Source organism: Microbacterium sp. zg-B96 (genome assembly GCF_030246865.1).
Classification (GTDB): Bacteria; Actinomycetota; Actinomycetes; order Actinomycetales; family Microbacteriaceae; genus Microbacterium.
Window position 1 is genome coordinate 1,995,951 of sequence record NZ_CP126738.1, and the last position, 112,627, is coordinate 2,108,577.

At 70.1% G+C, this 112,627-nt stretch carries 115 protein-coding genes and 2 tRNA genes (2 of these 117 only partly in view); 53 read left to right on the plus strand and 64 right to left on the minus strand.

Annotation, left to right across the window (positions count from 1 at the left end):
- Positions 1–601, minus strand: partial view of a long-chain-fatty-acid--CoA ligase gene (locus QNO11_RS09350; RefSeq protein WP_257508535.1) — the 5' portion only. It extends 1,097 nt beyond the left edge of the window; 601 of the gene's 1,698 nt are visible here — the first part of the coding sequence; it begins with the start codon at positions 599–601; the stop codon falls past the left edge of the window.
- A gap of 167 nt (positions 602–768) precedes the next feature.
- On the opposite strand from QNO11_RS09350, the gene QNO11_RS09355 reads away from it, so the two are divergent.
- From QNO11_RS09355 to QNO11_RS09395, 9 genes are all read left to right on the plus strand, one after another.
- Positions 769–1,488: a hypothetical protein gene (locus tag QNO11_RS09355; protein WP_257508534.1), complete on the plus strand. Its 720-nt coding sequence runs from the start codon at positions 769–771 to the stop codon at positions 1,486–1,488.
- Positions 1,466–1,879: a phage holin family protein gene (locus tag QNO11_RS09360; protein ID WP_257508533.1), complete on the plus strand. Its 414-nt coding sequence runs from the start codon at positions 1,466–1,468 to the stop codon at positions 1,877–1,879. Before QNO11_RS09355 ends, QNO11_RS09360 begins: the two co-directional genes overlap by 23 nt.
- A complete protein-coding gene (locus QNO11_RS09365) occupies positions 1,876–2,451 on the plus strand; it encodes a DUF3618 domain-containing protein (protein WP_257508532.1) in 576 nt (191 codons plus the stop codon). Before QNO11_RS09360 ends, QNO11_RS09365 begins: the two co-directional genes overlap by 4 nt.
- Before the next feature lie 70 nt (positions 2,452–2,521).
- Entirely contained in the window at positions 2,522–3,151 is a 630-nt protein-coding gene (locus tag QNO11_RS09370; protein WP_257508531.1) for an SRPBCC family protein, read from the plus strand.
- The gene (locus QNO11_RS09375; RefSeq protein ID WP_257508530.1) at positions 3,148–3,816 is read left to right on the plus strand and encodes a DUF4166 domain-containing protein; all 669 of its coding nucleotides are present in this window, start codon (positions 3,148–3,150) and stop codon (positions 3,814–3,816) included. The genes QNO11_RS09370 and QNO11_RS09375 overlap by 4 nt, the downstream gene beginning before the upstream one ends.
- Before the next feature lie 61 nt (positions 3,817–3,877).
- Positions 3,878–4,213 (plus strand): hypothetical protein, encoded by a 336-nt coding sequence (locus QNO11_RS09380; RefSeq protein WP_257508529.1) that lies wholly within the window; start codon positions 3,878–3,880, stop codon positions 4,211–4,213.
- Between the two features lie 167 nt (positions 4,214–4,380).
- On the plus strand, positions 4,381–6,099 hold the full coding sequence (ctaD, locus tag QNO11_RS09385; RefSeq protein WP_257508766.1) for an aa3-type cytochrome oxidase subunit I: 1,719 nt from the start codon (positions 4,381–4,383) through the stop codon (positions 6,097–6,099).
- 100 nt (positions 6,100–6,199) lie between these two features.
- Complete coding sequence (locus tag QNO11_RS09390; protein ID WP_257508528.1) at positions 6,200–6,541, plus strand: hypothetical protein; 342 nt, start codon at positions 6,200–6,202, stop codon at positions 6,539–6,541.
- 49 nt (positions 6,542–6,590) lie between these two features.
- Positions 6,591–7,016 (plus strand): GIY-YIG nuclease family protein, encoded by a 426-nt coding sequence (locus tag QNO11_RS09395; RefSeq protein WP_257508527.1) that lies wholly within the window; start codon positions 6,591–6,593, stop codon positions 7,014–7,016.
- Between the two features lie 15 nt (positions 7,017–7,031).
- Here the strand turns inward: QNO11_RS09395 and cls are convergent, their stop codons facing one another.
- From cls to QNO11_RS09420, 5 genes are all read right to left on the minus strand, one after another.
- Positions 7,032–8,504, minus strand: coding sequence for a cardiolipin synthase (cls, locus tag QNO11_RS09400; RefSeq protein ID WP_257508526.1), 1,473 nt, complete (start codon positions 8,502–8,504; stop codon positions 7,032–7,034).
- Positions 8,501–9,571: an AI-2E family transporter gene (locus QNO11_RS09405; RefSeq protein ID WP_257508525.1), complete on the minus strand. Its 1,071-nt coding sequence runs from the start codon at positions 9,569–9,571 to the stop codon at positions 8,501–8,503. Before QNO11_RS09405 ends, cls begins: the two co-directional genes overlap by 4 nt.
- A gap of 70 nt (positions 9,572–9,641) precedes the next feature.
- The gene (locus QNO11_RS09410) at positions 9,642–9,959 is read right to left on the minus strand and encodes a hypothetical protein (RefSeq protein ID WP_257508524.1); all 318 of its coding nucleotides are present in this window, start codon (positions 9,957–9,959) and stop codon (positions 9,642–9,644) included.
- Positions 9,960–9,991: 32 nt separating this feature from the next.
- Positions 9,992–10,591, minus strand: a complete 600-nt coding sequence (locus QNO11_RS09415; RefSeq protein ID WP_257508523.1) for a hypothetical protein — start codon at positions 10,589–10,591, stop codon at positions 9,992–9,994.
- 413 nt (positions 10,592–11,004) lie between these two features.
- Entirely contained in the window at positions 11,005–11,736 is a 732-nt protein-coding gene (locus tag QNO11_RS09420; RefSeq protein WP_257508522.1) for a response regulator, read from the minus strand.
- A gap of 116 nt (positions 11,737–11,852) precedes the next feature.
- On the opposite strand from QNO11_RS09420, the gene QNO11_RS09425 reads away from it, so the two are divergent.
- Positions 11,853–13,823, plus strand: coding sequence for a sensor histidine kinase (locus QNO11_RS09425; RefSeq protein ID WP_257508521.1), 1,971 nt, complete (start codon positions 11,853–11,855; stop codon positions 13,821–13,823).
- A gap of 122 nt (positions 13,824–13,945) precedes the next feature.
- Positions 13,946–14,293, plus strand: coding sequence for a LysR family transcriptional regulator (locus QNO11_RS09430; RefSeq protein ID WP_257508520.1), 348 nt, complete (start codon positions 13,946–13,948; stop codon positions 14,291–14,293).
- A 6-nt stretch (positions 14,294–14,299) separates the two neighbouring features.
- On the opposite strand, the gene QNO11_RS09435 is transcribed toward QNO11_RS09430, so the two are convergent.
- The gene (locus QNO11_RS09435; RefSeq protein ID WP_257508519.1) at positions 14,300–15,964 is read right to left on the minus strand and encodes an ABC-F family ATP-binding cassette domain-containing protein; all 1,665 of its coding nucleotides are present in this window, start codon (positions 15,962–15,964) and stop codon (positions 14,300–14,302) included.
- A gap of 123 nt (positions 15,965–16,087) precedes the next feature.
- Between QNO11_RS09435 and QNO11_RS09440 the strand changes: the two genes are divergently transcribed.
- From QNO11_RS09440 to QNO11_RS09455, 4 genes are all read left to right on the plus strand, one after another.
- On the plus strand, positions 16,088–16,471 hold the full coding sequence (locus QNO11_RS09440) for a hypothetical protein (protein WP_257508518.1): 384 nt from the start codon (positions 16,088–16,090) through the stop codon (positions 16,469–16,471).
- 46 nt (positions 16,472–16,517) lie between these two features.
- Positions 16,518–17,606, plus strand: a complete 1,089-nt coding sequence (locus QNO11_RS09445; RefSeq protein WP_257508517.1) for an alpha/beta fold hydrolase — start codon at positions 16,518–16,520, stop codon at positions 17,604–17,606.
- 121 nt (positions 17,607–17,727) lie between these two features.
- On the plus strand, positions 17,728–18,573 hold the full coding sequence (locus QNO11_RS09450; RefSeq protein ID WP_257508516.1) for a class I SAM-dependent methyltransferase: 846 nt from the start codon (positions 17,728–17,730) through the stop codon (positions 18,571–18,573).
- A 12-nt stretch (positions 18,574–18,585) separates the two neighbouring features.
- A complete protein-coding gene (locus tag QNO11_RS09455; RefSeq protein WP_257508515.1) occupies positions 18,586–18,717 on the plus strand; it encodes a hypothetical protein in 132 nt (43 codons plus the stop codon).
- 37 nt (positions 18,718–18,754) lie between these two features.
- On the opposite strand, the gene glsA is transcribed toward QNO11_RS09455, so the two are convergent.
- Positions 18,755–19,696, minus strand: a complete 942-nt coding sequence (gene glsA, locus QNO11_RS09460; protein WP_257508514.1) for a glutaminase A — start codon at positions 19,694–19,696, stop codon at positions 18,755–18,757.
- Positions 19,697–19,815: 119 nt separating this feature from the next.
- Here glsA and QNO11_RS09465 point away from each other — a divergent pair, with 119 nt between their 5' ends.
- Entirely contained in the window at positions 19,816–21,159 is a 1,344-nt protein-coding gene (locus tag QNO11_RS09465; RefSeq protein WP_257508513.1) for an APC family permease, read from the plus strand.
- A 177-nt stretch (positions 21,160–21,336) separates the two neighbouring features.
- Here QNO11_RS09465 and QNO11_RS09470 read toward each other — a convergent pair whose 3' ends face one another.
- The 6 genes from QNO11_RS09470 to QNO11_RS09495 all read right to left on the minus strand — a co-directional run bounded on the left by QNO11_RS09470 (position 21,337) and on the right by QNO11_RS09495 (position 24,720).
- Complete coding sequence (locus QNO11_RS09470; RefSeq protein ID WP_257508512.1) at positions 21,337–21,612, minus strand: hypothetical protein; 276 nt, start codon at positions 21,610–21,612, stop codon at positions 21,337–21,339.
- A 129-nt stretch (positions 21,613–21,741) separates the two neighbouring features.
- On the minus strand, positions 21,742–22,167 hold the full coding sequence (locus tag QNO11_RS09475; RefSeq protein ID WP_257508511.1) for a VOC family protein: 426 nt from the start codon (positions 22,165–22,167) through the stop codon (positions 21,742–21,744).
- Positions 22,168–22,220: 53 nt separating this feature from the next.
- A complete protein-coding gene (locus QNO11_RS09480) occupies positions 22,221–22,469 on the minus strand; it encodes a PLDc N-terminal domain-containing protein (protein ID WP_257508510.1) in 249 nt (82 codons plus the stop codon).
- Between the two features lie 47 nt (positions 22,470–22,516).
- Positions 22,517–23,098 (minus strand): IMPACT family protein, encoded by a 582-nt coding sequence (locus QNO11_RS09485; RefSeq protein WP_257508509.1) that lies wholly within the window; start codon positions 23,096–23,098, stop codon positions 22,517–22,519.
- 3 nt (positions 23,099–23,101) lie between these two features.
- Complete coding sequence (locus tag QNO11_RS09490; protein ID WP_257508508.1) at positions 23,102–23,971, minus strand: alpha/beta fold hydrolase; 870 nt, start codon at positions 23,969–23,971, stop codon at positions 23,102–23,104.
- 53 nt (positions 23,972–24,024) lie between these two features.
- Complete coding sequence (locus tag QNO11_RS09495; RefSeq protein ID WP_257508507.1) at positions 24,025–24,720, minus strand: TetR/AcrR family transcriptional regulator; 696 nt, start codon at positions 24,718–24,720, stop codon at positions 24,025–24,027.
- 68 nt (positions 24,721–24,788) lie between these two features.
- On the opposite strand from QNO11_RS09495, the gene QNO11_RS09500 reads away from it, so the two are divergent.
- Together QNO11_RS09500 and QNO11_RS09505 are read left to right on the plus strand one after the other, a co-directional pair.
- Entirely contained in the window at positions 24,789–25,427 is a 639-nt protein-coding gene (locus QNO11_RS09500; protein ID WP_257508506.1) for a DUF4386 domain-containing protein, read from the plus strand.
- A 76-nt stretch (positions 25,428–25,503) separates the two neighbouring features.
- Positions 25,504–26,088: a DapH/DapD/GlmU-related protein gene (locus QNO11_RS09505; protein ID WP_257508505.1), complete on the plus strand. Its 585-nt coding sequence runs from the start codon at positions 25,504–25,506 to the stop codon at positions 26,086–26,088.
- Positions 26,089–26,112: 24 nt separating this feature from the next.
- Here the strand turns inward: QNO11_RS09505 and QNO11_RS09510 are convergent, their stop codons facing one another.
- From QNO11_RS09510 to QNO11_RS09520, 3 genes are all read right to left on the minus strand, one after another.
- Positions 26,113–26,802: an SDR family oxidoreductase gene (locus QNO11_RS09510; RefSeq protein WP_257508504.1), complete on the minus strand. Its 690-nt coding sequence runs from the start codon at positions 26,800–26,802 to the stop codon at positions 26,113–26,115.
- Positions 26,803–27,491: 689 nt separating this feature from the next.
- The gene (gene ychF, locus QNO11_RS09515; RefSeq protein ID WP_257508503.1) at positions 27,492–28,562 is read right to left on the minus strand and encodes a redox-regulated ATPase YchF; all 1,071 of its coding nucleotides are present in this window, start codon (positions 28,560–28,562) and stop codon (positions 27,492–27,494) included.
- A 257-nt stretch (positions 28,563–28,819) separates the two neighbouring features.
- Positions 28,820–29,560 (minus strand): class I SAM-dependent methyltransferase, encoded by a 741-nt coding sequence (locus tag QNO11_RS09520; RefSeq protein WP_257508502.1) that lies wholly within the window; start codon positions 29,558–29,560, stop codon positions 28,820–28,822.
- A gap of 90 nt (positions 29,561–29,650) precedes the next feature.
- Here QNO11_RS09520 and QNO11_RS09525 point away from each other — a divergent pair, with 90 nt between their 5' ends.
- On the plus strand, positions 29,651–30,271 hold the full coding sequence (locus QNO11_RS09525; RefSeq protein WP_257508501.1) for an exonuclease domain-containing protein: 621 nt from the start codon (positions 29,651–29,653) through the stop codon (positions 30,269–30,271).
- A gap of 43 nt (positions 30,272–30,314) precedes the next feature.
- Complete coding sequence (locus QNO11_RS09530; protein ID WP_257508500.1) at positions 30,315–31,619, plus strand: DNA recombination protein RmuC; 1,305 nt, start codon at positions 30,315–30,317, stop codon at positions 31,617–31,619.
- Between the two features lie 38 nt (positions 31,620–31,657).
- Here the strand turns inward: QNO11_RS09530 and QNO11_RS09535 are convergent, their stop codons facing one another.
- Positions 31,658–31,858 carry a UDP-N-acetylmuramyl pentapeptide phosphotransferase gene (locus tag QNO11_RS09535; protein WP_257508499.1) on the minus strand — a complete coding sequence of 67 codons (201 nt, stop codon included), beginning with the start codon at positions 31,856–31,858 and terminating at the stop codon, positions 31,658–31,660.
- Positions 31,859–31,986: 128 nt separating this feature from the next.
- A complete protein-coding gene (gene glpX, locus QNO11_RS09540) occupies positions 31,987–32,976 on the minus strand; it encodes a class II fructose-bisphosphatase (protein ID WP_257508498.1) in 990 nt (329 codons plus the stop codon).
- Between the two features lie 188 nt (positions 32,977–33,164).
- On the opposite strand from glpX, the gene fbaA reads away from it, so the two are divergent.
- On the plus strand, positions 33,165–34,196 hold the full coding sequence (fbaA, locus tag QNO11_RS09545) for a class II fructose-bisphosphate aldolase (protein WP_257508497.1): 1,032 nt from the start codon (positions 33,165–33,167) through the stop codon (positions 34,194–34,196).
- 61 nt (positions 34,197–34,257) lie between these two features.
- Here fbaA and QNO11_RS09550 read toward each other — a convergent pair whose 3' ends face one another.
- The 3 genes from QNO11_RS09550 to QNO11_RS09560 are packed head-to-tail and all read right to left on the minus strand — an operon-like array spanning position 34,258 to position 36,376.
- Complete coding sequence (locus tag QNO11_RS09550) at positions 34,258–34,809, minus strand: MOSC domain-containing protein (RefSeq protein ID WP_257508496.1); 552 nt, start codon at positions 34,807–34,809, stop codon at positions 34,258–34,260.
- A gap of 23 nt (positions 34,810–34,832) precedes the next feature.
- Positions 34,833–35,390, minus strand: coding sequence for a DUF6264 family protein (locus tag QNO11_RS09555; protein ID WP_257508495.1), 558 nt, complete (start codon positions 35,388–35,390; stop codon positions 34,833–34,835).
- Entirely contained in the window at positions 35,387–36,376 is a 990-nt protein-coding gene (locus tag QNO11_RS09560) for a 4-hydroxy-3-methylbut-2-enyl diphosphate reductase (protein WP_257508494.1), read from the minus strand. Before QNO11_RS09560 ends, QNO11_RS09555 begins: the two co-directional genes overlap by 4 nt.
- Positions 36,377–36,507: 131 nt before the next feature.
- Between QNO11_RS09560 and xseA the strand changes: the two genes are divergently transcribed.
- Genes xseA through QNO11_RS09595 form a run of 7 tightly spaced genes read left to right on the plus strand, consistent with a single transcriptional unit; the run spans position 36,508 to position 42,440 of the window.
- Complete coding sequence (gene xseA, locus QNO11_RS09565; RefSeq protein WP_257508493.1) at positions 36,508–37,806, plus strand: exodeoxyribonuclease VII large subunit; 1,299 nt, start codon at positions 36,508–36,510, stop codon at positions 37,804–37,806.
- Positions 37,807–37,816: 10 nt separating this feature from the next.
- The gene (locus QNO11_RS09570; RefSeq protein WP_257508492.1) at positions 37,817–38,050 is read left to right on the plus strand and encodes an exodeoxyribonuclease VII small subunit; all 234 of its coding nucleotides are present in this window, start codon (positions 37,817–37,819) and stop codon (positions 38,048–38,050) included.
- A complete protein-coding gene (locus tag QNO11_RS09575) occupies positions 38,050–38,688 on the plus strand; it encodes a DUF4245 family protein (protein WP_257508491.1) in 639 nt (212 codons plus the stop codon). The genes QNO11_RS09570 and QNO11_RS09575 overlap by 1 nt, the downstream gene beginning before the upstream one ends.
- Positions 38,689–38,732: 44 nt before the next feature.
- Positions 38,733–39,347, plus strand: a complete 615-nt coding sequence (locus tag QNO11_RS09580) for a carbonic anhydrase (protein WP_257508765.1) — start codon at positions 38,733–38,735, stop codon at positions 39,345–39,347.
- Between the two features lie 39 nt (positions 39,348–39,386).
- Entirely contained in the window at positions 39,387–40,781 is a 1,395-nt protein-coding gene (locus QNO11_RS09585; RefSeq protein ID WP_257508764.1) for a class II fumarate hydratase, read from the plus strand.
- A 10-nt stretch (positions 40,782–40,791) separates the two neighbouring features.
- Positions 40,792–41,790: a sensor histidine kinase gene (locus QNO11_RS09590; protein ID WP_257508490.1), complete on the plus strand. Its 999-nt coding sequence runs from the start codon at positions 40,792–40,794 to the stop codon at positions 41,788–41,790.
- Positions 41,787–42,440: a response regulator transcription factor gene (locus QNO11_RS09595; RefSeq protein ID WP_257508489.1), complete on the plus strand. Its 654-nt coding sequence runs from the start codon at positions 41,787–41,789 to the stop codon at positions 42,438–42,440. Before QNO11_RS09590 ends, QNO11_RS09595 begins: the two co-directional genes overlap by 4 nt.
- 170 nt (positions 42,441–42,610) lie before the next feature.
- On the opposite strand, the gene phoH2 is transcribed toward QNO11_RS09595, so the two are convergent.
- The 3 genes from phoH2 to QNO11_RS09610 all read right to left on the minus strand — a co-directional run bounded on the left by phoH2 (position 42,611) and on the right by QNO11_RS09610 (position 46,085).
- Entirely contained in the window at positions 42,611–43,966 is a 1,356-nt protein-coding gene (gene phoH2 / locus QNO11_RS09600) for an RNA 5'-3' helicase PhoH2 (RefSeq protein ID WP_374113805.1), read from the minus strand.
- A 173-nt stretch (positions 43,967–44,139) separates the two neighbouring features.
- Positions 44,140–45,261: an aminotransferase class V-fold PLP-dependent enzyme gene (locus QNO11_RS09605; RefSeq protein ID WP_257508488.1), complete on the minus strand. Its 1,122-nt coding sequence runs from the start codon at positions 45,259–45,261 to the stop codon at positions 44,140–44,142.
- A gap of 44 nt (positions 45,262–45,305) precedes the next feature.
- Entirely contained in the window at positions 45,306–46,085 is a 780-nt protein-coding gene (locus QNO11_RS09610) for an isoprenyl transferase (protein WP_257508762.1), read from the minus strand.
- A 112-nt stretch (positions 46,086–46,197) separates the two neighbouring features.
- Here QNO11_RS09610 and trhA point away from each other — a divergent pair, with 112 nt between their 5' ends.
- Positions 46,198–46,890 (plus strand): PAQR family membrane homeostasis protein TrhA, encoded by a 693-nt coding sequence (gene trhA / locus QNO11_RS09615; RefSeq protein ID WP_257508761.1) that lies wholly within the window; start codon positions 46,198–46,200, stop codon positions 46,888–46,890.
- Here trhA and QNO11_RS09620 read toward each other — a convergent pair whose 3' ends face one another.
- Positions 46,891–47,175: a hypothetical protein gene (locus tag QNO11_RS09620; RefSeq protein WP_257508487.1), complete on the minus strand. Its 285-nt coding sequence runs from the start codon at positions 47,173–47,175 to the stop codon at positions 46,891–46,893.
- Positions 47,176–47,239: 64 nt separating this feature from the next.
- Here QNO11_RS09620 and QNO11_RS09625 point away from each other — a divergent pair, with 64 nt between their 5' ends.
- Both QNO11_RS09625 and greA read left to right on the plus strand, forming a co-directional pair.
- A complete protein-coding gene (locus QNO11_RS09625; protein WP_257508486.1) occupies positions 47,240–47,635 on the plus strand; it encodes a DUF4307 domain-containing protein in 396 nt (131 codons plus the stop codon).
- A gap of 87 nt (positions 47,636–47,722) precedes the next feature.
- A complete protein-coding gene (gene greA, locus QNO11_RS09630) occupies positions 47,723–48,214 on the plus strand; it encodes a transcription elongation factor GreA (RefSeq protein WP_257508485.1) in 492 nt (163 codons plus the stop codon).
- 15 nt (positions 48,215–48,229) lie between these two features.
- Here greA and ilvA read toward each other — a convergent pair whose 3' ends face one another.
- Entirely contained in the window at positions 48,230–49,456 is a 1,227-nt protein-coding gene (ilvA, locus tag QNO11_RS09635) for a threonine ammonia-lyase (protein ID WP_257508484.1), read from the minus strand.
- Positions 49,453–50,640 (minus strand): AI-2E family transporter, encoded by a 1,188-nt coding sequence (locus QNO11_RS09640; RefSeq protein ID WP_257508483.1) that lies wholly within the window; start codon positions 50,638–50,640, stop codon positions 49,453–49,455. The genes ilvA and QNO11_RS09640 overlap by 4 nt, the downstream gene beginning before the upstream one ends.
- A gap of 139 nt (positions 50,641–50,779) precedes the next feature.
- On the opposite strand from QNO11_RS09640, the gene QNO11_RS09645 reads away from it, so the two are divergent.
- The gene (locus tag QNO11_RS09645; RefSeq protein WP_257508760.1) at positions 50,780–52,012 is read left to right on the plus strand and encodes a winged helix-turn-helix domain-containing protein; all 1,233 of its coding nucleotides are present in this window, start codon (positions 50,780–50,782) and stop codon (positions 52,010–52,012) included.
- Entirely contained in the window at positions 52,009–52,923 is a 915-nt protein-coding gene (locus tag QNO11_RS09650) for a hypothetical protein (protein WP_257508482.1), read from the plus strand. Before QNO11_RS09645 ends, QNO11_RS09650 begins: the two co-directional genes overlap by 4 nt.
- A 6-nt stretch (positions 52,924–52,929) precedes the next feature.
- Here the strand turns inward: QNO11_RS09650 and QNO11_RS09655 are convergent, their stop codons facing one another.
- The 8 genes from QNO11_RS09655 to QNO11_RS09690 all read right to left on the minus strand — a co-directional run bounded on the left by QNO11_RS09655 (position 52,930) and on the right by QNO11_RS09690 (position 59,305).
- Positions 52,930–54,003 carry a DNA glycosylase AlkZ-like family protein gene (locus QNO11_RS09655; protein WP_257508481.1) on the minus strand — a complete coding sequence of 358 codons (1,074 nt, stop codon included), beginning with the start codon at positions 54,001–54,003 and terminating at the stop codon, positions 52,930–52,932.
- Position 54,004: 1 nt separating this feature from the next.
- Positions 54,005–54,892: a M48 family metallopeptidase gene (locus QNO11_RS09660; protein WP_257508480.1), complete on the minus strand. Its 888-nt coding sequence runs from the start codon at positions 54,890–54,892 to the stop codon at positions 54,005–54,007.
- Positions 54,893–54,926: 34 nt separating this feature from the next.
- Positions 54,927–55,496: a LemA family protein gene (locus QNO11_RS09665; RefSeq protein WP_257508479.1), complete on the minus strand. Its 570-nt coding sequence runs from the start codon at positions 55,494–55,496 to the stop codon at positions 54,927–54,929.
- A gap of 84 nt (positions 55,497–55,580) precedes the next feature.
- Positions 55,581–56,894, minus strand: coding sequence for a D-arabinono-1,4-lactone oxidase (locus QNO11_RS09670; protein ID WP_257508478.1), 1,314 nt, complete (start codon positions 56,892–56,894; stop codon positions 55,581–55,583).
- On the minus strand, positions 56,891–58,048 hold the full coding sequence (locus QNO11_RS09675; RefSeq protein ID WP_257508759.1) for a type III PLP-dependent enzyme domain-containing protein: 1,158 nt from the start codon (positions 58,046–58,048) through the stop codon (positions 56,891–56,893). Before QNO11_RS09675 ends, QNO11_RS09670 begins: the two co-directional genes overlap by 4 nt.
- A gap of 99 nt (positions 58,049–58,147) precedes the next feature.
- Positions 58,148–58,393 carry a hypothetical protein gene (locus QNO11_RS09680; protein WP_257508477.1) on the minus strand — a complete coding sequence of 82 codons (246 nt, stop codon included), beginning with the start codon at positions 58,391–58,393 and terminating at the stop codon, positions 58,148–58,150.
- Positions 58,390–58,650, minus strand: a complete 261-nt coding sequence (locus QNO11_RS09685) for a hypothetical protein (protein WP_257508476.1) — start codon at positions 58,648–58,650, stop codon at positions 58,390–58,392. The genes QNO11_RS09680 and QNO11_RS09685 overlap by 4 nt, the downstream gene beginning before the upstream one ends.
- Before the next feature lie 85 nt (positions 58,651–58,735).
- Positions 58,736–59,305, minus strand: a complete 570-nt coding sequence (locus QNO11_RS09690; protein WP_257508475.1) for a TetR/AcrR family transcriptional regulator — start codon at positions 59,303–59,305, stop codon at positions 58,736–58,738.
- 101 nt (positions 59,306–59,406) lie between these two features.
- On the opposite strand from QNO11_RS09690, the gene QNO11_RS09695 reads away from it, so the two are divergent.
- Positions 59,407–60,114, plus strand: coding sequence for an MBL fold metallo-hydrolase (locus QNO11_RS09695; protein ID WP_257508474.1), 708 nt, complete (start codon positions 59,407–59,409; stop codon positions 60,112–60,114).
- A gap of 59 nt (positions 60,115–60,173) precedes the next feature.
- On the opposite strand, the gene QNO11_RS09700 is transcribed toward QNO11_RS09695, so the two are convergent.
- The 7 genes from QNO11_RS09700 to QNO11_RS09730 all read right to left on the minus strand — a co-directional run bounded on the left by QNO11_RS09700 (position 60,174) and on the right by QNO11_RS09730 (position 66,184).
- Positions 60,174–60,249 (minus strand) — tRNA-Leu (locus tag QNO11_RS09700).
- Between the two features lie 50 nt (positions 60,250–60,299).
- Positions 60,300–61,718, minus strand: coding sequence for an NAD(P)/FAD-dependent oxidoreductase (locus tag QNO11_RS09705; protein WP_257508758.1), 1,419 nt, complete (start codon positions 61,716–61,718; stop codon positions 60,300–60,302).
- Between the two features lie 24 nt (positions 61,719–61,742).
- Positions 61,743–63,029 (minus strand): S8 family serine peptidase, encoded by a 1,287-nt coding sequence (locus tag QNO11_RS09710; RefSeq protein WP_257508473.1) that lies wholly within the window; start codon positions 63,027–63,029, stop codon positions 61,743–61,745.
- Positions 63,026–63,547: a DUF501 domain-containing protein gene (locus QNO11_RS09715; protein ID WP_257508472.1), complete on the minus strand. Its 522-nt coding sequence runs from the start codon at positions 63,545–63,547 to the stop codon at positions 63,026–63,028. Before QNO11_RS09715 ends, QNO11_RS09710 begins: the two co-directional genes overlap by 4 nt.
- 38 nt (positions 63,548–63,585) lie before the next feature.
- The gene (locus QNO11_RS09720) at positions 63,586–64,089 is read right to left on the minus strand and encodes a septum formation initiator family protein (protein WP_257508471.1); all 504 of its coding nucleotides are present in this window, start codon (positions 64,087–64,089) and stop codon (positions 63,586–63,588) included.
- Between the two features lie 32 nt (positions 64,090–64,121).
- Positions 64,122–65,402 carry a phosphopyruvate hydratase gene (gene eno / locus QNO11_RS09725; protein WP_257508470.1) on the minus strand — a complete coding sequence of 427 codons (1,281 nt, stop codon included), beginning with the start codon at positions 65,400–65,402 and terminating at the stop codon, positions 64,122–64,124.
- A 113-nt stretch (positions 65,403–65,515) separates the two neighbouring features.
- Positions 65,516–66,184 carry an O-methyltransferase gene (locus QNO11_RS09730; protein WP_257508469.1) on the minus strand — a complete coding sequence of 223 codons (669 nt, stop codon included), beginning with the start codon at positions 66,182–66,184 and terminating at the stop codon, positions 65,516–65,518.
- A 260-nt stretch (positions 66,185–66,444) separates the two neighbouring features.
- Between QNO11_RS09730 and QNO11_RS09735 the strand changes: the two genes are divergently transcribed.
- The gene (locus QNO11_RS09735) at positions 66,445–66,918 is read left to right on the plus strand and encodes a DUF4442 domain-containing protein (protein WP_257508468.1); all 474 of its coding nucleotides are present in this window, start codon (positions 66,445–66,447) and stop codon (positions 66,916–66,918) included.
- Between the two features lies 1 nt (position 66,919).
- Here the strand turns inward: QNO11_RS09735 and QNO11_RS09740 are convergent, their stop codons facing one another.
- Both QNO11_RS09740 and QNO11_RS09745 read right to left on the minus strand, forming a co-directional pair.
- Entirely contained in the window at positions 66,920–67,459 is a 540-nt protein-coding gene (locus QNO11_RS09740) for a hypothetical protein (protein ID WP_257508467.1), read from the minus strand.
- On the minus strand, positions 67,456–67,710 hold the full coding sequence (locus tag QNO11_RS09745; protein WP_257508466.1) for a hypothetical protein: 255 nt from the start codon (positions 67,708–67,710) through the stop codon (positions 67,456–67,458). Before QNO11_RS09745 ends, QNO11_RS09740 begins: the two co-directional genes overlap by 4 nt.
- Before the next feature lie 220 nt (positions 67,711–67,930).
- Between QNO11_RS09745 and QNO11_RS09750 the strand changes: the two genes are divergently transcribed.
- From QNO11_RS09750 to QNO11_RS09770, 5 genes are all read left to right on the plus strand, one after another.
- Positions 67,931–69,487, plus strand: coding sequence for an ABC transporter substrate-binding protein (locus QNO11_RS09750; protein WP_257508465.1), 1,557 nt, complete (start codon positions 67,931–67,933; stop codon positions 69,485–69,487).
- A 69-nt stretch (positions 69,488–69,556) separates the two neighbouring features.
- Complete coding sequence (locus QNO11_RS09755; protein ID WP_257508464.1) at positions 69,557–70,501, plus strand: ABC transporter permease; 945 nt, start codon at positions 69,557–69,559, stop codon at positions 70,499–70,501.
- A complete protein-coding gene (locus QNO11_RS09760; RefSeq protein WP_257508463.1) occupies positions 70,498–73,098 on the plus strand; it encodes an ABC transporter ATP-binding protein/permease in 2,601 nt (866 codons plus the stop codon). The genes QNO11_RS09755 and QNO11_RS09760 overlap by 4 nt, the downstream gene beginning before the upstream one ends.
- Entirely contained in the window at positions 73,095–74,102 is a 1,008-nt protein-coding gene (locus QNO11_RS09765; protein ID WP_257508462.1) for a LacI family DNA-binding transcriptional regulator, read from the plus strand. Before QNO11_RS09760 ends, QNO11_RS09765 begins: the two co-directional genes overlap by 4 nt.
- Positions 74,099–75,223, plus strand: a complete 1,125-nt coding sequence (locus QNO11_RS09770; RefSeq protein ID WP_257508461.1) for an alpha/beta hydrolase fold domain-containing protein — start codon at positions 74,099–74,101, stop codon at positions 75,221–75,223. Before QNO11_RS09765 ends, QNO11_RS09770 begins: the two co-directional genes overlap by 4 nt.
- A 57-nt stretch (positions 75,224–75,280) precedes the next feature.
- Here the strand turns inward: QNO11_RS09770 and hisS are convergent, their stop codons facing one another.
- From hisS to QNO11_RS09785, 3 genes are read right to left on the minus strand one after another with little or no spacing between them, the layout of a single operon-like run.
- Positions 75,281–76,552, minus strand: a complete 1,272-nt coding sequence (hisS, locus tag QNO11_RS09775) for a histidine--tRNA ligase (RefSeq protein ID WP_257508757.1) — start codon at positions 76,550–76,552, stop codon at positions 75,281–75,283.
- Positions 76,553–76,591: 39 nt separating this feature from the next.
- A complete protein-coding gene (locus QNO11_RS09780) occupies positions 76,592–77,266 on the minus strand; it encodes a MazG nucleotide pyrophosphohydrolase domain-containing protein (RefSeq protein WP_257508460.1) in 675 nt (224 codons plus the stop codon).
- Positions 77,233–78,381: a Na+/H+ antiporter NhaA gene (locus QNO11_RS09785; protein WP_257508459.1), complete on the minus strand. Its 1,149-nt coding sequence runs from the start codon at positions 78,379–78,381 to the stop codon at positions 77,233–77,235. Before QNO11_RS09785 ends, QNO11_RS09780 begins: the two co-directional genes overlap by 34 nt.
- Positions 78,382–78,520: 139 nt before the next feature.
- On the opposite strand from QNO11_RS09785, the gene QNO11_RS09790 reads away from it, so the two are divergent.
- Positions 78,521–81,190: a phosphoenolpyruvate carboxylase gene (locus tag QNO11_RS09790; RefSeq protein ID WP_257508458.1), complete on the plus strand. Its 2,670-nt coding sequence runs from the start codon at positions 78,521–78,523 to the stop codon at positions 81,188–81,190.
- Between the two features lie 6 nt (positions 81,191–81,196).
- Here the strand turns inward: QNO11_RS09790 and QNO11_RS09795 are convergent, their stop codons facing one another.
- A complete protein-coding gene (locus QNO11_RS09795; protein WP_257508457.1) occupies positions 81,197–81,796 on the minus strand; it encodes a gamma carbonic anhydrase family protein in 600 nt (199 codons plus the stop codon).
- Between the two features lie 149 nt (positions 81,797–81,945).
- On the opposite strand from QNO11_RS09795, the gene gdhA reads away from it, so the two are divergent.
- The gene (gdhA, locus tag QNO11_RS09800) at positions 81,946–83,304 is read left to right on the plus strand and encodes an NADP-specific glutamate dehydrogenase (RefSeq protein ID WP_257508456.1); all 1,359 of its coding nucleotides are present in this window, start codon (positions 81,946–81,948) and stop codon (positions 83,302–83,304) included.
- Positions 83,305–83,412: 108 nt separating this feature from the next.
- Here the strand turns inward: gdhA and QNO11_RS09805 are convergent, their stop codons facing one another.
- Positions 83,413–83,598, minus strand: coding sequence for a DUF1918 domain-containing protein (locus QNO11_RS09805; protein ID WP_257508455.1), 186 nt, complete (start codon positions 83,596–83,598; stop codon positions 83,413–83,415).
- 62 nt (positions 83,599–83,660) lie between these two features.
- Positions 83,661–87,275, minus strand: a complete 3,615-nt coding sequence (gene mfd / locus QNO11_RS09810; RefSeq protein ID WP_257508454.1) for a transcription-repair coupling factor — start codon at positions 87,273–87,275, stop codon at positions 83,661–83,663.
- 50 nt (positions 87,276–87,325) lie between these two features.
- Here mfd and QNO11_RS09815 point away from each other — a divergent pair, with 50 nt between their 5' ends.
- Positions 87,326–87,832 (plus strand): hypothetical protein, encoded by a 507-nt coding sequence (locus QNO11_RS09815; protein WP_257508453.1) that lies wholly within the window; start codon positions 87,326–87,328, stop codon positions 87,830–87,832.
- Between the two features lie 127 nt (positions 87,833–87,959).
- On the opposite strand, the gene pth is transcribed toward QNO11_RS09815, so the two are convergent.
- Positions 87,960–88,544 (minus strand): aminoacyl-tRNA hydrolase, encoded by a 585-nt coding sequence (pth, locus tag QNO11_RS09820; RefSeq protein WP_257508452.1) that lies wholly within the window; start codon positions 88,542–88,544, stop codon positions 87,960–87,962.
- Positions 88,545–88,622: 78 nt separating this feature from the next.
- Positions 88,623–89,261: a 50S ribosomal protein L25/general stress protein Ctc gene (locus QNO11_RS09825; protein ID WP_257508451.1), complete on the minus strand. Its 639-nt coding sequence runs from the start codon at positions 89,259–89,261 to the stop codon at positions 88,623–88,625.
- A 212-nt stretch (positions 89,262–89,473) separates the two neighbouring features.
- On the opposite strand from QNO11_RS09825, the gene QNO11_RS09830 reads away from it, so the two are divergent.
- Positions 89,474–89,596, plus strand: a complete 123-nt coding sequence (locus QNO11_RS09830; protein ID WP_257508450.1) for a hypothetical protein — start codon at positions 89,474–89,476, stop codon at positions 89,594–89,596.
- A 12-nt stretch (positions 89,597–89,608) separates the two neighbouring features.
- Here the strand turns inward: QNO11_RS09830 and QNO11_RS09835 are convergent, their stop codons facing one another.
- The gene (locus QNO11_RS09835; protein ID WP_257508449.1) at positions 89,609–90,127 is read right to left on the minus strand and encodes a gluconokinase; all 519 of its coding nucleotides are present in this window, start codon (positions 90,125–90,127) and stop codon (positions 89,609–89,611) included.
- A 59-nt stretch (positions 90,128–90,186) separates the two neighbouring features.
- Between QNO11_RS09835 and gnd the strand changes: the two genes are divergently transcribed.
- Positions 90,187–91,635: an NADP-dependent phosphogluconate dehydrogenase gene (gnd, locus tag QNO11_RS09840; RefSeq protein ID WP_257508448.1), complete on the plus strand. Its 1,449-nt coding sequence runs from the start codon at positions 90,187–90,189 to the stop codon at positions 91,633–91,635.
- 41 nt (positions 91,636–91,676) lie between these two features.
- Positions 91,677–92,075: a VanZ family protein gene (locus tag QNO11_RS09845; RefSeq protein WP_257508447.1), complete on the plus strand. Its 399-nt coding sequence runs from the start codon at positions 91,677–91,679 to the stop codon at positions 92,073–92,075.
- 12 nt (positions 92,076–92,087) lie between these two features.
- Here the strand turns inward: QNO11_RS09845 and QNO11_RS09850 are convergent, their stop codons facing one another.
- Positions 92,088–93,440, minus strand: a complete 1,353-nt coding sequence (locus QNO11_RS09850; RefSeq protein ID WP_257508446.1) for an FAD-binding oxidoreductase — start codon at positions 93,438–93,440, stop codon at positions 92,088–92,090.
- 135 nt (positions 93,441–93,575) lie between these two features.
- On the opposite strand from QNO11_RS09850, the gene QNO11_RS09855 reads away from it, so the two are divergent.
- Positions 93,576–94,310 carry a response regulator transcription factor gene (locus QNO11_RS09855; RefSeq protein ID WP_257508445.1) on the plus strand — a complete coding sequence of 245 codons (735 nt, stop codon included), beginning with the start codon at positions 93,576–93,578 and terminating at the stop codon, positions 94,308–94,310.
- A 71-nt stretch (positions 94,311–94,381) separates the two neighbouring features.
- Positions 94,382–95,821, plus strand: coding sequence for a sensor histidine kinase (locus QNO11_RS09860; RefSeq protein ID WP_257508756.1), 1,440 nt, complete (start codon positions 94,382–94,384; stop codon positions 95,819–95,821).
- Between the two features lie 182 nt (positions 95,822–96,003).
- Here QNO11_RS09860 and QNO11_RS09865 read toward each other — a convergent pair whose 3' ends face one another.
- The 9 genes from QNO11_RS09865 to QNO11_RS09905 all read right to left on the minus strand — a co-directional run bounded on the left by QNO11_RS09865 (position 96,004) and on the right by QNO11_RS09905 (position 108,409).
- Complete coding sequence (locus QNO11_RS09865; RefSeq protein ID WP_257508444.1) at positions 96,004–97,545, minus strand: FAD-dependent oxidoreductase; 1,542 nt, start codon at positions 97,543–97,545, stop codon at positions 96,004–96,006.
- Entirely contained in the window at positions 97,545–98,096 is a 552-nt protein-coding gene (locus QNO11_RS09870; RefSeq protein ID WP_257508443.1) for an MOSC domain-containing protein, read from the minus strand. The genes QNO11_RS09865 and QNO11_RS09870 overlap by 1 nt, the downstream gene beginning before the upstream one ends.
- A gap of 10 nt (positions 98,097–98,106) precedes the next feature.
- Complete coding sequence (locus tag QNO11_RS09875) at positions 98,107–98,985, minus strand: FAD:protein FMN transferase (protein WP_257508442.1); 879 nt, start codon at positions 98,983–98,985, stop codon at positions 98,107–98,109.
- A complete protein-coding gene (locus tag QNO11_RS09880) occupies positions 98,982–99,431 on the minus strand; it encodes an FMN-binding protein (protein WP_257508441.1) in 450 nt (149 codons plus the stop codon). Before QNO11_RS09880 ends, QNO11_RS09875 begins: the two co-directional genes overlap by 4 nt.
- A 69-nt stretch (positions 99,432–99,500) precedes the next feature.
- Entirely contained in the window at positions 99,501–102,236 is a 2,736-nt protein-coding gene (locus QNO11_RS09885) for a cation-transporting P-type ATPase (protein WP_257508440.1), read from the minus strand.
- A 7-nt stretch (positions 102,237–102,243) separates the two neighbouring features.
- Positions 102,244–103,278: a ribose-phosphate diphosphokinase gene (locus tag QNO11_RS09890; RefSeq protein WP_257508439.1), complete on the minus strand. Its 1,035-nt coding sequence runs from the start codon at positions 103,276–103,278 to the stop codon at positions 102,244–102,246.
- Entirely contained in the window at positions 103,253–104,713 is a 1,461-nt protein-coding gene (gene glmU, locus QNO11_RS09895; protein ID WP_257508438.1) for a bifunctional UDP-N-acetylglucosamine diphosphorylase/glucosamine-1-phosphate N-acetyltransferase GlmU, read from the minus strand. The genes QNO11_RS09890 and glmU overlap by 26 nt, the downstream gene beginning before the upstream one ends.
- Position 104,714: 1 nt before the next feature.
- Positions 104,715–104,786: transfer RNA gene (locus QNO11_RS09900), tRNA-Gln, on the minus strand.
- A gap of 47 nt (positions 104,787–104,833) precedes the next feature.
- Entirely contained in the window at positions 104,834–108,409 is a 3,576-nt protein-coding gene (locus QNO11_RS09905) for a glycosyl hydrolase 53 family protein (protein ID WP_374113815.1), read from the minus strand.
- A gap of 160 nt (positions 108,410–108,569) precedes the next feature.
- Here QNO11_RS09905 and QNO11_RS09910 point away from each other — a divergent pair, with 160 nt between their 5' ends.
- From QNO11_RS09910 to QNO11_RS09930, 5 genes are all read left to right on the plus strand, one after another.
- A complete protein-coding gene (locus QNO11_RS09910) occupies positions 108,570–109,067 on the plus strand; it encodes a MarR family winged helix-turn-helix transcriptional regulator (protein WP_257508437.1) in 498 nt (165 codons plus the stop codon).
- A 64-nt stretch (positions 109,068–109,131) separates the two neighbouring features.
- Entirely contained in the window at positions 109,132–110,958 is a 1,827-nt protein-coding gene (locus QNO11_RS09915; RefSeq protein WP_257508436.1) for an ABC-F family ATP-binding cassette domain-containing protein, read from the plus strand.
- A 64-nt stretch (positions 110,959–111,022) separates the two neighbouring features.
- The gene (locus QNO11_RS09920) at positions 111,023–111,358 is read left to right on the plus strand and encodes a PadR family transcriptional regulator (protein ID WP_257508435.1); all 336 of its coding nucleotides are present in this window, start codon (positions 111,023–111,025) and stop codon (positions 111,356–111,358) included.
- Positions 111,355–112,245, plus strand: a complete 891-nt coding sequence (locus tag QNO11_RS09925) for a DUF5808 domain-containing protein (protein WP_257508434.1) — start codon at positions 111,355–111,357, stop codon at positions 112,243–112,245. The genes QNO11_RS09920 and QNO11_RS09925 overlap by 4 nt, the downstream gene beginning before the upstream one ends.
- A protein-coding gene (locus QNO11_RS09930; RefSeq protein WP_257508433.1) for an ABC transporter ATP-binding protein crosses the window boundary here: on the plus strand, positions 112,242–112,627 show its beginning. It continues 607 nt past the right edge of the window; only the first 386 of its 993 coding nucleotides appear in the window; the start codon lies at positions 112,242–112,244; its stop codon lies beyond the right edge, outside the window. Before QNO11_RS09925 ends, QNO11_RS09930 begins: the two co-directional genes overlap by 4 nt.

Below are 112,627 nucleotides of genomic sequence, written 5' to 3' on the forward strand. Positions count from 1 at the left end.
GATGATCCAGGAGCCGCTTCCAGGTGATCGGATGCCGCAGCTTCGGTGGGCTGCTCAGCTGCGCGCGGGACTCCCGCGCCTTCGGGATCGGCAGGCGCAGGGCGAGGCGCTTGACCAGCGGCAGCGCGGCGGTCATGTCTACGCTGATGATGCGCGCCGGCCGCACATCGGACGGGAAGTCGGCGACCGTGTCGACGACCTTGTCCCAGACGATCGCGACGGACGCGCCGTGGTCTTCGAACTGATGGCGCAGCTCCCGGGCCGTGTACAGCGGGTTGTGCTCCACGACGATCCCGCCCAGCCGCAGCACGGCATAGAACGCCACAACATGCTGCGGGCAGTTGGGCAGCACGATCGCGACGCGATCCCCCTTGCCCACGCCCAGTCGCCGCAGACCTTCGGCAGCGCGCTGGATCTGCTCACCCAGCTGGGAGTAGGTCGTCACCTCGCCGAAGAACTCCAGCGCGGGGCGGCGACCGTGCGCTTTCACGGCAGCCTCGATCATCTCCGTAAGCGTTTGCGTCGGCTCGTCGATCTCAGCGGGGACACCCTCTGCATAAGCGGCTAGCCAGGGTCGCGACTGGAAGAGGTTGCTCGACATGTCTCTATCTTGCCCCCACGGCGACCGTGCTATTTACGCGCCCGCGTCTGTTGACAGCGCGCCGGTGTGCATGCTTCGTCCGATCTGGCAAGGGGGGCTGTCTCCTCGGGTCGAACGACGTAGGAAGGGCACAAGCCGGGAGATCCGCCGGCTCGAGAGGGGCAACCATGTCGGAGATGTATGGGTCGGGCTCACCGACCGGAACGAACGCCGCCCGCGGCGACGCGTCGAGCAAGCTCGACACCGCGAAGGGGGAAGCGAGCGACCTGAAGGACACCGCCGCCACCAAGGCGTCGGGTGTCGCTCACACCGTCAAGGACGAAGCGTCCACGGTGATCGGCGAAGCGGGGACACAGGCCAAGCAGCTCTACGCACAGACGCAGCGCGAGGTGCAGGATCAGGCCAACGCGCAGCGACAGCGCGTGGCATCCGGCCTGCAGTCAGTGAGTTCGGAGTTGGAGTCGATGTCGGCGAACGCCGAGAACCCGGGCGTCGGTGCCGACCTCGTCCGCCAGGTCGCGGGACGACTTTCCGGCGCCGCATCGTGGCTGGGCGACCGAGACGCCGCCGCCGTGGTCACCGAGGTCAAGCGGTACGCGCGGCGCAAGCCGGGCACCTTCATCATCGGCGCCGCCATCGCCGGCGTCGTGGTGGGCCGCCTCACGCGCGCCCTCGCCGCCAACGCGTCCGACGCGTCCGACGCGGCCGACGCTCGCCAGAGCGCGCCGGCGGCGCCCGCCGCGGCCCGCACCGCCGCACCGGTGGTCCCGTCGACGCCCGCACCGGTCGTCGCAGCGGCGGAGACCCCGCTGTTCGATCAGTCGACCACGCGTGGCGGCGCACTGTCCGGGGAGGGTGTGCGGGATGTCCGATCCGACACCGTCTGAGCAGAAGGCGGCGACCACGTCGCTGGGAGACCTGCTCGGCGAGGTCAGCCGGGACATCTCCACGCTGATGCGTCAGGAAGTGGAGCTGGCCAAGGCGGAGATCAAACAGTCGGCCAGCCGGGCCGGCAAGGGCGCAGGGTTGCTCGGCGGTGCCGGCTACGCGGCGCTGATGGCGATCTTCTTCCTGTCCGTGGCGCTGTGGTGGGCGCTGGGAACACTCGTCGGCGGCGGCTGGTCCGCCGTGATCGTCGCCGTGCTGTGGGCGATCATCGCGGGGATCCTGTACGTGATCGGCCGCCGCAAGCTCAAGGAAGTCGAGGGGGCGCCGCAGACCGTGGAGACCCTCAAAGAGATACCCGAAACGTTGAAGAGGAATGAGGAGAACCGATGAGCGACTCACCGGAACAGATCCGCGCAGACATCGAACAGACCAGAGCAGAACTCGGCGGCGACGTCGATGCCCTGGCAGACAAGGTGTCCCCGTCCAAGATTGTGCACCGCCAGACCGACAAGGTCAGAACGGCGGTCGGATCAGTGCGTGAGCGCGTCATGGGCGCCGCCGACAACGCCGGATCATCGATCTCAGGCGCAGGCTCCTCGGCAATCGGCCAGGTCGGCGATGCCAAGGATCGCGTCGTCGCCAAGGCCGAGGGCAATCCTCTCGCCGTGGGGCTGATCGCCTTCGGGGCGGGCCTGCTGGTGGCTTCCCTCATTCCGGCATCCGAGAAGGAGAAGCAGGTCGCAGCAGACGTCAAGGAGAAGGCGCAGCCGCTCGTCGATGAGGCGACGCAGGTCGCTCAGGACATGGGCGAGCACCTGAAGGGTCCTGCGCAGGATGCCGCGACGGCGGTGAAGGATGCCGCTACGGACTCCGCGGAAACGGTCAAGGCCGAGACACAGACGGCCGCGGCCGACGTGAAGGACCAGGCGCAGCAGGGCCGGGAGCACCTCTCCGGCAGCTGAGCCGTTCATCCGAGGGGCGGAGACCGCGCGTCGCGGGCTCCGCCCCTCGTGGTGTGGCTACGCTCTGAGCGTGGGGCGCCGGGGCATCTATGTCGAGATCACCATCGGCGCGCCCATCGCGGACGTCTGGACACTGACGCAGGATGCCGCCCAGCACGGCCGCTGGGACGTGCGTTTCTCGGAGATCCGGCCCACCGGACACACACCCGCGGGTGCGACCCGTTTCGCCTATACCCGGCGGGTCCCGCTGCACACCGTGGCGGGCACGGGTGTCAGTCTCGGCGAAACCTCGCGACCAGATGGGTCGCGCACGTCAGCGCTGCGGTTCGCCACCGAGGATCGACTCTCCCCCATCCGCACCGGCCGCGGATACTGGCGGTACACGCCGGTGGCAGGTGGTACGCGATTCATCACCGGGTACGACTACGCGCCCGGCTGGGGGCGTCTCCCGGACCTGCTCGTGCGCCCGGTGCTGGGGTGGGCCACTGCGTGGAGCTTCGACCGGCTTCGCATCTGGCTCGAGCACGGCGAAGGCCCAGAGCGCTGGCCGCTGCGCAGCGTGCTGTGGTTCTGGCGCTCCGACCGACCTCGCGCGGCGCGGTGCCGCCGCGCCCCGCTCGGCGGTTCCCGCCGTGACGATCATCTGCGCACAGCGCCGGCCACGCTCGCCGCGCTCCCCGACCCGGAGCCCGCTCGATGACCTCGATCTTCGAGCGCGCACTGGGAGCGGAGTTCGCGCGGCTGCATCCGATGATGCAACGACGCTTCGGCGTGGGACTGTCCTCCGCCGAGGCGTGCATCGGCACCGGCGAGATGGCGATCATCCGCCGTGGCCCGTGGTGGACCGTGCCGTTCCTGCAGATCGGGCGGCTGCACAACATCCTCATCCCCGATGTGGGTACCCAGGTGCCCTTCCGCATCGAGAACTTCCCGTACCGGGATCCCTTCGGCCGTGAGACGGTCACCTTCGTGCGCGGCTACGACATCCACGGCAGGCAGCGCCGATTCGACGCGACCATGATCCTCGTCGGCGACCGCATCGTGGACTACCTGGGGACCCATCAGCACCTCGCTGTCGACCTCGACCTGACCGTCGACGACGAGGGCGGGTTGGTTCTCACTTCGGACGCGCAACGGTTCTACGAGGGTCCGATCGCGTTCCGATTCCCCATGCTCTTCAGCGGCAGGGCACGCCTGCGCGAGCGGTTCGATGAACGGGACGGCCGTTTCCACATCGATCTGGAAGTGCACAACGATCGCTTCGGCTTCCTTTTCGGCTACCGAGGCTCGTTCACGTGCGATTGGATTCCCGCAAGCGACGCTCCCCCGCGCCTGAAGCCGCGGCGCCACGAACGTCGCCACTGAACGTCGGCGTCGGTTCGCTCCCCCGGTGGCACCGCACGCACTCGTATGCGACCATCGCGTCATGCACGCGCACGAGGGTCACGCGCGGCTCGGCTGGCTGGATGTCGAACCGGAGTCTCTGCGTGCCTCGGGCAGTGGGATCGAAGCCGTCCTCACCGAGTTCGGCGCGCGTCTGGATGCCGGGTCGGCCACCGCGGCTCCCACCGACGGGTGGCGCGTGCTGCGGCGGGATCCCGACGGAAGCGCCGTCATCGGCGCGCCCGTAGATGCCACAGCCACGACGTGGCGCATCGTGCAGGTGCCCGCCCGACGCGACACCTCTGTCTCCCGGAACGTGCGCGTGCAGGTGTATGTGCATCCGGAGCCCTGCCACGTGCGCCCGAGCACGGCCGGGTGACACCAGCGCGCGCTTATACTCCGCCACCGGCATCCGTGCAATCGGGTGCCGTAAGCGGGTGGCGAGTGCGTACGGTGCCAGCAACGTTCGACTGCCATCGGTGAGGAGGCGCCACGGTGTCGCAAGCCACGTCCCAATCAGTCGCACCCGCCCGCGGGGTCGACACGCTGCCGCCCCGCCAGGCCGCGCTGCTGAGCGCGACGCGCATCGAGCAGAAGGGCAACATCCTGGTGCGGTGGTTGACCTCCACCGACCACAAGACGATCGGCTACATGTACATCATCGCCTCGATGGTGTTCTTCCTGCTGGGCGGGCTCATGGCGCTCATGATCCGCGCCGAGCTGTTCGAACCGGGCATGCAGGTCGTGCCCACCAAAGAGCAGTACAACCAGCTGTTCACGATGCACGGCACCATCATGCTGCTGATGTTCGCGACGCCGCTGTTCGCCGGGTTCGCCAACGCGGTCATGCCGTTGCAGATCGGTGCGCCCGATGTCGCGTTCCCCCGTTTGAACGCCCTGTCGTTCTGGCTGTTCTTCTTCGGGTCCGTCATCGCCCTGTCCGGGTTCCTCACTCCGCAGGGCGCAGCCGCGTTCGGGTGGACCGCGTATCAGCCGCTGGCCAATGCCACATTCTCGCCCGGCGTCGGGGGAAACCTGTGGATGCTGGGGCTCGGCATGAGCGGCTTCGGCACGATCCTCGGGTCGGTGAACTTCATCACAACGGTCATCACGATGCGCGCCCCCGGGATGACGATGTGGCGCATGCCGATCTTCACCTGGAACACCCTGGTCACCAGCATCCTCGTGATCATGGCGTTCCCGGTGCTCGCCGCGGCCCTGTTCGCCGCGGCATCCGACCGCGTCTTGGGCTCACATATCTTCGATCCACAGAACGGCGGTGTGCTGCTGTGGCAGCACTTGTTCTGGTTCTTCGGTCACCCCGAGGTGTACATCATCGCGTTGCCGTTCTTCGGGATCATCTCCGAGGTGATCCCCGTCTTCAGTCGCAAGCCGATCTTCGGGTACAAGACCCTGGTGTACGCCACGATCGCGATCGCCGCACTCTCGGTAGCGGTGTGGGCGCACCACATGTACGTCACCGGAGCGGTGCTGCTGCCGTTCTTCGCGCTCATGACGATGCTCATCGCGGTGCCCACCGGGGTGAAGATCTTCAACTGGATCGGCACGATGTGGCGCGGGTCGGTCACGTTTGAAACGCCGATGGCGTTCGCCCTGGGGTTCTTGGTCACCTTCGTGTTCGGCGGTTTGACCGGCGTGATCCTGGCGTCGCCGCCGCTGGACTTCCAGATCTCGGACACCTACTTCGTGGTCGCGCACTTCCACTATGTGGTGTTCGGCACGGTCGTGTTCGCGATGTTCGCCGGGTTCTACTTCTGGTGGCCCAAGTGGACGGGTCGGATGCTCAACGAGCGTCTCGGCTACGTGCACTTCTGGATGGTGTTCATCGGGTTCCACATGACGTTCCTCATCCAGCACTGGCTGGGAGTGCAGGGCATGCCCCGCCGCTACGCCGACTACTCGGCGCTCGATGCGTTCACCTGGCAGAACCAGCTCTCCACCGTGGGGGCGATGATCCTGGGCGCTTCCATGTTGCCGTTCCTGCTCAACGTCTGGATCACCGCGCGCAAGGCGCCGAAGATCACCGTGAACGATCCGTGGGGCTATGGCGGTTCGCTCGAGTGGGCCACCAGCTGCCCGCCGCCGCGCCACAACTTCACGTCGATCCCGCGCATCCGCAGCGAGCGCCCCGCCTTCGACGTCAACCATCCGGAAGCGGGCGTGCCCGTCGGCGTCGGTCCCGCCATGGACGCGCCACAGGCGCCCGTCGCCGACGCCGAAGACGGCGAGGTCAAACGGGGCTGACCGGCGCGGCTATACCGGATGCGACAGTCCGCCGTCAACCCCGCGCCGACGGCCGCCACTCCCGGGCAATCTGAACCGAAGCAGAGCGAGGGAGAGCACCGTGACCGTCGAAGCCGCACCCGTCTCCCCGCGCCGTGCCTCTCCGCGCGCCTCCGCTGTCGCTGCGGCACTGCGCGAACTGCCGACCCGGCTGCCCGTGGCCGCGGCTCCTCACACGTCTCGGCTGCAGTGGCGTCAGCTCGCACCCGAGCGTTACGAGGTCACCGCGCACGACGTGACCATCGGGTTCATCGACGTCGTCGGTGCCGTCTACGTCGCCCTCGCCGGGTCCCGCTACAGCCGCGCAGTGGAGGTCAGCCAGACGCTCGTCTGGACGGAGGCCCTGTCGGCTCTGGATGCCGCGCGCACCACGCCCCGCACGCGAGCGGCCCGGCCGGCCTGATCACCGCCGCCCCGGCATCCGTGTCGTCGGCCGCGCGTAGTCTCGGGCCGTGGTGACGAGCGGTGCCCTGCCCGGGCCATGTCTGCTGTGCGGCGGCGACCGCGGTTCGCGGGTCGACGGTGCGTGGATCTGCGCAGTCTGCGGCTGGCGGTACGGTGATGTGCCCGACGAGGACCTTCCCCTCCCCCGCATCCACGTCGTCTACTACCTGCGGTACGACCGCAGGGTGAAGATCGGCACGAGCGCACGTCCGCGGCAGCGGCTCGCCGCGATCTGGCACGAGGAGCTGCTCGCGTTCGAGCAGGGTGGCAGGCCTCTCGAGCAGCAGCGGCACCGCGAGTTCGCCGGCATCCGTGAAGGCGGCGAATGGTTCACGCTCACCGACGAGCTCGCCACTCATATCGCGGCCCTGCGGGCGGTCGGCGACCCCTGGCAGCTGTACGCGCGCTGGTTGAGCGAGGCGTTGCGCGCGTGACCCACGCGCGTTGCGCTACTGCAGCGCGGAGGTGAGCCGGGCGATGCCGTCGACGAACGTGGCCGACGCGGGCTCCTTGTCCCATTCCGCCAGCGTCAGCTGCCGTCCCGCGTCGCGGTAGCCCTGCTCGACGGCGCGCATCTGCGTGACGAACGCGCGGCCGTGCACGAGCAGGGAGACCTCGGCGTTGAGGCTGAACGAGCGGATGTCCATGTTGCTCGAACCGATCACCGCGACGTCGTCGTCGATGGAGAGGTGCTTGGCGTGCAGGATGTACGGCCCCGGATACATCCAGACCTTCACCCCCGCACGCAGCAGATCGCGGTAGTACGACCGCTGCGCATGCCACACCGACCCCTGGTCGCCGATCTCGGAGACGAACAGCTGGACGTCCAGGCCGCGGAAGCACGCCGACGTGATCGCGTACATCATCGCCTCGTCGGGCACGAAGTACGGACTCGTGATGATCGCTTTCGACCGCGCAGAGGTCACCAGGGTGAGGAACAGCCGCAGCCCGTTCTCGGCGTCATACGCCGGACCGCTCGGCACGACCTGGCACACCGGTGCGTCGGGCGAGGTGCTGACGGGCAGATCGGCGACCGGGACGCGTTCCTGGGCGCCGAGCAGCTCATCCGTCTCGAGATACCAGTCTGAGATGAAGACGGCGTTCAACGCGGTCACGACCGGGCCACTGACCCGGGTCACCAATTCCTGCCACTGCAGACCGCGCTTGAGGTTCTTCTCCGACCGGTAGGAGCGGTCGATCAGGTTCTGCGACCCCGTGAATCCGACGCGACCGTCCACGACGACGAGCTTGCGGTGATTGCGGAGGTCGGGCCGCTGATATTCCCCCTTGAACGGCCGCACCGGGAGCATATAGCTCCATGTCACCCCGATGCGATCGAGCTCGGCGAACGTCTCGTCATGCCCCACGGTGCGCCGGGATGCAATGAAGTCGGCGAGCAGTCGCACCGTGACACCCCGCTCGACCGCGCGCTCCAACGCAGCGAAGAAGCCCCGGGTGGTGGCGTCCCACGAGACGATGTAGAACTCCACGTGGACGAACCGCGTGGCGGTATCGATGGCAGCGGTCATGGCATCGATCGAATTCTGATACTCCCCGATGAGTTCCGCGGTGTTGCCGCCGAGGGCCGGCAGCGCACCCAGCACCTCGTTCTGCCGAACCAGCGGCGGGAACCACCCCTCCCATGACGCCCGATCGGTCGGGTCGTCGATGTCCTTGGCTCGCTCGGCGATCATGCGGTCGATCTCCCGCTGCTTCAGACGCCGCGCCTTCGGCAGCTTCACGTTGCCGATCACGAGGAACAGGAACACCCCGATGAACGGAATCAGGAAGATCGCGAGCAGCCACGCCATCGCCGCTGTCGGCTTTCGCTCGCGCGGGATCACGATGAGCGCGATGATGCGGATCACGAAATCCGCGATCACGAGGATGCCGCCGATGATGGCGGCCACGTTTGCGTTCACAGCGCCCTTCCTTTCCCGGCACCCCTCAGGTCGCCCAGCAGCGGGCGCACCCAGCCTGCCGGCGGGTAGGTGTCGACGAGCACCAGGCGCACCAGCAGCGTCAGCGGGATCGCGAGGATCGCGCCGATCGGCCCGAGAATGACCGCCCAGAACAGCACGGAGAAGAAGGTGATGGTCTGACTGAGTGAGACGGCGTTGCCGATCACCCGAGGCTGGATGACCGATTGCACGATCGCGTTGATCACGGCGTACACGACGATCACCGCGATGACCGTCGGCCATCCGCCCACCAGGGCGCCGAACACGATCGGCGGGATGATCGCCACGAAGTAGCCGATGTTCGGGATGAAGCTGCATAGGAATGCCAGCAGCCCCCAGATGAACGCTCCCGGCACACCGAGCAGCACCAGGGCGACGAAGTCGATGACGCCCTGCGCGAGTCCGAGCAGGGTGGTGGCGACCATGTACCTACGCACGTTCGCGGCATACGCGGACATGCTCGTGACGACCAGCGGATGGGTCTTGCTGGTCTGCGCCAGCACGGTGGCCACATGGCCGGCGTCCATCCCCAGCAGCAGCGCGATGGTGAGGAGGATGACCAGGGCCGAGCCGATGCCGGCGAGTCCGCCGATGAGGCCGCCCACGAAGTCGACCAGGACCGACGGATCGAAGTCGGCGATGAGCGCGTTGAGTTCTCGTGAGGAGATGCCGACGGACTTCAACCATGCGACCGCCTCTTCCCCAAAGCCCGCGATCTGGTCGGCGAACTGCGGCAGCAGCGCGCTGAACTGACCGAACGCGACGAGCACCGCATAGCCAAAGCCGACCAGCAGCACGACGACAGCAAGGATCACCGCCCCGGTGGCGATCCCCCGGGGCACCCGATGTCGTTCCAGCCAGACCCGCAGTGGATGCATGCAGATCGTCAGGATCATGGCGAGGAAGACCGGGGCGATGATCGACCCGAGCGCGGCGATGCCGAAGCATGCGAGGACCGCACCCCCGAGGGCGAGCAGGATGAACGCGTTGCGATGGTTGCCCGCCACGTGGTCCTCCGCTTCCGTCACGGACCGCTGTCAGCAGAAGGTAGCGAGGGGATGTCGGCCGGTCATCACTCCGAGGGGGTGAGAGGCTGCCCTACGCGTGCTCGACGTAGTGGCGCACCCGCTCGTCGCGCTCCACCAGGTAGCGGTCGTCCTCCGGGTAGAACACCGCTGACTCGATGTCGGTGCCGGCGAACGCGGCGATGGCTTCCAGCGAGTCCCATCGGGAGACGGTGGTGACCTCGGTGCGGCCATCGCCGCGGTCCCGGGTGAGCAGCCAGGCGTCGAGGTTGCCGGGCGTTGCACGATAGGCATCCATTCCGGTGCCCTTGATGTAGTCGACGTACGCATCCCGGTCCTCGGTGCGCACCGCACCCGTCCACATGCGTACGACTGGTCGGGGTTCAGTCATGAGCCAAGGATGCCGCGCCCGCGGTCTTTCGGCTACCGGGCCCCGCTCACGTAGGTCACGACACCCACGAGCAGCATCGCAAGCCCGAAGGGGACGATGAGCAGGACTGCGGCGTTCTGGTCGTTGAACAGCACGCCTGGAACGACGCTGACCACCACGACGATGCCGAGCCATCGGGGCAGCACGCCGGCTCGCACCACGGTCCACAGCAGCGTCGCCAACCCCGCCACGATGCACAGCAGTCCCACACCGACCACCACCGGCATCCAGGGAAGGTCGCCGGAGAAGTACCAGTCCTGAATCGCAACGAAGACCACAATGAGCGCAGGACCGCCGGCCGCGAGCGCGAAGCCGGTAATGAGCGAACGTGTTCGCGCGCCGGCACGACGTGCGATCAGCACGATCCCTCCCCATCCGGCCAGGATCAGGCCGGCCGCGGCCATCCCGAGCGCGGTGATCAGCGGGGGCGCCGTCCGCATCGACCGCGTATTGCACTCCGCGAGGACGCATCCCGGCGGCTCGAGGGCAAGCAGACAGGCGGCCAAGACCGCCAGGGTTCCACCGATCGCGGCTGCGGCCCCGGAGACCAGCCAAAGCGAGCGTTCCTGATTCGGGGACGTTGAGGTGGTCATGTCCTTCTCTCCCTTGCGACTCGGCATCGATTTTCAACCGCGACGATCCCGCATTCCCGGCACGCTGCGCATCGCCGTCGGGGCGTATTCCCGCAGTCCGCCCACGGGCGGGCGCACACGAGCCACTGCACCCTGGGATGTACGCGGAACTGACCCCCGCAGGGTGATGTGTCGGCGTGGAACGCGGCGCACACTGGCGACGAGATCTCGTTCTGGGAGTGTCATGGAACCTGTCACGGGATCACGGCGCCTCATCGGGGCCGCGATCACACTGGTCATCGCGTCGCAGATCTCGCCCGCCCACGCGACGGTCCCCCGTGCCGGCACCGGCGACGAGGTCGCCGGCGTGACCTGCGGGCTCACGATGGGGCGCGGCGTTCACACCATCCGCTGTGTGCGCGGGACCGCAGAGTTCACTGCGGTGCTGCACCCCGCTCGACGGGACCTGCCCGGACGATCCCTGTCCGGAACGCGAACGCCACCGCCTGCGCCCGGTCGTTGAGGCCGAGCTTGATGAAGATCCGGTGCACATGCGTTTTGACGGTCGCCTCGCTCAGGAACAGGTCCGCCGCGATCTGCGGGTTGGTCCGTCCAGTGGCGATCGCCGCGAGGACCTCTCGCTCACGGGGGGTCAATTGGTGCAGCGCTGCCGCCGCGGGCAGCGACAGTTCCGGCGACGAGGCGTACTCGTTGAGCAGGGCGCGCGTGATCGCGGGGTCGAGCCAGCCCTCACCGGAGGCCAGCGCGCGAATGGCGGCGGGCAGCACCGCGGGAGCAGAGCTCTTCAGGATGAAGCCGGCGGCACCGGCGCGGATCGCGTCACGCACGGCGTCGTCGTCGCTGAACGTCGTGAGGATCAGCACCTCCGCTCGCGCACCGGTGGCTCGGGAGAACTCCTCGGATGCCAGGGTTCGCGTTGCCGCGACCCCGTCGATCCCGGCCATACGGACATCCATGACCACGACAGCCGGTTTGGCGCGCGCCACGAGGTCGATCGCGGCCTGACCGTCCGATGCCTCGCCCACGACCTCGATGCCGGGCTCGGCGTCGAGCAGCATGCGCAGCCCGGCACGGATCAGGGCCTCGTCGTCGACCAGCACGACCCGCACGGAGTCGACGCTGCCGGTGGACGCTGCACCTGCCATCACCGCCCCAGTGTGACGCCGGATGCCGGTGACACGCCAGTACGCCGGCGGGTGGAGGACAAAGGTGAACCCGCCGCTGGATGCCGCGGGCGGACCGAGAGGGAAGGATGTCCGTCATGAGCGGACAAACGACCCTGTCACGCACGACGACGACACCCCCGCGCGTGATGCCTCCGCGCGATGTGCTCGGCGAGGCGACCGTGGCCGGCGTCGCACTGCTCATGTTCGCGGCAACGATCCTCGACTCCCCGGTGTTGCCGCGCCGCTGGGTCGAGCTTCTGCTGCTGATCGTCAGCACGGTGCCGGTGCTGTGGCGCACGCGGGCACCGGTGCCGGCGCTCGCGCTGGTTCTCGGCATGCAGACCGTGCTGTTCGTGTTCCTTGAGCCGCCGATTGCGGACGCTTCGGAGGCGGCCCTGATCGCGACGTCCGTCGCGTTGGGCACCGTCGCATCCCGCTGTTCTTTCTGGGTCTCGGTCGCTGCGCTGGTCTTCACCAGCTCGTGCATCGCGTTCTTCCTGTTGGACGGCTACCCTCCGAGCAGCGCGCCGTGGGCGTTCTTCTCCTCGGGAGCGGTCTGCTGCCTGTCGTGGGGACTCGGCAGCCTCGCGCGCGTGCACAACGCACGGATCGCGCACCTGCAGGCGGAGCAGAAGCGGGTCACCGAGATGGTGCAGGCCCAACGCGGTCAGATCGCATCGGAGCTCAACCGCATCATCGCGAGCGCCGTCACGGGGATGCTCGGCAATGCCGGGATGGCGACCCAGACCATCGAGCAGGACCCACAGCGCGCCGCTCGCGCCCTTGCGGCGATCGAGTCGACGGGGGTCGAAGCACTGAGCGACGTCCGGCGGCTCATGGGAGTGCTCCGGGACAGCCCTGCGTTCTCGTTCCACGCCGAACCGGCCACAGCCGAATCGATCGGGCGCGGGCCGATCCGTCACCGGCTCCTGCACCTGGACCGCTCCGACGTCATCATCGGAGCGGGGGCCGCCCTGCTCAGCGCCGCCGTCGCCGCGCTCTCGCTGTGGGGCGACGCCCGGTGGAGCGCGAGCGCGTTCCTCGCCGTCACCCTTTGCGTGCTCATGTGGCGCAACAGGTTCCCGGTCACGGTGTTCGCGCTCGTCCTCGTCAGCCTGGCGAGCGCCGTCCTGCTGTTCAACGCGGGCGACTTCGTGTGGGAGACATCGATCTCGCTCCTGCCCGTCCTGCTCTCATTGTTCGCCGTGTCCAGCGGTGCGCCGGTGTGGGCCTCGGTCCCCGCCCTGCTCATCGCGTGGATCTACCTCGCTGTGCCCGCGCTGGCATACCCGAGGGTGTTGACCCAGAACCTCGTCGTCATCGGCGTGATCTCTGTCACGGTGTGGGTCGGCGGCCTGCTCGCAGGTCGACGACGGCGGCGCATCGCGCGACTGGAGTCGGTGAGACAGGCCGCGGAGGCCGCCGCGGATCGGGACCGCGCGCGGCTCGCTCGCGATCTGCACGACGTGATCGGACACTCGATCACCGGGATGATTCTCCAGGCCGCCGGTGCCCGCCGCATCCTCGCCCAGGATCCGCAGCGTGCCGCCGCGGCGCTGCCCGAAATCGAGTCCGCCGGAGCTGCCGCAATGCGGGAGTTGGAACAGTTCGTGGGACTGCTCCAGGGCGCTTCGGCGCGGCATACGTCCGATCCGCCGCACCCGTCTGCCGGACTGGCCGATATCGACGCGTTGATCGCGCAGAACGGGTCGTCGCTCGGGCGGATCGAGCGCACGAGCGTCGGCGATCCGCAGCGACTGGAGCCGAGCGTGGACCTCGCCGCGTACTACGTCATCCGAGAGGCGCTGACGAACGCAGCGAAGCATGCCGGTCCCGACGCTCGGGTGGAGATCGCGGTTCGCTGGGGCGACGATCGTGTCCGACTCCAGGTCACGAGCACCCCATCAGCGAAGGTCGCAGCGCCGCTTTCCTTCGCGCTCGGGGGTGGCTATGGCCTGATCGGCGCTCGGGAACGGGCACGGGTCGCGGGTGGGGATCTGACATGGACGGCGCAGGACGGTGCATTCACCGTCGCGGCCGCCCTGCCCACGTCCCCCGTCCGGTGAGCGCGGCGCGGGTGGTCGAGTGAGCGTAGTGGGCCGCAGCGGATCGGCGACAACCGCAATGCCTGCAGAGGCCTGAGACAATGGACTCGGCCGCGATTCGTGCGGCCGACGAAAGGCTCCCAGTGAACGTCACCCACCTTGAACGGTTTGTCGCGGTGGCCGAAGAGCTGCACTTCCCGCGTGCCGCGAACGCCCTCGGCATCCCGCTCGCATCCTTGTACACCTCGATCGAGAAACTCGAAGCCGAAGTGGGACACCCGCTTTTCACCCGGGACAACGACGGAACCCGGCTGACCAAGGTCGGCGCCCTGTTCCTCGACGAAGCGAAGGAGCAGATCGCTACGGCGCCCGCGCCTGCGCCGAAGCCGGTCGTGCCCGCAGGCGGCAAGGCCAAGGCGTCCAAGGGCAAGGGCCGCACCCCGGTGGTGAAGGGGCAGCCGAAGCCCTACAAGAAGCGTCAGGGTCGCTAGCGCCCGCTACAGCTCCGTGACCTGGCCCGCTTCGACCCGCCAATGGCGGTCGGTGTGCACGGTGGCGAGCATCCGCCGGTCGTGGGTCACCAGCAGCAGCGTCCCCTCGTAGGTCTCCAGGGCTTCTTCGAGCTGCTCGATCGCCGTCAGGTCGAGATGGTTGGTGGGCTCGTCGAGCACGAGCAGGTTCACACCGCGGGCCTGAAGGAGCGCGAGACCTGCCCGCGTGCGTTCCCCCGGCGAGAGCTCATCAACGGGCCGGTTCACGTGATCGGCCTTGAGCCCGAACTTGGCCAGCAGCGTGCGCACCTCACCGGATGCCAGTTCGGGCACGAGGGCTTCGAAGGCATCCGCCAGCGGCTCGGTCCCGGTGAACAGCGAGCGTGCCTGGTCGACTTCGCCGATCTGCACGCTCGCGCCGAGGCTCGCGACGCCCTCGTCCGGCGCCTGCTGACCCAGCAGCGCGCGCAGCAACGTGGATTTGCCCGCTCCGTTGGGGCCGGTGATTCCGATGCGCTCCCCCGCGTTCACCTGCAGCGAGACCGGACCGAGCGTGAACGAGCCCTGCCGGAACACGGCACCACTGAGCGTCGAGACCACGGAGCTCGAGCGCGGCGCCGACCCGATCGTGAACTGCAGCTGCCACTCCTTGCGGGGCTCCTCCACCTCGTCGAGCCGCGCGATGCGGCTTTCCATCTGCCGCACCTTCTGCGCCTGCTTCTCGCTGGACTCCGTCGCCGCCTTGCGCCGGATCTTGTCGTTGTCGGGCGCCTTCTTCATCGCGTTGCGCACGCCCTGACTCGACCACTCCCGCTGGGTGCGCGCGCGCGAGACGAGGTCGGCCTTCTTGTCGGCGAACTCGTCGTACTTCTCCCGCTGGTGCCGGCGCAGCGTCGCGCGCTCCTCCAGGTAGGCGTCGTAGCCGCCGCCGAACACCTGGTTGGATCCCTGGGCCAGGTCGAGTTCCAGCACCCGGGTCACGCAGCGTGCCAGGAACTCGCGGTCGTGGCTGACCAGCACCACCCCGCCGCGCAATCCCCGCACGAACGCTTCGAGACGCTCGAGACCGTCCAGGTCGAGGTCGTTGGTCGGTTCGTCCAGCAGCACGATGTCAAAGCGCGAGAGCAGCAGCGCGGCGAGTCCCACGCGGGCCGCCTGACCGCCCGAAAGCGACGTCATCAGGGTCTCCTCCGGCGCGTCGCCGAGGTCCAGGCCCAGGTCGGCCAGCACGATCGGGAGGCGTTCGTCCAGATCGGCCGCACCGCTGGCGAGCCAGCGGTCCAGTGCGGTGGAGTACGCGTCGGCGGGGTCGATACCGGTGCCCTCGGCGAGCGCCGGGTCGCCGAGCGCAGCCGCTGCGGCATCCATGTCTCTGGTGGCCTCGGCGCACCCGGTGCGACGCGCGATGTACTCGGCGACGGTCTCGCCGACGATGCGCTCGTGCTCCTGCGGCAGCCAGCCGACGAAGGCATCCGCCGGTGCCAGCGTGATCGTTCCGGCCTGCGGCTCGTCGATGCCGGCGAGCAATCGGAGCAGCGTGGACTTGCCGGCGCCGTTGGCACCGACGACACCGACCACGTCGCCCGGGGCGACGGTGAGGTCAAGCGAGTCGAAAAGCGTGCGGTGGCCGTACCCGCCGGCCAGGTTGCGGGCGACGAGTGTGGCGGTCATCCTTCAATCCTGTCATCGCGACGAGGAGTCCAGTGCCGCCAGCAGCTGGTGGTTGGGCTGGCGTGACCGGCGCGGATGCCGCGTCGGTTCACCTCAGCCACAGCGGCGCGCTACGGTCAAGAAATGCCCGAATCGCTACATGGTGCTGCCGGCGCCGCAGACGCGCCCACGGTGCATGCCTCACCGGCCGCACCGATCGACGCGTCCCGCCGCGTTGAACTGACCCTCCGCAAGCCGTGGTTCGCGCTGTACGCACGTATCCGGCCGACGCTGGTCATCGCCGGGCGCGGTCAGCCGACGCAGTGGGGCGTCGGCACCTGGCAGGTTCCCGCCGACGAGACCGTCGTGCTCGGCGTGTTCCTGTTCAACCGGATTTGGCGCTTCGGGCAAGCCGAGTTCGCGATCGAGCCGGGTGATGCGCCGTCGCTGGAGTACCGGGCCCCCGCGCTGCCGTTCGGGCGCGGGCGTATTCGGCTGGGTGCCACACCGGAGATGCCGCACCGCTGACGCGCACCCCGGTGCACCGGCGGCCGGGCGCTCCTATGATGTGGGCGTGGAGACACCCAGGGCGGATGTCGTGCAAGACATCCGCTTCGCCCGTTCGGCCGACGGGGTCGGGATCGCGTACGCCGTACACGGATCCGGGCCACCGCTGCTGATCGACGCCTGCTGGCTGAGCCACCTGCAGTTCGACTGGGAGAGCCCGGTCTGGAGGCACTACCTCGTCGAGCTCGGCAAGATCGCCACCGTCATCCGCTACGACGAGCGCGGGCACGGCCTCTCCGACCGCGGCGTCACTGACCACAGCCTCCGGGCGCGGGTCGGCGATCTCGAAGCGGTGGTGGCGGATGCCGGTCTCGACCGCTTCGCCCTCATGGCGATGGCGCAGGGCGGCCCCGTCGCGATCGAGTACGCCGCCCGGCATCCGGAGCACCTCACGCGCCTGATGTTCTACGGCAGTTACTCCGGCGCCGAGGCCGCCGCGACCCCCGAGGAGCTGCAGCTGCTCGCGGCATTCGAGGCCCTCATCAAGGTGGGGTGGGCCCGCCCCACGTCGGAATTCCGCCGCGTCTTCAGCAGCATGATGATCCCCGGTGGGACCGAAGAGCAGATGCGGTGGATCGACGATCTACAGCTGCGCGCCTGCGACACAGAGACCGCCGTCATCTCCCGCGCGCAGCGGCAGGTGTCCGACTCGACGTGGCGCCTGCCCGAACTGGATCTTCCGACCCTCGTCATCCACAGCCGCGGCGACCAGATGAACGAGTTCCATCACGCCCGGCACCTGGCGGCGAACATCCGCGGCGCGCACCTGGTCGCCCTCGACAGCAACAACCATGTGGTCCTCGCCGATGAGCCGGCGTGGCCGGTGTTCCTCCACGAGGTCGCGAGCTTCATGGCACCCGACAGGCACCGCTCCCCCGACACCGTCGCGGACGACGTCGCCGGGCTGATCTCGCCCCGCGAACTCGACATCCTGCGACTCGCGGCCGGCGGCTATGACAATGACGCCATCGCCGCCGCGCTGTTCCTCTCGGTGCGCACCGTCGAGCGGCACCTGCAGAATGCCTACGCCAAGCTCGGCTTGAGCGGCCGCACCGCCCGCACCGCCGCCGTCGCGCGGCTGCTTTCCCGCACGTGACCATGTACGCGTCAGCCGCCAGCAGCCTTCCGACCGAGCGCGCTCGTTACGCGCCGGCGCCGATGTGACGCGGGCGCGTGATTCCTACCGTGGGGGTACCAACCACAACCGGAGGAACCAGATGTCATCCTTTACCAGCACCACCCGCACCGTGACCGGCACGGACGCAGACCGCGCGCTGAAGGCGAAGCACGCCGCGATGTGGGCCAGCGGGAACTACCCCGCCGTCGTCGACGACGTGGTCCACTCCCTCGGCGGCATCCTCGTCGACGCGGTCGATGTCCGACCCGGGCAGCGCGTCCTCGACGTCGCTGCCGGCACCGGAACCTCAGCGATCCCCTCGGCGCGACGCGGTGCCGACGTCGTCGCCACCGATCTCACCCCGGAACTGCTTGCCGTCGGGCGCACCGCCGCCGACGCGGAGGGGATCGCACTGACCTGGCAGACAGCGGATGCCGAGGACCTGCCGTTCCCTGACGCGGACTTCGACGTGGTCATCTCGAGCATCGGCGTGATGTTCGCCCCGCACCACCAGTTGGCGGCGGACGAGCTCATTCGGGTGTGCCGTCCCGGCGGCACCATCGGCGTGCTCAGTTGGACCCCGAACGGGTTCATCGGGCAGCTGTTCGCGACGATGAAGCCGTACGCGCCACCGCCCCCGGCCGGTGCGTCACCCGCACCCCTTTGGGGCAGTGTCGAGCACGTCCGGGAGCTGTTCGGCGACCGCGTCGAGGCCTTCGTCGCCCACCAGCAGACGCTGGCGGTCCACCGGTTCGCGGCCGGCGCGGAGTTCCGCGACTTCTTCAAGACCAACTACGGCCCGGCGATCGCGGTCTACCGCTTCATCGCCGACGACCCGGAGAAGGTGGCTGCCCTCGACGCCGACCTGGCGGCGTTGGGCGACCGGTTCCTCGCCGACGGTGTCATGCCGTGGGAGTACCTCCTCGTCACTGGAACACGCGGTTAGCAGCATGCCGTCATGATTCTCGTATTCGCAATCGTGATCCTCTGCGTGGCCGGCGTGATCGGTACGGCCCTGGCAGCCGCCCACGACTCGTTCCCGCCGATGCGGACGCTCTGGTCCTACGACACCCGTCGCCCCAGGCCGTGACGCCCGCCGGCTGAGCTGCCCGTGCCATCCGGAGCACTCAGCCGTTCGGCGTGGTCCCGAAGACGTGGAGGCCGAGTTCTGCGCTCATCCATTCGCTGGCCACAGCGCCGCGCACACTGGTGCCCCGGTCGTCGAGGGGCGGGCTGATCACGGCGGCCCCGAGCATGCCGGGCGCCGACAGCACGATCGCCCCCGACACGCTCGACTTCGCCGGCACGCCCACCCGGCGCATCCACCTGCCGGAACCGTCGTAGACGCCGCAGGTCGCCATGACCGACACGACATCTCGTGCCACATCCGCCGGCACGACCCGTTCGCCGGTGAGGGGGTTCACGCCCCCGCACGCGAGGGTGGCACCCATCACCGCGAGCGCCTCGGCATCGACGAGCACCGCGCAGGCGCGGGCGTAGACCGCTACCGCGTCGTCCGCACTGACCTGCATCGTTCCCTCGGCGCGCATGAGGTGCGCCAGCGCGTGGTTACGGTCGCCCAGCAGATGCTCGTTGTGAGCAACACCCTCGTCGGCCTCGAGCGGTCGTCCGGCGAAGGCAGAGAGGCCGTGGAGGATGCGCTCGTTCCGCTCGTCGACGCTCTCCCCGTCCACCAGCGACGCGGTCAGCAGCGCACCGGCGTTGACCATGGGGTTCGGGGGCCGACCGGTGTCGCTTTCGAGCTTGATGGCGTCGAATGCCTCGCCCGTCGGTTCGATCCCGATGCGCTCCAGCGCTTCGCCGTCGGTGTCGAGCAGGGCGAGGGCGAAGAGGAACGGCTTCACCGCTGACTGCACGCTGAACGGCACGTCGGCCTGCGCACTCGTGCGCACCGTCCCATCGGGCAGGACGAGGGCCACGGCGCACAGGTCGGGGTCCGCTGCGGCGAGCTCCGGGATGCTGTCGTTCACGGTGCCGCCCTCGTGGGCAAGCATTCGCGCGCGCAACTCGTCGAGGTCGTAGGTGTGGGGATCGCGGGAACCGCTCATCCCCCCAGCCTGTCATGCCGCACGCGCCCGGGCCGGGGCGCGTCGACGACAGCATAAGTCATGTGGCGTGGGGTGCGACAGGGTTTGCGTCGCGAGCGGTGGTGCACTGGAGTGGTGCGATGGGCAAAGAGATCGCGGCGGTGGCGCCGACAGCACCGATCGGACTGAAGCGGGCGGTGGGCACGCCGTTGCTCTTCGCCTTCATCGTGGGAGATACCCTCGGGGCGGGCATCTACACGCTCGTCGGCACGATGGCCAACGACGTCGGCGGCGTCATCTGGCTGCCGTTGCTGATCGCGCTCGTCGTGGCGCTGCTGACCGCGGGCACCTACGCGGAACTGATCACCAAATATCCGCACGCCGGTGGTGCCGCGCGCTACGTCGACCGTGCCTTCGGCATCCCGTACGTGTCGTTCCTCGTCGGGTTCCTGATGATGGCATCCGGCATCACCACCGCCGCAGCCCTGGCCAATGCGTTCGCCGGTGACTACCTGACCGCCCTCATCGACGTGCCACCGATCCCGGCGGCGATCGTGTTCATCGCCCTGCTCACCCTGATCAACCTGCGCGGTGTGCGCGAGTCGCTCGGCGCGAACCTCGTCGCCTCGGTCATCGAAGTGACCGGTCTGGTGATCGTCATCGTCGTGTGCGCGATCGTCTTCGGCAGCGGCGGCGGGGAGCCGGCCCGCATCTTCGAGTTCGCACCCGACGTTCCCCCGATCGAAGGGGCGTTCGCGGCATCCATCATCGCGTTCTTCTCCTTCCTCGGCTTCGAGGCCGCCGCGAACATGGCCGAGGAAGTGCGCAACCCCTCCAAGGCCTACCCGCGGGCGTTGTTCGGCGCGATCTTCACGGCGGCCGTGGTGTACCTGCTCATCGCGGTCGGCGCCGTCATCGTGCTGCCTCCGGAGGAACTCGCGGAGTCGACCGGACCACTGCTCGCGGTGGTCGCCGCCAGCGGCGTCGGCATCCCGTCGTGGCTGTTCAGCCTCATCGCGCTGGTCGCCATCGCAAACGGTGCGCTGCTGTTCATGGTCATGGCCAGCCGCGTCGGCTACGGGCTGGCCGAGGCGGGGCTGCTGCCCGACACCTTCGGCCGCGTGCTGCCCAAGCGCCGGACGCCCTGGGTGTCGATTCTGGTCATCGCCGGCATCACGATGGTGCTCACGGTGGTCGGAGACATTTCCACGCTCGCCGAGACGACGGTGCTGTTGCTGCTGCTGGTGTTCCTCTCCGCCAACGTCAGCGTGCTGGTGCTGAAGAAGGACAAGGTCGATCACGCCCACTTCAGGGTGCCGCGGGTTGTGCCGGTGATCGGCATCCTCGCCTGCATCGTGCTGCTTGCCCAGCAGTCCTGGACCGTCTGGATCGCCGCGGCCGCGTACGTCGCGGTCGGGTCGGTGCTGTTCCTGATCGCCCGGTACACCCGCAAGCGCAGCGACCGCAAGCGCGCCGGGGCCTAGTTCCCGGGTTTGGGGCGCGTATCGTTCCCCGAACCCCCGATTCCCCGGGTTTGGGGCGCGTATCGTTCCCCGAACCCCCGATTCCCCGGGTTTGGGGCGCGTATCGTTCCCCGAACCCCCGATTCCCCGGGTTTGGGGCGCGAATCCGGCATCGGACTCGCGCCCCGTCACGGGCGTTTAGTCTTGCGGATGCCAGATCTCCCAGACCCGCTCCGCGATCGGCCGATACTTCTCGCGCGGGCCGGCGGTGTGGGTGCCGAACCAGTGGCAGCACTCCTCGTGCACGATCGTCAGCACGTCTTCCACCGAGCGCGCTTCACCTCGTCGCGCCGTGATGGTCCGCGCCTCGGAGCGGTACTCGTCGGTGTTGAATCCGAGGTTGATCCCGACGGGGTCCTCCTCGAAGAGAAGGCGCTCGAGCCGGGCGAGGTCGCTGGGGTCGGTTTCGGGCATGGTGATGCTCCTTGGGCGCGGGAGGGCAGTTCGCGCTGCAGGTAATCGACGATCGGAGGGACGGATGCCACGTCGGCCTCGCTCACCGACTGGCTTGGACCAGCGCGTTGTAGCGGTGTTCGTCGGGAGTCACCCGTCGACGCTGTCTGTCGGGACGGAGTCGGCCGGCGGATTGTGCATGAGCTCGATCCGGATCCCGTTGTCGTCCTCGAGGAACGAGGCGTAGTACCGGTCGGTGAACCGCGGGTACTCCTTCGGCTCGCGAACGACGGCCCACCCGGCATCCGTCGCGATGCGATGCAGGCGATCGACGTCTTCGCGGGACTCGACGGCGAACGCCAGGTGCTGCCAACCGACCCGTCCATGACGATGCGGACCGGTGCCGGGCTCGCGCGCCGGCATGAGGATGAACTCCGGCTCCCCTTCGGTCCACCACGAGACCGATCCGTCGCCGTCCTGCCGGGTGAACCCGAGCGCCGACATCACCGGATCGAACTGCGTGACAGCACGGGGAACGTCATCGACGGTGACGCCCAGGTGATCGAAAACAGGCATCCGATCACGCTAGCGGATGCCATCGATGCACCGATCGGTCCGATCTGCGCGTCTCAGCGCTGGTGACGGATGCCGAAGAGGAAGTATGCCGCGGGGCCGATCCAGTTGACCAGGATCGCCGGGATCCATGCGGGCTTCGGGCCGCGCACGTCGTCCTTGTCACGCCAGGCGAGATCCCAGAACGCGAGGAAGGCGAACGCCACCTGCACCACGCTCAGCAGTCCCAGCGCGATCTTGGCACCGACAGCGAGCTCAACCTTGGACTTGGCCATTCCGATCATCTTCGATGCTTCTGGTCTCATGGGTCCCACGCTAGTCCGCGAGTCGTGCTCGCGCGCCCTCTCCTCGCTCACAGCCACACCGCCCGGCCCTGGGATGCGTCATCGACCCGTTGTACGAGCGCGTCGGTGCGGTCCTCCGGCACCTGCAGGTTCATCTCCACGTTCACGCCGTGGTGCACGTCACCGAGCACCGCGCCATGCGCGTCGAGCTCGCGGCGGATGGCCCCCTCGAACGCGTACGGCACCGTGAATCGCATCGTCTGCATCCGGATCAGCGGCACGCGCTCGGCACCCAGGAGCGCCTGAGCCACGGCATCCGTGTAGGCGCGGACGAGTCCCCCCGCGCCGAGCTTCACCCCGCCGAAGTAGCGCACGACCGTCGCCAAGACGCCTTCGAGCTCTTGGTGACGGAGCACCTCGAGCATGGGGCGCCCTGCGGTGCCGCTCGGCTCGCCGTCGTCGTTGGCGGCGGAGTGTCCGCCGGCCATCAGCGCCCAGCAGACGTGCCGCGCGTCAGGATGCTCGGCGTGCAGCTCATCGACGCGGGCGACGGCCTGCTCCCGGCCGGAGACGGGCTCGACGCACCCGAGGAACCGGCTCTTCTTGATGACCAGCTCGCTGTGGACGGGCGCGGCAAGGGTGAATGGCATGGCTCAGGGATGCGCGGGGCGATTGCGCTGCTGCTGGTGCGCTCGGTCGCAGGTCGCCTGGTCTGTCATCTGCTGCGCCCACCGTGCCAGGTGCGCATGAACGAGGTCGGGTTGGTCGATCTCTATGTTGTGGCCCGCCCCATCGAGCACGGCATACGTCGCGCGGGGAAGCCGCTGCGCGAGCGCCCATTGGTCTTGGTAGCCGACCACGGCGTCCTGCCGACCGGCCACGATCAGCACCGGGCGGTCGAAGCCGGACAGGCGGTCGTCGGGCAGCGCCGGCAACGCGTAGTTCTTCGCCAACCGCGCCATGGCGCGCACATCCGCCGCCCGAAGCCCCGGCATCACGAACTGTCGAAAACGTTCCCAGTTGTCCCGTGACTGCACGACGGTCAGCTCCGTGTATGCCTCGGCATCGGCATCACTCAAACCGGCGACGAGCGTGGCATCCTCGACCAGCACGACATGCTGCGGCGTCAGCCGGTGCTCACGCACCGAGTCCACGACCGGAGCCAGCAGCGCCATGCCGAGGCACTGCTGCGGCCTGCGTGCGACGAGGTCCCGGGCGAGCAGCCCGCCGAGCGAAGTGCCCACCACCGCGAACGGTGTCGAGCCGAGCATGTCTGCGACCGCCGCGTCGAGCCAGTCCGCGACCTCCGGCAGACCGCCCGGGGCATCCAGCGCAGGGGTGGCACCGAATCCAGGCAGATCGACGTAGAGGCGTTCCCACGGCCCGGACGCGTCGAAGGCGGCATCCAGCGCGAGCATCATCCGGTGGTCCACGCCGTTGCCATGGACGAACAGCACCGGCGTGCCGGCGCCGCGACGGACGACATGCGGGATCGGGCTCACGGTGTTTCCCGCTGCTGACATGAATACATCATGGCCGCCCGCGAGGCTCGACCACGCTCGCAGTGAATCGCGGTTCAGCGAATACGGTGTCCCGACCCCGGCGCGGAGGTGGACGCCCAGCCCTGCTCGTGGAGCCGTGCGAATCCGTCGATCAACAGGTCGAGCGCGAACGCGAACTCGGCGTCGTCGTCGCACGCTGCGCCCGCGTGCGGCGCCGTCGAGGCCATACGCACGATCGCCGGGTACGCCCCGGCGAATGCCGCCATCGCCTGGGCACGCGCGATCGGATCTTCCGGAACCGCCGGTGTAGGAAGCACGTCCCGAGTGATGCCCCACATCCTCGTACTCAGAGCGTGCATGGCGTGGTGCACGAGGTCCGCCGACAACCCGCCCTCGAACATGATCGCCATCAGCGAATCCATGTATGCCAGCACCGTGGGACTCGCCGTTGCCCGCGTCTCGATCGCGGTCTGCGCCCACGGGTGCGCGTTCATGACGGCACGGGCGGAGCGTATGCGGGCGCGCAACGCATCCTGCCACGGCAGGCCTGTCGCTGGAGCATCGATGCTTGCGACGAGCCGGTCGAGCATCCCGTCGATCAGCTGATCACGGTTCGCGACGTGCTTGTAGAGCGCCATCGGGGTCACCCCGAGCACGTCCGCGACGCGGCGCATGCTGGCACCCTCGAGCCCGAATTGGTCGGCAAAGGTGATCGCGGCATCCAGCACCCGCTCGCGATCGAGTGGGCGGCGCGGAACGGCAGTTGACACGTGTACAGCGTATACCTAAAGTGATACCGCGTCGGTGTACGGCGTATACCTTCATCGATGGGAACGCCATGACTCGACGCCCGCACTCCTACGCCCGCACGGCCGGCATCCTTTACCTCGTCACACACGTGACCTCTGTCACAGCGGTTGCCGCCTACGCCGGCGGCGCGATCGCACTCGGCGTCGTACTCGAGCTGACGCTCGCCGCCGGATGTCTCGGCACGGGCATCCTGCTGGCGCTGCTGCTGCGGTCGATGGGTCCGGCGCGTGCTGCGACGTTCGCAGGGCTGCGCGCGCTCGAAGCAGCGGTGATCGCGGCGGGCACCCTCCCGATGCTCGCGCTGACGTCGGGAGTGACTGCCCCCGCGACCGAAGTGCTTCTCGCGCTGCACACCGCCGCCTTCCTCGTCGGGCAGGGACTTGTGATCAGCGTGAACACGATCGTGTTGGGCTGGCTGCTTCTGGACGCGCGCGCCGTTCCGCGCGCGCTGGCGGCGCTCGGCGTGGTCGGCGGCGCGCTGGTGCTGGCCAGCAACACGGCGCAGCTCTTCGGGCTGATCCCGCAGGGCGGAACGATCGCGGGGCTGTGCGCCGTGCCCATCTTCGCCTTCGAGATCTGGTTCGCGATCACCCTCATCACTGTGGGACTGAGGCCGCGAAGCGCGTCACCGGCGCCGGCGCTGCCGCAGCGAATCACCGCGGGGTGATGTCGATGCCGGGCGGCGCGGCCAAGAACACCTCGTGTCCCCTTCGGCGGGTTGCACGCCGAGATACCGTGGCTGCATGGCTGAGATCGAAGGACTCGACGCACTTCTTCAGGCTCTGAATTCGGGACAGACGATCCCCGGAGGTTCGCCGCACCACGCCGCGATGCACGCCGCGAGCCAGGAGGCACTACGCATCACCGCCGAGCTCAACGGGCGCTATCACTCCCCCGAGGAAGTACGTGCCCTGATGAGCGAGTTGACCGGGATGAAGGTCCCGGCATCCTTCACCCTCTTCCCGCCGTTCAGCGCGGACTTCGGCAAGAACATCCGCTTCGGCGAGAATGTGTTCGTCAACAGCGGCTGCCGGTTCCAGGACCAGGGTGGGATCGACATCGGCGATGGATCCCTCATCGGCCACAACGCCGTCATCGCGACGTTGAACCACGACCTGTCGCCCAAGCGGCGGGCCGACATGCACCCGGCTCCCGTGATCATCGGGCGCGGCGTGTGGTTCGGGGCCAACGTGACGGTGCTGCCTGGCGTGACGGTCGGCGACGAGGCGGTCGTGGGTGCGGGGGCCGTGGTCACCAAGGACGTGCCGCCGCGCGCGGTGGTTGTCGGGGTGCCGGCGAAGCAGGTGAGCACGGTGCCAGAGGGGTGACTCTGTGCGAGTCGCTCCTGAGCCTCAGACGCCTGGGCGGATCGTCAGATCGGGGATCTGCGCGTCCCTCGGCAGATCGAGCACGGTGAGGATGCTCGTCACCACCGACGCAGGGTCGATGAAGGCGGTCGGGTCGTAATCCCGCCCTTCCTGCGCATGCACGCGCTCCTGCATCGCCGTCGCGGTGCGCCCGGGGTACACCGTCGACACCCGCACGCCGTGCGCCGCCTCCTCGGCCCGCAGGCTGTCGGCGAGCGCCTTCAGCCCGTGCTTGGATGCCGCGTAGGCCCCCCACTCGGGTGCCGCACGCAGGCCCGCGCCGGAGTTGACGAACAGCACCTGTCCCTTCGCCGCGCGCAGCGCGGGCAGCAGCAGCCGCGTCAGTTCGGCCGGCGCGACGAGATTCACGTCAAGCTGCGACGACCATGCGTCGACGGTGAGTTCGGCGACCGGGCCGAGGTCGACCACACCCGCGACGTGGAGCAGCGAGTCCAGGCGGGCGGGAAGATCGTGTCGTGCGAGCGCGGCGGCCAGGTCGCGCGGAGCCGCCAGGTCTGCCACGACGGTGTGCGCGCCCGGGAACCGCTCCCGCAGCTGAGTCGCACGGGCGTCGCTGCGTGCGAACAGGATGAGGTCGTCGCCGCGTGCATGCAGGCGCGCGGCGAGGGCGGCGCCGATGCCGGAGCCGGCCCCGGTGAGAACGTGCAGAGTCATACCCCCATCGTCACACGGCGCCCGGTCGCGGCAGGCGAAGGTCGGTGGCCCGGCTGCCGCGAGCGCTCACGCCGTGTCAGACGTTGAAGCGGAACTCCACTTCATTTCGTCCGGCATGACGCGACTAGTCGAACGACTCGTCTGTGCACTCGTCGGGGTCGGGGGGCCACGAGTCTACGCTCGGGCAAACGCTGTGCAGCCATGATCCCTCGCCCGCGTAACTGTCTTCACGGACGTCCTCCCACTTCTCTACCCCACCCCCAGGCAGCGCGCGGAACCAGCCCACCACGCGGCCACCCTCCATACCCTGCGACGTCACAACAAGCTCTGCGCCGCCAGCGCCGATGGCCCCATTGAGGCAATCGATAGCGCTGGCGGGAACTTCCTCGCCTAGTTCGAGCGTGAACTCGCCGCATGATTCCAATTCAGCTCGGTCTACGAACGCCTGCGGCGTGGAACCCGGGGTGGGCTGGACTTGGGAGTCCGCGGTGCCTGCGGTCACTGGCTCACCTATCTCAGCGGTGCACGATGTCACCAGGAGTGCTACCGCTGCCAGCGCGGACAAGAGGGTGAGTCGGTTCATCACTGTTGCCTCCTGCCTATAGGTATAGCAGTTCGGACTTTCGTCTCACACCCATAGCGTGCGACCCCGAGGGCAACCCGTTCACCGCGCCCTCCACCCCAAATACCTAACTGTGGCGGAACTCCACCACGTCGCCGTCCTGCATGACGTAGTCCTTGCCCTCGAGCCGCGCCTTACCCTTGGCGCGGGCCTCGGCGACGGAGCCGGTGGCGACGAGGTCGTCGAACGAGATGACCTCGGCCTTGATGAAGCCCTTTTCGAAGTCGGTGTGGATGACGCCCGCGGCCTGCGGCGCCTTCCAGCCCTTGCCGATCGTCCACGCGCGCGCTTCCTTGGGACCGGCCGTGAGGTAGGTCTGCAGACCGAGCGTGTCGAAGCCGATGCGGGCGAGCTGGTCCAGGCCCGACTCTTCCTGACCGGTGGATGCCAGCAGCTCGGCGGCATCCCCGGGGTCGAGGTCGATCAGCTCGGACTCGATCTTCGCGTCGAGGAACACGGCCTTCGCCGGGGCGACGAGCGCTTCGAGCTCCGCCTTGCGCGCGGCATCCGTCAGCACGGCCTCGTCGACGTTGAAGACGTAGATGAAGGGCTTGGCAGTGAGCAGCCCCAGCTCGCGGATGGGTTCCACGTCGATGTCGGCACCCGAAAGCAGCTTGCCGCGTTCGAGCGCGTCCTTCGCCGCGAGTGCGGACTCCAGCACGCTGGGGTCGATCTTCTTGCCGCGCACTTCCTTCTCGTAGCGGTGGATCGCCTTCTCGAGGGTCTGCAGGTCGGCCAACGCCAGCTCGGCGTTGATCGTCTCGAGGTCGTTCTTCGGGTCGACCTTGCCCTCGACGTGGATGACGTCGTCGTCGGCGAAGCCGCGCACGACCTGCGCGATGGCGTCGGCCTCGCGGATGTTGGCGAGGAACTGGTTGCCCAGCCCCTCCCCCTCGCTCGCGCCGCGGACGATGCCGGCGATGTCGACGAACGACACCGCGGCGGGGAGGATCCGCTCGCTGTGGAAGATCTCCGCAAGCACCTCGAGGCGCTTGTCAGGAAGGTTCACCACCCCGATGTTGGGCTCGATCGTCGCGAACGGGTAGTTCGCTGCGAGCACCTGGTTCTTGGTCAGGGCGTTGAACAGGGTGGACTTGCCCACATTGGGCAGTCCGACGATTCCGATGGTAAGAGCCACGGGACTCGAGTCTACGTGGGGGTGGCACACGCGACGGACGGCGACAATTCAGCCTGAGCGGACGGTTCGGGGGTCCCGGGGCGGCGTTTCGGCTTGTGAGGCTGAATTCCGACCCCGGGATGTTCCCGGTCGTCGCGCCTCCCACCCGCCCGAAACGAGGGGATCCGCCCAAATGCGGTCCGGATGCCGCGGCGGCACCGCATTCCGGCAGATCACCGCATCCCGGCAACCACCGAGACACCGGGCCCTGCCCGCGCTTACCCCGTGACGGCAGTACGGAAGGCCCACGTGACGTACGGCAGCGACACCACCGCGTCCCCCACGGCGCCGATCTCGTCGAACAGTTCCGCCAGGTCGCGGTCGATGCGCGCCCGCTCGGACTCGGAAGCGGTGATGATGTAACTGCGCGAGAACGCCATCGCCCGTAGCCCGTCGCGGGTCATCGGCCGCGTCCACCGCCAGCTCGCGCGCTCGAGCGCGCCGAACGGCGCCGACACCGGCGGCTCCCCCGCGGCGAGCATCTCCTCCGCGTTGCTGCCCCGCATGATCTCGGTCAGCCGCCGCACCCAGTCGACGCTCTCGTCGCGGATGTTCCACACCAGTCCCAGCACCCCGCCGGGCCGGAGCACGCGGGCGACCTCGGCCGAGGCAGCATCCGGCTCAACCCAGTGCCACGCCTGCCCGAACACGACGGCATCGACGCTCGCGTCGGGCAGCGGTAGCCGTTCCGCGCTGCCGACGAAGGTGGGAATGCCGCCGCTGGCCGCGCGGAGCGCCTCGAGCATCGCCGGATCAGGGTCGATCGCCACGACATCGGCGCCCAGATCCCGCAGGCCCCGCGTGAGCTTGCCGGTCCCGGCGCCCACATCGGCCACGCGCACGGCTCGCCCGACGATCGACGGCAGCAGCCACTGCACCGCCTCCAGCGGGTAGTCCGGGCGGCCGGCCTCGTACGTGCCCGCCGCCGATCCGAACGAGGTCGCCTGGTCGCGGTTCATGCCTCCACACTAGGCACGCGCCGCTTCTGATTCCCCCGCCCGCGGCGCGCCCTCCCCCGCCCCGCCGGGACCACAGGTGAAGGTGGAGCCGTGCCCTTGGACTTCACCGCGATCGACTTCGAGACGGCGAACTCCTCCAGCGCCTCGGCATGTGCGGTCGGGCTCACCCGGGTGCGCGGTGGCCAGGTCGTCGCCTCGGCCGGCTGGCTCATCCAGCCGCCCGCCGGTCACGACCGGTTCTTCAGCCTCAACACCGGCATCCACGGCATCTGCGCCGACGACGTCATCGGTGCCAAGAGCTGGTCGGCCCAGCTCGCCGACATCGCCGCGTTCGCCGGCACCGACGTGATGGTCGCCCACAACGCCGGATTCGACATGACCGTCATGCGCCGCGCGTGCGAGGTCACCGGCGACTCGTGCCCGCCCTACCGGTACGTCTGCAGCCTGCAGGTCGCCCGCAAGACCTACGAACTGGACTCGTACCGGCTGCCGTCGGTGGCCGCCGCAGTGGGCTTCCTCGACTTCCCGCACCACGATGCGACCGCCGACGCCCTCGCCTGCGCCCACATCATGATCGACGCCGCCGCACGTGCGGGCGTCACCGAGATCACCGAGCTCGCCGCGGCCCTCGGCCTGCGGGTGGGCCAGATCCCGGCTCCCGCCCCGGTGCCGGTTGCCGTCCCCGTCGCAGCCGTGGCTGCCGTCGCCTGAGCGTCGCGCCGCCGATGTCGGCGGCCGGTGACATCCTCGGAACATGGATGCCGCAACCCTCCCCCTTTTCCTCCTCGCCGCCGTCATGGTCGGCGTGCTGGCGGGTTGGTTCGCCGGTTCCGCCCGCGCGAGCGAGCGAGCCGGCCGCGAGCGGTCGGAGCTCGCTGCGCGCGTGGCCGCCGCAGAGACGGCACGCGACACCCTCTCCGGCCAGCTCGAGCAGCAGCGTGCGCTGCAGCGCGAACTGAGCCTGCAGGCGCGCACCGAGCAGGCCTCGCGCGACGAGCGCGAGCGGCGGGAGCAGTCGGTGCTGCGCGCCCTCGCCCCGGTGCAGGAGTCGCTGTCGTCGATGCAGCAGAAGGTGGAAGAGCTCGAACGCGAACGGCAGCACCAGTACGGCTCGCTCGCCGAGCAGCTGCGCCGCGCGCAGGAATCCGACGAGGCGCTGCGCTCCACCACCGAGTCCCTCGCCGGGGCCCTCCGGTCCAACTCCACCCGCGGGGTGTGGGGCGAGACCCAGCTGCGGCGCATCGTGGAGTCCGCGGGGCTGACCCGGTACGTCGACTTCGACCTGCAGGCCTCGATCACCTCGGATGCCGGGGCGGGCCGGCCCGACATGATCATCCGGCTCCCGGGCGGCAAGGCCCTCGCCCTGGATGCCAAGGTGCCGCTGGATGCCTACCTCGAAGCCAGCGCCATCCCCGAGACCGCGCAGGGCGAAGAGGGAGCACGCCGCCAGTCGCTGCTGGACCGGCACGTCAAGGCGGTCCGCGCGCATGTGGACGCGCTGTCGAAGAAGGCGTACTGGGCGGGGTTGGATGCCAGCCCCGAGTTCGTCATCTGCTTCGTCCCGAGCGAGTCACTACTCTCGGCGGCGCTCGCGCAGGATCCCGCGCTGCTGGACTATTCGTTCGGCAAGCGGGTCGCGCTGGCCTCCCCGGTGAACCTCTGGGCGGTGCTCAAGACCGTGGCGTACACCTGGACGCAGCAGGACGTCTCGCAGGAGGCGCGGGAGCTGCTGGCGCTGGGTACGCAGCTGTATGAGCGGCTCGGCTCCCTCACCGGACACGCCGACGACCTGCGCCGGGCGATCGAGCGCACCGTCGACACCTACAACAAGCTCGTCGGCTCGCTGGAGAGCCGGGTGCTGGTGACTGCCCGCCGGTTCCCGGGGATCGACGAGACCAAGCTGGATGCCGTCGCCGGCCCCGCCGCGATCACGAGCACCCCGCGGCGTCTCACCGCGCCGGAGTTCGTTGCGGACGACGCAGCCATCACCGCGGAAGCCCACCTCACCGCCGACCTCGGCGATGTGCGGGAGCGCGTGGCCCCCGACGCTTCGCTGTAGCGAGGCCTGTTGACAGCCGTAGTGACAGCCGGTTCGGGTCAGAACCCGCCGGGGAACAGCGTCATGAGGCCGATGATTCCGAAGGAGACACCGAGGAAAGCACCGATCATCCACCATGCGCTCACCTGGTGACCGTCCGGCGTGCGGCGCCGGAACAGCACGTCGGGGCGACGAGACGGGTCGGTGGTGACCACGACATGGGGCTGGGTGGCCGGACGGCCGTGTGCCTGAGTGCTCATGCGGGGATCCCCTCGGGACTCGGAACGATGATCTGCATCATCGTCGACACCGCTTCTCATTCTGCCAGAGACGTTGCTGAAAGAACGGTCACAGAGAGGTCACAGGTGCGGCGCGGCGCCGACCGACGTCAGAGCCACTTCGAGGTGAGGTGCTCCGAGTTGATGCGGCGGAGCGTCCCCGATGCGCCGCGGATCACGACCGATTCGCTGTAGATGAATCCGCCCTCGCGGCGGACGCCCGCGACGAGTTCACCGTTGGTCACGCCGGTGGCGACGAAGATGGTGTTCTTGCCGCGCACCAGATCGTCGGCCTCGTACACCTCGCCGTTCACCTTCAGGCCGGCATCCGCGCCCTTCTGCTTCTCGTCGTCGTCCCGCGGCCACAGCCGTCCCTGGATGTGACCGCCGAGCGCCTTGATGGCACACGCGGTGACGATGCCCTCCGGGCTGCCGCCGATCCCGACGCACATGTCGGTGCTCGCGTTGTGCCGGGCAGCGTTGATGCCGCCGGCGACGTCGCCGTCACTCATCAGGCGGGTGCCGGCGCCGGCCTCGCGGATCTGCTCGATCAGGTCGTCATGACGGGGGCGGTGCAGCACCGACACCACCATCTCGTCGACCGGCTTGCCCAGCGCCTTGGACAGCAGCCGGATGTTCTCGCCGATGGGGAGACGGATGTCGACGACGCCGACACCGGCAGGCCCGGTGACCAGCTTGTCCATGTAGAACACGCTGGACGCGTCAAGCATGGTGCCGTGGTCGGAGACGGCCAGGACCGACAGCGCGTTGTTGCGGCCGGCGGCCGTCAGGGTCGTGCCGTCGATGGGGTCCACGGCGACGTCGCACTGCGGGCCACGCCCGGTGCCGACGTGCTCGCCGTTGAACAGCATGGGCGCGTTGTCCTTCTCACCCTCGCCGATGACGATCACGCCGTCGAAGTTCACGGTGGTGAGGAACGCGCGCATCGCATCGACGGCGGCACCGTCGGCGAGTTCCTTCTTGCCGCGGCCGATGAAGGGCACGGACCGGATCGCGGCAGCCTCCGTGGCACGCACCAACTCCAGCGCCAGGTTGCGGTCGGGGTGCAAAGGACTCATATCCGCGGTAAGACTCACCATGTAGGCCAGCCTATTGCCGCAGGTCCTCGCGCACAGGCCCCTCCGGTGGGGTGGCGCACGAAGGAAGTGGGGTTCTTTCGCCCCCGGCAATTGCGCCCGCCGGCCCTATTCGCACGGCGCTCCCCAGGACCGCGAGGACCCCCTTCGCTAGAGTGGACGTGAACACCCGCCGACTTTTAGGAGCAGACATGCCCGTCGCAACCCCCGACCAGTACGCCGAAATGCTGGACCGCGCGAAGTCCGGCGGCTTCGCGTACCCGGCGATCAACGCCGCCAGCTCGCAGTCCATCAACGCCGTGCTGCAGGGGCTCACCGAGGCCGGATCCGACGGCATCATCCAGGTGACCACCGGTGGCGCCGACTACTTCGCCGGCCACACCGTCAAGGGCCGCGCCACCGGCGCGATCGCCATGGCGAAGTTCGTGACCGAGGTCGCCAAGAACTACCCGATCACGGTCGCGCTGCACACCGACCACTGCCCCAAGCCCGCGCTGGACGACTTCCTGCTGCCGCTGATCGCCGCCTCCGAAGAAGAGGTCAAGGCCGGCCGCAACCCGATCTTCCAGTCCCACATGTGGGACGGGTCGGCTGTGCCGCTGGCGGAGAACATCGAGATCGCCAAGTCCCTGCTCCCCCGCATGAAGAACATCAACGCCATCCTCGAGGTCGAGATCGGCGTCGTCGGCGGCGAAGAGGACGGTGTCGCCCACGAGGGCACCAACGACGCGCTGTACACCACCACCGGCGACGTCGCGCAGGTCGTCGAGGCCCTCGGTCTCGGTGACGCCGGTCGCTGGATCGCCGCGCTCACCTTCGGCAACGTGCACGGGGTCTACAAGCCCGGCAACGTCAAGCTCAAGCCCGAACTGCTCGGCGAGATCCAGGAGGGCATCGCCGCCCGCTTCGGCACCGGCCCCAAGCCCCTGGACCTCGTCTTCCACGGCGGCAGCGGCTCGACGTCCGAGGAGATCGCCCTGGCCGTGGCCAATGGTGTGGTCAAGATGAACATCGACACCGACACGCAGTACGCGTTCACGCGTTCGGTTGCCGGGTACATGTTCCAGAACTACGACGGCGTGCTGAAGATCGACGGCGAGGTCGGCAACAAGAAGGCCTACGACCCGCGTGCGTGGGGCAAGGTCGCCGAGTCGGCGATGGCCGTGCGCGTCGTCGAGGCCACGCGTCAGCTCGGCTCCGCCGGCAAGTCGCTCGGCGCGTAACACCGCTGCTTCTTCACCACCACGGATGCCTCGACCCTGCCGGGTCGGGGCATCCGTGTTTTCAGCGGATGCCGCGGATCACGTCCACAATCGTCGGTGCCCCGGCCGGCACGCTCACCACGGTGATCTCATCGCCGGCCTGCACCCGCCCGGTCTTGACGACCTTGAAGTACGGACCCGGCCGCTCGGCCTGTGCGAAGCGCTTCACCCACCCGGATTCCTCCTCGCCGCCCACCCAGCGGGCGAACGTCTGGCAGGGGGTGCGGGGCATGGTCACCTCGAGCACGACGTCCTGCCCGATCTGCCACCGTTCGCCGACGCGTGCGGCGTTCACGTCGATGCCTTCGGTGCGCAGGTTCTCACCGAAGAAGCCCGGGGCGAGCGGCCGATTCAGTTCGCCTTCCCAATAGGAGGCATCCTCCTGCGCGTACGCGTAGACGGCCTTGTCCAGCCCGCCGTGATGCTTGCGACTGGCCTGCACATCGGCGTAGACGCCGTACAGGCCGATGCGCACCGCGCCGGCCGCCGGACGCTTGTCGATCGCGGTGACCCCCACCGGTCCGGCGTCGGGGCGCAGGGCGTGAACGGAGCAGACGGCGACAAGGCTCGGCATCGGCTCAGCCTAGAGCCTCGGCGTCAGCCCGAGACGGTGCGTTGCAGTGCCTCCCACGCGGCGGGGTCGTTAATGATCGGGATCACCATGAGCGTGCCCGAGACGAGGTTGCAGACGATGCCGCCGACCAGCGGCATCCACCAGGTGAGGCGGCCTGCCCGCAGGCTCCGCCATGACACCCACGCCGTCAGCAGCCACCCGATGACCAGCACCGACGCACCGGCGATCCCCCAGGCGCGCACGCCCTCCGGTTCGGCCAGCTGAGCGTCGACGCCGAGGGTCTGGAACAGCGTCTGCGCGAACGTGCCGACATCGATCATCTGCGGTGCAGAGACCAGTACCGTCAGCAGTCCGTAGCCGAGCAGGATGACCGTGATGATGCGGTCGGCGGTGCGCGTCGGGCGCGCGGCCGAGGTGGTCGCCGGTGCCGCGGGCACGGCGTGGTCTGACGCGACGGCCTCCGGCGACACGCCGGCTTCCAGAGCGTCGGTGGCATCCGGCCGCGCGATGCGCGCGCGCTGCTCTTCGGGGGTCGCGTACTCGCCGTACTGCGGGCGCGGACGCGGATCGACGTCACTCACGGTCGGTTCCGTCCACCCAGAGCGCGCTCGTCGCGCTTGCCCGAGGCATCCTGACGCAGTTCCTTCGGCAGCGAGAAGATGAGGTCCTCCTCGGCGGTGCGCACTTCCTCCACGTCGCGGTAGCCCGCACCGGCGAGGTCCTCGAGCACTTCCTGCACCAGCACGTCCGGCACCGATGCGCCGCTGGTCACGCCGACGGTCTCGACGCCGTCGAGCCATTCCTGCTTCACTTCGTGCGCGTAGTCGACGCGGTAGGCCGCCTTGGCGCCGTACTCCAGCGCCACTTCGACCAGGCGCACGCTGTTGGAGGAGTTCGCCGAACCCACCACGATCACCAGATCCGCACCGACGGCGACCTTCTTGATCGCCACCTGGCGGTTCTGCGTCGCGTAGCAGATGTCGTCCGAGGGCGGATCCTGCAGCTCGGGGAACCGTTCGCGCAGGCGTCGCACCGTCTCCATCGTCTCGTCGACCGAGAGCGTCGTCTGCGACAGCCACACGACCTTCGACGGGTCGCGCACCTGGACGCGGTCAGCGTCGTCGGGCGAGTTGACGATCGTGACGTGCTCGGGCGCCTCACCGGCGGTCCCCTCGACCTCTTCGTGGCCGGCGTGACCGATCAGCAGGATCTCGAAGTCGTCGCGGGCGAAGCGCACCGCCTCGCGGTGCACCTTCGTCACGAGTGGACACGTCGCGTCGATCGCCTGCAGGCCGCGGTCGGATGCCGCAGACACCACCGCCGGCGACACACCGTGGGCGCTGAAGACGACGTGAGACCCGGGCGGCACCTCGTCGACTTCCTCGACGAAGATCGCGCCCTTGGACTCGAGTTCGGTGACGACGTGGATGTTGTGCACGATCTGCTTGCGCACGTACACCGGCGCGCCGAAGCGCTCCAGCGCCTTCTCCACAGCGATGACGGCGCGGTCCACTCCCGCGCAATAGCCGCGGGGCGATGCCAGCAGCACCCGCTTGCGTCCGGCCACCGGCCTATCCTGGAGAAGGCCACGCCGCCCCGGCACACGGGGTATGGGCAGTCGAACTGCTGAGGTGCTCACCCCTTGATTCTAGGAGTCAGCGCCTGAGCATCGGCCGGTCACCGCGACGGAAGAGGCACATGACGACGTTCGAACCCGCACCGGGGCAGACACCACCGGCCGATGCCGTGCATCCCGGCTCGTCCTCACCCGAGGCGCCCACGTCGGTGTCGCGGCTGAACGAGACCATCCGCGACTTCGTGCAGAAGTGGGGCGCGGTGTGGGTCGAGGGCGAGATCACCTCGTGGAACGTCCGCGGCGGCAACGTGTTCGGTCGCCTCAAGGACGTCTCCTCCGACGCCTCGCTGTCGTTCCGGCTGTGGTCCACGACCCGGCAGCGCATCCCGTCCGACATCAAGTCGGGCGACCACGTGGTGGCGTGCGTCAAGAGCGAGTTCTACGTCAAGACGGGCGATTTCAGCTTCATCGTCTCGGCGATGAAGCACGTGGGCCTGGGCGATCAGCTCGAGAAGCTCGAGCGCCTGCGCACCAAGCTGCGCGCCGAGGGTCTGTTCGACGCGTCCCGCAAGCGGCCGCTGCCGTTCCTGCCGCACCGCATCGGCCTCATCACCGGGGAGCGCAGCGACGCCGAGAAGGACGTGCACCGCAACGCCGAGCTGCGCTGGCCGGCGGTGAGCTTCCGCACCATCCACGTCGCCGTGCAGGGTGAGCGGTGCGTCCCGGAGACGGTCGCCGCCCTCCAGCAGCTCGACGCCGACCCCGAGGTCGACGTCATCGTCATCGCCCGCGGCGGCGGCGACCCGCAGACGCTGCTCGGCTTCAGCGACGAGGCGCTGCTGCGGGCGGTCGCTGCGGCATCCACCCCCGTCGTCAGCGCGATCGGGCACGAGAACGACCACCCGCTGCTGGATGACGTGGCCGACCTGCGCGCGTCGACGCCCACCGATGCCGCCAAGCGCATCGTGCCGGACGTCGCCGAACAGCGCGCCGTCGTGCGCCAGCTGCGCTCGCGAGCCGGCAGCCGGCTGACCCAGCGCATCGGCCACGACATCGCGCAGCTGCAGCAGCTGCGGTCGCGCCCGGTGCTGCGGGAGCCGGAGACCATGCTCACCAGCCGCGCGCAGGAGCTGTGGTTCCACACGTCTCGTGGCCGCGAGATCGTCGAGCGTCGGGTGGATGCCGCGATGCGCGCCACCTCGGAGCTGCGGGCGTCGCTGCGCGCGCTGTCCCCCGCCGCGACGCTGTCCCGCGGCTACGCCATCGCGCACCTGCCGGCCGGTGTGATCGTGCGGGATGCGGCGCAGGCACCGGCGGGCACCGAGGTCACCGTGACCGTCGGCCGGGGTTCGTTCACCGCCGACTCGCAGGGCGAGGTGCTCGAGTCGGCCACGGCGGGCCTGCCGGAAGGGGCGAACTAAGATGGAACGCATGACAGCCAGCGACGACGCAACCGACGTCGCCGCCCTCTCGTTCGAGCAGGCGCGTGACGAACTCGTCCGCGTCGTCGCCGAACTGGAGCAGGGCGCGCCGACCCTCGAACAGTCGCTTGCCCTCTGGGTGCGCGGCGAAGCCCTCGCCGCCCACTGCGAGCAGTGGCTGCTCGGCGCGAAGCGCCGTCTGGACGCGGCACGCGCCGAGGTTCAGGCACCCGAGGCGTCCTGATGGCCGCCTCCCCCCGCATCGTCGCCGAACTCGGGCGACCCGAAACGCCGGAAGAGACCGCCGCCCGCAAGGCGGAGTCCTCACGCCTCCACCGCAACAGCCGCACGATCCGCAACGGCGTCGCCGCGCTCCTGGTCACCCTCGGGGTGGTGCTGGTGGTCGTCATCGGCGTGCCGCGAGGCACGGCGCCGCCGGCCGAACCGATCGATGTCGCCGCCGAGGCCGCCGAAGCGCAGACCGCGCTGGATCGACCGGTCATCGCCCCGGACACCCCCGACGACTGGTCGGTCAACCGGGCGACCGTCGACGGCGAAGACGGCGTGCAGGCGTGGACCGTCGTGTACGCCCCGCCGCAGGGCTTCGTCAACGTGGCTCAGGGGTTCGACGCCGACGAATCCTGGCCGACCCGCGTGCTCGCCGGCAGTTCCGCGACCGGGAAAGCCACGATCGACGGCGTCGAGTGGACCGTCTACGACATCTCCGATCCGGACGAAACGGCGAACATCTCCTATGCGCTGAGCACGCCTGCCGGAACGGACACGGTCATGGTCTACGGTGCGACCGACGCCGGCACCGCCGCCGAGGTCGCCGAGAGCCTCACCGACGACGTGCGCCGACTCCGTGAGGACGCACCGTGACCGCCGAATCCGCCCGGCCGGCTCCGCAGGAGGCCTGGGAGGAGATGCAGCGGGGCAATGCGCGCTTCGTGGCCGGTGAGCCGCGGCATCCGCGTCAGGACGTCGAGCGCCGGCACGAGACGGCAGGCTCGCAATTCCCCCGCGCCGCGCTGTTCGGCTGCTCCGATTCCCGGCTAGCAGCCGAGATCATCTTCGACGAGGGCCTGGGCGACCTGTTCGTCATCCGCAACGCCGGTCAGGTCATCTCCGAGTCCGTCGTCGGGAGCCTGGAATACGCCGTCGCCGTGCTCGAGGTGCCGCTGATCGTCGTGCTCGGCCATGACGCGTGCGGCGCGGTGCGCGCCGCGATCGACTCCACAGCCTTGGACGCGCCCCTGCTCCCGGTGCATGTGTGGCGACACATCGCCCCGATCGTGCCCATCGCGCGTCGGGTGCTGCTGCAGGGTGCCGACGCGGGCGTCACGCCCGCCACCGTCGACGCCGAACAGGTGGGACGCGAGCACCTGCGGGAAACGATCGCTGCGCTGCTGAAGTCGTCCGAGCTGATCAGCGAGGCCGTGGCCGAGGGCCGCGTCGCCGTCGTCGGCGCGAACTACCGACTGGCCGAAGGCACCGCCATCCCCGACGTGATCGTCGGCGCGGTCGTCGCCGACGCCTGACCAGAACTCTCAAAGCAAGGAAACGAGGACGTGACCGCCATGGCAGACATCGAATACCGGATCGAACACGACACGATGGGTGAGGTGCGCGTGCCCAAGCACGCGCTGTACGCCGCGCAGACCCAGCGAGCTGTCGAGAACTTCCCGATCTCCGGCAGCGGTCTGGAGTCGACGCAGATCGCCGCGCTGGCGCGCATCAAGAAGGCCGCAGCGCTGGCCAACAAGCAGCTGGGCACGCTCGACGGTGCCATCGCCGACGCGATCGCGGCTGCCGCGGATGACGTCATCACCGGCCAGTACGACGAGCACTTCCCGGTGGACACCTACCAGACCGGCAGTGGCACGTCGTCGAACATGAACATGAACGAGGTGCTCGCGACGCTGGCGACGGCAAAGCTCGGTGCACCGGTGCACCCGAACGACCACGTCAACGCGTCGCAGTCATCCAACGACGTCTTCCCCACCTCGGTGCACATCGCTGTCACCCAGGCGCTCATCGACGACCTCATCCCGGCGCTGGACCACCTCGCCGTGGCACTCGAGGCCAAGGCCGAGCTGTGGAAGGACGTCGTCAAGGCCGGCCGCACCCACCTGATGGATGCCACGCCCGTCACCCTCGGACAGGAGTTCGGCGGCTACGCCCGCCAGATCCGCCTCGGCATCGAGCGCGTGCAGTCGGTGCTCCCCCGCGTCGGCGAGGTGCCCCTGGGCGGCACCGCGGTCGGCACCGGCATCAACACCCCGCTGGGGTTCCCGCAGCAGGTCATCGCGCTGCTGGCATCCGAAACCGAGCTTCCCATCACAGAGGCCAAAGACCACTTCGAGGCACAGGCCAACCGGGACGCCCTCGTCGAGGCATCCGGGGCTCTGCGCACCATCGCGGTGTCGCTGACGAAGATCAACAACGACCTGCGCTGGATGGGCTCGGGCCCCAACACCGGGCTCGGCGAACTGAACATCCCCGACCTGCAGCCCGGCTCGTCGATCATGCCGGGCAAGGTCAACCCCGTCGTGCCCGAGGCGACGCTGATGGTGTGCGCCCGGGTGATCGGCAACGACGCGACCGTGGCGTGGGCGGGCGCATCCGGCTCGTTCGAGCTGAACGTCGCGATCCCGGTCATGGGAACGGCGCTGCTGGAGTCGATCCGGCTGCTGTCCAACGCGATGCGCGTGCTCGCCGACAAGACCATCGACGGCCTTCAGGCCAACGTCGAGCGTGCCGCGGCGTTCGCGGGCATGTCACCGTCGATCGTCACCCCGCTGAACAAGCTCATCGGGTACGAAGCAGCCGCCAAGATCGCCAAGCACTCGGTGGCGCAGGGCATCACCGTCCGCGAGGCGGTGATCGAACTCGGATACGTCGAGCGTGGTGAGATCACCGAAGCGCAGCTCGACGAAAAACTCGACCTGCTCTCGATGACCCGCCCGGGTTGATAATCGGAGGGTGAACCGCACGCCACGGCACGGCCGCGCGCAGCGTCGCATCCTGGGGATCGTCCTCGGGGTCGGCGGTGCCGGTTTCGTGATGGCCGGCGCCGTGGGGGCCGTCATCCTCGCGGCCGACGGCGCGACCGAGCCCACCCGGCTGCTGATCGCCGGCGGCGTCTACCTACTGGCCGCACTCCTCGCCCTCGCCGCCATCGGCACCGCGTACTGGCTGGCGGTGCAGCCCGATGCCGATGCGCCGCCGGCCGAAGGCGACGCGGCCGAGCAGTCGGAGGCATCCTTCGACGCGCAGCGGCGCCTGCTGGACGATGTGCGCCACGAACTGAAGACGCCGATCACGATCGTGCGAGGACATCTGGAGACGATGAACCCCGCCGATCCCGCCGATGTCGTCGCTGTCCGCGACATCGGCATCGCCGAGCTTGACCGCATGACCCGGCTCGTCAACGACATCGACCTGCTGGCGGCGGTGGATGGGGATTCCTACTCGTTCTCCTTCATCGACCTCGCCGCCCTCACACAGCGCGTCGGCGAGCTCGTCTCGGTGATCCCGAACCACTCCTGGACCATCGAGCATCGCGGCACCGGCCGCATCCGCGCCGATCACGACCGGCTGCTGCAGGCCTGGCTGCAGCTGGCGGACAACGCCGCCAAGTACACTCCCGACGGCACCCCCGTCGAGATCGGCAGCGCGATGCACTCCAGCGGCGCGCAGCTGTGGGTGCGCGATCACGGCCCCGGCATCCCCCCTGCCTCCCGCCACCGGATCTTCCGCCGCTTCGACCGCGCCGCCGGCAGGCGCAGCGTCGGCGGGTCGGGGCTGGGGCTGGCGATCGTCGACACGATCGCCCGCGCGCACGGCGGGCACTGTACGGTGGCGGACACACCCGGTGGCGGCGCGACGTTCACCATCGCCGTGCCGTTGGGCACCGGCGCCGCCCCACCCGCACCCGTACGCGCCGGCGACGTCGTGCTGCAGAGAGAGGCAAGCGCATGACCCGCATCCTGGTCGTCGACGACGAGCCTCACATAGCCGCGCTCGTCGGGCGCGCCCTGACCGCGGAGGGGCACGACGTCGAGGTCGCCGACAACGGGCCTGACGCGCTGGTGCGCGCCGTCGACCCCGACGTGGATCTCGTCGTGCTCGACGTGGGCCTGCCCGGCATGGACGGGATTGAGGTGCTGCGGCGACTGCGTGCGTCCGGGTCGACGGTCCCGGTCATCATCCTCACTGCGCGGTCGGGCACCCGCGACACCGTGGACGGCTTGGATGCCGGGGCGAACGACTACGTCTCCAAGCCGTTCGTCGTGGCCGAGCTACTGGCGCGGGTGCGCTCACGGCTGCGCGAGAGCGCCGCAGCGGCCGGGGTCATCGTCCGCGGCGAGGTCACCCTCGACGTGCTGGCCCGGCGGGCCACGATCGACGGCCGCGAAGTGGACCTGTCGGCACGCGAATTCGCCCTCGCCGAGCAGTTCCTGCGTCACGCCGGCGATGTCCTCAGCCGCGAGACCCTCCTCAGCCGGGTGTGGGGGTTGGACTTCGATCCCGGTTCCAACGTCGTCGACGTGTACGTGCGGTACCTGCGGGCGAAGTTCGGCGCCCATCGCATCAGTACCGTGCGCGGCGCCGGCTACCGCTGGGAGTGAACCGCGGCCCGGGCAGCCGAGAACCCTCGGGCGTTGAGCGCCGAGGGTTCTCGTGAGGCGAAGCTGGGGGTCTTCGCGCTTGCCGCTTAAGCGGTAACCCTATGTTCACGCATGCGGGCGCTCGATGGGAGTCCTCAGCGATGAGATTATTCTCATGCGGTGCCCTCGATTCAGCCCATTTCCGCCGCTTCCAGCAGGTCTGTCACGAGGGCCGCGATCGCGGAGCGCTCCGAGCGGGTGAGGGTGACGTGACCGAACAGGTCGTGCCCCTTCAGCGTCTCGATCACCGACGCGATGCCGTCGTGGCGGCCCACGCGCAGGTTGTCGCGTTGCGCCACATCGTGGGTGAGCACGACGCGGGAGTTCTGTCCCACCCGGCTGAGCACCGTCAGCAGCACGTTGCGCTCCAGTGACTGCGCCTCGTCGACGATCACGAAGGCGTCATGCAGCGAGCGGCCGCGGATGTGGGTCAGCGGCAGCACCTCGAGGATGCCGCGGGCGATGACCTCTTCGACGACGTTGCCCGAGACGATCGAGCCGAGGGTGTCGAACACCGCCTGCCCCCACGGGTTCATCTTCTCCTGCTGGTCCCCCGGCAGATAGCCGAGCTCTTGTCCGCCCACAGCGAACAACGGGCGGAACACGATGATGCGCTTCTGCTGCTGTCGCTCGAGCACCGCCTCCAGCCCCGCGCACAGCGCGAGCGCCGACTTGCCCGTGCCTGCCCGGCCGCCCAGGGACACGATCCCGACCTCCGGGTCCAGCAGCAGGTCGATCGCAATGCGCTGCTCGGCGGAGCGGCCGTGCAGGCCGAACACCTCCCGGTCACCGCGCACCAGCCGGTATCCGCCGTCGCCGGTGACGCGGCCGAGCGCTGATCCCCGCTCGGAATGGATGATCAGGCCGGTGTTCACCGGCAGCCCCGCCACCTCGTCGCTCGTGGCGATCTCCGTCTCGTACAGGTCGCTGATATCGTCACCCGAGACATCGAGTGTGGAGATGCCCGTCCAGCCGGAGTCGACGGCCTGCTCGGCGAGGTATTCCTCGGCGGGAATGCCGAGGGACGCGGCCTTCACGCGCATCGGCAGGTCCTTGGACACCACCGTCACTTCCTGCCCCGCATGTGCGAGATGCAGTGCGACGGCGAGGATGCGGGTGTCGTTGTCGCCGAGGCGAATGCCCACCGGCAGGATCGACGGGTCGGTGTTGGTCAGTTCGACCCGCAACGTGCCGCCGGTGCCGACCGGCACGGGGAAGTCGAGCCGGCCGTGCTCGACACGCAGCTCATCGAGGTGGCGCAGCGCCTGCCGGGCGAAATAGCCGATCTCCGGATCATGGCGTTTGCCCTCGAGCTCGGTGATCACGACGACAGGGATGACGACCGAATGCTCCGCGAAACGGAAGAAGGCTCGCGGATCGCTCAGGAGCACCGACGTGTCGAGCACGTAGGTACGAAGATCCTGATCATCCGCGATGGCGGTGTGTGCGATCCGGCCCTGCTGCTTGTGTGGTGCTCGTGTGGTCACAACCCACTCCCGACCCGGGTGCTTTCCCGGCAGTCGCGAGTCGACCAGGGGTCACGAGTCGCGATCCTGGAGGCCGACCCGAACGGGCGCCTTGCCCGATGGCATCAAGGTACGTCGCGTGTGTCACCAGGACGTTTCCGACACGCCCGCACACTGTGACGTTGAGGTGATGTTCACCCGTGTCTGCGGGAGCCGGCGAACTCCGCCAGCGCGTCCGTGAGCAGGCGCACCGACTCGGCACCGGTTCCGGCGTGCGCGCCGATGCGCACGAGCCCGGAGCGAAGCGACGCCGCGATGCCGTGGTTGGCCAGCGCTGCGGCCAGCGGCGCGGTGTCATCGGGCGACGGCGCCAGCGACACGATGCCGGCGTGACGCTGGCGGTTGCGCGGCGTGACGATCGGCAGACCGAACTGCTCGGCGACCGTGGCGATGTCATCCGCCCGCTGGCGGACGACCTCGGCGATCTGCGCGACCCCGACGTCGCGCACATCGCGCACGGCCGTCGCCAGCCGCGCGGTCGCGAGGTGGTCGGGGAAGGTCACCGAGAACGCCTGCGCGCCCTCAACAGGGGACGAGACCGGGAAGGTCCCGAGCACACCGCCGGCCGCGGCGAACCCCGACAGCACCGGCGTGATCCGCTCCAGGGCGCGATCGGAGAATGCGGCGAAGCCGGTGCCCCGCCCGGCCCGCAGCCACTTGTAGCCGTTGGCGACCACGACGTCCGCGGCACCCCAGTCGGCGTCGACGACGCCGAAGCCCTGCATGGCATCCACGATCAGCAGCCGGTCCCCGATCACATCGCGCAGCGCGGTCAGATCGGCGAGATAGCCGGTGCGGTAATCCACCACGCTGACGGCGACCGCGGTGGTGTCGTCGGTGAGCCCGTCGCGGATGGCCTCGGGCGTGACGAATCCGTCCGGGATGTCGAGCCATTGGGGTTGTGCACCGCCGAGCGCGCTCGCGCGCTGCGCCGTAACCGTGAGACTCGGGAACTCGCGGGACGACATCAGCACCGCACCGGACAGCCCGTACATGGCCTGCTGCAGACCGTGGGTGGTCGACGGCTGCAGTGTCACGCGCTCAGCGGTCGTGCCCAGCAGATCCGCCAGCAGCGCGCGGGCCTCGTCGGCGCGCGAGAAAACCAGATCGATGCCGCTGGGGCGCCCCGCGCTCAGCAGCTCGGCATCGGCGTGCGCCTCTGCGCGCACCGACGGGGACAGCGGCCCGAACGCGGCCCAGTCGAGATACCCCGGCTCCGCGTCGAACGAATCCAGAAACGACTCCAGCCCGGTCATCCCGACATCCTCTCACGCCGCCCGGTGTGAGAACGGGCACCCACTCACCCGCCGTAGCGGCGGTCGCGCGTGGCGTAGTCCCGGATGGCTCGCAGGAAGTCCACTTCGCGCAGATCCGGGCCGAGCGCCTCGACGAAGTAGAACTCGCTGTGGGCGGACTGCCACAGCAGAAAATCGCTCAGCCGCTGCTCGCCCGACGTGCGGATCACCAGGTCGGGGTCCGGCTGTCCCCCGGTGTAGAGGTGCTCGCCGATCTGCTCCGGCGTGAGGCTGGCCGCCAACTCCTCCAGCGACCCGCCGTTGTCGTCGTGCTGGGCGATGATGCTGCGCACCGCGTCGACGATCTCGCTGCGACCGCCGTACCCGACCGCGAGGTTCACGTGCAGTCCGGTGTTGTCGCGCGTTCGTGCGTCCACGTCAGCGAGCACTCGGGCCAGTTCCGGCGGCAGCAGGTCGGTGCGTCCCACCGGTCGCACCCGCCAGCCGGGTTCGTGCGAGAGTTCCTCGGCGAGTTCGGCGATGATCTCGATGAGGTCGGAAAGTTCTTGCGAATCGCGCTTTTTCAGGTTGTCGGTGGACAGCAGGTACAGCGACACCACCGGGATCTTCAGCTCGTCGCACCAGCGCAGGAACTCGTGCATCTTCGCCGCTCCGGCACGGTGGCCCTGCGCCGCGCTGGGATATCCCAGCTGGCGCGCCCAGCGACGGTTGCCGTCGATCATCATCGCCACATGGTGAGGCACGGTCGCACCGGCCAACTGACGACGCAAGCGGGAACTGTACAACCGGTAGAGAAGGCCACGCCCCTCGTTCGCCCCGCGCATCGTCACGCTCTTACGCTAGCGCTCTTGCCCGAGGGGAACATGTGCGAAGCCGCATGTGAGCGCGCGTACGCTTGAACACGTGGCCCGACGCATCAGAACCGAGGGCGCCGAGATGCCCGAACTCCCGCTCATCGACGCTGCCGCTGCCAGCGCGCACGCGGAACTCAAGCCGACATGGCGCGGCTGGATCCATGCCGCCACGTTCCCGGTCGCCATCGTCGCCGGGATCGTGCTGATCGCACTGGCACAGGGCGCGCCGGCCAAGTGGGCATCGGCGGTGTTCATGCTCACGTCGCTGCTGCTGTTCGGCAATTCGGCGCTGTACCACCGCTTCCACTGGGAACCGCGGACCATGGCGATGCTCAAGCGCATCGACCACGCCAATATCCTGCTGCTCATCGCCGGGACCTACACCCCGATCGCCGTGCTGGCACTGCCGACGCCCAAGACGGTGCTGTTGCTGTCGGTGGTATGGGGCGGCGCCGTGCTCGGCATCCTGTTCCGCGTCTTCTGGATCGACGCACCCCGGTGGCTGTACGTCGCGCTGTACCTGGTGCTGGGGTGGGCAGCGGTGATGTACCTCGGCGACCTGCTGCATGCCAACGTCGCCATGATGGTGCTCGTCATCATCGGCGGGCTGCTCTACACCGGCGGGGCGATCGTCTACGCGATCAAGAAACCCAACCCGTGGCCGGGGCACTTCGGGTTCCACGAGATCTTCCACGTGTGCACCGTGCTGGCATTCCTGTGCCACTGGACCGCCTGCCTGCTCATCGCACTGCAGCCGGCGTTCCACCAGGGCTGATCAGGACGAGCGGGACGTTCCGGTGTCATCGGGACGCTCCGCGTCCGCGGCATCCTGCTGCTGCTGGTGCTGCTCCGCGTCGAGCTCCTCGCGGACCTCGGCACGGTACCGGCCACGGCGCACTCGGCGCAGCATGTCCCACACCAGCAGCGTCACGGCCAGCGCGATGAACAGGATCGCGGCGAAGCCCCAGGGCCCCGGAGTGACCAGATCGGGGTCGACCGTCGAGACCGGAGTGGGCACGAATGCCACGATCACAGCGAAAGCGTCGACGGCAGCATGCATGGAGAACCTCGTTCCGCGCCGCAGCGCCTAACCTTGAATCAAGCCTAATCTCACGGAGCCCGACATGACGACGCAGCAACTGCTGGACGAGCGATACGGACGTCGCACCTCCCGCCGCGCCACGCGGGCCTGGTGGATCACGGTCGCCATCGTCGCCGTGGCCGCCACCACGGCGCTGGGCTGGTCCACGGTCGCCACGAGCATGGCATCGGTTGACGCGGATGCCACCGGGTACGAAGTCGTCGACGAGCGCACCGTCACCGTCACCTACCAGGTGGTCGCGCCCACCGACGCGACCGTCGCGTGTGCGCTGGAGGCGCAGGACGTCGAACACGGCGTAGTGGGCTGGCGGGTCGTGGAGCACGCGGTGCAGGCCGGTCAGGCGCAGGCGTTCACCGACACCATCCCCACCGTCGCGGGCGCGACGACTGGTTTGCTCAACTCCTGCTGGTTCGCGTAGCATTTCCCACACGCATCGCGCCCCGGCTGTCGCCGGGGCGTTTTGGCTTAGGCCCATGCGCCATCACCGCCCCATGAAGGAGCCGCTGTGTCCACCGACGCCCCCGAGACCTTCCTCACCCAGGACGCCTACGACCGCCTCGTCGCCGAGCTGGAGCACCTGTCGACCACGGGCCGCGAAGAGATCGCCAAGCGCATCGAGTCGGCGCGCGAAGAGGGCGATCTGAAGGAGAACGGCGGCTACCACGCCGCCAAGGACGAGCAGGGCAAGCAGGAGGCGCGCATCCGCACACTCCAGCACCTGCTGAAGACCGCGACGGTCAGCGAAGCCCCGCAGAGCACCGGTGTCGTGCAACCCGGTACGGTCATCACCGCGATCGTCGCCGGCGGCGAAGAGGTCTTTCTCCTGGGCAACCGCGAGATCGCCGCGAACTCCGAACTGGACGTGTACAGCGAGGCATCGCCGCTCGGACTTGCCATCCTCGGTCTGAAGGAGGGCGACTCGACGAAGTACACCGCCCCCAACGGGCGCGAGATCCCCGTCGAGATCGTCTCGGTCCAGACCTACACCGGCCAGTGACAGATCCTGCCCGACTCAGTCGGGCAGGATCGTGGGGGTGTAGCCGGCATCCGCCAGCGTCTGGATCACCACTGCCCGGTGCTCGGCGCCACGCGTCTCGACGCTCAGCTGCAGGCTCACCTCGCTGATCTGCAGGCCCTGCCCGTGGCGGGTGTGCAGCACCTCGGTCACGTTCGCGCCCGCGATCGCCAGCAGCTCGGACACCCTGGCGAGCTGGCCGGGGCGGTCGGGCAGCGGAATCTGCAGCGTCATGTAACGCCCGGATGCCGCCAGGCCGTGGGAGACGACGCGCTGCAGCAGCAGCGGGTCGATGTTGCCGCCGGAGAGGACCACCGCCGTCGTGCCGGTGGCGTGCACCTTGCCGGCGAGGATCGCCGCGACGCCGGCGGCGCCCGCGGGCTCCACCACCTGCTTGGCCCGCTCGAGCAGCAGCAGCAGCGCCCGGGCGATGTCGTCGTCGGTGACGGTCACGACGTCGTCGACGAGGTCGCGGATGATCGCGAACGGCACGTCTCCGGGGCGGGCGACGGCGATGCCGTCCGCGATCGTGGGCACGGTCTCGACAGCGAGCGGGTGGCCCGCCGCGAGCGACGACGGATACGCGGCGGAGTTGGCCGCCTGGACGCCGATCACCCGCACCGTGCGACCTTCGGCGGCCGCGCGCCCCTTGACGGCGGCGGCGACGCCGGCTGCCAGTCCCCCGCCGCCGATCCCGACGATGACGGTGTCGAGGTCGGGCACGTCGTCCCACAGTTCCAGGCCGATCGTGCCCTGGCCGACGATGACGTCACGGTGGTCGAACGGGTGGATCAGCACCGCGCCGGTGCGCTCGGCGAACTCCGCTGCCAGCCGCAGCGGCGTCTCGACGGTGTCGCCCTCGAGGATCACGTCCGCGCCGTAGCCGCGGGTGGCCAGGAGCTTGGGCACCGGCACCCCGAGCGGCATGAAGATCGTCGCTGCGATGCCGAGCTTCTGCGCGGCCAGCGCGACACCCTGCGCGTGGTTGCCCGCCGATGCCGCCACCACACCCCGCGCGCGCTCCTCGGCCGTCAGCCGCGACAGCCGGTAGGTCGCACCGCGGATCTTGAACGATCCGGTGCGCTGCAGGTTCTCGAGCTTGAGCTGCACGGGGGCGCCGAGCAGGTCGCTGAGGTGATCGGATTCTTCGAGCGGGGTTCGCACGATCACGCCGCGCAGCGCCTCGGCGGCATCCTCGATCTCCGCCAGGGTGGGGGTGGTCACGCGGGGGTCCTCCAGTCGCGGGGCACAGTGCTCCAGATGAGATCGTCGGGGCGCGGAGGCGCCCCGGTTTCCCAGCCACGCCGGGACAGATAGATCCAGGAAACGTTCACGAACGCCGCCAGCGGCACGGCGAACAACGCGCCCGGGATGCCACCGACCATCGCTCCGCCGGCGACGACGAGCACGACGGCGAGCGGGTGCACCTTGACGGCGGACCCCATCAGCAGCGGCTGCAGCACGTGGCTTTCCAGCTGCTGCACGCCGAGGACGACCACGAGCATCCACAGGGCGATCCACGGCCCGTTGTAGACGAGGGCCAGGAACACCGCCAGCGCGCCGGTCACGACGGCGCCGACGAACGGTACGAACGCGCCGAGGAACACCAGCACGGCGATCGGGATGGCCAACGGGACACCCAGCAGGAACGCGCCCAGGCCGATGCCCACCGCATCGATCGTGGCCACCAGCAGCTGGGTGCGCGCGTAGTTGACAACCGTCACCCAGCCGGCCCGACCGGCCCCGTCGACGGCCGCACGCGCGCGCTCCGGGAACAGCCGCACCGTCCAGCGCCAGATTCCGGCACCGTCGGCGAGGAAGCACAGCAGGATGAACACCGCCAGCAGCGTGCCGGTGGCGACATGCCCGACCGTGCTGCCGATGGCCAGGGCGCCGGTCCACAGCAGCTGCACCTGCTGCTCGAGCAGGTCCACCCCCTGCTCGAGGAAGCCGTCGATCTGCTCACCGGTGAGGTTCAGCGGCCCCGCGATCAGGTAGCCCCGCAGCCGGTCGGCCGCCGCCACCGTGCTGGCCTGGACCGAAGACCACTGGCGGGTGATCTGCCAGATCGCCAGCCACAGCAGACCACCGACGACGGCGATTGTGCCGATAAGGGAGATCACGATGGCCAGCCAGCGGGGGAAGCGATGGCGCAGCATGAAGCCGAAGACGGGCCACAGCAGCGCCGAGACGAGGATCGCGATCAGCAGCGGGATCACCAGCAGCTTCAGCTGGATGACGAGCCAGATCGCCACGCCGATCGCCGCCGCGATCACCAGGAACCGCCATGAGTATGCCGTGGCGACCCGCAGCCCGCGAGGAAGAGCGGTCGTGACGTCGTCAGTCACGCTCTTGCGGCGCACTGCGTCGAAGAAGACGTTGCGCGGCCTTTCTTCGGAGCCGGTCACCAGGTCATTCTAGAGTCGCCAGCCGGCGACCACGACGCCCACCCCGCCGGTGTCGGGCCACGTCGCTAGACTTTCGGCCGTGTCCACGATCCGCCCCGCTCCCCGCTCCGCCACCCTCCGCCGGGACGAGGCACGGCGGATGGCCCTGGCTGCGCAGGGATTCGCCAGGCCGCGGCCCGCCGTCGTGGGCACCCGTCAGCTCAACCTCGCCCTCGCCCGAATGGCGACGTTGCAGATCGACTCCGTCAACGTCTTCGCGCGGTCGCACTACCTGCCGCTGTTCTCCCGCCTGGGGCCGTACGACCCGGCGCTGCTGGAGCGCCTGCTGTTCGCGCGCCGCGGGCCGTACACCGAGTACTGGGCGCATGTGGCGTCCTTCATCCCGACGGCCGACTGGGGACTGTTCGCGTTCCGGCACGAGGATCTGCAGGTCCGCTACGGGCAGCGCGCCGACCGCTGGTTCCACGCCCATCGCGGGGTGGTCGACGATGTGCGGGCGCAGCTGGCCGCACGCGGCCCGCTGCGGCCCGCGCAGATCGAGCATGCCGCCAAGACCGCACCGACGGGCGCCTGGTGGGACTGGGACGTCGTGAAGCGCTCCCTGGAGTACCTGTGGCTGTTCGGCGAGGTCGCCGTTGCCGGGCGACGCGGGTTCGAGCGGCGGTATGGGCTGGTGGCGGATGTGATCCCGGATGCCGCTCGGGTCCCGGTCCCCCGCGCCGATGCCATCCGCGAACTCGTCGCCCGCGCCGCCGCGGCCTACGGCGTCGCAACGGCGACCGATCTGGCCGACTACTGGCGCATCGCCGACCGCGCGGCGGTGCTGCAGGCGGTGAGCGACCTGGTCGACGCCGGCACGCTGGAGCCGGTCGCCGTCGAGGGCTGGGAACGCGCCGGCCGGGCGCTCCCGGCATGGCGCCACCGCGACGCGACGCTCCCCCGCCGAGTGGAGGCGGCCACCGTGCTCACTCCGTTCGATCCGCTGGTGTGGTTCCGCGATCGCGCCGAGCGTCTGTTCGACTTCGAGTACCGCATCGAGATCTACACCCCCGCGAACAAGCGCCGCTACGGCTACTACTCGCTGCCCGTGCTCGTGGGCGACGACGTGGTGGGTCGGGTGGATCTGAAGGCCGACCGCGCCGGCTCCACCCTTCTCGTGCAGTCGGCGTGGTGGGAGCACGGCCGCCCCGGCCATGCCGCCGACCGGCTCGCCGAGGTGTTGAGGTCTGCGGCGCGGTGGCAGGGGCTGGAGCGGGTGTCGATCGGCCGGTGGGGCGACGCGGCGGACGACGTCGCCGCGGCGCTGGGCGCGGCATTCCGGCACGATCGGCCCGCAGTGGCCGAACCGGTCGCGGCTACGGTGGAGGTGTGAAGCGCGGCGCCGTCATCGCAGTCGCCGCGGCAGGCGCCGCGGTGCTCATCGGCGCGGGTGCCGCCTGGTGGGCGTTCAGCCGCCCGGCCTCGGCCCAGGACGCCGCGGAGAGTTATCTGCAGGCCCTGGAATCCGGCGACGCCGGTGCACTGGCGCCGCTGCTGCCCGACGGGCAGCAGACCCAGGCGCTGCTGGCATCCTTCGTCGGCGCGGATGCATACGTCGAGGATGCCGCATTGACCGGCACCACCGTCGAGGGTGACCGCACGGTCGCCGAGGCGAGCGTGCAGCTCGACGGCACCGCGAGCACCATCCAGTTCGCCCTCAGCACCGAGGCGGGCCGGTGGCAGCTCGCGGGAGACGACCACGTCGTCACGATCGATGTCGCCACGACCCTCGGTGACGCGGTGCAGATCGGCGACGCCCTGGTGCCGCTCGCCCCCGACGGCGTCGTGCACGTGCTGCCCGCGCTGTACACGCTGCACGCCGCGCCGGTGGACTTCCTCGACGGCGCCGCCACCGTCGCCGCAACCCACGGACAGCCGTCGGCGGCCATCGAGGCTGCGCTCGTCCCCGACGCCGCTGCCCGGGCGCAACCGCAATTGGACGCCTACGCCGACGCGTGCGCCGCGCCGGCGACCGCGGTGCCGCAGCGATGCGCTCTGGAGGTGCCGTGGCCGGCCGACCTCGCCGAACTGGCGTCGCTGCGGCTGCGGATCGAGGCGTACCCGCAGCTGTCGATCGACCCGGCCACGCTCACCTTCACCGCCATTGACGGCACCATCGTCGCCACCGCGACCGGGACGACCCGCGCCGGCACCGAGGAGTCCTTCACCTATCGCACCGACGCCTGGACGCTGCGCGGTGCGGTGGCGTTCCACGGCGACGAGATGGTGCTCACCGTCTTCTGAGCCGCCTCACGCCAGGCCCTGGACGTCCAGCCCCAGCCACGCCGCCAGGTCGCCGATCTGCTGTTCCACCGCCTCGCGCACACCGTCGTCGAAGCCGGCATCCTCGTGCACCGCATCGACCCGCAGCACCCCGGCCTTGCGGTCGGCCTTCGCGTCGAGTTTGCCCACGAACCGGTCGCCGTGCAGGATCGGCAGCGCGAAGTACCCCCAACGGCGAGCGGATGCCGGCTTGTACATCTCCAGCAGGTATTCGAACCCGAAGAGGTCCTGCAGGCGTGCGCGGTCGAACACCACCTGATCGAACGGCGAGACCAGCACGGTTCGGCCGTTGAACGGTGCCGGGTCCGCCAGCGCGGTGGCATCCACCTGCCACTGTCCTGCGACGCCCTCGACGACCGCCACGACGCCTGCGCCGTCGTCCATGCTCTTGAGCCTGGCGATGCCCTGCGCCGCCAGCCGCCGCTCGACCAGTTCGTGATGCGCGTCGTCGTCGGCGACCTCGGGCAGATCGGACGGATACACGCGCTCGGCGAGGTCGAACAGCCGGCCCTTCGCATCACGCCCCCACACCGCCACTTCGCCCTTGGCCAGCAGGATCTCCAGCATCTGCATCGAGTTGCGGCTGTGAGTCCAGCCCGTCGACTGCCACGACACCGCGGCGGTGTCGGGGATGTCGGCGGCGTGCAGCGGGCCCTCCGCGCGCAGCCGCCCCAGCACGTCGCGGTGGAAGGCGGCGTTGGCCTGCAGCCATTCGCGCGCCCGGACGTATTCCGGTCGCCGGGCCATCCGGGCGCGGAACAGGGGCAGATCCGACATCAGCCGGTAGGCGCCGTCCCACTCGAACAGATCGCGGTCCACCTCCACCGCGCGGCGCAGATCGGCCGGCTGGTACGGCCAGCCCAGGCGGCTCCACAGCAGATGATCGGCGCTGGGCATGATCGCCGCGGTGGGTTCGATGTTCACCGAGGTGAGCGCATAGACCGTCTCGATGATGCCCGCGGGGCGGGGCGCGGACAGCAGCTGAGCACGCACCGCCAGCCGCCGCGCGTCGCGCTGCGAGAGCCGGAGCGGTGCGGCCATGTCAGAACTGCCCGCCCATGGTCTGCAGGCGCTCGATGCGGTCCGGGATCGGCGGGTGAGTCGCGAACAGGCGGTCGATCTTGCCCTTGCGCAGCGGATCGGCGATCCACAGGTGCGCCATGGACGTGTTGCCCCGGCGCAGCGGCTGGGCGTACTCGTCCAGCTTGCTCAGCGCCGACGCGAGGGCGTCGGGGTCGCGCGTCGTGAGCGCGCTCGTCGCGTCGGCGAGATACTCCCGCTGCCGTGAGATGGCCGACTGCACGACGGCGGCGAGTACCGGCGCGAGGATGGCGGCGATGAGCCCGAACAGCATGAGCACCGCCTGTGCCCGGTTGTTGCCACCGCGCCCGCCGCGGCTGAAGAACGCCACGCGCAGGCCGATGTCCGCCAGCAGCCCGACGGCCACGACGAGCCCGAAGACGACGAGCGAAACGCGAATGTCGTAGTTGCGGATGTGCGCGAGCTCGTGGCCCAGCACGCCCTCCAGCTCGCGGTCGGTCAATCGGTCGATCAGACCCGTCGTCACGGTGATCGACGCCTGCTCGGGTGTACGACCGGTGGCGAACGCGTTCGGCGCCGGATCGTCGACGACGTACAGCTTCGGCATCGGGGTGCCGGTGGCGATGCAGAGGTTCTCGACGATCCGGTGCACACGCGGCGCGTCCTGCTGCGATACCGCTACGGCCCCGGACAGCGCAAGCGCCTCACGGTCGGCGACGAAGTACTGCACCGTCGCGTAGCCGCCGGCGAAGACGAGCACGAACGCGGTGATCCACCAGTTGTTCCCCGCCAGCCACCCGGCCAGCAGTCCGAGCCCGCCCAGCAGCAGCACGAAGCCGATGAGGATGAACCACGTGTTGCGCTTGTTGCGCGCGATCGCGGAGTACACAGTGCCTCCGCTCAGTGGTGCCTTGCGGCCCTACTCAGAACTGGACGCGGGGAGGTTCCGAGATCGCGGCGCCGTCGACGACCTCGAAGAACTCGCGCTCGTGGAAACCGAGGTTGCGAGCGAAGAGGTTGTTCGGGAAGACGCGGATCTTGGTGTTCAGTTCCCGCACACCGCCGTTGTAGAACCGGCGCGAAGCCTGGATCTTGTCTTCGGTGTCGACGATCGACTGCTGCAGGTGCAGGAAGTTCTGACTCGCCTGCAGCTGCGGATAGGCCTCGGCGACGGCGAACAGCGATTTGAGCGCCTGCTGCATGTGCCCTTCGGCCACGCCCGCGTCGGCCGGGCCGGCAGCGGCGAGGGTCTCCGCGCGGGCGCGGGTGACGTTCTCGAACACCGCCTTCTCGTGCGCGGCATAGCCCTTGACCGCCTCGATGAGATTCGGCAGCAGATCGGCGCGGCGCTTGAGTTGCACCGTGATGTCGCTCCACGCCTCATCCACGCGTACATTCAGCGCGACGAGCGAGTTATAGGTCGCCCACAGGTAGACGCCGACGGCGACCACCAGCGCGACGACGATTAGTACCGGGATCAACCATTCCCACATGTGTCCGTGGCTCCCCTCAGAGTGTTTCCCCATCCTAGTGGGGTGCGCACCGCCCGACGTCGCCGGTTCGGGCACTCCCAGTCGTTACCCACCGAGCACGCGGTCCAGATACGCGTTGCGGAACATCCCGGTCGGGTCCAGGCGGTCGCGCAAAGCGGTGAAATCCTCGAACCGGGGATAACGGTGCCGCAGCCGCCCGGCATCCAGCGTGTGCATCTTTCCCCAGTGCGGCCGCCCCTCGTGGCGCAGCATGATCTCCTCGACCGCGTCGAAATACTCCGCCGGGTCCTCGCGCCAATAACGGTGCACAGCGATGTACCCGGTCGGCCGTCCGTGCGCCGTGGACAGCCACAGGTCATCCTCCGCCGCCACCCGCACCTCGACCGGGAACGACAGCCGCCAGCGCCGCTCAGCCACCAGCGCCTGCAGCTCGCCGAACGCTGCGGCCAGGCGCTCCACCGGCACCGCGTACTCCATCTCGCGGAACCGCACCCCGCGGTGCTGCGTGAACACCACCGGGCATAGATCCCTGTACTCGCGGTCACCGGTGAGCCGCGTCGCGAGGCGATTGACGGCGGGGACGATGCCGGGCGCGACCGTGCCGGCGGCGCACGTGACGCGGTACACGCCGTTGGCCAGCAGCGTCTCGTCGATCCAGCGCCCCACGACCGGAAGCCGATGCCGGGGCGTGCTCTCCGGCATCCGCGTGTTCGTCTTGGTGAGCGCGACGTCGGTGTGGGGGAACCAGTAGAACTCGAAGTGATCCGCCGCATCGGCCCGCCCGCTCAGCTCGGCGACCACCTCGCCCAGCGGCTCGGGGCGCTCCACCGCATGCAGCACGAACATCGGCACGCACTGCAGCGTCACGTCCACCAGCACCCCGAGGGCGCCGAGCCCCAGTGCGACCGCCGGCAGCAGTTCGGGGTTGTCGGTCTCGTCCACGTGCAGCAGTTCGCCGTCCGCGGTGACCAGCGTCGCCCCGACCACCTGGGTGGCGATGCCGCCGAAGCGGGCGCCGGTGCCGTGGGTGCCCGTCGAGATGGCGCCGGCGATCGACTGCCGGTCGATATCGCCGAGATTCTGCATCGCGAGGCCGTAGGGCGCGAGCAGCTGCGGGATGTGGTGCAGCTTGGTCCCGGCCAGCAGGCGCACCTGCGCGCGGTCGCGGTCGACGGAAACGAGGCCGCTGAGGTCGGTCAGATCCATCAGCACTCCGGGCGCGACCGCGATGCCGGAGAAGCTGTGCCCCGATCCCACCGCTTTCAGCTGCAGCCCCCGCGCCGCCGCGGCCTGCACGCCGCGGCGCACCGCCGCAACCGTCGCGGGATATTCCACCCGTTGCGGGCGCACCTTCTCGCTGCGCCCCCAGTTCTGCCAGGTGCCGCCGGGACGTGTCACAGGAAGCTCCTCCCCTCGCCGCGGTAGGTCGGGGTCTCCCCCACGACCTCGGCGCCGTCGACCAGGTGATAGCGGTCCACGCGCTCGGCGAGCTCACCGCTCTTGGCGTGGCGGAACCAGACGCGGTCGCCCACCCGCAGCTCACGCGCCGCCTCGCCGCGCAGCGGGGTCTGCACCTCGCCGGCGCCCTCCCTCGTCATCGTGACCAGGCCCCGCGGCCACACCGGCGCGGGCTGGCGGGACGGCAGCGCCGGACCGGACGCGATCCACCCGCCGCCGAGCACCGTGACGATGTCGGGTTCGGGCTTGCGCACCACCTCGAGCGCGAATGCCGCGGCCGGTGCCGGCGCGAAGGTGCGGTAGCCGTCGAACAGGTGACCGGCCAGCAGACCGCTTCCCGCCGTCAGCTCGGTGACCGACTGGTCGGCGGCGGTGTACTCCAGCGACCCGGTGCCGCCGCCGTTGACGAACTCCAGCGGGGCGATCTCGCGCACCGCCGACACGATCGCGGCCCGGCGCTCACGCAGCTCCTCGCCGGAGCGTCGCTGCATCCACCGGATCACACGGTCCCCCGACCCGGCGGCATCCGGCTGTCCGGCGATCTGCGCCTCGTACATCATCACGCCCACGAGGTGGAAACCGTCGCGGTCGGCCACCGCGCGCGCGAGCCGGGTGGCGTCGCCGGCGTCGCGCAGGGGCGAGCGCCGCACCCCGATGTGTCCGAGACCGAGGGCGCGCCACGACGCGTCGACGTCCATCGCCACGCGCAGGGTCGGCCTGGTGGGGGGCGGGGCGACCGCGTCGATCAGGTCCAGTTGCGCGAGGTCGTCGATCATCAACGTCACGCGCGCCGCGGCCCGCTCGTCGCCGGCGAGCCGGGCGATCGCGCCCCGGTCGACGCTCGGGTAGCCCAGCACGACATCGTGATGGGATTCGGCCAGCCACAGCGCCTCGGGAAGCGTATAGGCGAGGATGCCGCCGTATCCCGGGACCGCAAGGGCGGCCTCCAGCACCTCGCGGACCCGGATGGACTTGCTAGCCACGCGGATCGGGACGCCCCCGGCGCGCACCACGAGGTCGAGCGCGTTGAAGCGGAGGGCAGGCACGCTGATCGCGGCGATGGGGCCGGACAGGTGCGCGACGGCGGACGTCATCGCCTCCCAGTGGGTCGCAGGGACGGGGCGCGCGGCGGCATCATCGCCGAGAAGGTCGAGCACGACGCCAGCCTACGGCCCGCGGGCGCGCCCGGCCGGTCAGCTCGCGCCGGCGGGGCTCGCGTCGGTGCGGGTGTCGTCGTCCAGCGCGACGAGGTCACCGGTGTCGGGATCGATCCGGTGCCGCAGGCATACCGTCCGCAGGTCGAACCGCCCCTCGGTGGTGACGTCGAGGACCGCCACGCGCTGCCCTTGTGCCGCCACCGGCACCGGGCCGTCGTCCTCCTCGTTGACCGCGCCGGCGAGGATCGTGCCGGCGGCATCGTGCACGACGATGACCCTCATCGCCCCGCCACCCAGATCGCGCTGAACCGGTAGAGGTTGCCGTGTTCGACGCGGGTGACGAAGTGCTCGGTGTGGTGCAGATCGTTGTCGGACGACGTCCACTGCTCGAGGATCTGCGCGCGCGGCTCGTTTGCCTGCCACGGCCGGAACGAGAAGCCCCAGTAGTGCTCCCGCTCGCCCATCTCCCACGTCCAGTGCACCGTCGCTCCCCCGCGCTGGAAGACCGGTTCTGCCCACACATGGCGGAGGCTCGGCATACCGGGGAAGCTACCCCCGCGGCATCCGATGGTCAACGGGGTGCGCGCTGTCTTCGGGAGACGGATGCCGCAGCGGCGCGGCCGGTCAGCCGGCGAGGGCCGTCGCCAGCCGGGCGATGCCGAAGGCATAGGCGCGGTCGACGTCCCCGCCGAGCCGGAAGGCGCCGGCCAACTCCATGCCGATGAACCCCGTCGCCCAGGCCGTGACGGTGCGGGCCGCCTCGAGCGCGTCGTCCGCACCGGCAAGCTCGGTGGTGATGTGCAGCAGCGGGGCGACCGCGTGAGTGAGCGCCTCCGGGTCGGGCCGGGTCGCTTCGGAGGTCGGGGCGAAGACCAGCCGGTATTCCTCGGGGCGCGCGTGCGCGAACGAGCGCACCTCGTGGGCCAGCTCGGTGAGCTGCGCGCGCGCGTCCGGGCCGCCGGTGCGGCGGGCCACGATGGCGTCGAGACGGTCGCCGAGCTCGTGGGCGGCGGCGGTGGCGATGAGGCGGAGCAGCTGGTCGCGACTACGGACCCGTTTGTACAGCGACGGGGCGCGCACGCCCACCCGGTCGGCGACGGCCTGCATCGTCAACGCGGCCAGACCATCGGATGCCAGGATGGCGCGGCCGGCGGCGACGATGCCGTCCAGCGAGGTGCGGGCGGGGGTGGGCATGGGTGCTCCTTTCCGGATTCCACCCTATCGCTATGGCCCATAGCCATGTAGGCTATGCACCGTAGCCATCAACTCACACCTCCCTGCGAAGGAAGCGAACCATGAAGCTCAGGCCCGGACTGCACCGGATCGGCAACGACATCATCGCCGTGCATCTGATCGCCACGGATGCCGGCGTCACCGTCATCGACGCCGGGCTGGCCGGTCATTGGCGCGACCTGCTGGCAGAACTCGACGCCATGGACCGGTCGCCGGCGGACATCCGCGGCCTGATCCTCACACACGGCGACAGCGACCACGTCGGGTTCGCCGAGCGACTGCGCCGCGACCACGGCGTGCCGGTCTACATCCACGCCGCCGATGCCGCCCGGGCTCGCGGCGAGAAGCCCTCGAAGACACCGTGGCCGGGGATGCGCCTCGGTCCGACGCTCGGCTTCATCGGGTACAGCCTCCGCAAGGGCGGCCTCCGCACGACCCCCCTCAGCGAGGTCATCGAGCTGCAGGGTGGCGAGGTGCTCGACCTTCCGGGCGACCCGCGCATCATCGCGCTGCCCGGTCACTCCCCCGGCAGCATCGCCGTGCACTCACCCGCCGTCGACGCGCTGTTCGTCGGCGACGCCCTGACCACCCGGCATGTGCTCACCGGGCGCCGGGGCGCCCAGCCGGCGCCGTTCACCGACGACCCGCAGCAGGCGCTGCATTCGCTCGCGGTGCTCGACGGCCTGCAGGCGAGCTGGGTGCTGCCGGGCCACGGCACGCCGTGGACGGCCGGGGTGGACCAACTGCTGCCCGAACTCCAGTCGCACTGACGAAGCGACCCGCCGGGCGGGTTCTCCCGGAGACAGGATGCCGCGACGGGCGCGTCCGCTGGTACCCCCGGTGGGACTCGAACCCACACTTGAGCGATTTTAAGTCGCCTGCCTCTGCCATTGGGCTACGGGGGCGCGGCGCGAGCGCCGCCGCCCACCCTAGCGCCGTGTGGACCGGCCGGTGCTCAGCGCGACGCGGCGGACTGCGCCGGTGCCTTGCCGGCGTCTTCCGCGGCGACCGTCTTCGGGTCGATCGCGGGGGCGGGCGCCGGAGCGTTCGCTGCCGGACGAGGCCGCGCCGCGAACTCTTCGAACACGTAGCGGGGGTTCTGCACCGTCTGGAGCGACACGTTGTCGCGGCTCAGCCACAGGTTGTGCCACCAGTCGCCGATGACGCGCCACTTGCGCTCCCACGAGGGCATCGCCATGCCGTGGTAGCCGCGGTGGGCGAGCCAGGCGATGAAGCCCTTGAGGGCGATGTTGCCGGACTGGAACACGCCGTTGTACAGACCCAGGCCCGCAACGGCACCCAGGTTGTGGTGGACGTACTCGGTCGGCAGCTCGCCGCGGATCACCGCGGTGAGGTTCTTCGCGAGCAGCTTGGCCTGACGCACCGCGTGCTGGGCGTTGGGAACGCAGTAGCCGCCGACGCCCTTTCCGGTGAGGTCGGGAACGGCCGAGACGTCACCGGCGGCCCACGCCCCCTCGACGACCTCGGCCTCGGTGCCGACGCGCAGGTCGGCGCGGGTGCGGATGCGACCGCGCTCCTCCACCGGCAGGTCGCTGCCGCGCACGACGGTGGGGTTGGCCATGACGCCGGCGGTCCAGACGATGAGGTCGGTGGGGATGACCTCGCCCGTGGAGAGCTCGACGTTGCCGTCGACGGCGCCCTTGACCTGGGTGTCCAGGTGCACGTTCGCGCCGCGCTTGGCGAGATCCTTCAGCACCCATTCGCTCGTCTTCAGCGACACCTCGGGCATGATCCGGCTCATCGCCTCGATGAGGTGGAAGTGGGTGTCTTCGAACGTCAGCTGCGGGTAGTCCTTCAGCAGCGAGGATGCCAGCGCCCGCATCTCTGCGAACACCTCGATGCCGGCGAAACCGCCGCCGACGACGACGACCGTCAGCAGGCGGTCGCGCTCGGGACCGGCGGGGAGGTTGGCGGCGCGGTCGAAGTTGGTGAGGATGCGGTCGCGGATCGCGACGGCCTCTTCGATCGTCTTCAGACCGATCGCGTTCTCGGCGATGCCGGGGATCGGGAAGGTGCGCGAGACCGCACCGGCGGTCACGACGATCTGGTCGTACTCCTCCTGCCACGGGTCGCCGACGGCGGGAGTGATGGTGGCGACCTTGTTGGCGTGGTCGATCCCGGTGACCTTCGCGGTGATGACGCGGGTCTTCTTCAGGTGACGACGCAGGCCCACGATCACGTGGCGCGCCTCGATCTCACCCGCGGCAACCTCGGGGAGGAAGGGCTGGTAGGTCATGTAGGGCAGCGGGTCGACGATCGTGACCTCTGCTTCGCCTTTACGGAGGTGCTTCTCGAGCTTCCACGCGGTGTAGAAGCCCGCATACCCGCCGCCGACGACGAGAATTCTGGGCACGGTGACAGTCACGGGGAAGAACTCCTAGATTGGGCGGGTCGGCTGGCGAGGGGTCCGAGCCGATCGGATGCGCCGGGTAGCAGCGGTGACACCGAGCGCCACCAGTATACCGGCCGCTGTCGCCGCCGTCAGCGGAAGGCTGCCGTACAGCAGGGTGTTCTCGGTCGGCAGGAGGGGTGACTGGGTGCGGGTGACGGCCTCCGGAGCCGGCAGCGGCGGGACCTCCACCGGCTGCGCCGAGGGCTCCGGGGTAGGCGTGGCATCCGCCCGCCGATACAGCCGGATCCACTCGCTGAGGCTTCCCATCGGGTTCTCGGTCACCGCCGCCACCGGCGCGGTGACCGCCGCGGCCGCGTTGACCAGGCCATAGCCGTAGAGCGCGTCCCGCTCCCGGGTCGTACCGGGTGCGGGGCGGGCGGTGCTGATGATGCGGTTGATGACGTTGGCGGCGTCGAGGTCGGGGTGGGCGGCGCGGACCAGCGCGGCGATGCCGGCGACGATCGGTGCCGCGCCGCTGGTGCCGTCCCACATGACGGGCGAGCCGTCGGGTGAGACGCCCAAGAGGTCCTCACTGGGCGCCGAGACGGCGATCGTGATCCCCTGCGTCGATGCATCCACACTCGCCGCCCCCGACCGATCGACGCCGCCGACGGTCAGCACGCCGGGGATCGTCGCGGGCGCACCGACGCGGTCGGTTCCGCTGCCGCGGTTCCCCGCAGCCACGATGACCACCACGTCGCGCTCGAATGCGTAGAGGAACGCGTCATCCCAGCTTTCCGGCCAGTCGAGGGTATTGGTGGTGAAGGAGAGGTTGATGACGTCGGCGCCGTGGTCGACGGCCCACCGGATGGCGGACGCGACCTGATCGGCGAACGGTGTCGCAGCGGCCGCGCCGAAGCCCAGCGACACCGACAGCAGCTCGGCACCGGGCGCGACGCCGATGATCCCGGTGTCCGCTCCGGTGCCACGTCCGGCGGCCAGCGATGCCACGTAGCTGCCGTGGGCGGCGTCGACGGCACCCACCGGGGTGCGTCCGTCGGCGGCGCCGAGGCCCGAGAAGTCGGCGCCGTCGACGACGCCGCTGAACTCCACCGGGCCCCGGGCGACACCGGTGTCGATGACCGCGATCCGGGTGCCCTCGCCGCGGGTCGTCTGCCAGGCTTCACGGATGCCGTAGTCGTCGAGCCAGTACTCCAGCGCCCGCAGGTCGGGAACGGCAGCCGGTTCCGGTTCGGGTGCCGGCGCCGGTGCCGCGCCGAGCATCGCGATGGATGCCAGCACGAGCGCGGCGGCGGCCACCTTGCGCCTCATTGCGTGCGTCCGCCGGGGTGCGCGCAGGTGCATCGCTGCGGCGACCATTCCGAGCGCTCCAGCGCACGGTCGCCGATCGGGTTGACGCCGGGCCCTGCGGCGAGGGCGTGACCTGCCAGCGCATGCAGGCACTTCACGCGCGTCGGCATCCCACCCGCGGAGATGCCCTCGATCTCCGGCACGTCCCCGTGGGGGGCGCGATCGGCGAGGTATGCCTCGTGGGCCCGGGCGTACTGCGCGGCGAGGTCATCGTCGGCGGCGAGCTCATCGGACAGCTCCCGCATCACCTGCTCCGCCTCCAGTGTCGACATCGCAGCCGTGGCGCCGGGGTGGGTGAGGTAGTAGAACGTCGGGAACGGCGTACCGTCGGGCAGGCGCGGCGCGGTGGCGACCACCGTGGGGTTACCGCAGACGCAGCGCGCGGCGATGCCCAGCACACCGCGGGCGGGGCGGCCCAACTGCTCGCGGAGCACCGCGAGGTCGACGTCGTCGGCGGGGTCGAACGGCGGGGTGCTCACCCGAACAGGCTACCGTGAGGCTGCTGAGCGGATGCCGATCACGGTGTGGGTGCCTCGGTGGGCGCGTCGGGCACGCCGATCTCATACGTGACGGTCTGCGCCACTCCCGCTGCCGCCACCGAGCGGACCAGGCGTGTCATCCAGTCGCTCTGGGTCTCTTCGACGTCGGCGCTGACCCGGGCCTGCTCCCGCGGCACCTCGACGGCCGGCAGATCGTTGTCCACGAGGAAGACGACCTCGCCGACGTGGTGGTAGTACAGCCGCTCGCGCGCCTGGGTGGTGATGTAGGCCGGGTCTTCCCACCGGTCGCGCGCCGCCTCGAGCTCGGCGACCTCGTCCTCGCCCAACTGCACCGACCGCTCCAGCGCCGCGATCTGCTGACGCTGGTCGAGGTAGGTGCCCACCGTCGGCACCAGCACGAGCGCACCCAGCACCACGAGGCCCAGCATGATGACCATGAAGCCGGACAGGCGGATGCCGCCCAGCCAGGCGCGCACATCGACGCTCTGGGTACGAGAAGGGGGAGCCGTCGTCTTCGCCACGGCTCCCCCTCTCGTCAGTGTCTGATCAGCGCTCAGCCCTTGAACCGGGGGAACGCGGCACGACCGATGAAGGTCGCGGCATCGCCCAGCTCCTCCTCGATGCGCAGGAGTTGATTGTATTTCGCCACGCGCTCGCTGCGGGCGGGCGCGCCGCTCTTGATCTGACCCGAGTTCACCGCGACGACGAGGTCGGCGATGGTGGTGTCCTCGGTCTCGCCGGAACGGTGCGAGAACATGGTCGTGTAACCGGCGCGGTGCGCCATGTCGACAGCATCCAACGTCTCAGACAGCGTGCCGATCTGGTTGACCTTCACCAGCAGCGAGTTGGCGACACCGCGGGCGATGCCGTCGGCCAGACGCGTCGGGTTGGTCACGAACAGGTCGTCGCCGACGAGCTGCGTCTTCGTGCCGAGCTTCTCGGTGAGGTGCTTCCACGCGTCCCAGTCGTCCTCGGCGAGGGCGTCTTCGATCGTGACGATCGGGAACGAGTCGACGAGGTCGATGTAATAGTCCGTCAGCTCCTCGGCCGACCAGTCCTTGTTCTCGAAGCGGTAGACGCCGTCCTTGAAGAACTCCGTCGCCGCGACGTCGAGACCGAGCGCGATGTCGGTGCCGGGGGTGAAACCGGCCTTCTCGATCGCCTTCACCAGGAAGTCCAGGCCCTCGCGGTTGCTGGGCAGGTCGGGGGCGAAGCCGCCCTCGTCGCCCAGGCCCGTGGCGTAGCCGGCCGCCTTCAGCTCGCTGCGCAGCACGTGGTACGTCTCCGCACCCCAGCGCAGCGCCTCGGCGAAGCTCGACGCGCCGATGGGCGCGAGGAAGAACTCCTGGCAGTCGATGCCGTTGTCGGCGTGCGAGCCGCCGTTGATGACGTTGAACAGCGGAACGGGCAGCACGTGCGCGTTCGGTCCGCCCAGGTAGCGGAACAGCGGCAGGTCGGCGCTGTCGGCGGCGGCCTTGGCCACGGCCAGGCTCACGCCCAGGATCGCGTTGGCGCCGGAGCGCGACTTGTTCTCGGTGCCGTCGACCTCGATGAGGATCTCGTCGATGATGCGCTGCTCGCTCGCCTCGACACCTTCCACAGCCGGGCCGAGCTCGTCGATGACGGCGGCGACGGCCTTGAGAACGCCCTTGCCTCCGTACCGGCTCTTGTCACCGTCGCGCAGCTCGGTCGCTTCGAATGCGCCGGTGGATGCGCCGGAGGGGACGGCAGCCCGCTGGACGATTCCATCGTCGAGCAACACCTCCACCTCGACGGTCGGGTTGCCGCGCGAATCCAGAATTTCTCGCGCGCCTACAGCCTCGATAAGTGCCACGGATGACTCCTTGCTTGTTGAGGGTGGATCTGGGGAGCGTCATTGGTCCGCTGTGTCCACTCTAGTGAGGCCGGTATCGACACCACAGGCCCCGCGCCGTGCAAGAGGGGCGGTCAGAGCACGATCGCGATCGCGACGCCGTCCCAGCCCTTCGCATCGAGCGTCTGCAGCGCGGTCGCGTCGAAGCGCGGATCGCGGGCCAGCATCTCCAGGCCCCGTTGCACGCCGATGACCTGCGGGTCGGTGGTCGCGGGGTCGGCGACGCGGCCGGCACGCGCGATGTTGTCGACCACCACGACCGTGCCGGGGCGGCCGAGCCGGGCGGCCCAGTCGAGGTAGAGCGTGTTGGACTCCTTGTCGGCGTCGATGAACACCAGGTCGAACGGATCCTCGCCCGCAAGCGTCGGCAGCACGTGCTCACCGCGGCCGATGCGCACGTCGACCCTGTCGGCCACGCCTGCCCGCTCGAGGTTTTCGCGCGCGACAGCGGCGATCTGCGGTTCCGCCTCGATCGTGACGACCCGACCGCCTGAGGGCAGGGCGCGCGCGAGCCAGATCGTGGAGTACGCACCGAGAGTGCCGATCTCCAGCACCCGCCGCGCGCCGGTCATGCGGGCGAGCAGGTGCAGCAGCTTGCCGTTGACCGGTGCCACTTCGATCGACGGCATGCCGGCGGCATCCTGGGCCGCGACGGCTGCTTCCAGCGCGGGATCGTGCCCGACGAGGGTGTCGGTGAGGTAGCGGTCGACGCGCTGCCAGGACTCTTCGGTGGGCTCGTTCACCCACCCAGGGTCGCGGCGCCCCCGGGCGGCGTCAAGTGACGCGTACCGGCAGGGCGCGTGAGTGTCAGCATCCGGCATCTGAGTCCGCCCGCCCGCCCGCCGCGATTTCGGAGAACGGCGCCATTCCGGATGCCCGCGGGCGAGAGGATCCGAGGTTGAGGTGTTCTCCGAAGAACCGGCACGCCCGCGCGTGGAAGCACGGGCACGAATACTCACTCACGGGCACGAATACTCACTCGGCGATCCGCCAGAATGTGTCCATGCGTGTCACCCCCCAACGCCTCGCCCTCGGCATGAGCCTGTGGGCTCCCAACCTGTTCAGCGGCATCCGCGTGCGCCGGTTCTCCGACGACTGGACCAGTGCCACGGTCGAGTTGCACGTCAACCTGATCACCCGCAACTACGTCAAGACCGCGTTCGGCGGCTCGATGTCGGCGATGACCGACCCGTACTTCTTCATGCTGGTGATGCACCAGCTCGGGCGGGACTACGTCGTCTGGGACACGCGCGGCGAGATCGAGTTCCTCAAGCCCGGAAAGGGCGTGCTGACGGCCCAATTCGAGGTGCCGCGCGAGAAGGCCGAGGAGCTGCGTGAGCGCGCCCGCGGCGGCGCGAAAGTGCTGGAGTGGTTCGAGACCGACGTCACGGATGCCGCCGGCGACGTCGTCGCCCGCGTGCGCCGCGAGGTCTACGTGCGCGAGAAGCGGCGCACCACCGCGGCAGCATCCGGCTGACTCACACCTCCGGGGGAATGCCGCGGTCGCGCACGAGGTAGATCCACGGGAACGCCCGGCACGCGACCTGCCAGCCCTCGCGGATGTCCGCCGGTGGCGTCCGCCAGAGGACACGGCGATGCTCCCACTGGGTGTTGGTGCGCTGCATCCGGTGCGCGAGCATTCCCGCTTCCACCGTGCGCCAGCCGGCGCGGCCGGCGGCGTCCAGCTCGGCCATCTCGTCGAAGGCCGTCACCGGCCCGAGCCAGCGCTCGTCGGCGTCGGACTGGTCGGCGATTTCGGAGGCGGTATCCGACGAGCCCCCGAATCGCTGCTGCGCGGCCTGGCGCGACATGCCGAGCTCCGCGCCGATGAGGGCCCAGCTCGCTCCCCCGCCGCGGGCGGCGGCGACCGATCGCTGCAGGATCCCGCGGGCCTCCGCCTCGGCGCGCGCGGCCCCGTTGATGAGGGCAAGGTGGTCGTCCACGCCGAGGGCGGCGCCGTCGTCGACCTGCGCGGCCGCGAGGACGGCCCGGCCGACGGCGTCGGCCAGATCGCTCACGTCCGGTCATCCCTGCTGGGGAGCCACGCGGCCACAGGCTCCGCGCGCCCGAGTCCGTTGCCGTACCCCCAGAAGTACGCGCCCACAGCGATCATGCCGATGCCGGTGCCCTGTACGGCTCCGCCCCAGAAGCCGCGCCACTCCAGCCCGATCGCGAGGATGAGAAGCACCGCTCCGAGGAGCATGCCCACAATCGCGACCCACTTGACCCGTCCGATCGCGGCGGACGCCCGATTGCTCAGATTCTCCATGCCGTCAAGATATCGTTGACACCGCCAAGGCGTCAAGGAACTGTTGACGGATGGCGGTTGCGGCCGCCTCAGGCACCGAACGATGCGCACTATTCGGCCATGTAAATCGTTTTACATCAAACTGTTTACACCTTCGTTCGCGCTGTGCTTCACTGCGGAAGGCGTCTCACCGAGACCGCCGATCGCGGCAAGAGCCGCAGTTTCTGGACAAGGAGGTCCGATGAGCGAGAGAACCCGACGCATACGCAGCGTCACCGTACTGACGAGTGTGGCGGTGCTCGCGCTCAGTGGGTGCGCGGCGTCACAGCAGAACGCGCCCGCAGATGAAGACGCCGCCCGCGGGACCTTACGGGTCGCCCTGGCGGCGGCGCCGTCGAGCCTTGACCCGGCCAACATGGAGCAGTCCACGAGCCCCTTCGCGCAGCCCGCCTACGACGCCCTCATCAACGTGGCCACGGACGGAACCCTCGAACCGGGCCTCGCGACCGAGTGGGGTTTCATCGACGACGAGAACAAGGTGTTCGAGATCACCCTGCGGGACGGCGTGACTTTCTCCGACGGCGCCGAGCTCGACGCCGAGGGACTGGTGACCCACCTGGAATACCTCGACACCGGCAAGAGCAACGTCGTGACCCTCGTCAACAACGGCACCTACGAAGCGCGGGATGAAGACACGGTCCGCATCACCTGGGAGACACCGCATCCGCTGGCACCACAGGCGTTCACCCAGCGCTGGGTTGCCGGCATGGTCATCTCCCCGGATGCCATCGCCGCCGATGCCGCGGGACTGGCCACGCAGACGGCCGGCGCGGGGGCATACACGCTGGACGCGTCCGCGACGGTCGCCGGCTCGCGCTACGTGTACACCGCACGCGACGATTACTGGAATCCCGACGCGCAGCACTGGGACGAGATCGTCATCACCGTGATGGACAACACCGAGCAGCGACTCAACGCCCTCAAGACTGGTGAGGTCGACTACGCCGCGGGAGATCTGGGCACCGCGGACGCCGCCGCCGACGCTGGCCTGCAGGTGCTCTCGGCGCCCACGGTCTTCTACGGTTTGAGCCTGCTCGACCGCGACGGCACACTCGGTTCGCCGCTCGCCGACGTTCGGGTTCGCCAGGCCATCAACTACGCGCTCGACCGTGAGACGATCGCCACCGCGCTCCTGGGCGACTACGGCTTCGCTACCGAGCAGACGGTGGTGCCGAGCGAGCCCGGTTTCGTCGACGAATTGGCGGGGCACTACGCCTACGACCCCGACAAGGCCAAGACGTTGCTCGCCGACGCGGGATACGCCGACGGCTTTTCCATCCCCGTCATCGCCAGCACGTCCGCGACGGCGGCGACCCTGTCGCAGGTGCTCGTCGACCAGCTGTCGAAGGTCGGGATCACCGTGGAACTGGACGCACGGCCGAGCGCCGATTACTTCGAGGCGATGACGAGCGGCACCTTCGCCGCAGCCGTCGTGGGGTACGGATCGCAGCCGATCCCGATGGAGTACGACGGGCTCTTCGGTCCGGCGGCGATATTCAACCCGCTCGCGTCCACCAGCGCGGCGATCGAGGACGACTACCAGAAGGCAGTCGTCGCGCCGGAGGCCGAGGCGACGGCCCTGTACGAGGCAATCCAGCGTGAACTGGTCGAGCAGGCGTGGTTCGCGCCGGCCGTCTTCGCTCCGGTCTTCTACTACGCCTCAGCGGAGCTCGCCCCGGTCGAGGCCACCGAGGCGCGCCCGCAGGCACCGCTGACCGAGTTGGCCCCGGCCGAGTGATCGGGGTGGGGAGGGGGCCGGCCCGGCTCCTTCCCCACCCGGGCCGTCCCACCTACCGGAGGAATCCCCGTGCTCAGACGCCGACTCGTCGGATGGCTCGTGATGAGCGTCATCCTGTTCTTCGTCATCTCTGCGCTCCTGTTCGTTCTCGTTTCGCTGACGCCGGGCGATGCCGCCCGCGCAATCGTCGGGCCGACAGCGAGTGAGGAGCGCTACCAGCAGGTGCGCGTCGAGCTCGGGATTGATCTGCCCCTCTGGCAGCAGTACCTGCGCTGGCTGACATCGCTCCTGCAGGGCGACCTCGGCCGGTCGCTCGTTTCGGGGGTGCCGGTGACCCAGGTGCTCGCCGACCGCGTCGAACCCACCCTCGCCCTCATGCTCTGCACGTTCGTCTGCGCCTCCATCCTGGGGATCGTGCTCGGCGTCATCGGCGCGTCTCGTCCCGGGGCGGCAGGAAAGGCCGCCGACCTCGCGAGCGTCGTCGGATCCGCCGTGCCGACCTTCTGGATCGGGCTCGTGCTGTCGGCCGTCTTCGCCGTACAGCTGCGACTCGTACCCACGAGCGGGTACACACCGCTCGTCGACGGCCTGGGACCATGGTTGTCGCACATGATCCTGCCGATAGCGACCCTCACCATCGGAGGAACGGCGCTCCTGGCCAAACAGACCCGTGACGCCGTGGCTGAGCAGCTCGCCCAGCCGTACATCGTGCTGCTGCGCTCGCATGGCGTGAGCGAGCGACGCATTCTCTGGCGGCACGCGCTCCGCGGCGCCGCGGTGCCCATCGTCACGATCCTGGGGATGAAGATCATCGGGCTCACGAGCGGCACAGTGCTCGTCGAGAGCGTCTTCGTGATCCCCGGGTTCGCCGGCTACGCCGTGAACGCGACGCTGCTGCACGACCTGCCTGTCGTGCAGGCGATCACGCTCCTGTTCACCGTCGTCATCATCGCCACCAACCTCGTCGTGGAGATGCTCTACGCCAGGCTCAACGTCAAGGAGGCAGCCCAGTGACCGCGACCCCCGCCGAGGTCGTCGCCCTCGCCGATGCACCCCCAGCCCGCGACACCCGCACGGTCGTGCCGCTCTGGCGGCAGTTACTGGCCCGGCCCGTGTTCGCGACGTGCACCGCGATCATCCTGATCCTCGTCGCGCTCGTCGCCCTCGCCCCGATCATCGCGCCGTACCCACCACTTGAGCAGGATCTCACCGCGACGCTTCAGGGACCGTCCGCCGCCCATCTCCTGGGCACCGACGATCTCGGCCGCGATGTCCTATCCCGCCTGCTCCACGGCGGCCGCGTGACGATGCTTGGCGTACTGCAGGCGCTGGTGGTCTTTCTTCTGGTCGGCACCGGGCTGGGCCTGGTGGCGGGCATGGGTCGCGGCTGGGTCGACACCGCGATCGTCCGGGCCGCCGAGATCCTCATGAGCCTGCCCGCGTTCATCATCCTCCTCGTGACCCTGTCGATCGCCCCGGGCAACATGACGCTTGCGATGGTCACGATCGGCGTGCTCACCAGTCCCCTGCTGATGCGCGTGGTCCGGGGAACGACGAAGTCCGTCCGCGGAGAGCTATTCGTCCGCGCGGCGCGCATCATGGGTCTGAGCGAGACCCAGATCACGCTGCGTCACGTGCTCCCCCGCCTCGCAGGCCCCATCATTGTTCAGCTCACGATCTTCTCCGGTGCCGTAATCCTCACCGAGACGGGACTCGGATACCTCGGCTTCGGCGTGCGCCTGCCCCACCCCAGCTGGGGAAACATGGTCCAGACGGCGAGCGAGAACATCACGCGCGCCCCGTGGCTCCTGATCCCCACCGGCGGCGTCATCATCGTGACGATCCTCTCGCTCATGCTCATCGGCGACGGCATCCGCGACGCCGTGGCCGACCGCTGGACCGGGGCCGCGGTGCGCCGGCGCCGCCCCCGTCCGGCGGCGCCAGCGGCGATGACGGTGGGTGCCGCGCAGGACGATGCCGTGATCGTCGTCGACGGGCTCACGATCGTCGCCGACCACGCGACAGGCGAGGTGCCGATCGTGGAGGGCGTCTCGTTCCGCATCCTTCCCGGTGAAACTGTCGCGCTGGTGGGCGAGTCGGGGTCCGGCAAGTCGGTCACCGCGCTCGCGGTGCTCGGCCTCACCCGAGGGCTCCGCAAGACCAGCGGGCGAGTCCTCGTCAACGGCGCCGACATCGGAGCGCTCTCCCCCGAGGCCTTGCGACAGCTACGGTCGAACACGTTCGGCTACATCACGCAGGACCCGCAGCCTTCCCTAGACCCGTCGATGCGCGTCGGCGACCTGCTCGCCCAGCTCGTGCGGCTGCATCAGGGGGTCGACGTCGCGCAGTCCCGGCGCATTTCCCTCGAGTTGCTCGAACGTGTGCGCATCCCCGACGCCGCGATGGTCGCGCGGCGCTACCCCCACCAGCTGTCCGGCGGCATGGCGCAGCGTGTCGTGATCGCGGCGGCGCTCAGCGCGCGGCCACGCATCCTCATCGCCGATGAGCCGACGACCGCCCTCGACGTCACCGTGCAGGCCGAGATCCTCGCACTCCTGCACGACCTGTGCGATGCGGATGACTCCATGGCGCTGCTGCTCATCACGCACGACTGGGGCGTCGTCGCAGACATCGCCGACCGCATCGTCGTCCTGCACGACGGCCAGCTCATCGAATCAGGTGACGCCGCGCGCGTGTTCACCGAACCGGAGCACCCCCACACCCGCGCGATGCTCGCCGCTGACCCCGCCCATCTGGAGGTGCGCGGCCCCCGGCCGCCTGCCCCCGCGCTCCTGAGGATCGAAGGCCTTGAGATCGCGTACAACTCGAAGGATGCCGCCGGCCGCCCCGTCCGTACCACGGCGGTGAATGGCCTCGACCTCACGGTGCGCGCCGGCCGCACACTCGGGCTGATCGGCGAGTCGGGGTCGGGCAAGACGAGCGTCGGCAATGCGGTCGTCTCGCTCGTGACGCCCTCGGCAGGCAGCATTCGGCTCCGTGACGAGGAGTTGGTGGGCACCGGCCGTGCCCGCCGTCGGGAGCTGGCCACGAAGGTCCAGATGATCTTTCAGGACCCGTACGGATCGCTCAACCCGGTCCGCACGGTCGGCTCGACCCTCGCCGAACCGCTCATCCTGGCACACGGGATGTCGCGGGTCACCGCCGAGCGGGCGGTGCGCGAGGCGCTCGAGCGCGTCGGCCTGCCCGCTGCTGCGGCGAGCCGGTACCCGGCGCAGTTCTCAGGCGGTCAGCGCCAGCGCATAGCCATCGCCCGGGCCGTCGTGCTCCGGCCGGACCTCATCGTGTGCGACGAGCCGGTGAGCGCGCTCGACCTGTCCATCCAGGCGCAGGTGCTGGAGTTGTTGCAGGAGCTTCAGGACGACCTGGGTATGGCCTACCTCTTCATCTCGCACGACCTGTCCGTCGTACGTAGCTTCTGTGACGAGGTCGCGGTGATGTACCGGGGTGAAGTCGTCGAGCGCGGGGCGACCGCGGAGGTCGTGGCGCGCCCTGCACACCCGTACACCCGATCTCTGCTGGATGCGGCGCCGGTGCCCGACCCGTCGGTGCAGCGCGGCCGCTCCGTCAGCGTGCAACGGTGGGTACCGTGAGCACTATCGTGACGATCCACGACGTCGCCCGGGAGGCGGCAGTATCACCGGCCACGGTGTCCAACGCGATGAACCGGCCCGGCCGGGTTGCCGCCGACACCCGCGCCCGCGTCCTGGCCGTGGCCGATCGCCTGGGCTACATACCCCATGCCGTCGCGGCGCATCGCGCGCGCACGGCGACTTCTCGCGTCGGCATCATCGCACCGTTCACGACCTACGCCTCGTTTGCGGCACGCATCCAGGGTGCACTCACCGTCCTCAGCGCCGACAATCTCGAAGCCATCGTCTATGACCACCCCTCCGCGAGCCGCTCCCCCTCGCCCCGTCTCGCGAGCCTGCCGTTCTCCGGCAACCTCGACGGCCTGGTCATCATGGGCGTGCCTATCGACACGGGAATCGCGGACCGTCTGCTCGCGCGCGGCCTGGCGACGGTGCTGGTCGACTCCCGGCATCCGCAGTTCACATCCGTCGTGCTCGACGAGGAGCGCGGTGCGACCCTGGCCGCCGAGCACCTCATTGGACGCGGGTTCGAGCAGTTCGTCTACGTCACGGAAGGGCAGCGTTCCAAGGACTACGTCTCGCAGGGCAAGCGCCGCCTGACCGGGTTCGTGAACGCGCTGCGGGAGCGGGGCGTGGCAGAGAGCGCCATCCACTGCATAACGGCGCCATCCGGCAACGCGAAGGCGGGCCAGGCCGCCGCCGAGCACGTCGCTCTCCTGTCCCGGGAGGGCCGCGTGGGGGTGCTCTGCGGGCACGACACTCTCGCTGCCGGTGTTCTATCCGGGCTGCGCGGCCGCGGTGTTGCCGTCCCCGACCGGGTCGGGGTGATCGGGTGGGACGGCGGCGAGGTCGTCGAGGCGCTAGGGCTCACCACGGTGCGTCAGCCACTCGTCGAATCGGGCCGGGCGGGCGCCGAGCGCCTCGTCGCACTGCTGCACAACCCCACCGCCCCAGTCGAACGCGTGGTCTTGGCGCCGGTGCTCGCCGAAGGGATCACCTCGTGAGCGCGCTGACTCCAGGCCAGGAGATCACATCCCTGCCCGGGCAACTGCCGCCCCGCCTCGCCGAGATGATCCGCCGCGCGCGCGAGCGCATCCCGGTCGGCGACGCCCCCGTCGACCGGCCGTTCGCGCCGGCAGCGACGGAGGCCGCGGCTGACTGGCTCGCACGCCTCCGCACGGCGCGGGCAGCGCACGACGCGCACGCGCTCGCGTGGCGCGCCGCCCTGGACGCCGCCGCTGCAGAGATCACCGGCGCCACGCTGGCCGACCTCCTCGCACCGGCTGCGCCGGTGACGCGGCAGGTGCTCGACCTCCCGACACCGGGCCGCGCCTCGCTCACGGGCCGCCTTGCGGCGCTGCTTCCGAGCGGGTCCCCCGGCGGGGAGGGGCCGTCCCGACCGGAGGACGCCGTCCCCGTGTGCGTCACAGCTCCGCAGACCCCCCGTCAGCCTGCGCCCGTCATCGTCGTCCTGCACGGTGGCGCGTACTGGATGGGAGGCGGGACCGTCTCGTCGGTCACCAGCCGTCCCCTGCATGACTTCCTCGCCTCGCAGCTGGGCGCCTTCGTGCTGGACGTCGACTATCGGCTGGCTCCCGAGCATCCCTTCCCCGCGTCGATAGTGGACGCCCTCGAGGTGGTGGACGCGATTCGGCGCGGCATCTCGGGCCTGCCGCTCGATCCGACGCGCATCGCCGTCGTCGGCACGAGCTCAGGCGGCAACGCTGCCGCGGCATGCGCCCTCGCAGACGCCGCGCGCGCCCCCGCGCGTCCGCTCGCAGCGCTTGGCCTGCTCGTTCCCTCCGTCGACCTCACCGGCCCGCTCACCGGCGACCGGGAGCAGCTGCTGCGCGCTTACGCCGGCGACGTCGCGCGGCACGACCCGTGGCTTTCCCCCGCGCACCACGATGCGCTGGGGACGCTTCCGCCGACGTTCGTCGCGGAGGCGGAGTATGACGAGGTCGCTCGCGGCGGGTCCTTGCTCGCAGAGCGCATGAATGCGCAGGGCGGACGGGCCGACCTTCGCCTCTACCCGATGACGCACACGGCGGCAGAGCCCGCCGTGGAGGCGCGGATGGCCGAGGACCTGCGCGAGTTCCTCGCATCGGTCTTCCGGCCAGCATGAAGGCGGCGTGACCCTCAGCCACCCGGCTCGGCGGGGCTCGTCGCGATCCCGGCGAGGTCAGTTCAGCGGCTTGAGTTCCAGCTCGGCCGCCGTCGTTGCGGCGGACACCGTCGCGAACGAGGTGTAGCCGTCCGCAGCGGCGCGCTCCAGCAGCGCCTTGAGGTTCTTGGTGCGCTGTTCCAGCCGCACCCGGGAGCCGCCGGCGACCAGCCGGGCCTTCAGCGCCAGCAGCTGCGTCATCGGCACGTCCCGGTCGTGCACCAGCACGACGGCGGAGCCGTCCGCTTCGTCGGCACCCGAGACGAGGTCGACGATCCGCTCGAAGCCGATCGAGAACCCGACGGCCGGCACGTCCTGGCCGAGGAACCGGCCGATCATGCCGTCGTAGCGGCCGCCGCCACCCAGCGAGTAGCCGACGCTGGGGTGGGCGAGCTCGAAGATCGTGCCGGTGTAGTAGCCCATCCCCCGCACCAGGAACGGGTCGAACACCAGCGGGATGTCCGCGGCGTCGCCACGCGCCGCCGCGACGGTCTCACCGAGAGTCACCAGGTGCGCCACGACCTCGTCGGCGATGCCGGCCGGCAGTGCCTTGCGGATCTGACGCTCGCCGTACGGGTGGTATTCGAGGGTCTGCGGCCGACCCAGGAACTCCGCGAACGCGTCGACCGCGGCAGGCGTCGCGCCGCGGTCGCGCAACTCCGCGGCCACTCCCTCGGGGCCGATCTTGTCGAGCTTGTCGATCGTGATGAGCACGCCGGGGCGCTCGTCGGGGGCAAAGCCGAAGACGTCGAGCATCGCGTCCAGCGCGCGGCGGTCGTTGATGCGGATCGTGCCGCCCTCGAGCCCGAGCGCGTCGAGGGTGTCCAGGCTCGCGACGATGAGTTCGGCCTCGGCGCGCGGCGTGGCGTCGCCGATGACGTCGATGTCGCACTGCATGAACTGCCGGTAGCGCCCCTTCTGCGGGCGCTCCGCGCGCCATACCGGGGCGATCTGGATCGACCGGAACACGGTGGGAAGCTCCGCGCGGTGGCTGGCGTAGAAGCGGGCCAGGGGCACGGTGAGGTCGTAGCGCAGCCCCAGATCCGCCAGCGCGGCGACATCGAGGGTCGACTGGTCTGCGGCGGCGGCGAGCGCAGCGGCATCAAGTCCCCGTTTGAGCACATTGAAGGCGAGCTTCTCGTTGTCGCCGCCGATGCCGGCGTGCAGCCGGCCGTACTCCTCCATGACGGGGGTCTCGATCTCGTCGAACCCATGCGCGCGGTAGCGCTCACGGATCACGGCGAGCACACGCTCGCGACGGGACTTGTCTGCGGGGAGGAAGTCGCGCATGCCGCGCGGCGGATTGACGGATGCCACGGAACGATTCTCTCAGGAAGCCGGCGGCTGCTCGGCCGCGCGGACATCGGCCTCCAGCGTGCGCAGTCGTTCCCGCAGGGCCCGTTCGGCGTCCCAGCCCTGCGCGCGGGCGGTGGCCACCAGCGCCAGGAGGGCGTCGCCGAGCTCTGCCTCGTCGGTCGGGGCGGTCGTCGCGGGGGTGGGCGTGACGCCGACGGACGCGGCCTTTCCCAGCAGCTTCTGCGCCAGAGCGAGCGAGGGCATGTGGGGGGACACTCCGTCGAGCACGCTGGTGCGGGCGTGTTTCTCGGCCGCCTTGGCGGCGTTCCAGTGCACGAGCACCTCTTCGGGCGTGGTCGCGACCGCCCCGGCGAAGACGTGCGGATGCCGCCGGACCATCTTCGCCGTCAGCTCCCGTGCCACGTCGTCGATGTCGAAGGGGTCCGAGTCATCCCGCGAGGCGATCTCGGCGTGGAACAGCACCTGCCACAGCAGATCACCGAGTTCCTCGCGGAGGTCCGCGCGGGACCCCGCCTCGACGGCATCCACCAGCTCGGCGGCTTCTTCCACCAGATACGGCACGAGCGCGCGGTGGTCGATCTGCTGCGTCCACACGCACCGATCGCGCACTGCCCGCATCGTCTGTGCCGCCTCGCGCAGCGCGTCCGTCCCGGTCACGCCGTCACCGTCTGCCGCCTGTAGTGCCATGCCCGCCAGGATACGAGCCCGGCGGCGAGCGCGAGCGAGACCACCGAACCGGCGAGCACCCCCAGCGTCGCCTGGTCGCGGGTGGCGGCATCCCCGGCGAAGGCCAGTTCGCTCAGCAGCAGCGACACCGTGAAGCCGATCCCGCCCAGCGCGCCCGCCGCAAGCAGGTCGGCCAGCGGCAGCCGCGGCGCACCCGGCTGAGCGATCATCCGTTGCGCGAGGGCACCGGCGGCCACGATGCCGACGATCTTGCCCACCGGCAACGCCACGGCCACCCCCCAGAACGCCGGCGACAGCGCGCCGTCGGAGACGGCGGGGATCGCCACGAGTGCGGCGGACAGCGCGAACAGGGGCAGCACGACGGCGTTGACCCAGGGTTCCAAGGCGTGCCGCACCCGCAGCGCGGGGCGCTGGGCCATAGCCAAGCCCAGCGCGACGCCGGCGATCGTGGCGTGCACGCCGGATTCGTGGACGAAAACCCAGGTGGCCACCGCGAGGAGCACCAGCGCGATGGCGATCGGCACCCGCGCCCGCGTGTCGAGCTGGCGGCTGAGCACCGCGAACAGCACGACCGACACCAGGGCTACTGCGAGCATGCCCCAGTCCACGTCGGCGGTGAACAGCACCGCGATGAAGACGATCCCCACGATGTCGTCCAGGATCGCCAGAGCGAGGAGGAAGACCCGGATGCCGGCGGGCAGCCCGGTGCCGAAGACCGCCAGCACCCCGAGGGCGAAGGCGATGTCGGTGGCGGTGGGGATGGGCCAGCCATCCCGCGTCACCGCGCCTCCGGCGATCAGCAGGTACAGCGCGATGGGCACCAGCACTCCCCCGGCGGCGGCGATCGCCGGCTGCAGGGCGCGGCGCGCCGAGTTCAGCTCGCCCTGGGTGAGTTCGAACTGCAGCTCCACGGCGACGACGAAGAAGAACACCGCCAGCAGTCCGTCCTGGATCCAGTGACCCACCGACAGCTCCCACACGCCCGGGATGCCCAGCGGAGCGTTCTTCACCGCTGTCGCGGCATCCGCCCATGCGGAATTCGCGATGACCACGCCGGCGACGGCGGCCAGCAGCAGCACGATCGCCGGGAATCGTGCGGAGCGCAGCAGAGACATGGGACCTCCCGGGGTCGGGTAGGGGCGTCCGTCCCCACATCCGGGGACGTGCCGACCAGACTTCCCGGCGCACCGAGACCCATCGTACCGACCCGGGTGCCGGACGTGGCCTGCTCCCTCGCCGCGTAGCGTTGAGGGCATGCGTGATGTCACCCCCACCGAGGCCATCGATCTCGTCGGCCGTTTCGAAGCCGGTCAAGAACTGCCCGAGCAGATGCGCGCCGACGTGCGTCTGCTGGGCGGACTGCTGGGCGACGTGCTGCGCGAGAGCGGCACGCCGGGACTCTACGACGACGTCGAGCGACTGCGCACCGCGACGATCCAGGCCTACACCGACGAGACCGACCAGGCCCACGAGCGCGCCGCGGCGATCGCCGAGGAGCTGCCGCTGGCCCGCGCCGAAGAGGTCGCACGGGCCTTCACGGTGTACTTCCACCTCGTGAATCTCGCCGAGGAGCACCAGCGGGTGCGGATCCTGCGCGAACGTGACGCGAGCCCGCAGCGCGAGAGCGCGGTCGATTCCGTCGCGGCGGCCTTCGGGCGACTGGCCGAGGAGATCGGCGACGACGCGGCGCTGTCCCGGCTGCAGGCGCTGCGGTTCCACCCGGTCTTCACCGCCCACCCCACCGAGGCGCGTCGTCGCGCGGTGTCCACCGGCATCCGTCGCCTGGCCGACCTGCTTGGCGAGCACGACACGACCCTGCCCGAGGGCGCCGACCGCCGCCGCGTCGAGCGCCGCATGCTGGAGGAGATCGATACGCTCTGGCGCACCGCCCCGCTGCGCGCCGAGAAACCCGCCCCCACCGACGAGGTGCGTGCCGTGATGGCCGTCTTCGACGACACCCTGTTCACCGCCGTCCCGCAGGTGTACCGCCGCATCGACGACGCACTGCAGGGCCCGCTCGCGGGCGGGCGTCCTCCGGTGGTCGCGCCGTTCGTGCGCCTGGGCACGTGGGTCGGCGGCGACAGGGACGGCAACCCGTTCGTCACGGCGTCCGTCACCCGCAAGGCCGCCGCGATCGCGAGCGAGCACGTGCTGCTGGGGCTGGAACGCGCCGCGAACCGCATCGGCCGCAGCCTGACGCTGGATGCCGCGACCACCCCGCCCAGCGACGACCTCATCGCCCTGTGGCATCGCCTGCGGGCAGCCGACGAGGACGCCGCGGCCGAGATCGCCAAGCGCTCCCCCGCCGAGCCGCACCGCCGCGTACTGCTGCTGATCGCCCGCCGCATCGCCGCGACCGGCGCCCGCAACGCCGACCTCGCCTACGGCGACCCGGAGCAGCTGCTGGCCGACCTGCGCATCCTGCAGGACTCCCTCGTGCAGGGCCGGGCTGCCCGCCAGGCATACGGGTCGCTGCAGCAGCTGATCTGGCAGGTCGAGACCTACGGCTTCCACCTGGCCGAGCTCGAGGTGCGCCAGCACTCCGACATCCACGCCCGCGTACTCGCCGAGCTCGAGGCGGGCGACGCACGCAGCGAAGAGGCCGAAGAGGTGCTCGACACCTTCCGCGCCGTCGCGTTCGTGCAGGAGCGCTACGGCGTGCGTGCCGCAGGCCGCTACATCGTGTCCTTCACGCGCACCGCCGAGGACCTCGCCAACGTGCACCGGCTGGCCCGGCACGCCGTCGGACCTGCGGGCACTCCCCCGGTGCTGGACGTCATCCCGCTGTTCGAGACCTTCGCCGACCTTCAGGCAGCGCCCGCGGTGCTGGCCGAGATCGTCGAACACCCCGAGTTCCGGGCACGGCTGGATGCCACCGGAAGGCGCCTGGAGGTCATGCTCGGCTACTCCGACTCGTCGAAGGACGTCGGACCGGTCGCGGCGAACCTGGCCCTCTACGAGGCGCAGGCGAAGATCGCCGCGTGGGCGCGGGAGAGCCGCATCGAGCTGACCCTGTTCCACGGCCGCGGCGGTGCGCTCGGTCGCGGCGGCGGCCCCGCGAACTCGGCGATCCTCGCCCAGCCGCCGCATTCGGTGGACGGCCGGTTCAAGCTCACCGAGCAGGGTGAGGTGATCTTCGCCCGCTACGGCGACCCCGCCATCGCGATGCGTCACATCGACCAGGTCGCCGCGGCGGTGCTGCTGGCATCCGCCCCCTCCATCGAGCAGCGCAACAGCGCCGCCGCCGCCGAGTACGCCGATGTCGCGGCGACGATGGATGCCGCCTCACGCGAGCGGTTCTTCTCGCTCGTGAAAGCCGACGGTTTCGCATCGTGGTTCGCCACCGTCACGCCGATGGAAGAGGTGGGGCTGCTCGCCCTCGGGTCACGCCCGGCCCGCCGTGGACTGTCGGTGGAGTCCCTCGAGGATCTCCGGGCGATCCCCTGGGTGTTCGCGTGGACGCAGGCGCGCATCAACCTGGCCGGCTGGTTCGGGCTCGGCTCGGCGCTGGAGGCCGTGGGCGACGAGGAGCTGCTGCGCGGCGCCTACGCGCGCTGGCCGCTGCTGCGCACTCTCGTGGACAATGTCGCGATGAGCCTCGCCAAGGCCGACACCCGCATCGCGCGGGAGTACCTGCAGCTGGGTGACCGGCCGGACCTGGCCGAACTCGTGGTGGCGGAGATGACGCTCACGCGGGACTGGGTCCAGCGCCTGACCGGCGGCGGCCTGCTGGGCAACAAGCCGGTGCTGCAGCGTGCGGTGAAGATGCGCAGCCCGTACGTCGACGCGCTGTCGCTGCTGCAGCTGCGGGCGCTGCGGGCACTGCGCGACGACCGGCTGTCCGAGGCGGACGGTGCCGACAACCGTCACCTGCTGCTGCTGTCGGTGTCCGGCGTGGCGGCTGGCCTGCAGAACACCGGGTGAGCCGGCTCAGACCACGCGGCGGTCGTGCTCGTGGCGGGCGAGCGAGCGGGCATACCGCTCGGTGAGCTGCGCCATGAGGTCGGGGGTGTCACGGTCGAGCCCGAAGACGTAGCCGGGGAAGTCCAGCTCCTGCTGCAGCGCCCAGATCTCCTCGTGCCGGTCGGGTGAGAGGATGCGCGCCGGGTCGCCCACCGCGACCCAGCCGATCGGGACGACCGAGCGCTCCGGCAGCACGGTGCGCAGGTGCACGACGGCGTTGATGCGCACTTCGCTACGGGAGCCGACGCGTGCGCCGTTGAAGACCCGGGTGCCGGTGGCCAGGAAGACCTCCTCCCCGATCGTCGCGCCCGAAATGCTCGCCATCGGGCCGACGAGGGTGTGATCGCCGATGTGCACGGCGTTGGTCGACGTCGCCCGCACCAGCGCGTTCTCCATCACGATCACATGCGCACCGAGGGTGAGCGGACCGCCCTCGGAGGTGAGGACGGCACCGTGCAGGATCTGGCAATCAGGCCCGATGTGCACGTCGCCGCTGATGACCGCCGTGGGCGCGACCTGCGCGTCGGGGTGGATGCGGGGCTGGGCCCCGAGGTGCTCGAACCGCACGTCGCCTCCTGGTGAGCGCGACGGGGCGCGCTCTCCCCGCCAGCGTAGGGGGCCGCCGCGGTACGCGTCGAGCGTCCAGATTCCGCCGCTAAAGTGGAGCGGGCCGACACACGCGGCCCTGCCTCACCCGTCGGCCAGAAAGCTCCACCGTGCCCGAAACCCTCGTCGCCCTTCCCGCCCCCGTCAGCGACGTGTACGACACCGTCGTATCGCGCAACCCGCACGAACCCGAGTTCCTGCAGGCGGTGCACGAGGTACTCTCGTCCATCGTTCCCGTGCTCGAGCGGCATCCGCAGTTCGTCGACGGCGGCATCCTGGAGCGCATCGTCGAACCGGAGCGGCAGATCCTGTTCCGCGTGCCGTGGGTCGACGACGCCGGTCGGCTGCAGGTGAACCGCGGGTTCCGAGTGCAGTTCTCCTCGGTGCTGGGGCCGTACAAGGGCGGCCTGCGGTTCCACCCGTCGGTGAACCTGTCGATCATCAAGTTCCTCGGCTTCGAGCAGATTTTCAAGAACGCCCTGACCGGTCAGGGCATCGGCGGCGCCAAGGGCGGCAGCGACTTCAACCCGCACGGGCGGTCGGATGCCGAGATCATGCGGTTCTGCCAGGCCTTCATGAGCGAGTTGTACCGGCACCTGGGTGAGCACACCGACGTGCCCGCCGGCGACATCGGCGTGGGCGCCCGGGAGATCGGCTACCTCTTCGGCCAGTACCGCAAGATCACCAACCGCCACGAGTCGGGCATGTTCACCGGCAAGGGCGTGCAGTGGGGCGGCGCCGAAGTGCGCACCGAGGCCACCGGCTACGGCGCGGTGTTCTTCACGCAGGAGATGCTGGCGGTGAAGGGCGACTCCCTCGACGGCAAGCGCGTCGCCGTCTCCGGCTCCGGCAACGTCGCGCTCTACGCGATCGACAAGGCCCACCAGCTGGGCGCGATCCCGGTGACGGCGTCGGACTCGTCGGGGTACGTCGTCGACGACGCCGGCATCGATCTGGCGCTGCTGCGCCAGGTGAAGGAGATCGACCGCGAGCGCATCTTCGCCTACGCCGCGCAGCGCCCCGGCGCACGGTTCGTGCCGGATCGGCGCCCGTGGGAGGTGCCAGTGGACATCGCCATCCCCTCGGCGACGCAGAACGAGCTCGACGAGGACGACGCCCGCGCGCTCATCGCGAACGGCGTGCGTGCCGTGGCCGAGGGCGCCAACATGCCCTCGACGCCGGGTGCGGTGGCCGCGTTCCAGCAGGCCGGCGTGCTGTTCGGCCCCGGCAAGGCCGCCAACGCCGGCGGTGTGGCCACGTCGGCACTGGAGATGAGCCAGAATGCCGCGCGGCAGCGCTGGAGCTTCGCCGACAGCGAGCGCAAGCTCCACGCCATCATGAAGGGCGTGCACGACGCGGCGTTCCAGGCGGCGGAGCAGTACGGCAGACCCGGCGACTACGTGGTCGGGGCGAACTCCGCCGGCTTCGAGCGGGTGGCCCACGCGATGCTGGCCCAGGGCGTCATCTAAGCCCACCGGCGTCTCACCGACACAGGAGAACTCCGCGCTACAGGACGTTTCGGCCGGAATCGTCCTGTTGCCGGGAGTCTTCCTGTTCTGCGGAGGGGTGCCGGGGCCTCAGTCCGCGTGCGTGATCTCGCAGTCCGCCCCCGGCGCGAGGATCGTCTCGTGACCGTCGTCGAACATGACGGTCAACAGCGGCGATGCGTCGGTTCCGTGGACCTCCTTCACGACGCCCTGACGCTCGGGAGCCCCCACCGTGCGGCCATGGATGCGGATGCGATCCCCCACTGCGGTCTTCATCGTCGACCACCTCCTGCCGCCACGGTACGACGCCACGGCGGCGGATGCGAGGGGGTGCCCGATCAGGCCGGCGGTGCGGCCTTGTCGTCGGGTGCCGGCAGCGGGAAGAACTGGTTCAGCACGTCCGCCGCCCACGCGATGAGGTCGCGATCGGCGACCTGTTCGCCGCCGGCCGTCGGCAGCGGCACCACCATCGCCTCGCCGCCGGCGAGGATCTTGCCCTTCGGGTACAGCCGCTGCAGGCGCACCCGAAGCGAATCCGGCAGGTGCGCGGGGGCGATCCGCAGGTTCGGACCCATCGCGACGACGTCGGTGAGCCCGGACTGCGCGGCCCGGCGACGCAGCCGCGCCACCGCGAACAGACCTTCCGTCTCCGGCGGGAGCTCGCCGTACCGGTCGGTCAGCTCCTCGATGACGAGGTCGATCGCGTCGTCCTTGGCCGAGGCGGACGCCGCGGCGGACAGCTTCTGGTAGGCCTCCAGGCGCAGTCGCTCGCTGTCGATGTACGACTCCGGGATGCGCGCCTGCACCGGCAGCTCGAGGCGCAGCTCGGTGCCGCCCTCGACGTCCTCGCCGCGGAAGGATGCGACGGCCTCGCCGATCATGCGCAGGTACAGGTCGAACCCGACCCCGGCGATGTGCCCGGCCTGCTCGGCACCGAGCAGGTTACCCGCGCCGCGCAGCTCGAGGTCCTTCAGCGCCACCTGCATGCCCGAGCCCAGGTCGTTGTTGACCGCGATGGTCTCCAGCCGGTCGGCGGCCGTCTCGCTCAGCGGCTTCTGCTCGTCGTAGAGGAAGTAGGCGTAGGCGCGCTCGCGCGCTCGCCCGACGCGGCCGCGCAACTGGTGCAGCTGGCTGAGGCCATACTTGTCGGCGCGGTCGATGATGATCGTGTTGGCGTTGGCGATGTCCAGCCCGGTCTCGATGATCGTCGTGGACACCAGCACATCAGCGCGACGCTCCCAGAAGTCGTCCACGACCTTCTCGAGGGCGTGCTCCCCCATCTGGCCGTGCGCGACGGCGATGCGTGCCTCCGGGACGAGCTCGGCCAGGTGTGCCGCGACCCGCTGGATCGACGACACCCGGTTGTGCACGTAGAAGATCTGCCCTTCGCGCAGCAGCTCGCGGCGGATCGCGGCGGCGATCTGCTTGTCGCTGCGCGCTCCGACGTACGTGAGGATCGGATGCCGGTCCTCCGGCGGGGTCTGCAGCGTCGACATCTCCCGGATGCCGGCGACAGCCATCTCGAGCGTACGAGGGATGGGCGTCGCGCTCATCGCCAGGATGTCGACGTTGGTCTTGAGTTTCTTCAGCTGGTCCTTGTGCTCGACGCCGAACCGCTGCTCCTCGTCGATGATCAGCAGCCCGAGGTCCTTGAAGATCACACCTTCGGTGAGGATGCGGTGGGTGCCGATGACGAGGTCGACGGTGCCGTCCAGCAGACCCGCGACGGTCTCGCGTGCTTCCTTGTCGGTCTGGAACCGCGACAGCGGGCGCACCTTCACCGGGAATCCGGCGAACCGCTCCGTGAACGTCTCGATGTGCTGCTTGACCAGCAGCGTCGTCGGCACCAGCATCGCGACCTGCTTGCCGTCCTGGATGGCCTTGAACGCGGCACGGACGGCCACCTCGGTCTTGCCGAAGCCGACGTCGCCGGACAGCAGCCGGTCCATCGGGACCGGCTTTTCCATGTCGGCCTTGATCTCATCGATCGTCTGCAGCTGGTCGGGGGTCTCTGCGAACGGGAACGCCTCCTCCAGCTCACGCTGCCACGGGGTATCGGGCCCGAACGCGTGGCCCTTCGCCGCCATCCGAGCCGAGTAGAGCTTCACCAGCTCCACCGCGATGTCACGCACCGCCCGGCGGGCCTTGCCCTTGGCTTGGGCCCAGTCGCTGCCGCCCATCTTCGACAGGGTCGGCGCCTCACCGCCGACGTAGCGCGACAGCATGTCGAGCTGGTCGGTGGGTACGTACAGCTTGTCGCCCGGGAAGCCGCGCTTGGAGGGGGCGTACTCCAGCACCAGGTACTCGCGCTGGGTCTTGACCGCCTTGCGCCCGCCGCTGGAGACCTCCCGCTGCACCAGCTCGACGAACTTGCCGATGCCGTGCGTGGTGTGCACGACGTAATCGCCGGCCTTCAGCTGCAGCGGGTCCACGACGTTGCGCCGACGCGAGGCGAGCTTCTTGACCACCCGGCCGTCACTGCCGATCGTGCGGCCGTAGAACTCCGACTCCGTCAGCACCGCCAGCTTGGCATCGGGCACTTCGAACCCGCGCTCCAGCCGCGACACGACAGTCAGCGCGATCCCGGGTTCCGGGACCGCGTGGACGTCGACGACCTCTCGGGCGGCGATCCCCCGCTCGGCCATGACGTCGCGGGCTCGCTCGACGAGCCCGGTGCCGGAGGCGGCGACCACGACGCGCCAGCCGTCGGCCAGCAGGGTGCCGATGTGGGTCGTCGCCCCGTCCACGTTGCCGTGGAACGAGGGCACCGACCGCGCGTCGACCCGCTTGACCGCGGCATCCTGCAGCGCGACATCGACGTCGACGAGCCCTTCGGCCGCGGCATCCACCGCACCGGAGTCGAAGGCGCTGAGCGTCCACCACACCCCGCCGCGGTCACGGGTGACCTGCTCCAGCTGCGGCAGCGTGAGGAAGTCCCCCGCGCCGAGGTCGACGGGGCTGTCAGCGCCGGCGGTCGCGGCGCTCCACGCCGCCTCGAGGAATTCGCGGTTGGTGTCGCCGAGGGTCATCGCCCGGGTGACGGAGCGTTCCGGATCCACCAGGGCGGCGGCGGTGCCGGCAGGCAGATAGTCCACCAGCGTGACGATCTCGTCGACGAGCACCGGCAGCAGCGACTCCATGCCCTCGGCGGGGATGCCCTGCGCCATCTTCTCGAGCATGCCGGCCAGACCGGGGTACTGTCCGGCGAGGCCGCGGGCGCGTTCGCGCACCGCGTCGGTCAGCAGCAGTTCGCGGCTCGGGATCAGCGACACCTCGCGCACCTCGCCGGGCAGCGAACGCTGGTCGGCCACCGAGAACGCGCGGATCTGGTCGACTTCGTCGCCGAAGAACTCGACGCGGTAGGGGTGGTCGGCCACCGGCGGGAACACATCGAGGATGCCACCGCGGACGGCGAACTCGCCGCGGCGCGACACCATGTCCACGCGGTGGTAGGCCAGCTCCACGAGTCGCCGGGAGACATCGGTGAGATCGTGACCGCGACCACCGGCGATCAGGTGCACCGGCTCGACATCGGCCAGACCTGCCGCAATGGGCTGCACGGCGCTGCGCACCGACGCGGTGATGACCAGCGGCACGGCGCCGTCCCACGCGGCGATGTCGCGCAGCACGGCCAGGCGCTGACCGACGGTCTCGGCGCTGGGGCTGAGTCGCTCGTGCGGCAGCGTCTCCCACGCCGGGAAGTGGTGCACCACGGCGCCGGGGAGGAGCTCACCCAGGGCGGTGCCGAGGGATTCCGCGCGGCGGCCGGTCGGGGCGATGGCCAGCAGCGCGGCGGGCTTTCCCGCCTCACGGCGGCGCTCGATGAGCCCTGCCAGCAGCGGGGCGCCGAGACCCTCCACGATCGAGAAGTCGGTGTCGACGGATGCCGATTCCACCGCCTCCCGGAAGGACTCGGCCTGCATGAGGGCGCGCACGATCCCGGGAACTGTCACCCTACGAGTCTACGTGCGGCCGCTGACACGGGCGCTCGTAGGATGGGGCCGTGAGCGACCAACCCGCCCCCGCGACGCGTCCCGGATTTCCGACGCCGCCCGTCGTCCCCCCGCCCTACACCGGACCGTACGCCTCGCCGGGTGCGGTGTACCCGGCATCCGCCCCCGGCCCGGCACCGCAGCGCCCGGCGACCCTGGGAATCGTGGCTCTCGTGCTGGCGCTGCTGGCGACCGTGGGCGCGTCGATCGTCGCCGCGGTCGCGGGACTGCGGATCGCGGAGGTCCTCGCCGCGGCGATGCTCGCCAGTCCGTCCGGCGCGTTCGACTGGTCGGCCCTCGCCCCCGCGCGCGGGGCGGTGATGGCCGGCGAGCTGAGCTTCTGGATCGGCACGGCGCTCGGGGTGTGGGCGCTGGTGCAGGGGATCATCGCGATGGTCCAGCAGCGGGGTCGCGGTGTGAGCATCGCCGCCGTGGTCATCGCCGCGGCGGGCCCGGTCGTGTTCTGCGTCGCCGTCGTGGCCGCGCTCAGCGTCGGCGGAGCCCGCCCCTTCGCCTGACTCCCGAGTGAGTATTCACGCCGCCGAGTGAGTATTCACGTCGCCGAGTGAGTACTCACGCGAATACTCACTCGAGGGCGCGAATACTCACTCAAGGGCGTGAATACTCACTCGCGGGCACGAATACTCACTCGCGGGGGGCGTGGTGGCGCTGCTGGGCGGCGAGGAGGCCCTCGGCCACCAGCTGCTCGACGGCGTCGGCGGCATCCGACACCAGGATCGGCAGCGTCTTGCGCTCGGTCGGGCCGAACGGGTCGAGCACCCAGTCCGCGGCATCCTGGCGACCGGTCGGCCGGCCGATCCCGACCCGCACCCGCGGGAAGTCGGGGGTGTCGAGTGCCTTCGCCACATCGCGGACGCCGTTGTGACCGCCGTTGCCGCCACCGATCTTCAGCTTGATCGTGTCGAAGGGGATGTCCAGTTCGTCGTGGACGACCACGACCCGCTCCGGCGGCACGTCGTAGTACGACGCGAGTCCGGCGACGGGTCCGCCGGAGACGTTCATGAAGCTGTTCGGCTTGGCCAGTACGAGCTTGTCCGCCCCCGGCCGCAGCCACGTCTCGACCGCTCGGGCACCCGCCTTGTGCGCACGGAAGGTCTCCGAACGCCGGGCGGCGAGTTCGTCGACGACGAGCTGCCCGATGTTGTGTCGGGTCATCTCGTAGCGGGGTCCGGGGTTACCGAGCCCCACCACCAGCCAGGTCTGCGCCATGTCTTCCATCCTGCCCGAGCGTCCCGGTGATACAGCGAGGGGGCGCGGAATCCGCGCCCCCTCGCCATGAAGAGTGTCTTACTCGGACTCGGCCTCGGCCTCGGCCTCGTCCGACTGCTCCTCGGCGACGGCCTCGTCGGCAGCCTCGATCTCGTCGACGGCGGCAAGGGTGGATGCCGGAACCGAGATCGCCACGATGAGCGTCTCGGGGTCGGCAACCAGCGTCGCGCCCTTGGGCAGCTTCAGGTCGGCCGCGGTGATGTGCGTGCCTTCCTCGAGGCCCTCGACGTCGACCTCGATGTGCTGCGGGATGTGGGTGGCCTCGACCTGGAGCAGGATGCTCACGGCGTCGAGGTTCGCGATGGTGCCGGGGAAGGGCTCGCCGAGCAGGGTGACGGGCACGTCGACCTCGATCTTCTCGCCCTTCTTCACCACGAGCAGGTCGATGTGCTCGATGATCTGGGTCACCGGGTCCTTCTGCACGTCCTTGACCAGCGTGAGCTGCTGCTTGCCGTCGACGTCGAGCTCGAGCACCGCGTTCGCGCGGCGGATGAGCAGCAGCATCTGGTGGCCGGGCAGTGCGACGTGCACCGGGTCGGTGCCGTGCCCGTAGATGACGGCGGGGATCTGGCCGGATGCGCGCAGACGGCGGGCGAAGCCCTTACCGAAATTCTCGCGCTTGGATGCGGTGACCTTGGTGTCGGTCTCAGTCGACATGGTGATTCTCCTTGCGGGCTGTTCAGCCCAGATCTGGGTCTGTGGTTCGACTCGAACGCATGGGCGTGAGGAAAGCCGCAAGGCCTGCATCACCGCGTCGATCACGGATGCTTGTGCGCAGTGCGCGCTGCATCCCTCGCCGAAGTTCGGTGTCGAGTCTACCAGCGACCCAGGTACCATGAAAACGCTCGCCCACGCCGACGGAGGACCCCATGGAATACGGCTTTATCTCGCAGGCACTGCTGTGGCTCGTCGGCGCCATGACTGTCGCGACCACCATCGGCGCCGTCGGCGCACTGTGGTCGATGGGCCGCCAGGGCTACGGCAAGCGCTGAGCCGAGCGCGGTTCAGCGGGCGAAAGCCCGGACGATCCGCGCCACGACCTCCTCGGGATCCCCGGTGTTGTCGACGATCACACCCGCCTCGTCGGGCTCGAGCGGTTCGAGTGCGTCCAGCTGGCTGTCCAGCAGCGTCGCCGGCATGAAGTGGTCGCCGCGGCCGCGCACCCGCCCGTCCAGGACGTCCCGCGAACTGGTCAGCAGCGCGAACCGCAGTTCCGGCACTGCCGCGCGCAACGCGTCGCGGTAACGGCGCTTGAGCGCGGAGCACGCGACGATCGTGGGCGACCCCACCTCGACGCCGTCGGCGATGGCGTGACCGATCGCCTGCAGCCACGGCCACCGGTCGTCGTCATCCAGCGGCTCCCCCGCGGCCATCTTGGCGACGTTGGATGCCGGATGCAGCGCGTCCCCGTCGATGAACGGCACTCCGGTGCGCTGCCCCAACAGGGAGCCGATCGTGGACTTGCCGCTTCCGGAGACGCCCATGACCACCAGTGGCGGCAGCGGCACGGCGGGTTCGGTCACGATGAGCACAGTAGCAACGCCAGACTCTAGGCTGGAACACACCGACGACAGGAGTGCGTGTGACCGAGGCAGTGGCGAACATCGGTGTGGTGGGACTTGCGGTGATGGGATCGAACCTCGCCCGCAACCTGGCTTCGCGTGAGGGCAACACGGTGGCGGTGTTCAACCGCTCCCGGTCCAAGACCGACGAGCTGGTCACCGCCCACCCCGAGGCCGGCTTCGTGCCGACCTTCTCCTATGACGAGTTCGCGGCGTCGCTGCAGAAGCCGCGTACCGCGATCATCATGGTCAAAGCCGGCGCGGGCACGGATGCCGTGATCACCGCGCTGACCGAGGTCTTCGAACCGGGCGACATCATCGTCGACGGCGGCAACGCCCTCTTCACCGACACCATCCGCCGCGAGAAAGCGGTGCGCGAAACCGGCATCAACTTCGTCGGCGCCGGCATCTCCGGCGGCGAGGAGGGAGCCCTGACCGGTCCCTCGATCATGCCCGGCGGGTCGGATGAGTCGTGGCTCACCCTCGGCCCGATCCTGCGCTCGATCGCCGCTGTCGCCGAGGGCGAGCCGTGCGTGACCCACGTCGGCCACGACGGTGCCGGCCACTTCGTGAAGATGGTGCACAACGGCATCGAGTACGCCGACATGCAGCTGATCGCCGAGGCGTACGACCTGATCCGTCGCGGCACCGGCAAGTCCCCGGCCGAGATCGCCGACGTGTTCGCCGAGTGGAACCGCGGCGAGCTGGAGTCGTACCTGATCGAGATCACCGCCGAGGTGCTGCGTCAGACGGATGCCGCCACCGGCGAGCCGCTCGTCGACGTCATCCTCGACCAGGCCGGCGCCAAGGGCACCGGGGCATGGACCGTGCAGACCGCTCTGAACCTCGGCACCCCGGTGTCGGGGATCGCTGAGGCGGTCTTCGCCCGGTCGCTGTCGAGCCACCCGGAGCAGCGCGCGGTGTCCCGCGACCTCCCCGGCGCATCGGAGGAGCTGAGCGTCGAGGACACCGACGCGTTCATCGAGGACGTGCGCCTGGCGCTCTACGCCTCGAAGATCGTCGCGTACAGCCAGGGATTCGACGAGATCCGCGCCGGCGCGGCCGAGTACGACTGGGCCATCGATCTGGGTGCGATCGCGAAGATCTGGCGCGGCGGATGCATCATCCGCGCGCAGTTCCTCAACCGCATCTCCGACGCCTACGCCGCCTCCCCCGAGCTGCCGGTGCTGCTGAGCGCACCGTACTTCGTCGATGCGCTGGGCCGGGCGCAGGATGCCTGGCGCCGCATCGTCGCCACGGCGGCGACCGCCGGCATCCCGGCACCTGCGTTCTCGTCGTCGCTGGCGTACTACGACGGGCTGCGTGCCGACCGCCTCCCCGCCGCGCTCATCCAGGGGCAGCGCGACTTCTTCGGTGCGCACACGTACAAGCGCATCGACAAGCCGGGTACGTTCCACACACAGTGGTCGGGCGACCGTAGCGAGATCGAAGCCGAGGACACCCACTGACGAAGCCACGGCTTCCCGTTCGAAGCCGCCGCGGGCGCTGGGTGCTCGCGGCGGCTTCGGTCGTCTATCTGGGGTGGGTCGCGTCGCTGACGCTCGGCCCGCAGCCCGAGGCCGCCGGCGGCGGGCTGCGCGATCTGGCCGACTGGTTCGCCGGCTCCCCGCTGACGACGTGGCTGACCTACCCGGTGCTGGAATTCACCGCCAACGTCGTGATGTTCGTGCCGGCGGGCGTGCTGTGGGTGCTGTGGACCGGCCCGCGCCGCTGGTGGCTGGCCCTGCTGGTGGGACTGGCGCTGAGCGCCGGCATCGAGGCGACCCAGGCGCTGGCCCTGCCCGAGCGGTACCCCGACCCGCGGGACCTGGCCGCGAACACCCTCGGCGCCACGCTGGCCGCCGCCCTTCTTGCGGCGCTGGTGCGTCCCCGCACTCCCCGCCGGTAAGAGCGCAGCCGATCAGACCGGCACGACGTTGTGGTTGCGGCGGAAGAGGTTCGCGGGATCCCACTCCCGCTTGATCGCACCAAGCCGCGCACGCGTCGCGGCGGGGTACATCCGCGTGACGTAACGCTCGTCGAGGGTGACGGCGAAGTTGCCGTAGACGCCGCCGCCGAGCGCCTCGATGGCTTCCCAGTCCCGCGTCAGCCGGGCGCGTTCGGCGTCGTCCACCAAGCCGGGGATGTCGAAGCCGCCGGCCATCGCGAACCAGGTGGCGCCTCGGGCCGACCACGCCGTGGCATCCGCAGCCACATCGCCGTATGCGCCGCCGAGTGAACGGAGGAACAGCACCGACGCGTCGGTGGCCGCCCGGAACGCCACCAGCCGCGCGATGGCGTCGTCGGTGAGGTCGTCCAGCAACGTGTTGCCTCCGAGGAACCCGGGCATCTGCGCCTCAGGCTCGGCGGCGGGCATCTCGAGCAGGATGTCCGGGTAGGCAGTGAGACCCAGCGCGGTCTGCGTGACGCCGTCGATGGATGCCACCGGCTCGAGGAGCCGGCGCAGGTCTTCGGGATCGTCACCCAGCCACACCGCCTCGATCCCCGCGCCGGCGGGAGCGCTGGGGTCCATCGCCGGCACGTCCATATAGGTCACCGTCAGTTCCCGCGGCGCAGTGGCGAGCACGTCACGGAGCGTCCGCAGGACGGCGGCGTGGTCACCGGCAACGGCGTAGGTGCCGTGGACCAGGGCCGGCAACTCGTGGGCATGGAAATCGAACCGGGTGACCACGCCGAAATTGCCGCCGCCGCCGCGCAGCGCCCAGAGCAGGTCGGGATGCGAGGCATCCGTCGCCTCCACCACCTCGCCCGAGGCGGTGACCAGCTGCACGCCGGTGAGCTGGTCGGCCGCCAGCCCCCAGGCGCGCACCATCCACCCGATGCCGCCGCCGAGGGTCAGACCACCCACACCCACCGATGCGGTGTCGCCGGAGCTGATCCCCAGGCCCCGGGCCGCCAGCTCCCGGGCGACGGCACCCCAGACCGCTCCCCCGCCGATATGCACGATGGCGCCGTCGTCGGTGCGGTCGACGGTCACGTCGCGCAGGTCGGCCAGGTCGATCACGATGCCGCCCGGCGGCTGGTTCCACGCGCTGTGGCCGCCGCCACGGACCACGACGGGCACCCCCTGGGAGGCGGCCCAGACGACGGCGCCGCGCACCGCCTCGACGGTGCTGGGCCTGACGACGACATCGGGCGAGCCGATCCCGGCGTGGTAGCGACGCGCCTCGTCCCATGCGGGGTCCCCCGGCGCGTGCACGGGACCGGCGAAACTGGTCCGCAGCTGGTCTATCCGATCGATGCTGACAGTCACGCGCGACACGATAGGCCTCCCCTGGCACACGCGCATCCCCTGTGACGATCCGGACGGGGCGGACGGCGCCTCGCTCACAGCCGCCGCATAGACAGCTCCATAGGAATCTCCTACCTCGCGCGTCACAATGGGGGCATGATCGCGAGCTCAACCGTTCCCGCACTACGCCGCCCCGACGGCACCGCCGTCCGGGTACTCGTCGTCGACGACGAGCAGATGCTCACCGACCTGCTGTCGATGGCGCTGCGCATGGAGGGCTGGGAGGTGCGCACCGCCGGCTCCGGGTTCGAGGCGCTGCAGACCGCGCGCGAGTTCGAGCCCGACGCGATCGTGCTGGACATCATGATGCCCGACCTCGACGGCATGGCGGTGCTGCAGCGGCTGCGCCACTCCGGCAGCGATGTGCCGGTGCTGTTCCTGACCGCCAAGGATGCCGTGGGCGACCGGGTCGCCGGTCTCACCGCCGGCGGCGACGATTACGTCACGAAGCCCTTCAGTCTGGAGGAGGTCGTCGCGCGACTGCGCGGGCTGATGCGCCGGGCGGGGACCGCCGCGATCACCGGCAACGAGCCCATCCTGCGGGTGGGAGATCTCACCCTCAACGAGGACTCGCACGAGGTCGAGCGCGGCGGCGACCAGATCGAGCTGACGGCGACCGAGTTCGAACTCCTCCGCTACCTGATGCGCAACCAGCGCCGCGTGGTGTCGAAGGCGCAGATCCTCGACCGGGTCTGGAACTACGACTTCGGCGGCCGCTCCAGCGTCGTCGAACTGTACATCTCGTACCTGCGCAAGAAGATCGACCAGGGCCGTGAGCCCCTCATCCACACCGTGCGCGGCGTCGGCTACATGATCAAAGCGCCGCAGTGAGCCGGACCGATGCGGGCCCCGCCCCGCGGCGCTGGACCCTGCAGACGCGGCTCATCACCGCCGTGGTGTCGATGGTCGCGCTGATCCTGGTGAGCATCGGCCTTGCCAGCGGCACGATCCTGGGGTCGATCCTGCAGACGAACCTGCAGGCGCAGCTCAGCCAGGCCGCGGACCGCGTGGACAACCACCTCACGCCCAGCAGCACGGCGAGCGAGGTGCTGTCGGTGGGCCGGCAGGAACCGGGGACGCTGCTGGTGCTGCGCACCGTATCGGGGCTGTCCGGTGCCTACGTCGCCGAGGACGAGTCGGTCGTCGACCTCGACGACGAGGAGATCGCACACATCCAGGCCGCGATCGAGCATCAGCCCGGCGGCACCGTGACCCTGCCGGACCTCGGTGAGTACCAGTTGCTCGTGAAGAGCTACCGCGAGGGGTTCTTCGCCCTCGTCGGGTTGCCGACCAGCGAACTGGCCGCGACCATCGGCCAGATCCTCACGACCGTAGCCCTGTTGACCACCGGCGGACTGCTCCTGCTGGCCGCGGCGATCGCCATCATCATCCGCAATTCGCTGCGGCCGCTGCGCGCCGTCGCCGACACCGCCACGCGCGTGGCATCCCTCCCGCTCGCGCAGGGCGACGTGTCGATCGCCGAGCGGGTCCCCGAGGCGGAGGCCGACCCGCGCAGCGAGATCGGCCGCGTCGGCGCGGCGCTGAACACCCTGCTGGACCACGTCGGCGAGTCACTCGCGGCACGGCAGCGCAACGAGGAGCGCATGCGGGCGTTCGTCGCCGACGCGAGCCACGAGCTGCGTACGCCGCTGGCATCCATCCGGGGATATTCGGAGCTGTCGCTGCGGGCCCTCCACCGCGACCCCACCGCACCGGAGACGGCGGCCAACACCGAACAGGCCCTCGAGCGCATTCAGGCCCAGTCGCTGCGGATGACCTCCCTCGTGGAGGACCTGCTGCTGCTGGCCCGGCTCGACGAGGGGCAGGAATTGGTGTTCGGCTCCGTCGACCTGTCGCAGTTGGCGATCGAGGCCGTCGGCGATGCCCGGGCGGCCGGTCCCGATCACACCTGGCAGCTGGACATCGGGGAAGACCCCGTCGTCGTCGCCGGTGACGCCAGGCGGCTGCACCAGGTCGCGGCGAACCTGTTGAGCAACGCTCGCGTGCACACCCCGGCCGGCACGACGGTGACCACGACCGTCGCCCTCGACGGTGACAGCGCGGTGCTGCGGGTGCACGACGATGGACCGGGCGTGGATCCGGCCATCGCCGATGAGCTGTTCGAGCGCTTCGCGCGCGGCGACCGCTCCCGCGCCCGCTATACCGGCGGCACCGGGCTCGGTCTGTCGATCGCGCGCGCGATCGTGCAGGCACATCGCGGCGAGCTGAGCGTCGACAGCCGGCCCGGCGACACGACGTTCGAGGTGCGGCTGCCGGTCAGCCCCGCGGATGCCGCGCCTCGCGAGCCCGCCGACGGCACCGAGGCGGCGGCGGAGGTCTGAGCCGGGCGCCCTCCCCGGCTCGGTCGTCACGAACGGCCCCGCCCCCGCGACGCACAGGGACGGATGCGACGACCCCACGCCTCGCCCCGGCATCCACCCCGGCTCGGTCGTCACGAACGGCCCCGCCCCGCGACGCACAGGGCACGGATGCGACGACCCGGCGCGCCGCCGCGAGCGCCGGGTCAGTACCCCGAGAACGCGTCGGTCGTGATGGAACGGGCCTTCTCCAGCGCGGGGGCCAGGTCCGCGATCAGTCGGGCGGGCCCCGAGATGTACGCGTGACGCGTCCCGATGTCGGGCACGACCCGCACGAGGCCCTCTGCGTCGAGCCGCACGCCCTGCGCCCACTGCCAGTGCGTCGGCAGGTCGGCGGGCCGGTCGCGGGTGAACACGATGACGGGGACACCGGATGCCGCGAGCTCGTCGCGGAACGCCAGCTCGCCGGCATCCGACGCGACGTAGATGAGCACGATGTCGCGTCGCTCGCCCTTCAGGCGCATCTGCGTCAGTTGCGACACGAACGGGGTCACGCCGATGCCGGCGGCCACCATGAGCACGGGACTGTCCGCCCGGCGCGGCAGCACGAAATCGCCCCAGACGCCGGTGACGGCCAGCGGGTCGCCCGCTGTGACGGCGGCCAGAGCCTTCTTGTAGCTGGACTGCGGCCCGCCACCCTCACGGAACGCGATGCGCAGCTCGGGCAGCTCCGCGGGCGACGAGACGATGCTGAACTCGCGCCGCGTGCCCCGCGCGTCGGGGTGGTGGTGCGGCACCTCCAGTTCCAGGAACTGCCCCGGCACGAACGACAGTCGGCGTTTCGTGCGGAAGCTCAGCTGCCGCACGGTGGGGGTAAGCTCGGCCCGGCCGGTGAGGGTGAGACTCACCGCCGCGCGCCACGCGAACAGGAACGCCACGAGGTTTCCGATCAGCAGCGCCCGCTCCTGGCCGAGGCTGATGATGCCGACGTCGATCGGCCAGCCCGCCAGCACGCCGACGATGGCGGCCACGGTGAGCTGTTGCCAGCGCCGCGGCGGCATCGTCAGCGGCTCGGAGAGCATGAAGGCACCGAGGAACAGGAACGGGGATGCCGTGACGATCTGCCACACGATGTCCAGGCCCGCCACGTCCAGCCCCGCCTGCTGGTACTGCACGACCGTGCGCACGACCGCGACGGCGACGGCGATGAGCCAGAACACCGCGATGATGCGTACCTTCTCGGTGCGCAGCAGCACGATCGTCCCGATCAGCAGGACCGGCAGCGCGAGGTACGGGGAGCCGACCCACCACGCCGAGTCGCCGATCCCCGCGATCGTGACGACCGTGGCGCCGACGGCGGCGGGGTTGAAGATGTGCCGGCCGCGCCAGGCGAGGAGGTACTTCGACAGCGACGCCACCGCACCGGCCGCGGCGATGCCCAGCAGTGGCAGCACCTCCACCGAGGGGCGCAGCACGAACAGCAGGATGTGGGCGGTGATGAGCGAGGATTCCACGCGCCACGGCAGCTTCAGCAGCCGCTGGGCACCCGCGTCGACCAGGCTGCACGCAGCGGCCAGCACCACGAGCGTCGCCACCAGCTCGAGCGGGGACGGCACGACCACGCCGAACAGCGACATCACGAACGCGATGACGGCGAGGGCGGCGAGGGCGATCAGCACCAACCGGTACATCGACATGCGGCCGAGAACGGCGAAGACACGGCTCCACAGGGCGGTGAGCGAGCCCATCAGACTGCCTGCAGGGGGTGCGGTGCGCCCGCGGGCAGAGTGATGTCGACCGGGTCCCCTGGACGGACGACTCCGCCGGTCACGACGATCGACATGACCCCGGCCAGGCGCACGACCTCCCCGGAGGCATCGCGATGGACGAGCTGTTTCATGAGGCCCTCTCGGTAGCCGTTGATCTGGGTGCAGGGGTTGCGCAGGCCGGTCAGTTCAACGACCGCCTCCCCGCCGAGGCGCAGGAGGGTTCCCACCGGCAGGCCCAGCAGGTCGATCCCCCGCGTGGTGACGTTCTCGCCGAGGCCGCCGGGGGCGACGTCGTAACCGCGGCCGGTGAGCTCCTCCAGCAGTTCGGCGTGGATGAGATGCACCTGCCGGAGGTTCGGCGCGGTGGCTCCGGTGCGCTGCCGGGACCGGTGCTGCACCAGGGCACCCGCGTGCGCGTCGCCCTCCACTCCCAGGCCCGCGATGAGGCGGATGCCGTCCCGGGTGGGCTTGGTGAACCGGTGAGCGTCGTCTCGCGCGACCGCGACGACGTGAGCGGGCCCGATGGTCATGTCATCAACGCTAGCGCGGCCCGATGAACAGCTCGGCCGGGCAGCCGGGAGACCAATCGACGACGCCGTCGGTGGCCATCCGCACCCATGCGACGTCCCACCGGGCGGCGAGCTGCTCGCCGCCGGGGAAGAACAGCGCCGTCGCGATGGCGTCGGCCTGCATCGCCGTCGCCCCGACCGCCCACGTCGCCGCGATCGTGCGCACCGGCTGCCCGGTGCGTGCGTCGAGCACGTGGTGCAGACCCTCGCCCCAGGCGCGGCGGTTGATCGCCGAGGCGCACAGCGCGGCATCGGTCACCTCCCACACCCCGATCGCGCGCGACGGGACGTACGGATGCTCCAGCCCGATGCGCTGCGGCGCTCCCCGCACCGCGATGTCGCCGCCGGCGTCGACGACCGCGCCGTCGACCGTCCAGGGTTCCACCGCCGCGCTGACGAGGTCGACCAGCCGGCCCTTGCCCAGCGCGCCGACGTCGATGGTCGCCGGCGCGGCCAGCCGCAGGGTGCCGTCACTCCAGGTCAGGCGGGCGCGCCAGTCACCGGTCGCGGCGACCGCGCCGTGGTCGACGAGCGAATACGCCGCGTCGTAGCCGCGGCGGACGAGGGCATCCCCCACGAGCGGGTCGACCGCGCCAGCCGTGGCGTCGGTGAGCGCGGCATACGTCTCGAACATCGCGGCGGCATCCGGCGGAGCCGGGACGGCTCCCCCAGTGCGGGCGAGCTGCGACACGACCGAATCGGCGCGGAAGCGCGACCACTCCCGGTCGAACCGTGCGATGACGGCGGACGCCGCGGCGCGAGCGTCCTCCGGCAACTCCCGGACCGTCTCGACCTCCCACCGGGTGCCGATCGCCTCGAAGCGCCAGACCGCGCGGGCGAGCGGGGTCACTGTGCCGCGTCGGCCTTGATCTGCTCGATCGCCTCGTTGAACCCGCCGCTGGTGAGCGACGAGCCGGCGACCCGGCTCACCGAGATCTCGTCGATGTCCTTGCCGACGACCTCGTCGGCGATGCCGCCGATGAACTCGCCCTGGTACCGCTGGGACTCGCCCCGGGTCGGGTTGCCTACGACCTCGACGGCCGTGATGACGTCTCCGGAGAGCTCGACGGTGACCTGGATCTCCTCGACCGACTCCGGCGTCGCGTACGCCCCGGATGCCTCATAGGTGCCGTCGGCGTACGACGCTTCCCCGGTGGCGGCGTCGGAGCCGGCATCCGCTGCGCTGTCGGAGTTGTCGGCGGCACCGCCGCAGCCGGTGAGCAGCAGCGCGCCGGCGACTCCGGCGAAGGCGGCGGTGCGACGGGTGGAGCGGGGGATGGCGGTGATGCGTGTCATGAAGTCCTCCTCGTGCCGGACGGCTACCTTCACGCTACCGAGGCAGCTGCGCAGAACCCTCCGAGAACCCTATGCGTGTGCATGCACGGTGCGGCGACGTCGCAGCGCCTTGAGCACCTCGACGGCCAGGAAGATGAGGATCGACAGCACGATCGGCAGCAGCCACGAGTTCAGTGCCAGCGGGCGGGAGCCGAACAGGTCGTTCATGAACGGGACGTAGGTGTACACCAGCTGCAGCGCGATGAGCGCCGCGGCCGACCACCACACCGTCCGGTTTCCCCGGAACACGTCGACGGACAGGCTCGACCGGCCGAGGAAGCGGCAGTTGAACAGATACGCCAGCTGCCCGAGCGCGAGCATCGTGACCGCCTCGGTGCGGGCATAGGCGATGTCGACGCCGGTTCCCACCACCCCGTAGAACAGCGCGAGCGTCGCGCCGCCGATGAGCAGCGACACCACCAGCACGAAGCCGAGCTCCCCCGCACTCACGATGGAGCCGCCGGGTTTGCGGGGCGGGCGGGTCATGATGCCGCGTTCGGCCGGCTCGTACGCCAGCGCGAGCGACAGCGTGATCGCGGTGACCATGTTGATCCACAGCACCTGCACCGGAGTCAGCGGCAGCGCCAGCCCGAAGACGATCGCCACCATGATCACCAGCGACTGCGCGCCGTTGGTGGGGAGCAGGAACACGACGGACTTGCGGAGGTTGTCGTAGATGCGCCGGCCCTCGCGGATGGCGCCGCGGATCGTGGCGAAGTTGTCGTCGGCCAGCACGATCTCGGCGGCTTCCTTCGTGGCCTCGGTGCCCTTGATCCCCATCGCGATGCCCACGTCGGCGCGGGTCAGGGCGGGCGCATCGTTCACGCCGTCGCCGGTCATCGCCACGACCTCGCGGTGCGATTGCAACGCCCGCACGATGCGGATCTTGTGCTCGGGACTGGTGCGGGCGTACACGTCCACGTCGCGCACCACGGCCGCCAGCTGGTCCTGGCTCATCGCCTCGAGTTCGGCGCCGGTGAGCACTCGCACGTCGGCACCCTGCACCAGGCCCATCTCGCGGGCGATGGCAAGCGCCGTCCCGGCGTGGTCGCCGGTGATCATCTTCACGCGGATGCCGGCGGTGTGGCAGTCCGCGATGGCCTCGATGGCCTCGGGGCGCGGCGGGTCGAGGATGCCCCACAGCCCCAGGAACTCCAGCCCGTGCAGGTCGTCGATGTCCAGCTCATGCCCGGGCTCCGCCGGCCGGCGCGCCGCGGCGAGCACGCGCAGCCCCTGAGCACTGAGGTCGTCGATGGCCGCTTCCCAGAACGGGATGTCCAGGGGCGCCGGTCCGCCCTCGCCGCGCTGGGTGCGGGAGCGCTCGAGCAAGCGGTCCGGGGCGCCCTTGACCAGGATCGCGCGGGAGCCGTCTGACGCCTCGTTGAGCGTCGCCATGAACTTGTTGGCCGAGTCGAAGGGGACCACCCCGACACGCCGGGCGCCGTCGGACGAGACGCCGACCTTCATGGCGACCACCTTCAGCGCCCCCTCGGTGGGCTCGCCCACCAGGGTCCACCGGCCGGGGGCGTCGCCGGCGGCGGGGTCGGGGACGATGTGCGCGTCGTTGCAGAGGGTCGCCACCGCGAGCAGCGGCGCGAGGTCGCGACGCTGCTGCGCCGCGGTGCCGGCGGTGGCCACCCCCAGGGGGGTGATCTTCCCGTCCGGGTTGTAGCCGAGCCCGCTCGTGGCGTACGCGCCTCGTGCGGTGACGAGCCGGCGCACCGTCATCTCGTTCTTGGTGAGGGTGCCGGTCTTGTCGCTGCAGACGGTGGTGACCGCCCCGAGCGTCTCGACGGCGGGGAGCTTGCGGGTGATGGCGTGGCGCTTGGCCATCTGCTGCACGCCGATCGCCAGCGTGATCGTCACCAGTGCCGGCAGGCCCTCGGGGATCGCCGCGACCGCGAACCCGATCGCCGCCGAGACGAGGTCGCCGATCGGCATCCCGTGCAGGAACCGGCCGATGAGCAGCATCAACGCCGCCATCGCCAGGATCACGATGGTCAGGACCCGGCCGAACGAGTCCAGCTGCTTGGTCAGCGGCGTCGCGATCGACCCCGCCTCCCCTACGAGCGCCTGGATCGTGCCGATCTCGGTGTTCCCGCCCGTGGCGGTGACGATGCCTCGGCCCTGGCCTGCGGCGACGATCGTGCCGGAGAAGGCCATCGAGTGGCGGTCACCGACACCGGCATCCGACGCCACCGCGTCGACGGACTTCGACGACGGCACGGATTCGCCGGTGAGCGCCGCCTCGTCGATGCGCAGCTGGAAGGCCTGGATCAGCCGCAGGTCGGCGGGGACCTTGTCGCCGGGCATGAGCCGCACCACGTCACCGGGGACGAGTTCGGCGGCCGGAACCGTCGCCCACGCGCCGTCGCGGCGCGCGCTGGCATCGTTGGACAGCATGCCGCGGATGCCGGCGAGCGCCTTCTCGGCGCGGCCCTCCTGCACGAAGCCGATGACGGCGTTGATGATCGCGACCGCCATGATCACCCAGAAATCCAGCCAGTCGGCCATGATCGCCTTGATCACGGCCGCACCGAGCAGGATGTAGATGAGCGTGTCGTTGAAGTGCTCGAGGAACCGCAGGACCGCGGGTTTGCGGGGCGGCTCGGGCAGTTCGTTGCGACCGACGACCGCGAGCCGCTCGGCGGCCTCAGCGGAACTGAGGCCACCGGTGTCCGCGCCGAGTTGACGCTGCACTTCCGCGACATCGAGGGCGAACGGCCGGGTGACCGTAAGAGGGACCTGCGTGTCGCGGCCGGTCATGTTGGTCCTATGCGGCGCCGTCGAACATGCTCGTGACGGACCCGTCTTCGAAGACCTCCTGGATGCCGCGGGCAAGCAGCGGCGCGATGGGGAGGACGGTGAGGCTGGGGAACCTCTTGTGTTCGGGGACCGGGACGGTGTCGGTGACCACGACCTCGTCGATCGCCTCGCTCTGCAGGCGTTGGCTGGCGGGGTCGCTGAAGATCGCGTGGGTCGCGGCGACGATCACTCGCTGTGCGCCGCTGGCCTTGAGCGCTTCGGCGGCCTTGACGATCGTGCCGCCGGTGTCGATCATGTCGTCCACGAGCAGACACACCCGGCCCGAGACCTCACCGACGATCTCGTTGACGGTGACCTGGTTGGCCACGTTCGGGTCGCGGCGCTTGTGGATGATCGCCAGCGGCGCACCCAGGCTGTCCGACCAGGTGTCGGCGACGCGCACGCGACCGGTGTCGGGAGACACGACGGTCAGGGCGGCGCGGTCGGCGTCGGACAGCGTGCGGCGGAAGTACTCCAGCAGCACGGGCTTTGCGAACAGGTGGTCCACCGGGCCGTCGAAGAACCCCTGGATCTGCGCGGCGTGCAGGTCGACGCTCATGACGCGGTCGGCACCGGCGGTCTTGAGCAGGTCGGCGACCAGGCGAGCCGAGATCGGCTCGCGGCCGCGGCCCTTCTTGTCCTGGCGGGAGTAGGGGAAGTAGGGGGCGACGACGGTGACCCGCTTGGCGGACGCGCGCTTGGCGGCATCCAGCATGATCAGCAGCTCCATGAGCCACTCGTTGACGGGTGGCCCGAACGACTGGATCAGGAAGACGTCGCAACCGCGGATGGACACCTCGAAGCGCGTGAGGATCTCCCCCGACGCGAATGTGCGGTACTCGGTGGGGACCAACTCGGTGCCGATCTGGTCGACGACCTCCCGCGCGAGCGCCAGGTGCGATCGGCCGGAGGCCACAACCAGACGCTTCTTGGTCTTCGCGACGATGCCGGGAGCGATGTCCCGGGTCCTGTCGAGGTCAACCGTTTTGTTCTTGCGAGCCATCGTCCGCTTTCTGTGCGGACCGAGCCTGGGCCGCGAGATCTGCGGCCTTGGTTCCCGGTCGGTTCGTCTCGACCCACCCCTCGATGTTGCGCTGGGGGGCGACGGTCAGTGCCAGTGCGCCGGCGGGAACATCCTTACGGATGACAGCCCCCGCACCGGTCTTCGCGCCATCACCGATCCTAACCGGCGCGACGAAGACGTTGTGCGAGCCGGTGTGCACTTCGTCGCCGATCTCGGTGCGGTGCTTGGCGATGTCGTCGTAGTTGGCCGTGATCGCGCCGGCACCGAGGTTGACGCCGGTGCCGATCGTGGTGTCGCCGATGTACGACAGGTGCGGCACCTTGCTGCCGGCGCCGATCGAGGAGTTCTTCGTCTCGACGAACGTGCCGATCTTGCCGCCGTCGCCGAGGTAGGTGCCGGGGCGCAGGTACGAGAACGGGCCGACGGCGGCGTTCGCGCCGATCACCGCGAGCGTGGCGTCGGTGCGCGTGACGCTGGCGCCCTCGCCCACTTCGCAGTCGACCAGGCTGGTATCAGGGCCGATGACGGCGCCGGTTGCCACGGTGGTGGCCCGCAGGATGTGGGATCCGGGCAGCACCGTCACGTCGGGGGCCAGCGTCGCCGTCACGTCGATCCAGGTGGATGCCGGGTCGAGGATCGTCACGCCGTCCAGCTGCCAGCGGCGCACCACCCGCGCGTTGAGGGTGCGGGCCGCGTCGGAGAGCTGCACGCGGTCGTTGACCCCCAGTGCGGATGCCGCGTCGGGCGCCGTGAGCGCGGCGACGGTCGCACCGTCGCCGCGCAGCAGTCCGATCACATCGGTGAGGTACTTCTCGCCCTGGGCGTTGGAGGTACCCACGCGCGGCAGCTGGGCACGCAGCGCGTCGGCGCGGAAGACGTACACCCCGGCGTTGATCTCGGTGACGGCGGCCTCGGCGTCGTCGGCATCCTTCTGCTCCACGATGCGGGCCACGGCCCCGGTGGAGTCGCGGATGACGCGACCGTAGCCGGTGGCGTCATCGAGCACGGCGGTCAGCAGCGTCGCGGCGGCGTGGGCGGAGCGGTGCACCTCGACCAGCCGGGCGAGGGTGTCGGCCTCGAGCAGCGGCACGTCGGCGGAGAGGACGAGCACGTCGCCGACGAAGCCCTCGAGGCGATCGAGGGCGACTTCGACTGCGCGTCCGGTGCCGGGGATGTCGTCCTGGTCGACGATGTGCACCTCGGGCGCGACACCGGCGACGGCGTCGGCGACCAGATCGCGCTCGTGGCGGACCACGACGAGCACCTGTTCGGGGCCGAGGTCGCGTGCGGTGTCCAGCACGTGGCCGACCAGCGGGCGCCCGCCGATGCGGTGGAGCACCTTGGGAAGAGCAGACTTCATGCGGGTGCCTTGTCCGGCGGCGAGCACCACGACTGCGAGCGCGTTGTGTGTCATGCTCCGCCGCCAGGACTCGAACCTGGACCTAACAGCTCCAAAGGCTGTCGTGCTGCCATTACACCACGGCGGACCGGCTGCCCCCGGGGAGCAGCCTCGTCAAGTCTGCCAGAGGGCTCGTCAGCGGATGACCGAGATCTTCAGCGGGGCGCTGCTGGTCACCCCGCCGGGCCCGATGAACTCCACCCGGTACACGTGCGTTCCGCGCGTGGCGCCGTTCACGTCGAGCCGGGCCTGCTGGGCGCGGGGCGTCCGAGCCTCCAGCGTCCCCTCGGCCACGAGCGCACCGTCTTGGAAGAAGCGGTAGCCGGTCGCGTTGGTGCCCCACCACAGGTCCGCGGTCACCGTGTACTCCCCGTCACGGTTCCAGTTGTCGTGGCGCAGGACCGGCTTGCCGGGCGCGGCGTCGGTCACGGTCACGGTGACCGGGCGGGTCGCGGTGACCCCGGACGCGTTGACGATCTCCCCGGTGTACACGTACGTGCCGTCGACCTTGCCGGTGATCGGCACCGACGCGCTCTGCGCGGTCGTGCCGCGGTAGGTCAGCGGCTGCACCGAGACCAGCACGCCGTTCTCGTACAGGCGGAACGACGATCCGTTCACGCCCCACCACAGGTTCATGTGCACCGTGAAGTCGCCGTCGCGCAGCCCGGTGCCCCAGCCGTTGTCGTGGGACAGCACGCCGACGCCCGGGGCGCGGGTGGATGCGTCGGCGTCACGCCGCACCAGCAGCGTGGTCGCCTCCGCCAGCAGCGCGCGCGCCCGGTCGACGGCGTCGGCGGTGGGCCACTGCGCGTCGCTCACGACGCGCCCGATCGCGATGGCCTCGGCCAGCTGTGCCCACGACGCCGTCGTGTACGCGGCGGGATCCAGCGCGACAGCGGCGATGATGTCCGCTTCGAGGGCGGTGGTGTCGGTCCGCTCACCGGCACGCACCAGGCGCAGATCGTCGACAGTGCCCCACGCGCCGGCGCTCAGTGCTGCGGTGACACCGACGGTGAGCACTTCGCCCTCGCCGACCACGAGGGGGGCCGTCGTCGCCGTGCCGAACGCCTGCCAGCCGTCCAGCGGCAGCGGCGCCGTCGTCTCACCCGCGGCGGTGGATGCCACGACCGCCAGGGCGTCCCCGGCGGCTTCGCCATCGCCCTGCGCGGTGGCGGAGAGGGCATAGACGCCCGGGGTGATGCCGGAGATCTGCTGGGTGACATCGAAGCGGTAGGCCGCGTCGCTCCAGAAGCTGACCGCGCGGGCGCCTTCGGCGGCATCGGCGGTCGCCGTGATCGACGCCCCCGATCCGGCCACCGTCCACGCACCGCCGTCGCCTTCGAACCCGCCGTCGAGGAGCCACTGGCGCTCGGTGACGGTGACGCGGGCCACGGCGGGAGCCTGGCCGGCGGTCCCGGCGATGGTGTACACCCCGGGGCCGGAGATCCAGTCGACGGCGTCGGACCAGACCACCGGGACGATGTCGACGACACCGTTCCATGCGGTGCGGCGCACCGTGTCGGGCAGGTCGATGGCCTCGCCCTCGACGACGGTCACCTCGACCGGGGCGATGACGGCGGGCGGCTCCGCGCCGGTGAGCACGAGCTGGGCCAGGGCGCCCTCGACCAGAGCGGTCGCTTCGGCGACGCGATCGGCGGTGGGAGTGTCGGCCCCCAGCACGATGCCGGCGATCTCCAGGGCATCGTCGAGCACGGCGAGGGAGGCGGCGGTGACGATGCCGCGGTCCACGGCCGCGGCACGTGCGACAGCGTCTTCCAGGTCGGACACGTCGGCACCGTCGCCGGTGACCGGTGACAGTACGAAGTCGTCGAGCGTCCCCCACGCACCTCCGGGCAGCTCGGCGGTCACCGTGACGGTGATCGTCTCGCCTGCCGCGATCGTGACGGCATCCGTTTCCGGCACCGACCAGTTGCGCCAGCCCGACAGGGCGAAGGCAGCCCTCGCCGACTGCCCCGACGAAGTCGTGAGCTCCAGCGCCACGGTGCCGGTGGTGCCTTCCCCATCTCCCTGCAGCGCGGCAGAGGCCGAATAGGTGCCGGCATCCAGGCCCATCACGGTCTGCGACAGCGTGAAGGCGAACGGCGCGGCGGAGTAGAAGTGCGCCGACCGCGCACCGCTGCGGGGGTCATCGGTCGAACGGAGCGTCAGCGTGCCGGTGCGGTCCCACATCGTGAGGTCGGCGTCTTCGAACCCGGGGTTTGCCAGCGCGTTCAGCGCGAGCACCGTGATGGTCGCCGTCGTGGCGTGCCCCGACGCGGTGACGCCGGAGACCCGGTAGCTGCCGGGGCCGTCGATCCAATCGGCGGCATCCGACCACGTCACCGCCTCGGGCTGCACCGACCCGTCGTTGTAGGTCACCGCCACGGTGGCCGGCAGAGTGATCTCCGTCCCGGCGGTCACCGTGAGGGTGGGCTGCTCCACACTGGTCACCTCGCGCGGCGCTACGGCACCGGTGCGGGCATAGCGGAACGTCTGCAGCGACTCCAGCGGCACACCCGAGTGGTCGAACAGTGCCTGGTTGTCCCACGCCGAGCCGCCGAACCACTGCCCCGCGTCGTGCGGGTCGTACTCCCCCGCGAAGCTGGACGCCCACCCCGAGCCGTGGGTCTCCCACAGCACGCGATTCGCCTCGAGCTGTTCGGGCGGTCCGACCGGCAGCCAGGCCGGCTCCCAATAGAACACGCCGATTCCGGCGTCGCCGACGTCGACGACTGCCTGCATGACGTCGCGCAGCGCGGTCGCCTGACCCTGCACGCTCAACGGGTACTGCGTCGCCTCGGACGGCAGATCGACGACGTTGCCGTGCCCATCGCCGTCTTCGAGCGTGTACGCCCAGGATGTCTCGGCGACCATGACCTGCTTGCCGTGAGTGTCGGCCACGTCGCTGAGCACGGAGGTGAGGTTCGCCAGCGTGCCGTGCCAGAACGGGTAGTACGACGACGCGAACACGTCGTAGTCCACGCCCCGATCGGCGAGGTTCTGCGCGTACCCGGCGTATCGGCCGGCGGTTTCGGGGTTCGTGAAGTGCACCACGACCTTGGCCTCAGGGATGACGGTGCGCACAGCGGTGGACCCGGCGGAGAAGACCTTCGCCATGTCGGGCCAGCCGGTGAGTCCGGCCACGGCCCCGTTGGTCTCGTTGCCGATCTGCACCATCCGCACGTCGACGCCCCCGGCGACGAAGTCGGCCAGCGCCGCGGCGGTGAAGTCCTCCACGGCTGCCGCGGTCTGGTCTGCCGTGAACCCCGCCCACGCCTTCGGCGCCTGCTGCTTGGCGGGGTCGGCCCAGAAGTCGGAGTAGTGGAAGTCCACCAGCACGCCGAGCCCGGCAGCCGTGGCGCGTTGGCCGATCTCGACCGCGCGGGCGACGTCGTTGTCACCGCCGCCGTAGCCGTTGCCCGCCGCGTCGAACGGGTCGTTCCACACGCGCACCCGCACGTCGGTCACGCCCGCGTCCGCGAGCACGTCGAACAGGTCGGCGGGGTTGCCCGAGGTGTCGCGGAAGACCACGCCTGATTCCTCCAGCGCGATGGCGGAGGAGACATCGGCACCGTGGATGAAGTCGGCCGGCAGCCCCTCGACCTTCTTGACGACGATGCCCGCCTCGACGGGGCCGTCGTCGGCGGCGGCCGGGATGGCAGCGCCCGTCGCGATCAGGGCGGCAGTCGCGACCGCGGCCACGCCTCGCATCCACCGAGTGGTTGAGCGTGCGCGCATGAGGGCTCCGATCTCCATCGAAAGGGCAGGTGCTGTGACCGGTCACAGTCTGCTCGCGCGGCCAGGGGGCCGGAAAGGGGTTGCCGGCATCCGTTACCGAACCGTGATGACAGCTACCGGCGATAATGGCGGGATGGCTCAAGGCACGGATGAGGTCGACCGCATCGTCGGCGCGTGGATCACCCAGCGCCCCGACCTGGACTTCTCACCGCTCGAGGTGCTCTCCAGGGTGGATCGCCTCTCCCGCCACCTCGATCGGGCGCGCCGGGAGGCGTTCCGCCGCAGCGACCTGGAGCCGTGGGAGTGGGATGTTCTCTCCGCTCTGCGCCGCGCGGGCGACCCGTTTCAACTCAGCCCCAAGCAGCTGCTGCAGCAGACGCTGGTCTCCAGCGGCACCATGACCAACCGCATCGACCGCCTCGTCGACCGCGGACTGGTGCGCCGCGAGGGCGACCCCGCCGACGGCCGCAGCGTGCTGGTGACCCTCACCGGCGACGGGCAGACGCGCGTGGATGCCGCGATCACCCGGCTGGTCGACGCGGAGGCGACGCTGCTGTCGGCCCTGTCGCGCGCCGACCGGGATCGGCTGGCTGCGTTGCTGCGCAAGCTGAGCCTCGGCTTCGACGCCTGAACCGCACCGGCCGCACCGGCCGGCGGTCCGCGCATGGCCCGGCGGAGCCTACGCTGGAAGGAATATGGCGCATCTTCTGGGGGCCGAGGCCCTGCATCTCGAATATCCGACCAAAGTCGTCTTCGACGGCGTCTCGATCGGCGTCGACGAAGGTGACCGCATCGGCATCGTCGGCCGCAACGGCGACGGCAAGTCGAGCCTGATGGCGATGCTCGCCGGTCGCCGCACCCCCGACGCCGGCCGGGTGACCGTGCGCGGCGGCGTGCGCATCGGCGTGCTCGACCAGGCCGACAAGCTCCCCGACGACCTGACGGTGTCGGCGGCGATCGTCGGCGACCGCGCCGAATACGAATGGGCCGGCGACCCGCTCACGCGCGAGGTCGTCGCGGGGCTGGCCAGCGACCTGCCGTGGGATGCCGAGATCGGCACGCTGTCCGGTGGCCAGCGGCGCCGGGTGGCCCTGGCGCAGCTGCTGTCGGGCGACTGGGACGTCATCATGCTCGATGAGCCGACCAACCACCTCGACGTCGAGGGCATCGCGTGGCTCGCCGAGCACCTCAAGCGCCGGTGGGCCGGTAACAGCGGGGCCTTGCTGGTGGTCACCCACGATCGCTGGTTCCTCGACGAGGTCTGCACCCGCACGTGGGAGGTGCACGACCGCGTCGTGGAGCCCTTCGACGGCGGTTACGCCGCCTACGTGCTGCAGCGCGTGGAGCGCGACCGCCAGTCATCGGTCGTCGAAGCCCGACGCCAGAACCTCGCCCGCAAGGAGCTCGCCTGGCTGCGCCGCGGCGCCCCCGCCCGCACCGCCAAGCCCAAGTTCCGCATCGACGCGGCCAACGAGCTCATCGCCGACGTGCCCGAGCTGCGCGACCGCGTCGCACTGCAGTCGCTGGCCGTCTCCCGGCTGGGCAAGGACGTCGTCGACCTGCTGGACGTGTCGGTGTCCTACCCGTCGCAGGACTCCCCCACCGGCGAACCGCGCGAAGTTCTGCACGAAGTGGAGTGGCGCATCGCTCCCGGTGAGCGCACCGGCATCCTCGGGGTCAACGGAGCCGGCAAGTCCACGCTGCTCGGGCTCATCGCCGGCACCGTCGAGCCCACGTCCGGACAGGTCAAGCGCGGCAAGACCGTCAAGGTCGCCACGCTCACCCAGCGCATGGATGAACTCGACCCTCACCTGCACGAACCGGTACGCGTCGTGATCTCGCGGCTGCGCACCAGCTACACGATGGGCACCGGCTCGAAGGCGCAGGAACTGACCCCCGGCCAGCTCTTGGAGCGCATGGGCTTTTCCAGCGCGCAGCTGTCGACCCCGGTGAAGGACCTGTCGGGCGGTCAGAAGCGCCGACTTCAGCTGCTGCTGATCCTGCTGGAGCAGCCCAACGTGCTGATCCTCGACGAGCCGACCAACGACCTCGACACCGACATGCTCGCCGCGATCGAGGAGCTGCTCGACTCGTGGGCGGGCACTCTGCTGGTCGTCTCGCACGACCGGTACTTCCTGGAGCGCGTCACCGACCAGCAGTACGCGATCCTCGACCGCCACCTGCGGCACCTGCCCGGCGGCATCGACGAGTACCTGCGGCTGCGGCACGCCCAGCAACGCGCCGCCGAGGCCGCACCCGCCGCGGCGCCCGCACCGAAGGCATCCACCTCGTCGCTCTCGGGCGCCGACCGCCGCACCGCGGAGAAGGAACTGTCGGCGCTGGACCGCAAGATCGGAAAGCTCCAGGCCGTCCTGAACGACCTGGACGTGAAGATCGCCAGCGCGGCATCGGACACCCCGCACGACGAGGTCAGCGACCTGTACCGCCGGCGTGAGGAGCAGGCGACCCAGATCGCCGAGCTCGAGCAGCGGTGGCTCGAACTCGGCGAAGAACTCGGCTGAATCGCCTCCGGCGGGCCGCCGGCCTTCTTGACCGCAGGTACCTTGCACTGCAAGGATGTATGTCATGCCAACTAGTGACCGCGTGGTCCAACTCCGCAAGGGCGTGCTCGAGCTTGCGATCCTTGCGGTGCTCGGGCGCGAGGAGTGCTACGCGATCGAGATCATCGAACGGCTGAATGCGTACCCCGCGCTGACGGCGACCCCCGGCACCGTCTACCCTCTGCTGGCGCGGCTCGACAAGTCGGGCCTGGTCGGCACCCGGTGGGCGGAGGCTGCCGGCGGTCCGCCGCGCAAGTACTACCGGCTGACCCCGGCGGGCCGCGACTCGCTGTCTGCCGGAGCCGACGCCTGGGCGGCGCTCAGCGGCGCCATGACCGAGATCCTCGAGGGGACGCCATGAGCGCGACCGACTACCTGGGTGCCGTGCGCGCGCACCTTCATCGCGTGCCCCGCCCGGACCGGCGCCGGGCGCTGAGTGCCCTGTCGGCGCAGCTCGACGAGCTCGCCCAGGCCGGCCTCGATCCGGTGACCGCGCTGGGCGACCCGGCGGCATACGCGCACGAGCTGACCGATGCCCTCGCCGATGACACCGCGACGGCCGGGCCGCGCTGGCGACTGCTCGGCTTGCCAGTCGAACTGCGCGGCCCGATGAGCGCCGAGGTGCGCTCCCGCACCTGGGATCCGGCGAACCCGAAACTGTTCGTCCCGCGCCTGCTCGGGATCGGGTGGACACTCAACCTCGGCGCCGTCGCGGTGCGCCTGGGCCTCATCCGCCCCGATGACACCGGCGACGATGTGCTCGCGGCCATCCCGCAGCGCCGGCTCCACCAGGCCCACGCGGTGCCGCTGGTCATCGCCGGCACGACGGCGGCCGTCATTGCGGCCACCTGGCGAGCCCTCCCGCCGACGGTGGCCGCGGGATTCGACTTGGGCGGTCGTGCGCAGGAGCACGCACCCCGGTGGGCGCTGCTCGCGGATCTCGCGCTCGGCGCGGTACCGGCGCTGTGGGCACTGCGCCGCAGCGCCCCGACCGAGGATCGCCTGGTGCGCACCGCAACGGCGACCTCGCTCGCCGTGATCTCCGCCGGCGTCGTCACCGCCACCCTCGCCGATGCCCGCGCACCGCAGGGTCGGTGGGGACTGCTCACCGTCGCGGCGCTGCCCCTGGCCATCGCGGCCTCCCTCGCCGTCGTCGTCGTGCCGCTGCGCGCGGGGCTGCGCCGCGTGTGGCTGTCCGATTCCCCCTCGGCACCCGCCGAGCCCGATGCCGCACCCCACACCTCATGACCTCGCAGCCGTTGCGCCCTCCGATGCCGGCACCGGAGCCCGGTGACCAATCAACCGTCATCGTGCAGGCCGCGGGGCTCTCGAAGCGATTCGGCGATCGTGATGTGGTCTCGGATCTGTCCTTCGGCGTCGCCCGCGGGCGCGCCTTCGGCCTTCTCGGGCCCAACGGGTCAGGCAAGACGACCACCGTGCGGCTGCTCACGGGACTGCTGACCCCGGACCGCGGCGACATCACGCTCTTCGGTGAGCGGGTGACCCCCGCCGCGGCCGACCGGCTCCGCCGCCGGATCGGAGTGCAGACCGACACGAACCTCTATGAGACCCTTAGCGCCCGGGAGAACCTGCGCACGTGGGGCGCGCTCTACGGCATCGACCGCCGGGT

Coding starts and splice junctions, on each gene's coding strand:
- QNO11_RS09595 (WP_257508489.1), top strand. CDS start 41,787: ATGACCCGCATCCTGGTCGTCGACGACGAGCCTCACATAGCCGCGCTC.
- QNO11_RS09920 (WP_257508435.1), top strand. CDS start 111,023: ATGCCAACTAGTGACCGCGTGGTCCAACTCCGCAAGGGCGTGCTCGAG.
- QNO11_RS09690 (WP_257508475.1), bottom strand. CDS start 59,305: ATGCCCACCCCCGCCCGCACCTCGCTGGACGGCATCGTCGCCGCCGGC.
- QNO11_RS09915 (WP_257508436.1), top strand. CDS start 109,132: ATGGCGCATCTTCTGGGGGCCGAGGCCCTGCATCTCGAATATCCGACC.
- QNO11_RS09490 (WP_257508508.1), bottom strand. CDS start 23,971: ATGTCAGCAGCGGGAAACACCGTGAGCCCGATCCCGCATGTCGTCCGT.
- QNO11_RS09675 (WP_257508759.1), bottom strand. CDS start 58,048: ATGACGTCCGCCGTCGCGCACCTGTCCGGCCCCATCGCCGCGATCAGC.
- QNO11_RS09365 (WP_257508532.1), top strand. CDS start 1,876: ATGAGCGACTCACCGGAACAGATCCGCGCAGACATCGAACAGACCAGA.
- QNO11_RS09410 (WP_257508524.1), bottom strand. CDS start 9,959: ATGACTGAACCCCGACCAGTCGTACGCATGTGGACGGGTGCGGTGCGC.
- QNO11_RS09500 (WP_257508506.1), top strand. CDS start 24,789: ATGACTCGACGCCCGCACTCCTACGCCCGCACGGCCGGCATCCTTTAC.
- QNO11_RS09550 (WP_257508496.1), bottom strand. CDS start 34,809: ATGCCGAGCCTTGTCGCCGTCTGCTCCGTTCACGCCCTGCGCCCCGAC.
- QNO11_RS09645 (WP_257508760.1), top strand. CDS start 50,780: ATGGCCCTGGCTGCGCAGGGATTCGCCAGGCCGCGGCCCGCCGTCGTG.
- QNO11_RS09585 (WP_257508764.1), top strand. CDS start 39,387: ATGGCAGACATCGAATACCGGATCGAACACGACACGATGGGTGAGGTG.
- QNO11_RS09880 (WP_257508441.1), bottom strand. CDS start 99,431: ATGACACGCATCACCGCCATCCCCCGCTCCACCCGTCGCACCGCCGCC.
- QNO11_RS09780 (WP_257508460.1), bottom strand. CDS start 77,266: ATGGCACTACAGGCGGCAGACGGTGACGGCGTGACCGGGACGGACGCG.
- QNO11_RS09790 (WP_257508458.1), top strand. CDS start 78,521: ATGCGTGATGTCACCCCCACCGAGGCCATCGATCTCGTCGGCCGTTTC.
- QNO11_RS09465 (WP_257508513.1), top strand. CDS start 19,816: ATGGGCAAAGAGATCGCGGCGGTGGCGCCGACAGCACCGATCGGACTG.
- QNO11_RS09830 (WP_257508450.1), top strand. CDS start 89,474: ATGGAATACGGCTTTATCTCGCAGGCACTGCTGTGGCTCGTCGGCGCC.
- QNO11_RS09435 (WP_257508519.1), bottom strand. CDS start 15,964: ATGACCGCCACACTCGTCGCCCGCAACCTGGCCGGCGGGTACGGCCAC.
- QNO11_RS09860 (WP_257508756.1), top strand. CDS start 94,382: ATGGTCGCGCTGATCCTGGTGAGCATCGGCCTTGCCAGCGGCACGATC.
- QNO11_RS09735 (WP_257508468.1), top strand. CDS start 66,445: ATGCGTGTCACCCCCCAACGCCTCGCCCTCGGCATGAGCCTGTGGGCT.
- QNO11_RS09580 (WP_257508765.1), top strand. CDS start 38,733: ATGCAGCGGGGCAATGCGCGCTTCGTGGCCGGTGAGCCGCGGCATCCG.
- QNO11_RS09805 (WP_257508455.1), bottom strand. CDS start 83,598: ATGAAGACCGCAGTGGGGGATCGCATCCGCATCCATGGCCGCACGGTG.
- QNO11_RS09535 (WP_257508499.1), bottom strand. CDS start 31,858: ATGAGCACTCAGGCACACGGCCGTCCGGCCACCCAGCCCCATGTCGTG.
- QNO11_RS09620 (WP_257508487.1), bottom strand. CDS start 47,175: ATGCATGCTGCCGTCGACGCTTTCGCTGTGATCGTGGCATTCGTGCCC.
- QNO11_RS09570 (WP_257508492.1), top strand. CDS start 37,817: ATGACAGCCAGCGACGACGCAACCGACGTCGCCGCCCTCTCGTTCGAG.
- QNO11_RS09360 (WP_257508533.1), top strand. CDS start 1,466: ATGTCCGATCCGACACCGTCTGAGCAGAAGGCGGCGACCACGTCGCTG.
- QNO11_RS09505 (WP_257508505.1), top strand. CDS start 25,504: ATGGCTGAGATCGAAGGACTCGACGCACTTCTTCAGGCTCTGAATTCG.
- QNO11_RS09685 (WP_257508476.1), bottom strand. CDS start 58,650: ATGCCGAGCCTCCGCCATGTGTGGGCAGAACCGGTCTTCCAGCGCGGG.
- glmU (WP_257508438.1), bottom strand. CDS start 104,713: ATGACACACAACGCGCTCGCAGTCGTGGTGCTCGCCGCCGGACAAGGC.
- QNO11_RS09695 (WP_257508474.1), top strand. CDS start 59,407: ATGAAGCTCAGGCCCGGACTGCACCGGATCGGCAACGACATCATCGCC.
- QNO11_RS09745 (WP_257508466.1), bottom strand. CDS start 67,710: ATGGAGAATCTGAGCAATCGGGCGTCCGCCGCGATCGGACGGGTCAAG.
- trhA (WP_257508761.1), top strand. CDS start 46,198: ATGCCCGAACTCCCGCTCATCGACGCTGCCGCTGCCAGCGCGCACGCG.
- QNO11_RS09665 (WP_257508479.1), bottom strand. CDS start 55,496: ATGTGGGAATGGTTGATCCCGGTACTAATCGTCGTCGCGCTGGTGGTC.
- QNO11_RS09470 (WP_257508512.1), bottom strand. CDS start 21,612: ATGCCCGAAACCGACCCCAGCGACCTCGCCCGGCTCGAGCGCCTTCTC.
- QNO11_RS09885 (WP_257508440.1), bottom strand. CDS start 102,236: ATGACCGGCCGCGACACGCAGGTCCCTCTTACGGTCACCCGGCCGTTC.
- QNO11_RS09450 (WP_257508516.1), top strand. CDS start 17,728: ATGTCATCCTTTACCAGCACCACCCGCACCGTGACCGGCACGGACGCA.
- glpX (WP_257508498.1), bottom strand. CDS start 32,976: ATGGTGAGTCTTACCGCGGATATGAGTCCTTTGCACCCCGACCGCAAC.
- QNO11_RS09575 (WP_257508491.1), top strand. CDS start 38,050: ATGGCCGCCTCCCCCCGCATCGTCGCCGAACTCGGGCGACCCGAAACG.
- QNO11_RS09890 (WP_257508439.1), bottom strand. CDS start 103,278: ATGGCTCGCAAGAACAAAACGGTTGACCTCGACAGGACCCGGGACATC.
- pth (WP_257508452.1), bottom strand. CDS start 88,544: ATGGCGCAGACCTGGCTGGTGGTGGGGCTCGGTAACCCCGGACCCCGC.
- QNO11_RS09625 (WP_257508486.1), top strand. CDS start 47,240: ATGACGACGCAGCAACTGCTGGACGAGCGATACGGACGTCGCACCTCC.
- QNO11_RS09865 (WP_257508444.1), bottom strand. CDS start 97,545: ATGGGCTCGCTCACCGCCCTGTGGAGCCGTGTCTTCGCCGTTCTCGGC.
- xseA (WP_257508493.1), top strand. CDS start 36,508: ATGACGACGTTCGAACCCGCACCGGGGCAGACACCACCGGCCGATGCC.
- QNO11_RS09750 (WP_257508465.1), top strand. CDS start 67,931: ATGAGCGAGAGAACCCGACGCATACGCAGCGTCACCGTACTGACGAGT.
- QNO11_RS09440 (WP_257508518.1), top strand. CDS start 16,088: ATGCCCGAATCGCTACATGGTGCTGCCGGCGCCGCAGACGCGCCCACG.
- QNO11_RS09375 (WP_257508530.1), top strand. CDS start 3,148: ATGACCTCGATCTTCGAGCGCGCACTGGGAGCGGAGTTCGCGCGGCTG.
- QNO11_RS09475 (WP_257508511.1), bottom strand. CDS start 22,167: ATGCCTGTTTTCGATCACCTGGGCGTCACCGTCGATGACGTTCCCCGT.
- QNO11_RS09420 (WP_257508522.1), bottom strand. CDS start 11,736: ATGGCAGGTGCAGCGTCCACCGGCAGCGTCGACTCCGTGCGGGTCGTG.
- QNO11_RS09510 (WP_257508504.1), bottom strand. CDS start 26,802: ATGACTCTGCACGTTCTCACCGGGGCCGGCTCCGGCATCGGCGCCGCC.
- QNO11_RS09910 (WP_257508437.1), top strand. CDS start 108,570: ATGGCTCAAGGCACGGATGAGGTCGACCGCATCGTCGGCGCGTGGATC.
- QNO11_RS09480 (WP_257508510.1), bottom strand. CDS start 22,469: ATGAGACCAGAAGCATCGAAGATGATCGGAATGGCCAAGTCCAAGGTT.
- QNO11_RS09355 (WP_257508534.1), top strand. CDS start 769: ATGTCGGAGATGTATGGGTCGGGCTCACCGACCGGAACGAACGCCGCC.
- QNO11_RS09825 (WP_257508451.1), bottom strand. CDS start 89,261: ATGTCGACTGAGACCGACACCAAGGTCACCGCATCCAAGCGCGAGAAT.
- QNO11_RS09710 (WP_257508473.1), bottom strand. CDS start 63,029: ATGAGGCGCAAGGTGGCCGCCGCCGCGCTCGTGCTGGCATCCATCGCG.
- QNO11_RS09610 (WP_257508762.1), bottom strand. CDS start 46,085: ATGCGCGGGGCGAACGAGGGGCGTGGCCTTCTCTACCGGTTGTACAGT.
- QNO11_RS09415 (WP_257508523.1), bottom strand. CDS start 10,591: ATGACCACCTCAACGTCCCCGAATCAGGAACGCTCGCTTTGGCTGGTC.
- QNO11_RS09485 (WP_257508509.1), bottom strand. CDS start 23,098: ATGCCATTCACCCTTGCCGCGCCCGTCCACAGCGAGCTGGTCATCAAG.
- QNO11_RS09425 (WP_257508521.1), top strand. CDS start 11,853: ATGAGCGGACAAACGACCCTGTCACGCACGACGACGACACCCCCGCGC.
- QNO11_RS09380 (WP_257508529.1), top strand. CDS start 3,878: ATGCACGCGCACGAGGGTCACGCGCGGCTCGGCTGGCTGGATGTCGAA.
- QNO11_RS09925 (WP_257508434.1), top strand. CDS start 111,355: ATGAGCGCGACCGACTACCTGGGTGCCGTGCGCGCGCACCTTCATCGC.
- QNO11_RS09785 (WP_257508459.1), bottom strand. CDS start 78,381: ATGTCTCTGCTGCGCTCCGCACGATTCCCGGCGATCGTGCTGCTGCTG.
- QNO11_RS09680 (WP_257508477.1), bottom strand. CDS start 58,393: ATGAGGGTCATCGTCGTGCACGATGCCGCCGGCACGATCCTCGCCGGC.
- QNO11_RS09455 (WP_257508515.1), top strand. CDS start 18,586: ATGATTCTCGTATTCGCAATCGTGATCCTCTGCGTGGCCGGCGTGATC.
- QNO11_RS09855 (WP_257508445.1), top strand. CDS start 93,576: ATGATCGCGAGCTCAACCGTTCCCGCACTACGCCGCCCCGACGGCACC.
- QNO11_RS09905 (WP_374113815.1), bottom strand. CDS start 108,409: ATGCGAGGCGTGGCCGCGGTCGCGACTGCCGCCCTGATCGCGACGGGC.
- QNO11_RS09655 (WP_257508481.1), bottom strand. CDS start 54,003: ATGGCCGCACCGCTCCGGCTCTCGCAGCGCGACGCGCGGCGGCTGGCG.
- QNO11_RS09870 (WP_257508443.1), bottom strand. CDS start 98,096: ATGACCATCGGGCCCGCTCACGTCGTCGCGGTCGCGCGAGACGACGCT.
- QNO11_RS09530 (WP_257508500.1), top strand. CDS start 30,315: ATGGATGCCGCAACCCTCCCCCTTTTCCTCCTCGCCGCCGTCATGGTC.
- fbaA (WP_257508497.1), top strand. CDS start 33,165: ATGCCCGTCGCAACCCCCGACCAGTACGCCGAAATGCTGGACCGCGCG.
- glsA (WP_257508514.1), bottom strand. CDS start 19,696: ATGAGCGGTTCCCGCGATCCCCACACCTACGACCTCGACGAGTTGCGC.
- QNO11_RS09605 (WP_257508488.1), bottom strand. CDS start 45,261: ATGACCGGGCTGGAGTCGTTTCTGGATTCGTTCGACGCGGAGCCGGGG.
- hisS (WP_257508757.1), bottom strand. CDS start 76,552: ATGCGCGACTTCCTCCCCGCAGACAAGTCCCGTCGCGAGCGTGTGCTC.
- QNO11_RS09520 (WP_257508502.1), bottom strand. CDS start 29,560: ATGAACCGCGACCAGGCGACCTCGTTCGGATCGGCGGCGGGCACGTAC.